Below are 109,616 nucleotides of genomic sequence, written 5' to 3'. Positions count from 1 at the left end.
CGGGCCGCGCATCTGCCCGGGGCGCTACCTTGCGCTGCTGGAGATCAAGATGGCGATGGCAGCGCTGCTTGGCAACTTCGACATCGAGGCCCTCAGCACGCCCGACGGCGGCCCGGCGCGCGAGCTCATGGCCTTCACGATGGCGCCGGTCGGCCTGGCAATGAAGTTGCGCGAACGCATCGCGTGACGGCGGCCCCGCTAACATCGCCACTCCCTTCAACAAGGAGTGGCGATGCGTTTTCTGGCTTCCGTTTTGCTGATGATGGCCTGTGCCCAGGCGGCCGCCGATGGCCTGGTCGGCACGCTGGCCGTGGCCCGGCGCGAACCGGTGCTGGGCTGGGAGCTGGAGCTGGGTTACCGCGCGACGCTGGGCCCGCTGTCGCTGAGCCTGATGCCGGTGGGCGGCATCCTTTACCAGAACAGCACACCCGGGCGCTTTCGGTCCGAGCAGCGCGGCAGCGGCACGAATATCGGCTATGCCTGCGTGGACACGCAAAGCGGCCAGACCACCTTTGCCGGCTTCTGCGCCGGTCGGCTCAGCTACGCGGGCAGCGTGTCGGCCGACCTGCGCCTGTTTGGCGATTCGGAGATGGCCCTGCACCTGGGCGGCGGCGTGCGACTGGGTCGCGAGAACGACGGCTTCGGCCTCCTGAGCCTGGTAAGCAATCGCACCGGCGTCGGCCTGCAGGTGCGTGCCGGCCCGAGCTATTGGTCAATAGGTGGCAGCTACCGCTATTGAGGCGTGGCGCAGTGTCCGCCCGCCCTACTTGTTGAACCAGTCCTCGTCCGGCAGCTTCTCGAAGGTCTTGCGCAGGCCTTCACCCCAGCCGCGGCGCAGCTTGTTGAAGTACGGGTCGTCGGCCGTGATGCGATGCGGGTCGGCCGGCGCGAAGCTGTCGGTCTTGTAGAGCAGCATGTCGATGGGCAGGCCCACCGAGAGGTTGCTGCGTATCGTCGAATCGAATGAGATCAGCGTGCACTTGGCCGCTTCCTTCAGCGAGGTCTTCGGCTTGATCACGCGGTCGATGATGGGCTTGCCGTACTTGCTCTCGCCGATCTGGAAGTAGGGCGTGTCCTCGCAGGCCTCGATGAAGTTGCCCTGCGCATAGACATGGAAGAGCCGCGGCGCTTCGCCGCGAATCTGGCCGCCGACGATGAAGTTGCCGCCGAAGTCCACACCCTGGCCCAGCGACTGGGCATCGGCATCGCGGGCCACCACCTCCTTGACCGTGCGGCCCACCAGCTCGGCCACGTCGTACATGCTCGGGCACTTGAACAGGTGTTCTTCCTGTCCTTTCAGGCGCTGTGTGAGGAGGCTGATCACGCTCTGCGTGGTGGCCAGGTTGCCGGCGCTCAGGAGCACGATGAGGCGTTCGCCCGGCTGCTCGAACACGCTCATCTTGCGGAAGGTGGCAATGTGGTCCACGCCCGCATTGGTGCGCGAATCACTGGCGAACAGCAGGCCGGCTTCCAGCCGCATGGCAACGCAATAGGTCATGACGCGATTATCCGCAGGGAATCAGCTGGCCTGCAGGTAGGCGCCGCGGATCGCCTCGCTCAGGGCGGCAGACTCATCCAGAAAGCCGGTCAGCCAGCGGTGCAGGCCTTGCTCGAGGATCTCGTCCACCGAGCCGTATTCCAGGCGCAGGGCCAGCTGCCCGGCGCGCTTCTTGACCACGCGGCCGGCGTCCAGCGCGCCCTGGTTGGCTTCGATCTTCGGGAGGATGGCGACGATCTCGTCGCAGCAGGCGCGCAGGCTCCGGGGCACGTCGGGGCGCAGGATCAGGAGCTCGGTGACGCGGCGGCCCTCCAGGCTGTCGCGGTAGATCGCGTGATAGGCCTCGAAGGCCGAGAGCGAGCGCAAGAGCGCGCTCCAGGCATAGAAGTCGGGCGCGCTGTCGCTGGCCACTTCCACCGGCGCCAAGGTCTCGACCGCCGGTTCGATCAACTGCGATTTCACGTCCAGCAGGCGTGCCGTGTTGTCGGCCCGCTCGATGAAGGTGCCCAGGCGGATGAACATATAGGCGTCGTTGCGCTGCAAGGTGCCGTAGGTGGCGCCGCGGAACAGGTGCGAGCGCTCCTTCACCCAGTCGAAGAAGCTGGAGACGCTCGGGATGCCGCGCTTCGGGAAGCTGCGGCCTTCCAGCCAGGTGCTGTTGATGGCCTCCCACATCTCGGCCGTGATCTGGCCGCGCACCGCATGGGCGTTCTCGCGCGCGGAGCGCAGGCAGCTCAGGACCGAGGCCGGGTTGTCCAGGTCCAGCGCCATGAAGTTGAAGAGATGCTCGGCATCGAGCTGCGGATGCCGCGCGCTGTAGTCCTGCAGGGCGCCGGTCACGGCCAGCGGCGCGGCCAGTTCGGTGCGCGCGCCGTGCGACTGCGGCAGCATCGACAGCGATTGGGTCACGTCGAGCATGCGCACCAGGTTCTCGGCGCGTTCGACATAGCGGCTCATCCAATAGAGCTGGGAGGCGGTGCGAGACAGCATGATCAGGACTCCCGCCGGGCTGCCCCAAGGGAGGCCTGCGCCCCCTCGGGGAGCAGAGAACGAAGTGAACGTGGGGGCTTCATATCAACTTTCCAGAATCCAGGTGTCCTTGGTGCCGCCGCCTTGGCTGCTGTTCACCACCAATGAGCCTTCCTTCAAGGCCACGCGCGTGAGCCCGCCGGCCACCATCGTGATCTCCCGCCCGGTCAACACGAACGGCCGCAGGTCGATATGTCGGGGCGCGATGCCGCTCTCCACGAAGGTGGGGCAGCTCGAGAGGCACAGCGTTGGCTGCGCGATGTAGTTGCTCGGGTTGGCCTTGACGCGCAGCTTGAAGTCCTCGACCTCGGCAGCCGTGGCGGCCGGGCCGACCAGCATGCCGTAGCCGCCGGCGCCATGCACTTCCTTCACCACAAGGTCTTTCATGTGGTTCAAGACATGGTCGAGGTCCGCGCTCTTGCGGCATTGCCAGGTCGGCACGTTGTGCAGGATCGGCTCCTCGCCCAGGTAGAAGCGGATCATGTCCGGCACATAGGGGTAGATGGACTTGTCGTCCGCCACGCCGGTGCCGATGGCGTTCGCCAGGATCAGGTGGCCCTTCTGGTAGACCGAGAGCAGCCCCGGCACGCCCAGCATCGAATCGGCACGGAAGGCCAGCGGGTCGAGGAAGGCGTCGTCGATGCGGCGGTAGATCACGTCCACCCGCTTGGGGCCGACCGTGGTGCGCATGTAGAGCCAGTCGTCCTTGACGAACAGGTCCTGGCCCTCGACCAGCTCCACACCCATCTGCTGCGCCAGGAAGGCATGCTCGAAGTAGGCGGAGTTGAAGGGGCCGGGCGTCAGCACCACGGCGGTCGGGTTCTCCTCAAGGCTGGCATGGCGCAGCGTGTTGAGCAGCAGCGTCGGGTAGTGCGCCACCGGCGCCACCGCATAGCGCGAGAACAGCTCGGGGAAGAGCCGCATCATCATCTTGCGGTTCTCCAGCATGTAGCTCACACCGCTGGGCACGCGCAGGTTGTCTTCCAGCACGTAGTAGCCGCCGTCGGAATGGCGGATCAGGTCCACGCCGGTGATGTGGGCGTAGATGCCATGCGGCAGGTCCAGGCCCTGCATCGCCTGCTGGTACTGCGCGTTGCCGAGCACCTGCTCGGTCGGTATCAGGCCGGCCTTGAGGATTTCATGGTCGTGATAGATGTCCCAGAGAAAGCGGTTCAGCGCCGTGACCCGCTGGCGCAGGCCCTTTTCCAGCATCTGCCATTCCGAGGCCGGCACGATGCGGGGCACCATGTCGAAGGGAATCAGCCGCTCGGCGCCGGCCTCGTCGCCATAGACGGCGAAGGTGATGCCGACCTTGTGGAACAGCAGGTCGGCCTCGGCGCGCTTCTTGGCCAGGGTCTCGGCCGACTGCGCCTGCAGCCAGCTGCCGAAAGCGCCGTAGTGTTGGCGGAGGGCACCACCGGCCTCCAGCATCTCGTCGTAGTGGCCGGCGGGCGGCAGGGTCAGCGCATGCATGGGGAACAACTCCGAAAGGCTCAGATCCATCAATGCAAGGCCCGTGCCTGTTTGATGGCTGATCTGAGCAGCAAGCATGAACCTTGTTGGTGCCGAAAGCCAGTGTGCCTGCATCTGGTGCCTGCCGCGTGTGCCAGCTTGGTGCGCCAGGTCTTGCCTGCGGGGCGTGCGTGCAAAAAAAGAGCCTCGGACCTTGCGGCCCGAGGCTGAATCCATCCTTGGGGGATAGAGGAGACAACTGCAGTTGATGTTGCAGTCGCACATAACGTGCCAGGTCTTGCCTGGCTGGGCGATATTCGCCAGCCGCTGCCTCAAAGCTGCCCTCAGAGTTGCCCTCAGAGTTGCTTGAAGCGGTGCGAATAGGCCGGGCTGACCTCCAGCGACTCGGGCCGGCTCTTCAGCGTGATGCTGAGCTTGCCGCTCAAGGCCCGGCTGACCGACTTGATGGCATGGGCATTGACGATGGTCGAGCGGTGCACCTGCCAGAAGTGCTCGCCGTCCAGTCGCTGGATCAGCTCCTTCAAGGGCACCGAGATCAGGGCCTCGGTGTCGGCAGTGACCACGGCCACGTATTTGTTGTCGGCGCGGAAATAGACCACGTCGTCCACCGTGATCAGTTGCAGCTCGCGGCCGCGCTGCACGGTGATCCAGCGCAAGGCCTCGGTGCCGGCCGGCGCGGCCTGCGCTTTGAGCCCGCCAAGGTCGGCCGGTTGCTGCGGCAGCCGCTCCTTCAGGCGCAGCAGGGTCTTGGCCATGCGCGCCGGGTCCAGCGGCTTCAGGAGGTAGCCGACCGCACCTTCGTCGAAGGCCTGCACCGCATAGCGCTCATGCGCCGTGATGAAGACGACGTGGGCACGGCGGCCAATCAATTGCGCCACCTCAAGGCCGGAGAGCCCGGGCATCTGCACGTCCAGGAAGCAGACCTCGGGCTGCAATTGCTCCACCAGGCGCAAGGCCTCATGGCCGTCGCGAGCGATGGCCACGACCTGGGCCTCGGGCCATTGGCGCAAGAGCTCCTCGCGGATTTCGCTGGCGAGCAGCGCTTCGTCTTCGGCGATCAGGATGCGGGTCATGGCGCGATCAGGGCGTGGCAATGGGGATGGGCCAGTTCAGCTTGAACAGCGGCATCTCGTTGGCGGCCAGTGTCAGTGAAGACTGATTGCCGTGCACGGCCCGCAGGCGCTGGTTCAGCTCGGCCATCGGCACGCGTGCGGCGGCGGCTTGTGTCCGCTCGGCATCTGGCCCGAGCGCCTGCAGCCACAGCTCGGCACGTCCCTCGGCGGCCAGCAGCGACAGGCTCCACAGCGTGGTGCCCTCATCGAGCAACGGCCGCACCAGCGGCAGCAAGACCATGGGCGCCAGCGGCCATTCCGGTGGGTCGTTCAGGCCGGCCAGATGCAGCCGCTCGGTGCTCCTGGCATCGGCGCTGACCAGGCTCGCATAGGAGCGCAAGGCGACAAGCTCGCGGGCCAGTGTCGACAGTTCGGCTTCCACATGCGGCTGCAAGGCGCGCAGCAGCTCGATCAAGGCCGCCAGCCGGGCCTGGCCGCGGGCTGGCTGCTCCAGCAGCTCGGTGTCGATGGTGGCCAGGCGCTCCGACAGCAGCGCCGGGTCGACGCGCGCCTGCAGCGCCAGCAATTGCGCCGCCGCCAGCTTGCGCTCGCGCTCGGCGGCTTCTTCCTGCAGCGACTTCAGTCGTGCCTGTGCACGCCGCGAGTAGCGCTGCTGCAAATAGACCGTCATGCCCAGCGAATGCCAGATGAAGCTGCTGCCGGCCAGCCTGAAGTCTTCCTTGCGTCCCCACCAGTCTGCCTTGCCGAGCACCGGGTAAAGCGACGGTGCGATGACCCAGACCCCCAGGCCTATGGTCAGGAGCAGCACAGCCGGGTAAGCCAGCAAGGCGGGCAGCTTTCGCGTGTCGACCAGCTCATTGGCCAGACGCGTGAGGAGCACCGCCGGCAGGCCGAACTGCAGGACGTTGTAGGTCAAGGCGGTGAGCACGCCGTCCGCAGGGTTGCCCAGGGGCGTGCCGTTGGCGACCAGCGTTCCGCCGCCCACCAGCAGCACCCAGCCGAGATCGCCGCGCGCGAATTTCACTGCCATGGCAGATGCACCCTGGCGATCAGGCCGGTCGGCTGGTTGAGGTGCAGGCTGAGCTTGGCGCGGGGCCCGTGCAGCGCCGCCAGGCGGGCGCGCAGCGTGGCCAGGCCGGTGCCGCCGCCCGTGCTGGCCGACATGCCGGCCCCGGTGTCGGCCACCTCCAGCACCAATTGGCCCGGCTGCTCAGGGTCAGGTCGTGCGCTCACGCAGATTTCTCCGCCATCGACCTGGGGCGTGATGCCATGTTTGATCGCGTTTTCGGCCAGCGTGAGCAAGCAGGTCGAGGGCACGATGACTGCTTCCAGGCCGGGCGCGATGTCAAAGCGCAATGTCAGCCGGTCCGGCCCGATGCGGCGCTGGTGCAGAGCGAGGAAGGCGCGCACCAGCTCAAGCTCCCGGGCGAGCGGAGTTTCAGGCTGGCGCAACTCGGGCAGCGCGGCAGCAAGGTAGACCCGCAGGTCGGACAGCATCGCGCGGGCGGCCTGGACATCGGTGTGGGCGAGGCGGCGCAGATGGGCCAGCGTATTGAAAAGGAAGTGCGGCTCGACCTGGGCTTGCAGCAGCGCGGTACGGGCCTGGTCGAGCTGGCGGGCGAGGGCCGGCGCGTTGTGGCGCAGCGATTCCGCATCCGCCTCGCCCCTGCGGCGGCGTTGGCGGTACTCGACGGCGAGGCAGGCCACCGCCGCGACGCTGGCGTGTACCTGCAGGTCGTACCAGCTGCTGGGCGTGAACCCGCCGCCCGACAGCCCCAGCATCCTGCCGAGCAAGGGCGACAGCAAGGTCAGCACGAAGATCTGCAACCCGAGGGCGCGCGGGCGCTGCTCGGCAGCATCGGGCAGCCAATGCTGCGTCAGGCTGGCAAGCAGCCACAGGCACCAGATCCAGCACGCCACGCAGACGCCGGTATGGAAGCGACTGCGCAGCCGGATGCCGCAATGCTCACCATCGATCAGGCGGCAGCCGATCAGCTCTGGCAGTACCCACGCCGCTCCCAGCACCAGGCTCAGGCCCGCCGCGATCAGCATCTCGCGGCGCTCGGGGCGTGTCAGGCGCAGCAGGCGGGCCAGGGGCATGGGTTCAGCGGACCTCGGAAATGGCAATCATCGGCGCCGAAGCCTTGGCCAGGCTGGTCGGTGCAGTTTCTGCGAAGCGGATATTAAGCACGTAGCGCTGCGGCGTACCGCCCTTGCAGTCCAGCGAGTAGAGCGCACTGCGCACGAAGCTGCGGTAGCGGCGGTGGCCGTCGACCGAGATCGGTCGCACCTGGCCGCGGGCATTGACCTCGAACTCGGCGCGGACCTCGCCCTCGCTGCCGATGCGCTGCATGGGGGTGGCCAGCAGTTCGGGCAGTTGCTCGGCGGCCTGGGGGCAGGCGGCGGGTTCTGCGGACCTGGCGGGGCCGGCAGACCCGGCGGCCCCTGCAAAAGAGACCGGTGCGGCCAGAGCCAGCGCGGCGACGAGGGTGGTCAGGGTGCTTGATTTCATGGGGGACTCCGGCAAAGTTGTTCGGTGGCGCAAAGTTACGCACCCAGGCCCGGCCGGTCACGGCCGGCCGGACGAAGCCTGGAATTCATCCGACGAAGCGGGCTGGAAGCCTGACGGTGAAGGTGAGAATGGCGGTGGCGCCGGCAAGAACTGCTGGCGCCGACTTGGCCGACAACACGGAAGTCCTGATCCATGATGCGTGGCATTCGACGTAGGCGAGGCTTGCTGTCTGCAGCGTTCGGACTGCTATTCCTTGCGCAGGCGCAGGCGCGCTGCCCGGCGCAGCTGCGCATCGGCTTCCTGGACTATGAGCTGGCCCCGCTGCTGCTGGGCCGGGACAAGTCCCAGCCGCCGCAAGGCAAGCTGGTGGATTGGGTGCGCCAGGCGGTGGTCAGGGCGGGTTGCACATCGTCGCGGCTGGAGCTGCTGCGCTTTCCCATCATCCGGGGCCGCGAGCTGCTGTCGCGCAACGAAATCGACATCTGGGCCGTGGCCTTCCCGGGGGCCGACCTGCTGGCCATCGGTGCCTTGCCCATGGATGGCGAGGCGGTCGACCCGCAACTTGGCTTCTACTCGGCCAGCTATTCGCTCTACATAGATAGTCGTGACACCACGGTGAGCTGGAATGGCAGCAAGCTCAGCGGCCCGGACGATCTGCGCGTCGGCGTGGCGCCGGTGCCGGCGCTGCGGGCCCTGGTGGCCGAGCGCAACTGGACGCCCGAGAACGGCATGGACACGCAGAACGTGCTGAACAAGCTGGTCTCGGGCCGCAGCACCGTGGCCATCCTGCCTGACCTGATCATGAGCACCCAGACGCCCGAGGTGCTGGAGCGCCTGCGCCGGCTCACCCCGCCGGTGCTGACCAGCTGGTACTACTCGGTCGCCAGCAAGGATCTGCTGCGCCGCCATCCGGCTTTCATCAAGAACTACTGGCTGGAGATGTGCCGCGCCGGGCGGGCGGACCAGCAGATCAAGGCGCCTTGCCGGGAATGAATCGCCCCGGGGCCGACTTGCCGGAAGCGATGCGCAAAGCCTCGCCTGAATACTGTTTATTCATACAGTATTTGCGCTAGACTGGCCGCACCCGTTAGTGGCCAGGAGTGCCCCATGCTTTTGAACCTGAATGACCCCGACAGCATCGTCAGCTGGTGGCTGACCTTCCCGCAGCGGCACGACGCCTATCTCGACTACGTGGCCCGGCATTCGCCGCAGTTCGGCCCGGCCATCCGTCAGGCCCGCCAGCAGCTGAGGGCCGACCCCCGGCTGCGAAAGCTGCTGGAGCAGGCCACCCAGGCGGCGCAGGCCGCACAGGCCGAAGTATTGGCCCGACAGCTGCCCGAAACCGAAGGCGATTGGGACGATGACAGCCAGGCATCGGTGTCCACCTATCTGGAGATGGCCCACTGAGGCGGGCGCTGCCCGCAGCGATTGCAGTTGCTGGACGTCGACTTGAAGACACAGCATTTGGGCTTGGCCGCCAGACGGCCAGGCCCTTTTTTGCATTCAGCGGCCCTGTACCATCGCCGCGATGAGCCACAAGCCCACCACCGTCAAGCAACTGGCCGAGTTCTCGGTACTGATCGATGTGCGCTCGCCGGCCGAGTACGCCCTAGACCACATTCCGGGCGCCATCAATTGCCCGGTGCTGAACGATGAAGAGCGCCGCATCGTGGGCACCACCTATGTCCAGGTCTCGGCCTTCGAGGCCCGCAAGATCGGCGGCGCCATGGTGGCACGCAACATCGCCCGCCATCTCGACGCGCTGTTCCGCGACAAACCCAAGGAATGGCGCCCGCTCCTCTATTGCTGGCGAGGCGGCATGCGCAGCGGCAGCTTCGTCAACTGGCTGCGCCTTGTGGGCTGGGATGCGCAGCAGCTCCAGGGCGGCTACAAGGCCTGGCGCGGGCACGTCATCGAGCAGATCGAGCAGATCGCACCCCGGCTTGCGCTGCGCGTGCTGTGCGGCCCGACCGGCAGCGCCAAGACGCGCGTGCTGCAGGCCCTGGCGGCACAAGGTGCTCAGGTGCTCGACCTGGAAGACCTGGCGGCCCATCGGGGCTCCGTGCTCGGTGCCATGCCGGACCGGCCGCAGCCTTCGCAGAAAGCCTTCGAGACGCAGCTGATGCACCGCATGGCCGACTTTGATCTCGGCCAGCCGGTCTGGATCGAAGCCGAGAGCCGGCGCATCGGCCGCCTCAACGTGCCCGAACCCCTCCTGCAGCGCCTGCGCGAGAGCCCCGTCGTCGAGATCGATGCCACGCCGGTAGCGCGGCTCGACTACCTGCTGCGCGACTACGCCTGGCTGGGCCAGGATCGCCAGGCCCTGGCCGACAAGCTCGGCACCCTGCGCGAGCTGCTGGCCAAGGAAGTGTTGGCGCAATGGCAGGACTGGGCCCTGCAAGGCGCCCTGCCGGAGTTGTTCGCAGCGCTGATGGCGCAGCACTACGACCCGCTCTATGCCCGATCACAAGGACGCCATCTCGCGCGTCTTGCTCACGCCCAGCGCGTGCCCTGCACCGACCTGTCGGATACCGGCATCCTGGCACTGGCCGGCCGCATCGCCGCACTGGCGTTCAACCATCCTGAAGAGCCCCGATGACACCCTCCCAAGCCCCGCAACAACAAGTGCCGCGCCTGAGCTCGCTCTCCCATGGCGGCGGCTGCGGCTGCAAGATCGCGCCCGGTGTGCTGAGCGAAATCCTCAAGAAATCGCAGCATTTCCCGGTGCCCAAGGAGCTGCTTGTCGGCATCGAAACCTCGGACGATGCGGCGGTCTACCAGCTCAGCGACGAGATCGCGGTGATTGCCACCACCGACTTCTTCATGCCCATCGTCGATGACCCCTTCGACTTCGGCCGGATCGCCGCGACCAATGCGATCAGCGACGTCTACGCCATGGGCGGCACACCCATCATGGCGCTGGCGCTGGTGGGCATGCCGATCAATGTGTTGCCACTCGAGGTGATAGGCAAGATCTTGCAAGGCGGCGAATCGGTCTGCGGCCAGGCCGGTATCCCGATTGCCGGCGGCCACACGATCGACTCGGTCGAGCCGATCTACGGTCTGGTGGTGCTGGGTGTCGTGCATCCCAAGCGCATCAAGCGCAATTCAGACGCGCGGCCGGGCGACCGGCTCGTGCTTGGCAAGCCGCTGGGCGTGGGCATCCTGTCGGCAGCGCTCAAGAAGGAGGCTCTCGATGCCGAGGGCTACGCGCAGATGATTGCCACCACGACGCAGCTCAACAAGCCGGGCATCGAGCTTGCGGCCCTGGCCGGCGTCCATGCGATGACCGATGTCACCGGCTTCGGCCTGGCCGGCCATGCGCTGGAGCTGGCGCGCGGCGCGCAGGCCGATGTTGCAATCGACTGGCCGCGGGTGCCACTGCTGCCGGGCGTGCGCGAGCTCGCCGTGCGCGGCATGGTCACCGGCGCATCAGGCCGCAACTGGGCCAGCTACGGCTCGGAAGTGCTGCTGCCGGAGAGCTTGTCGGCCAGCGACCGAGCGCTCCTGACTGACCCCCAGACCAGCGGAGGCTTGCTGGTGTCCTGCGAAGCTGGCGCTGTGGAAGACGTGCTGCGCATCTTTCACCGTCACGGTTTCGACGCGGCCGCGGAAATCGGGACGGTGCTGCCAGCTGGGCCGCAGGGCAGTCGACTGAGGCTGGCGCAATAAAAAAGCTCGCACACCGTGCGAGCTTTTCATGCGAATCATGTCCATGGTGCGCCCGGTTGGGATCGAACCAACAACCCCTGCCTTCGGAGGGCAGTACTCTATCCATTGAGCTACGGGCGCCAAAGGCTGCGGATTCTAGCAGTGCCGTGAGCAATGCCTGGTCCGGGGGCGCAGGCGCTAGATATAATCCCTGGCTTTGTGTCCTGCCGGCCCTGGGGTCAGCGGGATCTGCGTGACCTGATTCAGGCCAGATTCAGTCCAAAGACAGCCGACGCCAAAGAGGATTTCATGAGCGGAACCCACGAACACCACGACGAAGCCCACGAAGGCCCGATCAAGACGCCCAAGCAACTGATCTGGGCAGTGGGCTTTGCCTTTGTTGTGCCGGTGATCGTCATCATCATGCTGGCCAACTATGTCGCCACCGCCACCAAGCCGGCCGCCGGTAGCGTGGGACTGGAAGATCAGGCCATCGCAGCCCGCATCCAGCCGGTGGGCAGCATCGAGATCAAGGACCTGAGCGACGCGGCTTCGATGAAGACCGGCGAGCAGGTGTTCCAGGCTCAATGCTCGGCCTGCCACACCAGCGGCGCCGCTGGCGCTCCCAAGCTGGGCGATGCCGCAGCCTGGGGCCCGCGCATCAAGACCGGTGTCGATGCGCTGGTGACCTCGGCCCTGAAAGGCAAGGGCAATATGGGCGCGCAGGGCGGCGGCGATTTCAGCGACTTTGAAATCCAGCGCGCCGTGGTCTACCTGGCCAACCAGGGCGGCGCCAAGTTCGACGAGCCCAAGGCACCGGCTGCAGCCGCTTCGGCCGCCAAGTAAGCGAGCCAGCGAGCGATCAAGCCCTCAGCGATCCTGCGGGATCCAAAGAGAAGCCGACCCTCGGGTCGGCTTTTTTGTGGGCGTCTTGGCGCGAAGGGTCGTCAGGGCGGTAGCGGTTTCAACTGCACCGCATGCCGGGCCAGCAAGTCGGCATGCCGCGCGGCTTGCGGCTGCCACAGCCCTTGCTCGACGGCCAGCGCCGCCTCATGCATGTCCATGCTGTGCACGATGCCCAGGCCCAAGCGCGTGGCGATGAAAAGCCGGTCCTGCTCGTCGAGCCAGCTGGCCTGCGCCTCGCAGGGCAGGCCGGTGTGGCTGCTGATCTGGCCGCCGGCCGCGACGCGCCAGACCCAGGGCGCCGCCTCCAGCTCCACATAGACGCGCTGCGGCCCGTTCTGGAAGAACCAGCAGCCGGTCGGGTCGGCCGCGTAGTTGCGCTCAATGAACTCGATCAGCTTGCGGTGTTCGATGCGGCTGCCCTTGACCTGCGGAAACGGCCCGGCATGCTGGATGCGCTCGTCGCGCATGTACCAGTCGCCGCGCGCATCCAGCGCCAGCCAGCCATAGCAGTGCGGCACATTGGGCCACTTCTTCAACGCGGCTTCGACGATGGGGTCCATGGCTTGAGTCTAGAGCGCTAAAGAGAAGCTGACAGCCAATCGCACACGCGCTGCGGCACTTGCAACACGTGCCCTGGCGGCCAGCCACTGGGGAAGCCGACATGGCCGCCATGCGGCGGTTGCCACAGGCGCACCAGATCGTTGCCGACTTCTTCCTGGCTGGGCAGGCAGGCAGCGGGCACGAAGGGGTCGTTGCGGGCATTGAGCACCAGGGCCGGCACGCGGATGCGGTGCAGGTGCGGCTTGGCCGATCCGCGCGCCCAGTAGTCGTTGGTGTCTTTGTAGCCGTGCAGCGGCGCGGTGAAGAGCTTGTCGAACTCATAGAGGTCGCGTACCTCGCGCAGCCGCTCGCCGTCGAACAGCCCCGGGTGCTGCTCGAGCTTCTTCATGGCCTTGGGCACCATGCTGCGCAGGAACATGCGCGTATAGACCAGGCGGTTGAAGCCACGGCCAATGGCCATGCCACAGGCCGCCAGGTCGATGGGCGAGCAGATCGAACAGACGGCGCGGGCCGTGGCCGAGGCGCTGTCACCGGCCTCCTCGGCCCAGCGCAGGAGCGCATTGCCGCCGAGCGACACGCCTGCCGCAACCAGGGGGCCTGGATGCGCGGCCTTGAAGCGATCCAGCATCCAGCCGATTTCCTCGAAGTCACCCGAGTGGTAGGCGCGCGGCGCCAGGTTCAGCTCGCCCGAGCAGCCACGAAAGTGCGGCAGCGCAAACGCCCAGCCGCGCTCACGCGCGATGCTGGCAAAGGCCCTGGAGTAGTGGCTTTGCGAGCTGCCCTCAAGGCCATGGAACAGCACCAGCAAGGGCGCGTCGGGCGCCGACGGTGCATCGAGTCGGTCCACGTCGATAAAGTCGCCATCCGCCGTGGTCCAGCGCTCGCGCTTGAACTGCGGCGCATCGCTCCAGGAGCTGCGCGAGAACAGCGCCGGCCAGATCGTCTGCGCCTGGCCACCGGGCAGCCACAGCGGCGCGCGGTACTGCAAAGGGATCGGCTTGCTCAATGCAAGGTGGCCGGGCCTTCGCTCAGCTCCTGCACATCGCTGGCACTGCCGGGGCTCGCGTGGTGCAAGGCCATGCGCCAGCCCAGAGCCGTCTTCATGTAGACGTTGCTTGCAATCACCCACGCGGTTTGTGCCTCGCCCTTGGCGCCGGCCACCTGCACGCGCTCAAGCACCTGGTGAATCGCCATGTCGCCGCTGTGCAGCTTGCGCACGCGCTCCGGGTGCGCATTGATCGGGCCGTGGCCGAACAGGGTTTCGAAGGCAGAGCGGATCGCGCCATGCCCCACCAGACGCGGGCCACCGGGATGGACGCAGGAGATCTCGTCCTCGTCGGACCACAGCGCCATCAGGCGGTCCAGGTCGGCGCGTTGCAGCGCTTCGTAGAACAGCGCTTCGCTGTCCTCGGGCGTCGAGGCCAGCAGTTGGGCGGCGGCTTGCGGGGGCAACGGCATCGCGAGTTCAGTGCGCGTGGCCGAGCGTCTCGCCGGCCTTGAGCTTGTAGACGGTGCCGCAATAGGAGCACTTGCCGCCGCCTTCATGCGTCACGTCGATGAACACGCGCGGGTGGTTGCTCCACAGCGGCATCTTGGGGTTGGGGCAGGCGACGACGCCGGGGCCCTGCACGTCCTTGGCCGTCACTTCGACGATGGCTTTGGCTTGATCGTTGGACATCTTGGGTTCTCTTTCAGTTCGGTGCTTCAGACCAGGCTCAGCCAGTGGGCGTACTTCGGGTTGCGTCCGTTGACGATGTCGAAGAAGGCGGCCTGGATTTTCTCGGTGATCGGGCCGCGCGAGCCGCTACCGAGCTCGATGCGGTCCAGCTCGCGGATCGGCGTCACTTCGGCGGCCGTGCCGGTGAAGAAGGCCTCGTCGCAGATGTAGACCTCGTCGCGGGTGATGCGCTTCTCCACCAGTTTCAGGCCCAGGTCCTGGCAGATGTGGAAGATGGTGTTGCGGGTGATGCCGTTGAGTGCGCCGGCCGACAGGTCGGGCGTGTAGACCACGCCGTTCTTGATGATGAAGAGGTTTTCGCCCGCGCCCTCAGACACGAAGCCCGAAGCGTCGAGCAGCATCGCTTCGTCGTAGCCGTCGTCGGTGGCTTCCATGTTCGCCAGGATCGAGTTGGTGTAGTTGGACACCGTCTTGGCCTGCGTCATCGTGATGTTGACGTGATGGCGCGTGTAGGAGCTGGTCTTGACACGGATGCCGCGCTTCAAGCCTTCCTCGCCCAGGTAGGCGCCCCAGCTCCAGGCCGCCACCATGGCGTGGATCTTGTTGCCCTTGGGGCTGACACCGAGCTTCTCGGAGCCGATCCAGATCAAGGGGCGCAGGTAGCAGCTCTCGAGTTTGTTCTCGCGCACCACGGCCTTCTGGGCTTCCTCGACCTGTTCGATCGAGAAGGGAATCTTCATGCGCAGGATCTTGCCGCTGTTGAACAGCCGCTCGGTATGTTCCTTCAGGCGGAAGATGGCCGTGCCCTTGTCCGTCTTGTAGGCGCGCACGCCTTCGAAGGCGCCGCAGCCGTAGTGCAGCGTGTGGGTCAGGACATGGATCTTGGCATCACGCCAATCGACCAATTGGCCGTCCATCCAGATCTTGCCGTCGCGGTCTTCCATGGACATGGGTGCTACTCCTTGCTGTAGCCCGCCATTCTACGAGTGGGCAGGCCCCTCACTGCGGCTCCAGCCATAGGCGCGCTCGATGCGGGCGACCCGCAGCTCGTAGTGCTCGTACCACTGGGCTCGGCCCTGCTCGCGGATCGCCGTGTGCTCGATGTGGGTGCGCCAGGCCTGGATGGCCTCCAGGCTGGCCCAGTACGAAACCGTGATGCCCAGCCCATCAGCGCCACGTGTGCTTTCAACGCCCAGGTAACCGGGCTGCTCGGCCGCCAGTGCTGCCATGCGCTCGGCGGCTTCGGCGTAGCCAGCCGCGTCATTCTGCGTGCGCAGGCTGGTGAAGATCACGGCGTAGTAGGGGGGCTCGGGGCGGGGGGCGAAACCGGTGGGCGCGCTCATCAGCAGTCTCCTAGAACTCACGCAGGGCGGTGATCGCCTCTTCGATGCGCTCCACCGGGTAGACCTTCAGGCCTTCAATCGGCTTCTTGGGCGCATTGGCCTTGGGCACGATGGCGATGGAGAAGCCGAGCTTGGCCGCTTCCTTCAGCCGCTCCTGACCGCGCGGTGCCGGCCGCACCTCGCCGGCCAGACCCACTTCGCCAAAGGCGATGAAGCCCTTGGGCAGGGCCTTGCCGCGCAGCGAGCTCTGGATCGCCAGCATCACGGCCAGGTCGGCCGCCGGCTCGCTGATGCGCACACCGCCCACCGCGTTGACGAACACGTCCTGGTCGTTCGTCATCACGCCGGCATGGCGGTGCAGCACTGCCAAGAGCATGGCCAGCCGGTCGCGCTCCAGGCCCACCGAGAGCCGGCGCGGGTTGGGCCCGCCGCCATCGACCAGCGCCTGCAGCTCCACCAGCAGCGGCCGTGTGCCTTCCAGCGTCACCAGCACGCAGGAGCCGGGCACCGGCTCGGCATGCGTGGACAGGAAGATCGCGCTCGGATTGCTGACGCCCTTGAGCCCCTTCTCGGTCATGGCGAACACGCCGATCTCGTTGACCGCGCCGAAGCGGTTCTTGATCGCACGCACCAGGCGGTAGCTGCTGTGGGTGTCGCCCTCGAAGTACAGCACCGTGTCGACGATGTGCTCCAGCACGCGCGGCCCAGCCAGCGCGCCTTCCTTGGTGACATGGCCTACCAGCACCATCGCGCAGCCGCTGGACTTGGCGGTGCGCGTCAGTTGCGCTGCGCATTCACGCACCTGGGCCACCGAGCCCGGCGCCGAGCTGAGCTGCTCGGAATAAAGCGTCTGGATCGAGTCGATCACGCAGAAGGCTGGCTGCTCGGCCTCGATCGTCGCCATGATCTTCTCCAGGCTGATCTCGGCAAGCACGCGCACCTGCGTGCCGGCGAGTCCGAGGCGCCGCGAACGCATCGCCACCTGCGCACCGCTCTCTTCACCCGTCACATAAAGCACCTTGACGCGCTGCGAGAGCGCATCGATGGCCTGCAGGAGCAGTGTCGACTTGCCGATGCCCGGGTCGCCACCGATCAGCACCACGCCACCGGCCACGATGCCGCCGCCGAGCACGCGGTCCAGCTCTTCCTGGCCGGTGGGCGTGCGGTCAAAGTCGGTGGCCTCGATTTCACTGAGCGTGGCCACCGGCTGGCTGCGCGCCAGCGACTGGTAGCGGTTCTTGCCGGCGCCGGGCGTCTCGGCAATGCTTTCCACCAGCGTGTTCCAGGCGCCGCAATGCGGGCAGCGGCCCAGCCATTTCGGGTTGGTGCCGCCGCAATCGCTGCAGCTGTAGATCGTCTTTTCTTTGGCCATGGGCGCGATTGTCAGTGTTGCAGCAACAGCTTCATGGCATGCGGCAATGAATCCGCCGCCGGCAGCCAGTGGTCGATCACCCAGCCCAGGGCCACGCCCAGCACCAGCATGGCCAGCGCGCCGCGCCAGGTGTGGCCAATCGCCGTGCCGAACCAGCCTTCGCGCTGGCGCCGGTAGGCGAAGGAGCCTGCCAGGGCGGCCAGGGCGACTTCGACGGCCACGGCCAGGAGCACGTCCACACCGAACAGCGCGAACACGCCCACGCCCAGCAGGGCCGCCAGCAGGGTGGCGATGCCTATCACTACAGCGAGCGGAATTGCGATGACGATGCCTTCGTCGGCATCGGCCAGCGCGCCGAGCGTCTTGCCGCCGGCACTGAGGCCGGACTCGACCGCGCCGTCGGTGAAGTCGCCGCTGGCGCCGCCACCGCCGAAATCGCCGCCCATGTCACTGCGGAACGCCCGCGCGGGGACGGGCACGCCATCCGCCAGATCCAGCGCGACGTCGGCCACGTCGAACGCGCCATCCGCCGGCTCGTCGTCCAGCAGCATCCGGGCCCACAGACGCAAGAGGCCCAGATAGAGCAGGTAGGTCAGGGGCAAGAGCAGCGCATAGCGCAGGGCCAGTGCTTCAAAGCCGGCCCAGCGAAGCAGGGCGCCGCCGAGCCAGAGCCCGGCCAGGGTCAGCATGGCGATCAGCATCACATGCAGGCGCAGCCAGCGGGTGGTGCGCAGCTTCATGCGGGTGTGCTGCTCCAGTGCGAGCGCCGGGTCGCGCCGCCGCGGGATCTTGTTCAAGCCCATCGTTGTCTCCCTCGGATTCCGGCCTTCGATGCCTGACTTTCTGCGTGGCCAAGGTCGCCATGCTAAAACCCTCCTTCGTCAGGGCCGCGTGGCCCTGCTGCCTTTTTGAAAGCCGCCGCCATGGACCTCTCTGTCTGGTTGACCTTTTTTGCCGCCTCCTGGGCGATCAGCCTGTCCCCCGGGGCGGGCGCCATCGCTGCCATGAGCTCGGGCCTCAATCATGGCTTTCGCCGCGGCTACTTCACCACCTTCGGCCTGATCCTGGGCATCCTCACGCAAGTCGTGCTGGTCGGCGCCGGGCTCGGCGCCCTGATCGCCGCCTCGTCCATGGGCTTTGCCATCGTCAAGTGGCTGGGCGTGGCCTATCTGGTGTGGCTGGGCATTGCGCAATGGCGCGCGCCTGCCAAGCCTATGGTGGCCGAGAGCGGCGATGCCTCGATGGTCACGCGCCGCCAGCTGGTCTTGCGTGGCTGGGCGATCAATGCGGTCAACCCCAAGGGCACGGTCTTCCTGCTGGCCGTGGTGCCGCAGTTCCTGGACCTGCATGCCGCGCTGGCGCCGCAATACCTGGTGATCGGTGCCACACTGTGCTTCACCGACCTGGTGGTGATGGCCGGCTACACGGTGCTGGCGGCCAAGGTGCTGGCCGCGCTGCGCTCGCCCTCCCACATCAAGACGATGAACCGGGTCTTCGGTTCGCTTTTCATCGCCGCCGGCGCCCTGCTGGCCACGTTCAAGCGCGCCGCCTGAACTTCCACACTTGCGGATGAGGGCCGCCTGGACTGGCGGCCTTTTTCATTTCACCAATGAGCACCTCTTCGATTTCGCCGCGCTGGCTGTTCTGGATACCGACGCTGATCTGGGCCAGCACCTGGCATGTGATCCTGTTCCAGCTCGACAGCCCGGTGCCGGTGCTCAATTCGGTCGCCTGGCGCTTCGGCCTGGCCTCGATCATGCTCTTCGCCATCGCTCGTTGGCGTGGCGAGCGTCTGATGCTGCCGCACTCGGCGCATTGGCTGGCGCTGGCCACGGGCATCGTCCAGTACTGCGGCAATTACTGGGGCGTCTATGAAGCCGAACGGCACATTCCCAGCGGCCTGGTGGCGGTGCTGTTCTGCCTGATGGTGTTCGGCAATGCCTTGTCGGGCAGCCTCTTCTTCGGTCAGCAGGTGACGCGGCGTTTCCTGCTCGCCTCCAGTGGCGCGGTGCTGGGCGTGGTCTTGATCTTCTGGCCAGAGATTGCCGCCACCGGCGAGCGGCCGACGGCTGCGCTGGGCCTGGCCCTTGGCCTTGGCGCCGTGCTGGCTGCATGCGCCGGCAATGTGCTGACCCTGACGCTGACGCGCCGCTCCTTGCCGCTCGTGCCCGTACTGGCCTGGAGCATGGGCTATGGCTCGCTGTTCGTGATGGGCCTGTCCCTGCTCACCGGGGCCGGCCTGCATTTCGACTTCAGCCCGCGCTATCTCGGCAGCCTTCTCTACCTCGCGGTGTTCGGCTCGGTGACGGCCTTCGTGCTCTTCTTCAGGCTGGCTCAGCTGGAGGGCGCGGCCCGCGCTGCGCTGACCGGCGTCGTGATCCCGGTGATCGCGCTGGCGGTGTCGGCGCTGCTGGAGGGCTGGCAGCCGACCGTGCTGGCCGTCGCCGGCATGGCCCTGTGCCTGGCTTGCGTCTATATCGCTACTCGTCCCGCACACGCCCCCGCGCGGACTTGATGCCGCTGCGCAGCGACTTGCCTTCCAGCCGCCGCTGCTGCGAGCCATAAGTGGGCTTGGTCGCCCGCCGCGCCTTGGGCGTGTGAGCCACGCTTTGCGCCAGGTCGATCAGGCGCTGCACCGCGTCGGCCCGGTTCTGTTCCTGGCTGCGCGACTCCTGCGCCTTGATCACGACCACGCCTTCGCTGGTGATGCGCTGGTCGGACAGCTTCAGCAGCCGCTCCTTGATGAGGGCGGGCAAGCTGGAGCGCTGGATGTCGAAGCGCAGATGCACGGCGCTCGAGACCTTGTTGACGTTCTGGCCGCCCGGGCCGCTGGCGCGAATGGCGCTGAAGTCCAGCTCCCAGTCGGCGGGCGTCCAGTCCAGCTTCATTCCATGCGCTCGACCGTGACTGGCACCCGCCGCGTCACGGCGCACATCAGCTCATAGCCGATGGTGCCGGCAGCCCGGGCCACCTCGTCGATGGGCAAGACCTGGCCCTTGGGGCCGCGACCCCACAGCGTCACTTCGCTGCCCCAGCCGCTTTCCGGCAGCTCGGTCAGGTCCACCGCCAGCATGTCCATCGAGACTCGGCCGATGGTGCGCGTGCGCTGGCCGTTGACCAGCACCGGCGTGCCGGTCGGGCAATGGCGCGGGTAGCCGTCGGCATAGCCGCAGGCCACGATGCCGATGCGCATGGGCTTGTCGGCCGTGAAGGCGCTGCCGTAGCCGACCGTGTCGCCGGGCTGCAGGTTCTGGATGCCGATGATCTTCGAGCGCAGCGTCATGCCGGGCTGCAGGTCCCAGGCCTCGGGCTGGCGCTCGGGATAGTCTGGCACGCCGCCGTAGCTCATGATGCCGGCGCGCACCCAGTCGCCGTTGGCGCGCGCCGCATGGCGCAAGGTGGCCGCGCTGTTGCAGACCGAGCGCTCGCCCGGCAGGTCCGAGCAGGCGGCCTCGAAGGCGGCGAGCTGATGAGCGATGCCGTCCTGGCCGAAGCGCGTGGCGTCGGCATCGGAGAAGTGGGTCATCAGGGAGATCTCGTCGACCTGGGGCAGGGCGTTCAGCCGCGTCCAGGCCGCGCGGAAGGCGGCCGGCGTGAATCCGAGGCGGTTCATGCCGCTGTTGAGCTTCAGGAAGACGCGGTGCGGCTCGTGCGTCTTGTGCATGGCCAGCCAGTCGATCTGCTGCTCGCAGTGCACGGCATGCCAGAGGTGCAGGCGCGAGCAGAGCTCGAGGTCGCGGGTTTCGAAGCAGCCTTCGAGCAGGAGGATGGGCCCGCGCCAGCCGAGATTGCGCACGCGCTGGGCTTCGTCCAGGTCGATCAGGGCAAAGCCGTCAGCCCCGCGCAGGCCGTCGAATACGTTCTCGATGCCGTGGCCATAGGCGTTGGCCTTGACCACGGCCCAGACCCGGGCGTCCGGCGCGGCGGCGCGGGCGCGGGCCAGGTTGTGGGCCAGGGCGGACTGGTGGATCAGGGCTTCTATCGGACGGGGCATGTCCTGGATTGTTGCACCGCGAGGAAGGCGCACGGCTGCGCCCGATTGAAGCGGCGGGCCCGCCTGATTGCGGGGCTCCCAACCGTCCCACCTAAGGGGGGCATGCTATAAACCCGCTGCTGTGCGAGGCCCCGAAATGGTGTTTCGGCAGCGACGCGATCGAGAGAGCTTGTGCCCACCGGGTGCAGGGCAGACCCCCGCAGTTATCGATGGGTAAATGAAAAAAGGCTTCTACACCATCATGTCAGCGCAGTTCTTCAGCTCGCTGGCTGATCAGGCATTGCTGGTCGGAGCCATCGAACTGTTGAAGAGCACCCAGGCACCCGCCTGGCAGATTCCGGCCCTGGGGCCGATGTTTGCGCTTTTCTATGTGCTCCTGGCGCCCTTTGTGGGCGCGTTCGCCGATGCCGTGCCCAAAGGCAAGGTCATGTTCTATTCGAACACGATCAAGGTGGCGGGCTGTCTGATGATGCTCCTGGGCATGCATCCGCTGCTGGCCTATTCGGTCGTGGGCCTGGGGGCTGCGGCCTATTCGCCCGCCAAGTACGGCATCCTCACCGAACTCCTGCCACCCTCGCAACTGGTCAAGGCCAATGGCTGGATCGAGGGCCTGACGATCGCCTCCATCATTCTGGGCATCCTGTTGGGCGGCCAGCTGGTCGGGCCGCAGCTCTCGCCCATGCTGCTGGGCGTCGACATCCCGTTCTTCGATTCCGGCATAGACACCGCGCCCGAAGCCGCCATCTGCAGCCTGATTCTGCTGTACCTGGTGGCGGCCGTCTTCAATCTCTACATCCCGCGCACCGAGACGCCGCTGCAGCCGCTGTCGAACAGCCCGCTGGAGCTGGTGCGCGACTTCGCTTCCTGCAACTCGCGCCTGTGGCAGGACAAGCTGGGCCAGATCTCGCTGGCCACGACCACGCTGTTCTGGGGTGTGTCGGGCAATCTGCGCATCATCCTGTTCCCCTGGGCCGCGGCAGCGCTGGGCTACAGCACCACGCAGGCCTCCAACCTCGGCGGCGTGGTGGCCATCGGCACCGCAGCCGGCGCCGTGGTGGCTTCGGTCTACATGCGGCTGGACAAGGCCACCTCGGTGATCCCCCTGGGCATCGCCATGGGCCTCCTGGTGATGGGCCTGAACGTGGCGACCAATATCTGGGTGGCCATTCCCTTCCTGATCTTCCTGGGCCTGGTGGGAGGCTACCTGGTCGTGCCGATGAATGCGCTCCTGCAGCACCGCGGCCACAACCTGATGGGTGCCGGCCGCTCGATTGCGGTGCAGAACTTCAACGAGCAGGCCTGCATCCTGGCGCTCGGCGCGCTCTACACCGGCATGACCAAGGGCGGCATGTCGGCCTTTGCCGCCATTGCGGTGTTCGGCCTGATCGTGGCCGGCACCATGTGGCTGATCCGCCGCTGGCACATCAGCAACTGCGCCAAGCATCCGCAGGAGCTGGCGCGGCTGATGGAGCTGGCCCGCTCGGACGGCGGCCACTGAAGCAAGGCTTTGCGCCCCAAGGAAAAAGACCGCCGGTGGGCGGTCTTCTCATTTGTCAGGCTGCCGATGCGGCGCCTCGCCGCCCCGGCGCCGGTGGCGGCTTGACCGGCTTGTTGAATACCGCGTCGATCGCATCCGACCAGGCGCGGCCGATCTTGAAGCTGCCGCTGTGGTTCAGATGGATCTCGTTGTGCCAATCGCCGCTGATGCCGGTGGAACCCGGTGCGGCCAGGGCGAGGGGTACGGCCGTGCTGTCGAACACATGCAGGCCGGGGAAGTTCTCCTTGTCGGCCGCCAGGCTCTTCAAGAGCTGGGCCAGGTGCATCACCATCAGGCGGCTGACGGCCAACCAGTCGGCCGCAGGCACGGCATAGGCCTTCAGCGTCGGGTAGAGCCAGGGGCCGCGGCCATCGGAGGCGGCGGCCGGGCGTGGCAGCGGCACGGCGTAGCAATGCAGGAAGATCGGCTTGCCGGCGCTGGGACCTTGCTCGCGCAAGGTCAGCAGATGGCGCAGATTGGTCTTCAGGTACTCGGCAAAGGTTGCCCAGCCGGGCTCGGAGAAGTAGCGGGCCACGCCAGCGGACGGCGGGCCCCATTCGGTCTGGCGGCGCAGCAGGCGCTTTTCCAGCGGCACGGCGCTGCCGTCCTCCAGATGCGCCGGCGTTTGTGCGGCGGCAATCACGTCATTGCCACCCACCGACAGCAGGATGCCGTCCCATACGGGCGCGTCGGCTGCGGTGAGCAGGCGAACGAACTCGGGCGCCGACTCCAGGTCGACCATGTGCGACAGCGCATCGCCGCTGCCAGCGCAGTTCACGGCCACGGCCGGCTGCTTGAACATCAGCTCCTGCAGCAGGCTGCCGTGGGCTTGCGCCGCGGCAACCGAGAACCAGGAATCGCCTTGCGCCAGGAGGCGCCAGCGTTGGCCTTCAAGAAGGGCCGGTTTGGAGCGCAAATCGTCGGGCGAGAAACAGGCCAGGTGATCCAAGAGCGGGCTCCATATCGCAAAACTATCGAGACTGGGCGGGGGATTGGGCGGCGCCCCGATTGGAAGGCTTAGCCCCTTGGGCGCGCCAGGGGTAAAACCCTGGCGCATGTTGTCTGGTCTGACCGCGCTTTGCCAGAGCCTGTTGAGGGGGACAACACCAAGTGTTGCAGCCACCCAACCCGGGCTAGCATCGCCGCTTCATTCACTGGAGCAGCGCATGGCTCAGAGCCTCTACGACTTTCAGGCCCTGTCGATCGAGGGCAAGCCGGCCGACCTGGCCAGCCAGCGTGGCAAGGTGCTCCTGATCGTCAACACGGCCAGCGCCTGCGGCTTCACGCCGCAGTTCAAGGGCCTGGAGCAGCTGTGGAAAGACTATGCGGCGCGCGGTCTGGTGGTGATCGGCTTCCCGAGCAACGAGTTCGGCGGCCAGGACCCGGGCAGCAACGGCGATATTGCCTCGTTCTGCGAGCTGAACTACGGCGTGTCGTTCCCGATGATGGCCAAGGTCAAGGTGAACGGCAAAGACGCGCACCCGCTGTGGCAATGGCTCAAGGGTGAGAAGCCGGGCATCCTGGGCACCGAGGCGATCAAGTGGAATTTCACCAAGTTCCTGGTCGGCCGCAACGGCCAGGTCATCAAGCGCTATGCGCCCAACGATGAGCCCGAGAAGATGCGAGCGGACATTGAGGCCGCTTTGGCGGCCTGACCTTTTACTTGATCAAGCGGATCGCGAACGGATAGCGGTAGTGCTCGCCGTTGCTGGCCTTGACGGCGGCGACGATGCACAGCACCAGGTTCACCAGGCCGACCACCCAGAACAGCAGGATGCCGATCAGGATCACGGTCAGCACGGCGCAGACGAAGTAGGCGATGAAGATCGTCAACTGGAAGTTCAGCGCTTCCTTGGCCTGGTCGGTGGCAAAGGCGCCGTCGGGCTCGCTCTTCTTGATCAGATAGATGATCAGAGGCGCCACCCAGCTGGTGAACAGGCCGCCGATATGGGCCAGGATGGCCATGGTGCGGTCGTCGCTGTTCGAGGTGGTGACGTCGTTCATGGGGTGGTGCTCCGGGGATGGCTTGTTGGGCGGCAGTGTCGGACCGGGGATGTGATCCGTCATTGGCGCAAACCCCCGTGCCGGGCATCGCTCCATGCCGGATTGGCTGCACGGCTTCACGGCCAACGCGCTTAGGCTGCGGGGCATGAAACCCAGCCCCTCGCTCGCTGCGCAGTTCCGCCACTTTGCAACGCATGAATGCCCGCACGACCCGCTCTACCAGGCGATTTGCAGCAGCGTGGCCGAGTCGCCGGCGCTGCTGGCCTTGATGGAGCATGCGCCGCCCACGCAGCAAAAGCCGGTGCTGCTGCTGGCGAGCTTGCACGAGCGGATCCTGAGCGGCGCCGACCATGCGCTGGCGGCCTACTACCCGAGCGTCGGCGGTACGCGGGCGCCAGATCCGGACCTGCTGCCGGCGCTGCTGGATTTCGTCGATCAGGAGCGGGCTGGCCTGCTCGAATCGCTGCGCCGTCGCAACACGCAGACGAACGAGATCGGCCGCTGCGCCGCGCTCTGGCCCGCGCTGCAGGCGATAGCCGCGCAATCGGGTAGGCAGGACCTGGCGCTGTTCGACTTCGGCTGCAGCGCCGGGCTGAACCTGGGCGTTGATCAGTACCGCTACGACTACGGCTCCTGCCAGCGAGGTGCTGCGGCCGAACCCGGCCGGCCGTTGATCCATTGCGAGTGGCGGGGCGATGCGCCGCTGCCGCGCGAGGCCGCGGGCTTTCGACTGGTCGAGCGCATGGGCATGGATCCGTCGGCCATCGCCCTGGGCGACGAAGACGCGGTGCGCTGGCTGCGCGCCTGCGTCTGGCCAAGCGAACGCGAGCGCGCCCTGCGCCTGGACCAGGCCATCGAGCTCGCTCGCGTCGCAGCTCATCGCGTGCAGCAGGCCGCCTCGGGCCTGGACCTCTTGCGGGAATGGCTTGATCAACTGCCGCCTGGCGTGCAGCCGGTGCTGTTCAACAGCTGGGTGCTCTACTACTTCAGCGCAGAAGATTTGCAGCGGCATGTCGAAGCCGTCGCCGCCCTGGTGCGCGGGCGTGGCCTCATCTGGCTCAATGCCGAACTGCCGGGCTCGCATGCACCGGGCCTGGCCAGGCCGGCCCCGCTGGCAGACGAAGCCAGCGCCACGCTATGGAGCCTGCAATGGGCCGAGGCCGGGGAGCTGCAGCACCGCGCCCTGGCCTGGTCGCATCCGCATGGTCGCTGGCTGCAGTGGCTCGCGCCCTGAATGGCTCCCTATACTGCGGCGGCCGTGCGCTGGTCGCACCGAATGACAAAGAGCCGAGGAGGAGCCGCCATGCTCATGACGAAGTCCCGCTGCATTCTTGCCGCCGCGCTGGTGGCCGCACCACTGGCCAGCCAGGCCGATACCCTGTCCGAGCTGCGCGCCCAGTTGGCCAAGCCGGCCCTCAGCCCCTTGAAGGCGACCATCGAGGTCAAGTCGCTCAGCCGCAATGGCGAAGGCAAGGACCTGGAGGAGTCGGTCGGCGAGGCTGCGGTGCAGGTCGAAGACGGTCCGCAAGGCCTGCGCGTGGCCTTTGCCCGCGAGCTCCTTCAGAAGGCCGAGGCCGAGGAGCAGGCCAAGGCCGCCGATCCCAAGTCCAAGACGCCGGCTTCGAGCGGCATGGGCAGGCTGTCGCCGGCTTCGCTGCGCGAGCTGCTCAACCCGGCCGCCCGCTTGAGCCGCCTGCTGGACCGCGCCAAGCTCAAGGGCGAGAAGGCCGACAGCTGGCAGGGCAAGCCGGCGACGCTGCTGAGCTTCGAGCTCGAGAAGCCAAAGATGAGCGGCCAGTTTGCAGATGCCGTCAAGAAATACGCCGCCACGCTGGAGCTGTGGGTCGGCCCGCAAGGCCTGCCGCTGGCGGCCAAGACCCGGGAGTCGGTATCAGGCCGTGCCTTCCTGGTCTTCAGTTTCGAGCAGCAAAGCGAAGACGAGCATCACTACGGCTTGCAGGCCGACCGCCTGGTGCTGCTCAAGAGCGAATCACGCAACCAGGGTTCGGGCACGGTCGGCAAGAACGAGGCCCGCACGACCCATGTGCTCAAGCTTCAGTCCTGAGCTGAAGCGGCTCAGGCGTAGATCTCGGCCTCGGGGTCGGTGACCTCGAGTTCGTAGCTGGCCGCCAGCATGGCCAGGCGGGCGATCACGCCGTACATATAGAAGCGGTTGGGCGCACTGACGCCCGGTTTCTCGCCGGGCTTGGGCAGTTGCGAGCTCTCGGCAAAAGCCAGGGGCACGAAGCTGGCACCGGGGGCGTTCAGGTTCTCGTCGACGCCGCGCTCGGCATGCACGCGGTAGAAGCCGCCCACGACGTAACGGTCCATCATGTAGACAACCGGCTCGGCCACGGCATCGTTCACGCGTTCATTGGTCGGCACGCCTTCCTGGATGATGACCTCGGAGACCTCCTGGCCGTCCTTGATCACGCTCATCTTGTTGCGGGCCTTGCGGTTCAGCGCTTCCAGGTCCTTGGCGTCGCGCACGGTCATGATGCCCATGCCGTAGGTGCCGGCATCGGCCTTGACGATGACGAAGGGCTTGTCCTGGATGCCGTATTCCTTGTACTTGCGGCGGATCTTGGTGAGCAGCGCGTCGGTCTGCGACTGCAGGGCCTCGATGCCGGTGCCGTCGGCGAAATTCAGCTCACCGGCGCCGGCAAACATCGGGTCGATCAGCCACGGGTCCATGCCCAGCAGCTTGGCGAACTTCTTGGCCACATTGCTGTAGGCGGCGAAATGCTTGGTCTTGCGGCGCACGGCCCAGCCGGCATGCAGCGGCGGCAGCAGGTATTGCTCGTGCAGGTTCTCCAGCACGCTGGGAATGCCGGCCGAGAGGTCGTTGTTCAGCAGCACGGTGCAAGGATCGAAGTCCTTGAGCATCACGCGGCCGCGGTTGCGGATCAGCGGCTCGACCGTCAGCGTCGTGCCGTCGGCCAGGTTGAGCGGCGTCGGCTCGGTGATGGTTTCGTCCAGCGTGCCCAGGCGCACGTTCAGGCCGGCCTGCGTGAAGATGCGGACCAGGGTGGCGACATTGCTCAGGTAGAAGGTGTTGCGCGTGTGCTTTTCAGGCACCAGCAGGAGGTTCTTGGCCTCGGGGCAGATCTTTTCGATGGCTGCCATTGCCGCCTGTACGGCCAGCGGCAGCATCTCGGGCGTCAGGTTGTTGAAGCCGCCGGGATAGAGATTGGTGTCCACCGGTGCCAGCTTGAAGCCGGCATTGCGCACGTCCACCGAGGTGTAGAAGGGCGGCGTGTGTTCCATCCATTCCAGGCGGAACCATCGTTCGATGGCCGGCATCGACTCCAGGATGCGCTGCTCCAGCTCGTTGATCGGACCATTCAGAGCGGTGATGAGGTGGGGAACCATGGCGTGCGGCTTCTTGGAGCTGGGTGTCGGCTCATTCTAGGGACTGGCGCAGATAGGGGCGCAAGTCAGGGAATCAAGGCCCGGGTCTGGCGGGGCGATCCGATTGCGCAATGAAAAGAGCCGCCCGAAGGCGGCTCTTGAGCGGTCTCAAGCCCTTTGGCGGGCTTGCGTGTAGATCATTTGTGATAGGCCGTCTCGCCGTGCGAGGTGATGTCCAGGCCTTCGCGTTCGTCTTCCTCGCTGACCCGCAGGCCCAGCACCAGGTCGACGATCTTGTAGGCGATCACGGAGACCACGCCGGACCAGACAATGGTCACGCCGACGGCCTTGGCTTGCGTCAGCACCTGGGCGCCGATGCTGTAGGCGTCCGGGGCGATCATGGCCACCGTGACCCAGTCGCCGACGGCGCTCGGGCCTCCCAGGGCGGGCGAGTTGAACACGCCGGTGAGCAGGGCGCCGACGATGCCGCCGACACCGTGCACGCCGAACACGTCCAGCGAGTCGTCGGCACCGATCACCTTCTTCAGGCCGGTGACACCCCACAGGCAGGCGAAGCCGGCGACGAAGCCGATGACCAGGCCACCACCGATGCCGACGTTGCCGGCTGCCGGCGTGATCGCCACCAGGCCAGCCACTGCACCCGAGGCTGCACCCAGCATCGAAGCCTTGCCCTTCATCAGCGCTTCACCGATGCACCAGGCCAGCACGGCGGCAGCCGTGGCAGCGAAGGTGTTGATGAAGGCCAGGGCAGCGAAGCCGTTGGCTTCCAGTGCCGAGCCGGCGTTGAAGCCGAACCAGCCCACCCACAGCAGCGAGGCACCGACCATGGTCAGCGTCAGGCTGTGAGGCGTGAACGCCTCCTTGCCGTAGCCGACGCGCTTGCCGATCATGAAGGCGCCCACCAGGCCAGCCACAGCGGCGTTGATGTGCACCACCGTGCCGCCGGCGAAGTCCAGCGCGCCCCATTGCCAGATCATGCCGGCCTTGGCGTTCATCTCATCGACCACGGCGGCGCTGGTGTAGGCGTCCGGGCCCGCCCAGAACCAGACCATGTGGGCAATCGGCAGGTAGCTGAAGGTGAACCACAGGGCCAGGAAGAGCAGGGCGGCCGAGAACTTGATGCGTTCGGCGAAGGCACCGACGATCAGGCAGGCCGTGATGCCGGCGAAGGTGGCCTGGAAGGCGGCGAACACCATCTCGTACATCGGCACACCCTTGCTGAAGGTGGCGCCAGTGGCGAAGGTGCCGGCGACGTTGTCCCAGAGGCCCTTCATGAACAGCCGGTCGGTGCCGCCGATGAACTGGTTGCCCTCGGTGAACGCGAAGCTGTAGCCGTAGAGCACCCACAGCACGACGATCAGCGAGAACGCGACCATCACCTGCATCAGCACCGACAGCATGTTCTTGCTGCGGACCAGGCCGCCATAGAACAGCGCCAGGCCCGGCACCGTCATCAGGATGACGAGCAGGGTCGAGAGCAGCATCCAGCCGGTGTCGCCCTTGTTGGGCACGGGTGCCGGTGCGGCGGCCGAAGCCGCTTCAGCGGGAGCCGAGGCGGCCGGTGCGGCTGCAGATGCCGCGTCAGCAGCAGCAACGACTGCCGAAGCAGCCACGGGAGCCGAAGCGGCCTGATCCTGGGCCCAGGCGGCGGGCGCGAAGACCGCAGCGGCCAGGGCCAGGGAGGCGAGAAGTTTCTTCATCGTTTGTTCTCCAACAGGCTTCTTGTTGTCAAAGAGCGTCCGTGCCGGTCTCGCCGGTACGGATGCGCACGACCTGGTCCAGCGGCGAGACAAAGATCTTGCCGTCGCCGATCTTGCCGGTGCGGGCCGAGGACTCGATGGCCTCGATCACCTGCTCCACCACGTCGTCGGCCACCGCCGCTTCGATCTTCACCTTGGGCAGGAAATCGACGACGTATTCGGCGCCGCGGTACAGCTCGGTATGGCCTTTCTGGCGGCCGAAGCCCTTGACCTCGGTGACGGTCAGGCCCTGCACGCCGATGGCGCTGAGGGCTTCGCGCACTTCGTCAAGCTTGAAGGGCTTGATGACGGCGGTGATCAGTTTCATGGTGGGTTACTCCGTGCGTGCGACGTGCGCTTGTTTCTTCAGAAGCTCTTCTTGAGCGACAGGACCAGGCCGGCCTTGCCCAGGTTCTTGGACGAGGGGCCGCCGACATAGGCGTCGGTATCGGTGCCGATGACGGCGCCCGAGACCACCAGGCCGCTGAAGTCCTTGGACAGGGCGAGGCTGTAGTCGGTGTAGCTGTACGTCTTGTTGTGACGCACTTCCTGGCGGCCCAGGTGCGGGGTGAGCATCAGGCCGTCGCCGAGGTCGAAGCTGGCGCTCAGGTCGAGGTAGAGGCTGCCCTTGCTGTCGGCGAAGCCGAACAGATTGCTGGTGCTGTACGACAGCTTGCCCGTGACCGGGCCGGCGGTCAGGGCACCGTAGAGCTCCAGCGTGTTGGCGCTGGGGTTCAGCTTGTTCTTGCTGTAGTAGTACTGCAGCACGCCGACGTCCAGCAGCAGGTCCTTGGAGACTTCGGTCTTGTAGCCGGCGTAGACGTCGACTTCGGCCGGGGCATCGCCGCCCGCGTCCTTGATCCACTTGATCGTGGAGCCCCAGGCGCCGATGTAGAAGCCGCTCGGCGAAGCGTAATCGGCGCCGCCCTGCAGGGCCGGCTTCAGGCGGGTCTGCGAAATGCCGCGGTAGCGGTAGTCGGTGGTGACACTGACATTGAAGGACAAGGGATCGACCGGTGCGGCTGCTTCCTGGGCAAAAGCGGGCAGTGCAGCGGAAAGGGCCAGGGCCAGGGTGGCAAGTTGTTGCTTCATTCGCAGGACTCCTTGATTGGGGGAATGGGTCAGGATGGCAAACAGGATTTCAAGCCAGCTCTTGCAGCTTCCGTGCCAGCACCGGTTTGGTCCGTTCCAGGGGCTGTGCCCCCGGGGAAGGCAGGGCTCACGTGCCGTATCGGGTGGTCGCGGTGCACCACAATGGCTCATTTGCGCCGCTTGCGCCAGTCTGGTGCGCGCCCCACAAGCGTGCGGATGGGGTCGGGACGGCAAGGGCTTGCGCCGGGTTAGCATCGGCCGCGATACGAACATCCGGAGGTCATTCTTGAGCCAGCGATCTCGTGCCACCTTGCGGGTGGCCACCGCCTTCTTCCTCTCCGGCTTTGCGGCGCTGGTCTACCAACTGGCCTGGCAACGCCTGCTCTTCGTGGTGATCGGGGTCGACATCGAGTCGGTGACCATCGTGGTCTCGACCTTCATGCTGGGCCTGGGTCTCGGTGCCCTGCTGGGAGGTGCGCTGGCTGATCGCTGGCCGGCCCGCATCCTCCTGGCCTTTTGCCTGTTCGAGGGCGCGATCGCGGCCTATGGCCTGGTCAGCGTGGACCTGCTGCAGGCTTGCGCAGCCCTGTTCGCCGGGCTGTCGAGGCCGGCGGCGGCGGCCCTGAGCTTTGCCCTGCTCCTCTTGCCCACCGTCTGCATGGGCGCGACGCTGCCAATGCTGGTCGCTCATGCCTGGCGGAGCTCGGGCAATGTGGGCGTGTCCACGGGCACGCTGTATTTCATCAACACCCTGGGCGCGGCCACTGGCGCGCTGGCCATTGGCTTCTTCCTGCTGTATTGGCTGGACCTGCGTCAGGCCGTCTGGCTGGCGGCCGCGCTCAATGCCGTAGCAAGCCTGATCGTTGCCAGCGCTCTGCGCGGGAGGGCCGCGGCATGAACGAGAACCAAACCGGGCTGCGCCGTCTGGCCCTGGCCTTGTCCTTCAGCGTCGGTCTGCTGTCGCTGAGCCAGGAAATCCTCTGGGTCCGGCTGCTCTCCTTCGGGCAGCAGGGGCGACCCCAGGCCTTCGCCATCGTGCTGGCGGCCTTTCTGCTGGGCATCTCCATTGGTGCCGTCGTCGGGCGGCGCATCTGTGCGAACAGTCCAGCCGTGCTGGCTTCGGCGGCACGGGCGCTGTGCTGGGCCGCGGCGCTGGACCTGGTCGCCCTGCAACTGATGGCGCCGTTGCTTGGCAATTCGCCAATTCGCCTGGCCGGCCTGGTGTTGATGATCGCGGTGACCGCAGGCGCCAAGGGCGTTCTGTTCCCCATCGTCCATCACCTCGGCTCCGCGACGGCCGAAGCTGACCTCGGTCGCTCGGTGTCGCGTGTCTATCTGGCCAATGTCATGGGCTCGGCACTTGGCCCCCTGATCACCGGCTTCTGGCTGCTGGATGTGCTGCGGGTCGAGAGCGTCTGGGCGCTGGTGTGTGGCGCGACGGCGCTGCTGGGCTTGTTGACGCTCGCTGCAACGCCGCAGCGGCGCGTCAGCTGGTTCGCCATGCCGGCGGCGTTGCTGGCGCTGGGCCTGGTCCTGGTCGTGCACCCCCTGGTCGTCATCGACAAGGTCGCCGAGCCCTGGCAGGGCGACGCACCCTTGGCGCACCTGATCCAGAACAAGCACGGCATCCTGCATGTCACCCACGGCGACGACAGCGACACCACCTATGGTGGCAACGCCTATGACGGCCGCATCAATGTCGACATGGCACAGAACTCGAACGGACTGGACCGTGCCTACCTGATGGCGCTGCTGCACAACAAGCCTCGCCGGGTGCTCGTGATCGGCCTGTCCACCGGGGCCTGGACCGAGGTCATCCTGGGCTTTCCAGGTGTCGAGCAGGTTGACGTGGTGGAGATCAACCCGGGCTACCGCGAAATGATCTCGCGCTATCCGGCGGTGGCGCCGCTCCTGAGCGACCCACGCGTGCGCCTGCACATCGACGATGGCCGGCGCTGGCTGCGAGCGCATCCGCAGGCGCAGTACGACCTGATTTTCCAGAACACCACCTTCCACTGGCGCGCGTACACGACGCTCCTGCTGTCGCACGAGTACCTGAGCGAGCTGGGCAGGCATCTGGCGCCCGGTGGCGTTGCGGCCATGAACACCACCAGCAGTCGCGATGCGTATGCCACGGCGCTGGCCGTATTTCCGCACGTCATCCGCTACGGCAACTTCGCCTACATGAGCGCCGCTGCGCTGCAACGCCGGCCCGATGCAGAGGCCGTCCTGCGTGCCTGCCGCACCGGCGGTAAGCCAAGCTTTGGCGAAGCCTTGTTCACCAAGCCTCACGTGGCCTGGAAGCTCTTGAATGAACCCCTGCAGCCGGCAGCGGAGTACCTTCAGGCCAACGCCGGTGCGGTGCCGCCGATGGTGATCACGGATCTGAACATGATCAGCGAATACCGCCATGGGCAGCCGCCGCTGTTCGGCCTGCTGGCACCCCTGCTGCCGCCAACGCCGTAGCACAATCGCCGGCATTTGCTAACTCACAAGGGGAGCGTCCATGTCATTGGCCGTGATCCACAGCCGCGCGCTCGACGGCCTGGCCGCGGCGCCGGTCAGTGTCGAAGTGCATCTGGCCAACGGCCTGCCCAGCTTCACCCTGGTGGGCCTGGCCGATACCGAGGTCAAGGAAGCGCGTGAGCGGGTGCGGGCCGCCTTGCAGAGCAGTGGCCTGGCCTTTCCCCATGACAAGCGGATCACGGTCAATCTGGCGCCCGCCGACCTGCCCAAGGAGGGCGCGCGCTTCGACCTGCCGATTGCGCTGGGCATCCTGGCGGCCAGTGGCCAGCTCGATGCAAGCCGGCTCGATGGCTTTGAGTGCGCCGGCGAGCTCTCGCTGGCCGGGCATCTGCGCCCGGTGCGCGGCGCGCTGGCCATGGCGCTGGCCTTGCGGCGCGAGGCTTCGCCGCGGCGCCTGCTCTTGCCAGTGGCCAGTGCGGCGGAGGCATCGCTGGTCGAAGGCGTGGACGTGCGAGAGGCGGCGCATCTGCTCGACCTGGTGGCCTGCCTGCTGCCGGCTGCTGAGCAGCAGCTTCCCCGCGCCCAGGCGGCGCCCCGGCAGGCGGCGGAGCCAGGCCCGGACCTGCGTGACATCAAGGGCCAGGCCGCGCCCAAGCGGGCGCTGGAGATCGCCGCGGCTGGCGAGCTGAGCCTGCTCTTGATTGGCCCGCCGGGCAGCGGCAAGTCGATGCTGGCCCAGCGTCTGCCCGGCTTGCTGCCGCCGCTGGATGATGAGGAGGCGCTGGAATCGGCTGCCGTGCTCAGCCTGGCCGGCGCCTTCATGCCAGCGCGTTGGGGGCGTCGCTCGTTCAGGTCGCCGCATCACAGTGCTTCCAGTGTGGCGCTGGTGGGCGGTGGTTCGCCGCCGCGGCCGGGCGAGATTTCCCTGGCACAGCACGGCGTGCTCTTCCTGGATGAATTCCCCGAATTTCAAAGGACGGCCCTTGAGGCCTTGCGCGAGCCCCTGGAAACAGGGCGCATCCTGATTGCCCGCGCGGCCCGACATGCGGAGTTCCCGGCCCGCTTCCAGCTGGTGGCGGCGATGAACCCCTGCCCGTGCGGCCATCATGGCAGCCAGGTGCAGGCCTGCCGCTGCACGCCGGAACAGGTGAGCCGCTACCAAGGCCGACTCAGCGGGCCGCTGCTGGACCGCATCGACCTGCGCATCGAGGTGCCGGCGGTGGCGCCGGCCTCGATGGCCAGCGCGGCAGGAGGCCAAAGCAGCGCCGAGGTTGCCGCCCGCGTCGCCGCGGCGCGGGCGCGTGCCCTGCATCGCCAGGGCTGCAGCAACGCCCGCCTGGCGGCCCAGGCGCTGGACCAGCATGCGCACCTGGGCGCGGCCGAGGCGCGCTTCCTGGACAAGACGGCCACCAGCCTCGGCTGGTCGGCGCGCAGCTACCACCGCGTGTTGCGAGTGGCCCGGACCGTGGCGGACCTGGCCGATGAAACCCTGATCACGACCGGCCATCTGGCCGAGGCAGTGCAACTGCGGCGCGGCTTTCCTGTAGCCTGATGGCATGAGCGACAACGATCTCTTCGTCCCGGCCACCGCGCCGCTCGCACCTGCCTCGGTCGAGGCCTGGTGCTTTGCCTTCGTCGATGGCCAGCTGCTGCTGCAGGAGGGCCAGGTCTTGCGCCCCAGCGAGCCGCCAGCTGCGGCGCCGCGCCACTACCTGGGCCGGCTGGGTGCGCTGGACAGCTGGACCATGCGGCTGGACGAAGTTCCAAGTGGCTGGGAAGCGCATCCCTTGCGCGCCGCGATGCGGGTCCTGCCCGAGCCGCTGATGGCCCTGGCTTCGCGGGCCGCACAGGTGCTGGAATGGGACCGTGCGCACGCCTTCTGCGGTGTCTGCGGCACCCCGACGGCGCCGGTACCGAACGAGCGCGCGCGGCGTTGCCCGTCCTGCCAGCACACGGTCTACCCGCGCATCAATCCAGCCATGATGGCCTTGATCTGGCGCGGCCGCGAGCTGCTGCTGGCCCGATCGCCCGGCTACACGCCCGGCTCATACAGCGCGCTGGCGGGCTTTGTCGAGGCGGGTGAGACGCTGGAAGAGTGCGTGCACCGCGAGGTGGCCGAGGAGGTGGGCGTACGAGTGCAAGGCCTGCGCTACTACGGCAGCCAGAGCTGGCCTTTTCCGCACAGCCTGATGGTGGCCTACACGGCCGAATGGGTGGGTGGCGAGATCGTGCCCCAGCCAGGCGAGATCGAGGATGCCCGCTGGTTCGACATCGACGAGCTGCCCGGCATTCCGCCGCGCTTCAGCATCTCCGGCCACCTGATCCGCGACACGGCGGACTGGCTGCGCTCAAGGGGCTGAGCGCTCAGGCAGCGTGCGCCGCTTCAGCGGCGCAGCAGCTGTCCCTGGCGCAGTTCGACCACGTCGCCGGCCTGCAGGTTTGGGTTGCTGGCCTGCTCGCGCGTCTGTGTCGTGCCGTCATCGGCTTGCAGCTTGACCACCCAGACCTTGTGCGTGTTGCGGCGCTTCTCGATCTCGTTGCCGGCATAGCCGCCGGCAACGGCGCCACCCACGGTGGCGAGCTTCTTGCCGTTGCCGCCGCCGATCTGGTTGCCGATCAGGCCGCCGATGACGGCCCCACCGACGACGCCCACGCCGCTGGTCTTGCTGGTGCGCTCCTCGGTGTGCACTTCCACGACGCGCAGGCAGCCCTTGCACAGATCGGCCTTGGCCGCCGGGGCCGAGGGCTTGGCGCGCGCCGCCTTGCTGTCATCGGTCGCCGCCTGTGGCCCCGGTGGCGTGCTGCTGCTGCTGTTCATCTTGCCCAGCGCGAAGGCGCCGCCGAGCAAGCCGCCGGCGATGGCGATGGAGGCAATGGTCTGGCTGGCAGTGAGGGGGAACTTCATGGGCTGGGCCTCTCGTTATCAGAACTACGGCCGAAAGCTTGTCACGCTGCGAGCGCCGGTGGCGCCGCAGCGGGCTTGGAGATGCAAGAGGATGTGACTAGCCGAGCAGCGGCGCGAGCGCCCGCTCGGCATCGCGCTGGTCCAGCGCCATGCGAGCGGCCCAATCCTGCACCTGGTCGTCGCCGATGCGGCCGACATTGAAGTAACTCGCCTCGGGGTGCGCCATGTAGAAGCCCGACACACTGGCAGCGGGCGTCATGGCCATGCTGTCAGTCAGGCCCATGCCGATCTCTTCCGGCGTCAAGACGCGGAACATCTCGGCCTTGACCAGATGGTCGGGGCAGGCCGGGTAGCCGGGCGCCGGGCGGATGCCGCGGTACTTCTCGGCGATCAGGTCTTCGTTGGACAGCGCTTCATCGGACGCATAGGCCCAGAACTCGGTGCGCACGCGCTGGTGCAGGCGTTCGGCCAGCGCTTCGGCCAGGCGGTCGGCCAGGGCCTTCAGCATGATGGCCGAGTAGTCGTCATGATCGGCAAGGAACTGCGCTTCCTTCTTGTCGCAGCCGATGCCGGCGGTAACGGCGAACATGCCGATGTAATCAGGCACGCTGCCTTTGGCAGCGATGTAGTCGGACAGGCAGCGGTTGGGGCGCATCTCGCCGTCCACCACCGGGCGCTCCGACTGCATGCGCAGGCCGTGCCAGGTCATCAATACCTCGCTGCGGCTCTCGTCCTTGTAGATCTCGATATCGTCGTCATTCACCTGCGCGGCCGGGTAGAGGCCCAGCACCGCATTGGCGGTCAGCCAGCGGCCTTCGATCAGGCGCTGCAGCATGCGCTTGCCGTCGCTGAACACGCGTTGTGCCTCGGTGCCGACGACTTCATCCTTCAGGATGGCGGGAAAAGGGCCGGCCAGGTCCCAGGTCTGGAAGAACGGGCCCCAATCGATGTGTTGCGCCAGCTCGGCCAGGTCGTAGTTCTTGAAGACGCGACGGCCGATGAATTTCGGCGCCGGCGGTTGGTAGCCCGCCCAGTCGACCTTGGTCTTGTTGGCGCGCGCGGCGGCCAGCGTGACCAGTGGCGTCTGCTTCTTGTTGGCGTGAAGCTCGCGCACCTTGTCGTAGTCGGCCTTGAGCTCGGCGATGAAGCGCGCGGCGCGCTCGTCGCTCAGGAGCTCTGAGCAGACGCCCACCGAGCGCGAGGCGTCCGGCACATAGACCACCGGGCCTTCGTAGTGCGGCGAGATCTTGACGGCTGTGTGCACGCGACTGCAGGTGGCGCCACCGATCAAGAGCGGGATCTTCTTCATGCGGAAGTAGTCGTCGCGCTGCATCTCGGCCGCCACATGCTGCATCTCTTCGAGGCTCGGCGTGATCAGGCCGGAGAGGCCGATGATGTCGGCGCCCTCGACCTTGGCCTTGGCCAGGATGTCCTGGCACGGGACCATCACGCCCATGTTGACGACCTCGTAGTTGTTGCACTGCAGGACCACGGTGACGATGTTCTTGCCGATGTCGTGCACGTCACCCTTGACGGTGGCGATGACGATCTTGCCCTTGGGTTTCACGTCGCCGCCGGCCGCTTCGAGCTGGCGCTTTTCTTCCTCGATGTAGGGAATCAGGTGGGCCACGGCGGACTTCATCACACGCGCGCTCTTCACCACTTGCGGCAGGAACATCTTGCCCTGGCCGAACAGGTCGCCCACGATATTCATGCCGGCCATCAGCGGGCCTTCGATCACGTGCAACGGCCGGCCACCGGTGGCCTTGATTGCCTGCCAGCATTCCTCGGTGTCTTCGGTGATGAAGTCGGTGATGCCATGCACAAGCGCATGCGAGAGCCGCGCATTCACGTCGCCAGCGCGCCAGGCCAAACGGGCCGAATCGTCCTTGGCGGCGCCTTTGGCGCTTTCGGCCACTTCGATCAGGCGCTCGCCACTGTCCGGGCGGCGGTTCAGCACCACGTCTTCCACGCGCTCGCGCAGCACCGGCTCCAGGTCGTCGTACACGCCCACCATGCCGGCGTTGACGATGCCCATGTCCATGCCGGCTTGAATAGCGTGATACAGGAAGACGGTGTGGATGGCCTCGCGAACCGGGTCGTTGCCGCGGAAGCTGAACGACACGTTGGAGACGCCGCCCGAGACCTTGGCGCCGGGCAGGTTCTGCTTGATCCAGCGCGTGGCATTGATGAAGTCGACCGCGTAGTTGTCGTGCTCCTCGATGCCGGTGGCGATGGCGAAGATGTTGGGGTCGAAGATGATGTCCTCGGGGTCGAAGCCGACTTCGTCCACGAGGATCTTGTAGGCGCGCTCGCAGATCTCGATCTTGCGCTCGAAGGTGTCGGCCTGGCCCTTCTCGTCGAAGGCCATCACCACGGCGGCGGCGCCGTAGCGGCGCACCAGATTGGCCTGGCGGCGGAACTCGGCCTCGCCCTCCTTCATCGAGATCGAGTTGACGATGCCCTTGCCCTGGATGCACTTGAGGCCGGCTTCGATCACGTCCCACTTGGACGAGTCGATCATGATGGGCACGCGAGCGATCTCGGGCTCGGAGGCGATCAGGTTCAGGAAGCGCACCATGGCCGCCTTGCTGTCCAGCATGGCCTCGTCCATGTTCACGTCGATGACCTGCGCGCCGTTCTCGACCTGCTGGCGGGCCACGGCCAGCGCTTCCTCGAACTGGCCGGCCAGGATCATGCGGGCAAAGGCCTTGGAGCCGGTGACGTTGGTGCGCTCGCCGATGTTGACGAACAGGCTGCCTTCGCCGATCAGCACCGGCTCAAGCCCGGAGAGCTTCATCGGTGCGGGGCGGGTGGCGGTGGATGCGGTCATGGCGGCCTCAGGAGCTTCAGATCGGGCCGCGCACTCACCGCGGCCCCCAGGGAATACAGGGTTCGGTGAGCGTCGTTGGAGACGGCCATCGGGTGAATCCGGGGTGATCGGCCGTCCGGTCCAAGCCTGGCGGCGGGCTGCCCTGGGGTAGCCCCTCGTCGCAACGCTCCTCGGACCGTGCGGGATTTTACGCGCAGGGCTTCAGCAGATGTCCGTCAAGGCCGACAATCGTGAAAGAACGGGAGCGTAAATCCTTGGACCTCATCCATCTTCCACCGAACTCACTGCGCATCGGCCAGGTGCTGGGCTTCTCGCTGCGCGATGCGAGCGGCAAGCTGCTGTTCGCCTCGGGCCAGGTGCTGCCCAACACGCCGCAGGTGCAGGCGCTGATCGAGCGCGGCGCCTATGTGCAGGCGCACGAGACCAAGGAATACCAGAAGGCACTCAACCACAAGATGGACACGATGATGCACCAGGGTGCCACCCTGGGCAGCATCGCCGGTGCCAAGGCGGACTACCGCCCGGAAACGCTGGCCAAGCGCGGCCCGGTCAGCTTCAGCGACCAGGCGGCCTGGGTCGATCTGATCCTGCATGTGCACACGCTCTTGCGCGACCCGAAGCCGGAAGACTTCGCCAACCGCTTCGAGCTGCACTATGGCGAGATGATGGCCCGCGTGCAGCAGAACGCCGATGCGATGCTGATGCGCCTGGTCTTCGATGTCAGCCACGAGTACCAGCAGTACAGCGCCAAGCATGGCCTCCTGTGCCTGCTGCTGGCCGAGCTCTGCGCGCGCAACCTGGGCTGGCGCGAGGAATGGCGCGGCTCACTGACCCGCGCGGCCCTGAGCATGAATATCGCGATCAGCGAACTGCAGGACCGGCTCTGTGCCCGCGACGATGCGCTCACGGAGGCGCAGCGCGAGGAAGTGCGGCAGCGCGCCGCCACGGCGCCGCAACTCTTGCGCACGCTGGGCGTGCAAGACGAACTCTGGTTGCAGACCCTGATGCTGCGCCATGAAGCGGGCCCGGGGGCCTTGGCGGGCCGGGGTGGCGCCGAGCAGCTGGCGCGCATGCTTCGTCGCATCGACATCTTTGCCGCCCGCCTGTCGCCGCGCCGTTCGCGCAAGGCGATGTCAGCGGGTGCTGCGGCCCGCGCGGTCTACCTGGACGAATTGCAGAAGCCCGACGAGGCGGGCGCGGCGCTCATCAAGGCCGTGGGGCTCTATCCGCCGGGCAGCCTGGTGCGCCTGGCCAACAACGAAATGGGCGTTGTCGCCAAGCGCGGCCACAGCGCCAATGAGCCGCTGGTGGCCTCATTGATCGGCAAGAGCGGCAACCCCTTGAGCGAGCCGGTGCCGCGCGACACCCGCCTGGCCGCACAGGCCGTGGCGGCCAGCCTGGCGCCCCACGAGCTCAAGCTGCACGTCAATATGGAACGCTTGCTCAAACTGTATTGATCAAGCCTCGACCAGCTCGCTGAAGAACTTCTGCCCGCTGACGCGTGGCTTGTAGGCCGACACCTGCTTGGCGATGGCGGCGATATGGCCCGGCGTCGTGCCGCAGCAGCCGCCGGCGATGTTCAGGAAGCCGCACTTGGCGAACTCTTCCATCAGCCGCCCGGTCACGTCCGGTGTTTCGTCGAAGCCGGTGTCGCTCATCGGGTTGGGCAGGCCGGCGTTCGGGTAGCAGCTGATCGCCGTGGCGCCGGCCACCTTGGCCAGCTCCTCGATGTAGGGCCGCATCAGCGTGGCACCGAGCGCGCAATTGAGGCCGATGGCCAGCGGCTTGGCATGGCGCACCGAATGCCAGAAGGCGGTCACGGTCTGGCCCGAGAGGATGCGGCCGGAAGCATCGGTCACCGTGCCGGAGATGATCACCGGCAGGCGCTCGCCCGTGTCTTCCATCAGCTCGTCCAGCGCGAAGATGGCGGCCTTGGCGTTCAGTGTGTCGAAGATGGTTTCGACCAGGAACAGGTCGACGCCGCCTTCCAGCAAGCCCTTGGCCTGCTCGTAGTAGGCGGCGCGCAAGGTGTCGAAATCGACATTGCGGGCGCCGGGGTCGTTCACATCCGGGCTGATCGAGGCGGTGCGCGGCGTGGGGCCGAGGGCGCCGGCGGCGAAGCGCGGTTTCTCGGGCGTCGAGTACTTGTCGCAGGCGGCGCGGGCCAGCCGGGCGGCGGCCACGTTCATCTCGTAGGCGTACTCGCCCAGCTCGTAGTCTTCCTGCGCCACCGAGGTGGTGCCGAAGGTGTTGGTCTCGATGATGTCGGAGCCGGCGGCCAGGTACTGCTCGTGGATCTCGGAGATCACTTCGGGCTTGGTCAAGACCAGCAGGTCGTTGTTGCCCTTGAGGTCCTTGTGGTGATTTGCGAAGCGCTCACCGCGGTAATCGGCCTCGCCCAGCTTGTAGCGCTGGATCATCGTGCCCATGGCGCCATCCAGGATGGCGATCCGTTGTTGCAGAATGTCCGGCAGCTGGGCGCCGCGCGTGTAGCGGATGGAGGCGTTCTTCATGTGCCCATTGTAGGAAACCAGGCAAGACCCCATGCAGCACCTGTTACCGAAGGACGCTCACGCCTTCCTGCAACGAAGGCCCGAGGCTTTGTTCCTGGACATCCGCATGGAGCTGGAATACCTCTATGTGGGCCATCCGCCGGGCGTGGTGCACCTGGCCTGGTATGAATACCCGGAGATGCAGGCGGATGCCGCGCAGTTCGTGGCCCAGGTGCGGCGCGAAGCGCGCGATCGGCTGGACACGCCGGTGGTCCTGATCTGTCGCTCAGGCCAGCGCACCGTGGCGGCCGGCGAGGCCCTGGAGGCCGCCGGCTTCACCGAGGTGGTCAACGTGCTGCATGGTTTCGAGGGTGAACTCGACGCCAACTTCCAGCGCGGCCGCCTCAGCGGCTGGCGTTTCGACGGCCTGCCTTGGGAGCAGATGTAGGGCCGGTGCTGGGGTTGGCGCCGGGCCGGCCGCCGCCTTCTCGGCGCTGCGGCTGGCGACGCTGGTCCGGGCGCGGCTCGCGCGGGCGCTGTTCCATCTCGGGCGGGCGCTCGGCGGCTTCCTTCCTGGCAATCTCGAGGATGCCGGGCAGCTCTTCCAGGGTCAGGCCTTTCAGCACGCAGAAATTGGCTTCGGTCAGCGTGGTGCGCTGGAAATCGCGCAGGAGCTGGGCGCGGTTGTTGCGCTGCTGGTTCTCCAGCGCCTCGCGCTCCTGCTGCACGCCGCGGCGCCGCTTGAGTTCCTCGCGGGCGGCCAGGCGGTGCTCTTCCAGGAGCTCGTCACCAGGCTGGCCGTCCAGGTCGTAGCGATGCGTGGCCTTGCCCAGGGCGATCAGGTAGCCGGTGCTGCCCGTGTGGCGGCGCAGGAAGGCTGAGAGCTGGGCCTTGGTGAACCTGCCCGGCGCACGTTGCTGGATGTCGGCCTGGATGCGCAGCTTCAGGGGCTTCTGCATGCCGGTGAACAGGGCCGGGAACAGCGCCTTCAGCTGCGAGGCCACCTCGGCGGGGCTCAGCGTGGAGGCAGCAACGGCGCCGGCTTCCGTCGTTTCCGGTGCTTCACCGGCATGCGCCGCGTCTGCTGCTTCCGTCGCTTCGGCAGCCTCGTTTACCTGGGTTTCCTCGTTGGCAGGAGCCTCGGGCGTGGGGGTGGTCTCGGTCATGAATGCAGGATCGGCGCGCGGGCCAGTTCGGTCGGGAAAGGGGCGTATTGTCCACGCAGCTCATGTCCTTGTGCCAGCCATTCATCCGATGTCAGCGTGCGATGCGCCCGCTCGCCGCTACGCTGCAAGCCTCACTACAACCCCTCAGAAGGAGAAGGAGCCATGTATTCCTCGTCATCACCGTCGCGCTTCGGCGCCCTGCCCAAGATCGCAGTCGGCGTCCTGGCCGTCGTCATCCTGGTCAGCATGATCAACCCCGTGCGCATCGTGCAGTCGGGTACGCGCGGCGTGATCACCACCTTTGGCAAGGTCGATCCCGAGCCGCTGGGCGAGGGCCTGCATTTCGTCATGCCGTTCGTGAACCGGGTGCACATGATCGATGTGCGCCTTCAGAAGAACGAGGGCAAGGGCGTTGCCGCATCGAAAGACCTGCAGCAGGTGGCTGTTTCAGCGGCTTTGAACTGGCGCCTGGACCCAGCCCTCGTGTCGCAGACCTACCAGGCCATTGGCAACGAGCATGCCGTGGCCGCCCGCGTGATCGAGCCGGCCGCTCAGGAAGCCACCAAGGCCATTGCCGCCCAGTACACCGCCGAAGAGCTGGTGACCAAGCGCACCGAGGTCAGCAGCAAGATCCGCGACGCCCTGGAACAGCGCCTGAAGCGCCATGGCGTGATCGTGGACTCGCTGGCCGCAGTGAACTACGACTTCTCCGCTGTGTTCGACAAGGCCATCGAAGCCAAGGTCGAAGCAGAGCAGAAGAAGCTCACCGCCGAGCGTGACCTGGAGCGCATCAAGGTGGAAGCCGAGCAGGCACTGGCCAAGGCCCGCGGTGAAGCCGAATCCTTGAAAGCCAAGCGGCTGGAAGTGACGCCCGAACTGCTGCGCCTGAAGCAGCTGGAGAACGAGTCCGACGCGATCAAGAAGTGGGACGGCCGCCTGCCCCACTACACCGGTGGCGGTACGCCCTTCATCCAGCTGAATTCGGGCGGCAGCGCCACAAAGCAATGAACCATGCGACCAAGGGGTCGATCCGGAAGGATGCCCCCCTTGGCTCATGCAAGTGCCGAGGGGTGTCTGGAAGCGTCACATTGCTGCCATTCTTTTGACGGAGGCTCCTATGCGCTGCCACGGACAGGGGTGGGTACTTGCGCTCATGTCCCCCGGCCTTCGGCCTCCGCCTTTACTTCGCTCCAGTACCCACCCCTATCCGCGGCCGAACCTGCGCATGCCCGCTGGCGGCCTGATCTTCGACCAATCCAAACACCAGAACACGAACGGCTGCTACGTGCCGCAAGCGACCTACGCCGCGAAAGTCACCTGCCCCCGAACACTTTCTTCAAGAGCGCGCTGCCGGTGCCTATCGGGTCCTGGCGGATCTTTCTTTCTTCCTCGCCAATCATCAGGAACAGGCCGTCCAGCGCGCGGGCCGTGACGTACTGCTGGATGTTGGCCTCTTCGCCCTTCATGAGGCCCAAGCTGGCCGCCTTGCCGGCAACGGCGTTGTACTTGTCGGCCAGCGCCACCTTCTCCGTGGCCTGCGTGACGATGGGCAGGAACTGCTTGCCCAAGGGCTCGCGGGTTTTGCCGGCGAAGAAATCGGTCACGGCCTTGTCGTTGCCGCCGCGCACGAGCTTCAAGGCGTCTTCTACGCTGATGTCTCTCACCGCCTTGACCAGCAGTGGCTTGGCGGCCGGCACGGCGGCCTCGGCCGCGCGGTTCATGGCCAGCAGCAGCTCGTCGACCTTCCTGCCCTGGCCGGTGGCCTTCAGGAGCTTGACCGCGCTTTTCAGCCGCTCCGGCAACTCGATGCGCACCAGCGGATTGCCCATGAAGCCATCGTTCCTGCCGAGCATGGCCACGGCCGATTCGGCGCCTCGCTCCAGCGCTGCACGGATGCCGCTGGCGGCATCGGTTTCGCTGATGGCGGCCCAGCTTGTTGGGATCAAGAGGCCGGATGCGGCCAGGACAGTGAACTCACGACGCTTCATGGCAAGGCCCCCAGTCTTTCGGTGATCAGCTTGAAATAGCCCTCGGCATCGATGCCGCCCAGCACCAGCGCATTCTGCTTGCGTGGCGTGACGCCCCACCAGTCCACCACGCTCATGCCCAGGGTCAAGTCGCTGCTGGTCTCGATCTCGACATTGCAGCGGCGGCCCGTAAAGAGCTCGGGCTTCAGCAGCCAGGCGATCACGCAGGGGTCGTGCAGCGGGCCGCCTTCCTGGCCGTATTTCTCTTCGTCGAAACGCTCGAAGAATTCCATCCACGCGGCGCAGGCCAGGCCGGTGCGGTTGCCCAGGGCGCGCAAGGCTGCAATGCGTGGGCGCGTGGTCAGGGCCTGGTGCGTCACGTCCAGCGGTGCCATCGTGATCGGGATGCCGGCAGCGAAGACCAGTGCCGCAGCTTGCGGGTCCACAAAGAAATTGAACTCGGCCGCCGGCGTGATGTTGCCGCCTTCGAAGCAACCGCCGCCCATCAGCACGATCTGCTCGATGCGTGCAGCGATGCGCGGCTCCTTCTGAAGCGCCAGTGCGATGTTGGTCAGCGGGCCCAATGCGCAGACGGTGATGCCTTCAAGCCGCATCAAGGTCTCAACCAGGAAGTCGACCGCATGGCCTTCTCGCAAACGCATCTGTGGCTCGGGCAATTCGATGCCATCCAGGCCGCTCTTGCCATGGACGAACTCGGCGGTGACCAGCTCGCGCTGCAAGGGCTTGGCAGCGCCGGCGAATATCGGCATGTCTGTGCGGCCCGCCAGCTCGCAAATGATTCGTGCGTTGCGGCTGGTCAACGGCAGCGGCACGTTGCCAGCCACCGTCGTGATGCCGACGACTTCGAGCTCGGGGCTGGCCAGCGCCAGCAGGATGGCGATGGCGTCATCCTGGCCGGGGTCGGTATCGATGAGGATCTTCTTGACGGTCATTTGGCGTCGGGATCATGCAGCGGCAGCACATCCTGCTCGATGGCACCGAAGATGCTCTGCCCGTCCCGTCCCTTCATCTCGATGCGCACCGTGTCGCCAAACTTCATGAACTCGGTCTTGGCTTCGCCGCCGCTCTCGATCATCTCGATCGCGCGCTTCTCGGCAATGCAGCTGTAGCCCTTGGCCCAGTCCTTGTTCGAGACCGTGCCCGAGCCGATGACCGAGCCGGCACGCAGATTGCGTGTCTTGGCCACGTGGGCGATCAACTGGCCGAAGTGGAAGCTCATCTCCGGCCCGGCCTCGCACTGGCCAACCTTGCGGCCGTTCCACATCGTCTGCAAAGTGAGATGCAAGCGGCCCTTCTTCCAGGCGTCGCCGAGCTCGTCGGGCGTGACTGCCACCGGGCTGAAAGCAGTCGCCGGCTTGCTCTGGAAGAAACCGAAGCCCTTGGCCAGCTCGGCCGGTATCAGGTTGCGCAGGCTCCAGTCGTTGGCCAGCATCACGAGGCGGATGCATTCCAGCGCGGCGTCGGCGTCGGTGCTCATGGCCACATCGCCGGTGACCACGGCGATCTCGGCCTCGAAGTCGATGCCCATGGCTTCAGAAACGAAGCGGGCGCCTTCGCAGGCGCCGAGGAAGTCGTCGCTGCCGCCTTGGTACATCAGCGGGTCGGTGTAGAAGCTTTCGGGGACTTCGGCGCCGCGGGCCTTGCGCACCAGTTCCACATGGTTGATGTAGGCCGAGCCATCGGCCCATTGATAGGCGCGTGGCAGCGGCGCCATGCAGCGCTGCGGCTCGAACGGGAAGGCGTGGCGCGCCTTGCCATGGTTCAGGTTCTGCGAAATCTCTTCCAGCTGCGGTGCGACGAAGTTCCAGTCGTCCAGCAGCTGCTGCATGCGGGTGGCGATGCCGCTGGCGTAGTGCGCCAGGCTGAGGTCGCGCGAGACGACCAGCAGCTGGCCGTCGCGGGAGCCGTCGTTGTAGGTGGCGAGTTTCATGGCTTGGATGGTCGATGCGGGCAGGGCGCCGCTTTGGCTAGCATTGTCCACATGCTTCAAGCCCTGGCGACAACGACCCTCCATGCACCGCGCCCGCGCGTGCTGGTTGGGGCCTTGGCGGCGGCCGTGGCACTGCATCTGCTCCTGGTCTGGAGCCTGCTCAGCAGGCCTTCGGCACTGCCTTTGGGCCAGCCGGCCAAGGCCTTCACGACCAGCGTTCTGTTGATCCCTGCCCAGCCCGAGCTTGCGGCCGCTGCGGCGCCTGCAATGCCCCGTGAACCCGCCGCCAAGTTGCCGAAGCTGAGGCCGAGCACGCCCTTGGCGGCCACTGCCGCACCGCGCCCGGTGGCGGGCTTCAGCTGGCAGTACCTGCTGATCCAGGGCGAGCGGCAGGGCACGGCGCGGCTGAGCTGGCGCCCCGATGAGCAAGGCCACTACGAGGCCTTGCTGGAGCGTGAGCTTGCCGGCAAGGCCTTGCCCACCTGGCGCAGCCTGGGTGATCTGGACCCGGATGCTGGCCTCGCGCCGCGCCGCTTTGCGCAAAGACAGCAGGGCAAGCAAGGCATGCGCGACCGCCAGGCCACCAATTTCCGTCGGGACGAAGGGGTGGTCAGCTTTTCAGCCAGCCCGGCGGTCCTGCCCTTGCAACAAGGTTCGCAGGACCGCATCAGCTGGTGGCTGCAGCTCGCCGCCCTGGTCGAGGCCGAGCCGCAACGCTATCAAGCCGGCACGGAGCTCTTGATGCCCGTGGCCAGCCTGCGCGGCGAGCTGCAGCAGTGGCGATTCAAGGTGCTGGGTCGCGAGGGCCTGGAGCTGCCTGCCGGGCGCCTGGAGTCGGCCGTGCGGCTGGTGCGCGAGCCGCTTGGTGCCTGGGATTCCCGGGTCGAGCTCTGGCTGGACCCGGCGCGCCATCACCTGCCGGTGCGCATCCGGCATACGCAGGCCGACACCCTGCGCTGGGAATTGCTGCTCCAGAGTGAAGGGAAGCCCGAGTTGCCGTGATCTTGTGCCGCTTCCACCACAGCGGGTCCTCATGGATTCCCCTGAAGTGGGGGGCTTTCTGCCAGTATTTGGCTCAGCGCGCTCTTGAAAGCGCTTAGTCTGGATCCAGCTACCGGCCATAGGAGAGTTCTCATGCACATGCTTTACAACTCCCCCAGCTACATCGTGGTCCAGTTCGAGGTGCCGGTTGATACGGGCGTCAGCGAAGATGCACCGCAATGTCTGAGTCGGGGTGGCTTCGAGATCGTCGACAAGTTCGCTCGTCGCGAGATCTTCATCGAGGGCGCGATGGCGCAGCAGTTCCAGGAAGGTGTCGAGGCGCTGATTGGCGACCGCGAGCCGTCCGAAGATGAGCTGGACGACTTCATTGAGCGGTACGCCAACATGGGACAGCAGCCGGTCGTGATGCATTAACGAACGACAAACACAGGGGCCTCACGGGGCCCCTTGTTCTTGGCGCCGGGCTGCGCCAAGATCGGACCACGCCGCCCGATCCAACAAGGGCGGGCGAAGGTAGCGAGGAGTCGCCCATGGTCAAGCGTCTGGCAGAGCAGCAAAGCGTGCTGGCTTCGCCCGGGCTCAGCAATGCCCCGGTGCTGGATCGCATGTGCTCGCATTTCGTCCTGACGCTGACGGTGCGGCATGCTGGCCGCTTCAACCTGCGCCGCGATTTCAACGGCCTCCTGTCCTTCACCGGCCGGCATCTCGTCTGGCCGGTGCGCGTGCTGACAAGGCTGCGCGAGTTCCTCGAGCGGCGCGTGCAGGGCAATGAGCTGTGGGCCGGTCACACGGCGCTGGGTGATGCCGCCTTCCTGGACCGTTTCGGCGTCTGGAACGGCCCCTTCGCCGAAGCCACGCTGTTCTTCTACCTCGACGAGTACGTGAAGGACGCGCCCAAGGACGTGCTGGCCGTGCTGGCCACCACCTGCGACCACCTCGACCGCCAGCTCAAGCGCGAGTCCACCCTGGTCGAGAAGAACATCGCGGCCCTGGGCAATCTCCTGCAGCTCAATCCGGCCGAGCGGGCCTTGCTGCTCTACGGTACCTTGGCCCGCTACCAGCGCGAGCTGCGCGGCGCCCTGGTCGAGTTCAAGGTCAACAACGCGCAAGAAGCCTTCGCCGCGATTGCGGCCGTGGCCGGCGTGGACGAGCGCGATGTGGCCGAGGCCTTGCGCGCCGGTTCGCGGCTCGAGCGCATCGGCATGGTCGAGAACCTGATCTCGGAGCACAACATCACCGACCTGGCCGACCTGATGAAGGTCAGCGACCAGCTGCCGCCGGTGCTGATGCGCGAATACCAGGGCCCGCACGACCTGATGGCCGTGTTCACGCGGCCGGTGGTCAAGAGCAGCTTGAGTGGCCGCGACTTCCAATTCGTCGCTGAAGACCTGCAGGTGCTAGGCACCCTGCTGCGACAGGCGGTCGCGCGGCGCGAACCTGGCGTCAACGTGCTGCTTTACGGGCCGCCGGGCACGGGCAAGACCGAGCTGGCGAAAGTGGCGGCCGAAGAGGCGGGCCTGGATCTTTACGAGGTCGAATACGACGACCGTGACGGCAACTCGCTGACCGGCCGAGACCGCTACCGCTCCTTGCAGATCAGTCAGCAGTTCCTGAAGGCCAGTGAGCAGGTGGCTCTTCTGTTCGACGAGGTCGAGGACGTGTTCCCGCCGCTGTCGAGCGACACCATGCACCTGATGGCGCGGCTCGATTCAGCGCTCGAGGCGCCGCATTCCGCCTCGGTCAGCGGCAAGGCCTGGGTCAACCAGATCCTCGAGACCAACCCGGTGCCGGTGGTCTGGGTGACCAACCGCATCGAGCAGATCGACCCGGCCTTCCGACGCCGCTTCCAGTACCACCTCGAACTCAAGTCGCCGCCGCCGGGCGCGCGCCTGGGCCTGGTGCAGCGCGCCCTGTCGGAGGTGAAGGTCGGCGACGGCTTTGCCGCCAAGCTGGCAGAGCGCCGCGCGCTCACGCCGGCGCAGATCCGCACCGCGGTTCGCTTTGCCCAGCTCGCGGGCGATGGTGAGGACTGCGAAAAGCTGATCGAGCGCCAGTTGCTCAACGCCGACAAGGCCTTGGGCTCGGCTGGCCAGGAGCGCGGCGCGCGCGTGACGGTCACGCGCTACGAGCCCGAGCTCCTCAACTGCGAATCACGCTTCGAGATCTCGCGCATCGTCGAGGCCCTGCAGCGCCGCGGCCGCGGCAACCTCTGCTTCTTCGGCCCGCCTGGCAGCGGCAAGACGGCGCTGGCCGAACACATCGCCCAGCAACTGCACCGGCCCTTGATGGTGCGCCAGGCCAGCGACCTGGTGAGCAAGTTCGTCGGCGAGACCGAGGCGAACATGGCCCGGATGTTCGAGGCTGCCTCGCATGAAGGCGCGGTGCTGTTGCTGGACGAGGCCGACAGCTTTCTGCGCAGCCGGCGCATGGCCGAGCGTAACTACGAGGTAAGCGAGGTCAACGAGATGCTCGCCGGCATGGAGCGTTTCGACGGGCTCTTCATCTGCACGACCAATCTGTTCGACGACCTGGATGAAGCCGCCCTGCGCCGCTTTGCCTTCAAGATACGCTTCCATCCCCTGAAGCCCGCTCAGCGCGAGCGCATGTTTGCGCGCGAGGCGCTGGGCGGCGATGCGGCAGAGTTGAGCAGCGAGCAATGCGAAAGGCTGGCACGGCTCGATCAGCTGACGCACGGCGACTTTGCCGCGGTCAGCGAGCAGGTCGCCATCCTCGGTGAGCAGTTCGCCCCGGATGAATACCTGGCCCAGCTGGAGTCCGAACACCGCGTCAAGCCGGAAGTTCGGCAGCGGCGGGAGATTGGCTTCCGCTGACGGCACATTGCGGACTCTTGCCTTCTCCCTCGAAGGTACGTCGAAGATCAGGCCGCCAGCGGGCACCCCTTCGCTCCTGTCCCCCGTCACCGGCCTGCGGCCGGCGCCTCCTCCTTTACCTCGCTGCGGGGCACCCACTGCCGTCCTGCTCCGCACCACCGTGGCCTGCGCCGGGTGGCAGGCGCAGGTTCGGCCGAGGGCGTCGGGTGAGGGTTTGGGCGAGGTAAAGGAGGAGGATCGGGCGAAGCCCGGTCCGGGGGACAGGAGCACAAGCCCTCACCCGATGGCCTCGGCAGCGCGAAAGAAGGAAACAGCGTGTGGCTGCTATGTGCCGAGAGCCGCCCCTCCCGAGGCGGCTCTGCCGGACTTACTTGGCCGTCACGAGCCCGCGCTTCTCCAGCAGCGGCTCGATTTTGGGTGCATGGCCCACGAGCTTGCCGAACAGCACCATCGCATCCTCAGCACCACCACGCGAGAGCAGCGTGGCGCGGAACTTGTCGCCGTTCTCGCGCTTGAGGCCGCCATTGGCATGGAACCAGGCCACGGTGTTGGCGTCCAGTACTTCGCTCCAGATGTAGGCGTAATAACCGGCAGAGTAGCCGCCCATGATGTGGCTGAAGTAGGGCGTGCGATAGCGCGGCGGCACCGGCGAGAAGTCAACGCCGGCGTCCTTCAAGGCCTTGGCTTCGAAAGCCATGACCTGGTCGGCGGTCGGAACGTCAACGGCCTTCAGCTGATGCCAGCGCTGGTCCAGCAGCGACGCGGCCAGGTACTCGGTAGTCGCGAAGCCCTGGTTGAACTTCTTGGCAGCGGCCATCTTCTCCAGCAGCGCCTTGGGCATTGGTTCGCCGGTCTTGTGATGCTTGGCGTAGTTGGCCAGCACGCTGGGCCAGGAGGCCCACATCTCGTTGACCTGCGAGGGGTACTCGACGAAATCGCGCGGCACGCTGGTGCCGGCAAAGCTCGGGAACATCACGTTCGAGAACATGCCGTGCAGTGCATGGCCGAACTCATGGAACAGCGTCGTCACCTCGTCCCAGGTCAGGAGCGTGGGCTGGCCGGCCGCGGGCGGCGGGATGTTCAGGTGGTTGGCCACCACCGGCAGCGTGCCGTTGAGCTTGTTCTGCTGCACATAGGCGTTCATCCAGGCGCCACCGCGCTTGGACGGGCGCGAGTACATGTCGGCGATGAAGATCGCCAGCTGCGAACCATCGGCGTTGTACACGTCATAGACGGTCACGCTCGGATGGTAGACCGGCAGGTCGCCGCGCTGCTTGAACTTCAGGCCGTAGAGCTGGCCGGCGGCGTAGAACACGCCGTTTTCCAGCACGTTCTTCAGCTCCAGATAGGGCTTGAGCTGCGACTCGTCGAAGCCGTATTTCTCAGCGCGCAGCTTCTCGCTGTACAGGCTCCAGTCCCAGGCTTCGAGCTTGAAGCTCGGCTGTTTCTTCGCGGCCTGTTCCTTGTCGATGATGGCTTGCAGCTCGGCCGCTTCACGCTTGGCCGAGGCGACTGCCGCGGGAGCCAGCTTGCCGAGCAAGTCGTTCACGGCCTGCGGTGTCTTGGCGGTCTCGACCTGCAGCACATAGTCGGCATGCGTGGCATAGCCCAGCAGTGCGGCGCGCTCGGCGCGCAGCGTGGCCACGCGGGCGACGATGGCCGTGTTGTCGAAGTTGTTGCCGCGGCTGCCACGGGCCACCGAGGCCTTGTACAGGCGCTCGCGCAGGGCGCGGTCGTTCAGCTGATTCAGATAGGGCTGGCCGGTGGTGTTGAGCAGCGCAATGACGTACTTGCCTTCCAGCTTGCGGGCCTTGGCGGCAGCCGCAGCGCCGGCGATCTGGTCGGGTGTGAGGCCGTCGAGCTGCTCGGCCTTGTCGACCACCAGGGCCGAGTCGTTCACCTCGGCCAGCACGTTCTGGTTGAACCGGGTCGAGAGCGTCGCCATCTCGGCGTTGATGGCCTTGATGCGGGTCTTCTGGGCTTCGTCCAGCTGGGCGCCGGCACGCACGAAATTGCGCTGGTAGCGTTCGATCAGGCGCACCGATTCGGTGTCCAGACCGAGCTTGTCGCGCTGGGCGTGCAGGGCCTGCAGGCGGGCGAACAGCTTGGCATTGAGCGAGATCGCGTCGCTGTGCGCGGCGAGCTTGGTGGCGTACTCGGCCTGCAGCTTCTGGCGGGCCGGGTTGGTGTCGGCGCCCAGCAGCGAGAACAGCACCGTGCTGGCGCGGCTGAGCGTTCGGCCGCTGCGCTCCAGCGCGACGATGGTGTTGTCGAAGGTGGCGGCGGCCGGGTTGTTGGCAATCGCCTCGACCTCGGCCAGCTGCTCGGCCATGCCGGCGTCCAGTGCGGGGCCGAAGTGCGTGTCGGCAATCTTGTCGAAGGCCGGGTATTGCAGGGGCAGGGTGCTGGGCTTGAGCAGCGGGTTGCTGCTGTCAGCGGGCGCCTGGGCCAGGCTCATCGAGGCAACGGCGGCCAGGGTGGCGGACGCGGCAATCGCGCGGCTGACGCGGCTGACGCGGGTGAGGCGGGAAATCCTCATGGGATGTACTCCAGAAACGGGGTGCGAAGCGCGCAAGGCTAACCGATGCGGGCAAAGAACTTCGAAGTTCGACCCCGCCCGAATCCATGGCATCGTTCGGGCATGCACAACAACGGCCCCAAAGAACTTCCTTCCAGTCTCAAGGTCTGGACCATCTGGCTGCTGGTGCTCCTGCTGGTCTTCCTCGGCTTCAAGGCCTGGGAGCGCGAGCAGGGCCGCAGCCGCTTCCTTGTGGAGGACAGCGGCGAGATCGTGCTCAAGCGCGGGCCGGACGGCCATTTCCATTGGCCCGGTCGCCTGGGCGATGTGGAAGTGATGTTCATGGTCGACACCGGCGCCACCTCCACCGCCTTGCCCGAGGGCCTGGCGCGCCAGGCCGGCCTGGTCTCGGAGGGCGAGGTGCGCTCCAGCACGGCGGGCGGTATCGCTCGCGGCTGGCGGGCGCGGGCTCATCTGCAGCTGGACGGCGGCGTGGAGGCGCGGCAGTTGCCGGTGACGGTGCTGCCGCAGCTGGATGCGCCGCTCCTGGGCATGGACATGCTGTCCAAGCTGCAGATGACGATGAGCGGCAATGAGCTGCGATTGAAGGGAGGCCGTTGATGCCCGTTCGCTATCTGCTGGCCGGCCTGCTCTTGTGGGCGGGCGCGGCATTCGCGCAGGACTGCCCCACCGTGCCCATGCCCGGCGCCGCCAAGCTGCGCCAGCTGGAGTCCGAGGCGGTGGACCGCGGACCGCTGTGGCGCATCCGCCGCGACGGCCATGACAGCTATCTCTACGGCAGCATCCACATCGGCCGCCCGGCCTGGCTGTTTCCCGGCCCGGCCTTGCGCCAGGCCTGGAGCCGCACCGACACCCTGGTGCTGGAGCTGGACCCCGGTGACCCGCAGTTGATGCAGGCGCTCCGGGCGATGCCCGCGATGGAGCTGGACCTGCGCAGCCAGAAGCGCCTGCAGGCGCAGATGCTCGCGGCCTGTCTGAGCGAACAGTCGCTGGCCGGACTGCATCCTCTGCTGCAGGTGGCCAGCATCGCCAGCATCGCCGGCCGTGCCGATGGCCTGGACCCGGCCTATGCGCAGGAGATGTCCCTGCTGGCCCGTGCGCGCGGCGAAGGGCGCCCCGTGCATGCACTCGAGACCGCCGCCGAGCAGATGGCAGCCTTGGTTCCGGCCGATGCGGCCACGGCCAAGCGCGAGCTGAGCGTGAGCCTGGAGCAGATGGAGAAGGGCCGGCTGCGGCCCATGCTGCGCGGCCTGGCCGATGCCTGGGAGCGCGGCGACCTGCAGGCGCTGAGCCAGGTCGAGCCGCCCTGCAATTGCCCGGACGACGACATCGAGCGCGAGCAGCTGCGCCGCCTCAACGATGGCCGCAACGAGGCGCTGGCGCAACGCATCGCCGCCCTGCATGCCTCCGGCAAGCGGGCGCTGGTGGCGGTGGGTGCCTTGCACATGAGCGGCGCCAAGGCCCTGCCCCTGCTCCTGAAGCAGCAGGGTTTCGAGGTGGAACAACTGCTGCCCAAGCCCCGCTGACGGCGTAGGATGCTGCCACCCCTTTCAACAGCGGAGACAGCGCGCATGGCCGACACCAGCTTCACCAAGTTCGTCCCGGGCTTCGACTTCCTGCAAGGCCTGGTCAAGAACGCCGGCTCGGCCCTGCCGGGCATCGGCCAGTGGGTCGCGCCCACCTTGAACCCGGAAGAGCTGGGCAAGCGCATCGAGGAGCTGCGCACCGTGCAGTTCTGGCTGGAGCAGAACGCCCGCATGCTCAACGCCACGATCCAGGCACTCGAAGTGCAAAGGATGACCCTGTCGACCTTGCAGACCATGAACGTGCCGCTGACCGAGCTGCGCGAGAGCCTGAAGATGCCCATGCCCGAGATGCCGGCCTTCCCCGGCCTGCCGGCTGCGCCCAAGGTGGCGGCGCGCGTCAAGAAGCAGGCGGCTGCCAAGGTGGATGCAGAAAGCACGAAGCCGGCGGCCAAGGCAGATGCCAAGACACCGCCGGTCGACCCCATGCAATGGTGGGGCGCCTTGAGCCAGCAGTTCACGCAGCTTGCCGCCAACGCCATGAAAGACCAGGCCACGGACGCCGCCAAGAACCTGGCCGGCGCCATGGTCAAGCAGAGCTTCGATGCTGCCGGCGAAACGCTGCGCAAGGCCGCCTCGGTGCCAGGCGCCGTGGCCAGCAGCGTGGCCAAGGGCCTGGCGGGCAAGCCGGCCGCCAAGAAGGCCGTCAGCAAGCCTGCGGTGCGCCGCCGCTGAAGCTGCCCCGGGCCGCCATGAAGCCCTTTGCCAGCGCGCACGCCACCCATCCGCTGCCGCAGATGGCCATGGCGCTCGCGGCGGCGCAGATCGACGCGCAGCGCGCCGAGTCCGGCCTGCAGCCCACGCTGGGCTGGCTCTATCTGAGTGCCCGATTCGTCAGCGCCGCGGAGGTCTTGCTTGACGAAGCGCGCCAGCGCTGGCCAGGTGTCGATTGGGTGGGTTGCAGCGCCATCGGGCTGATTGCCGGCGAGGCCGAGTATTTCGATGACGAGCCGGCGCTGGCCCTGATGCTGGCCGAGCTGCCGCGCGAGCAGTTCCGTGTGTTCTCGGGCGCCGCGCCGCTGGCGCGCTGGCCGGCCGAGCTCGCGCAAGTGCATGCCGATGCCGCAGCGCCCGAGCTGGGCGAGCTGCTTCAGGACATGGCCAGCCACACCCGTGACGGCTATCTGTTCGGCGGTCTGCCCAGCAGCCAGCCCACCGAGGCCGGCGTGCAAGTGGCCAATGGCGTCTGGCGTGGCGGGCTCTCGGGTGTGGCCTTCGGGCCGGGCATCGAGATCATTTCGCGCGTCAGCCAGGGCTGCCAGCCGCTGGGCGAGGAGCGCGAGGTCAGCGACTGCGATGGCAACCTGCTGCTGGCGCTGGATGGCGAACCCGCGCTGGACCTGCTGCTACAAGACCTGGCCCTGCCGGTGCTGACCGAGGCCGACGACTGGCGCGAGGCCTTGCCGCGGCTGCGCCAGACGCTGGCCGGCCTTCGCCGCACGGCCCTGTCTGCTCAGCCGCGCCTGCATGCCTTCGGGCCCGAGGTGATGGTGCGCCATCTGGTGGGTATTGATCCGGCCCGTCACGGCGTGGCCATTGGCGAGCGTCTGCATCAGGGCGACCACCTGAGCTTCTGCCAGCGTAACCGCGAGGCCGCGCGCCGCGACCTGGTGCGCATCTGCGCCGAACTGCGCGAGCTGGCCGGCGAAAGGCCCATGCTCGGTGCGGTCTACGTCAGCTGCGCAGGGCGCGGCGGCCCGCATTTCGGCAGCCCTTCGGCCGAGGCCCGCATCGTTCGCCATGCACTTGGCGAGGTGCCGCTTGTGGGGTTTTTCGCGGCCGGCGAGATCGCGCATCAGCATCTCTATGGCTACACCGGCGTGCTGTCGGTATTCTTGGGTCCATGACGATGGATCGTCGAAGCCTGCTTGCCGCTGCCAGTGCCCTCGCTGCGGGAGCCGGGCATGCCGCAGCGCCCCTGGTCGTGCGCGTGGCCAAGCACGAGGCCATGCAAGACCCGCAGGTGCGCTACATGCTGCTGCTCCTGCGCCTGGCCCTGGAGCGAAGCGGCAAGAAAGTCGAGATCCAGTCCAGCCGCAATGTGATGGTGCAGAGCCGCTCCTTGCTGGAGCTGGCAAGACCCGACCCCGGGCTCGACGTGTTCTGGACCATGACCAATCCCGAGCGCGAGCAGCAATTGCTGCCGGTCCGTATCCCGCTGGACCGTGGTTTGCTCGGCTGGCGCCTCCTGCTGGTACGCGAGGCGCAGCTCGGGCGATGGGCCGGCGTCAAGACGCTGGAGCAATTGGGCGCCTTGCAGGCCGGCCAGATGAACGACTGGCCCGACACCGCCATCCTGCGCGCCAACGGTCTCAAGGTGCAGACGGGCACGCATTTCGAAAGCCTGTTCAGCTGGCTGGCCGAGGGCCGTTTCGACTACTTTCCGCGCTCGGTGCTGGAGATCGGCCTGGAGGCGCAGGAACATGCCGCTCGTGGCGTGGTGATCGAGCCGCATCTGCTGCTGCAGTACCCGACCGCGCTCTACTTCTTCGTCGCACCCGCCAAGCCGCAATTGCATGAGCTGTTGACCCAGGGCATGGAAGCCCTGGTTGCCGACGGCACCCTGGAGCGGCTCTGGCAGGCCCAGTTCGGCGATGTGATCGAGCGCTACAAGCTGCGCTCGCGCCACTTGCTCAAGTTGCAGAACCCGCTGCTGCCTACCGCCACGCCGCTGGCGCGCAAGCAGTTGTGGTTCGGGCTCTGAACGAGTAACGGCTCAAGGCGGCAACTGCCAGCGCTCAACGATGCGCCGGTACTCGCCCGAGGCTTTCAGTGCCGCCAGGCCCTGGTCCAGCAAGGCCGCGTGGCGCGGCGCCTCGGCTCGCTTGCGCGAGAAGGCCACATAGATCGGCAGATCGTTGAAGGCGCGGCCCACGCGTTTCAACTTGCCGCGCAATTCGCCGGCATTGGCTTGCACCAGGTAGTCGAAGACGCGGTCGTCCAGCACGGTGAAATCGGCGCGGCCTGCCGCCAGCATGCGCAGATTGGCCAGGTCGCTCAGCGCGACGACGCGGACGATGCTCTGGTTCGCCTCGATGGTGTCGCCATACGAGCCGCCGTGCGTCAGGACCACGCGCCGGCCCGACAGGGCTGCCGGCCCCAGGCCGCTTTCCTTGCTGTCGACCCGGGCGTAGATGCCGTTGCTGTTGAGCAGCAGCGGCGTGGCGTGGAAGAGATAGGAGTCCTGGCTGTGCTTGAGGTCCTGGCCGCTGTTGAAGCAGCCCAGTTCGTCGCCACGCTCGACCAGGGTCATGCAGCGGGCAAAGGGCATGCTTTTCAGTTGCAAACTGACCCCGACGCTGGCATAGGCTGCGCGCACGAGGTCGACGGTCAGGCCGGTGATGCGCCCGTCCCGCTGCGCCGTGTAGGGGTACCAGTCGTTCTCCGCTACCAGGGTGATCTGCTCTGCCCGCGCTGGCGCCTGGCTCAGGCTCAGCAAGAGAGAGAGGACTGAGAGCAGCGCGCGCATGGTCCGCCCAATATAGACCTTGCGGGCTTCAGCGGCCACGCCGCCACGTCCCCTGATTGATGCCCAGGCCCAGCAGCACCGCCGCCGTGCCGGCCCACTGCAGGGGGCTCGGCCATTCGCTGAAGGCGGCGGCCGCAGCGAGCAGGCCCACCACCGGCACCAGCAGCGACCAGGGCACGACCTTGCTGGCCGCATGGCGCTTGAGCAAGCGGGTCCAGAGGCTGTAGGCCAGCAGTGTTGCCAGCAGGCCGAGGTAGAGCACGGCGGCACAGGCCTTCAGATCCATGGCATGGATCTGCTCGCGGATGGCGTCGTGGCCCTGCTGCCAGAGTGCCATCGCGAAGAAGGGAGCTATGGGCACCAGACTGCTCCAGGCGATGAAGGACACCGGGTCGTAGTCGCCTTGCTTCGCCGCGACGCGACCGACCAGGTTGGACACGGCCCACATGAAGGCTGCACCCAGGGTCAGCAGGAAGCCGATCAGCGTCATTTGCCCGGGGCCTTCGCCATGGGCGGCGGCAATCGCGATCAGGCCGGCCAAGGCCACCGTGAGGCCGGCCCATTGCGAGCGGTGCGTCGGCTCCCCCAGCAGCGGGGCTGCGAGCAGCAGGGTGAAGAAGGCCTGCGTCTGCATCACCACCGAGGCCATGCCGGCCGTCATGCCGAGTTGCAGCCCGGTGAACAGAAGGCCGAACTGGCCCACGCCTTGTGCCAGGCCGTAGGCCAGCAGATAGCGCCAGGGCAGGGGTGGCGCGCGCCAGATCACGAGCAGGGCGGAGGCCGCCACGCAGAAGCGCAGGGCGCCCAGCAGCATCGGCGAGAGCCCCTGCAGGCCCAGCTTCATCACGACGAAGTTGAGACCCCAGATCACGACGACGGCGGCGATGCGCACGGCGTCGCCGCGAGACAGCGTCGTCGTGCTCATCGGCTGATCTTCCGGCCCTGCGCGGCACGGGCGGCGACGAAGGCCTCGAACGCTTCAGCGCTGCTCTTTCCTGGCACGAAGCCCAGCTCTTCCTTCAAGCGCTTGTTCAGGAGCACGGGTCGAAAGCGCAGGAAGTCCAGTTGCTCGGGCCCATAGCGGCTGATGCCCAGCTTCGATCCCACGGCCAGCGCGAACTGCAGCAGCCCGGCCGGCAGGTCCAGCACCGGCTTGCCCAGCCGCGCCGCGATCTCGCGCAGCGGCAGCGCGCCATCGCCGGCCACATTGAAGAGGCCCGCCTGGCCGGTGCGCAGCGCATGAGCAAAGGCCGCGCAGACGTCTTCATCCCAGATGAAGACGAAGGGGCTGGCGCTGCCGCGTATCGCCAACAGGCGCTTCTTTTCGAACAGCGCGGTGATCTGGTTGTCGACCCGCTCGCCGAGGATGGTGCCGATGCGGAACACCGTCTGCTTCAGCTCGGGGTGCCGCACGCGGTAGTCGGCCAGCATCTCCTCGACCAGGCGCTTGTGGTGCGAGTAGGCAAAGCTCTCGTTGCCGCGCAGCGCCTGCTCTTCGCTGATCCAGTCCGGGTTGTCGGCGTGATAGCCGTAGGCCGCGCCGCTGCTGCTCACCAGCAGGTGCCGAACGCCGGCGGCCACGCAGGCCTGCAGGACGTTCTTGCTGCCCAGCACGTCGACCGAATATTCCAGCTCGCGGCTGGAGCCGCGGCCCGGCGTGACGATGGAGGCGAGATGGACGACGGTGTCGATGCGGTGCAGCTGCAGCGCATGCACGAGGCTGGCATCGCGCACATCCTGCTTTTCGTAGACGACGCCGGCCAGGCGGCGCTCAGTCGGCACTTCGCGCACGTCCTGCGCCAGCAGCAGTTCGCAGTCGCCGGCTTCGGCCAGCAGCTTCAGCAGCGAGCGGCCGAGAAAGCCGTCCGCGCCCGTGATCAGTATCCTCATGCCAGTCGCTCCGCGTCCCGCCTTGGTATTGCTGCGGGCCGAGCGCCGGGCCGCTCCCAAGCCGGCCCGCATTGGGCGAGAGCTTGCTGGTCAAGCCAGCAAGAATCGCCGTCCCCTCGGGGGACCGGCCAAGGTACGCCTTGGACGAGGGGCCTCATATTGAGTCGCCCTTGAAGCGTGTTCTTGCGGCTGGCCGGTTTGCCCACCAGGCCGCCAGCCCCATGCCGATGATGATGTCGAGGAAGCCCCAGGCGCCGGCCACCACGGCCATGCCGCCGAGGCCACCGAAGAAGCTGAAGATCAAGACCAGGCCGAGGCCCGCATTGCGGATTCCCACCTCGACGGACATGGCCCGCCGCTCGTACTCCGCCAGGCCTGCCAGCGCCGCGCAGCCATAGCCCAGGCCATAGGCCAGAGCGTCATGCAGGATCACGGCACCCATCACCAGGCCGAGGTACTCGAGGAAGTAGCGCCAGTTGCCGGCAATCGCCGCAACGATGAAGAGCACGAGGAAGACAAAGCTCAGGATGCGCGCCGGCTTCTTGACCTTGTCGGTGAAGGCCGCAAACAGCTTGGCGCAGGCCATGCCCAGCACAAAGGGCAGGCCGATGATGATGACGATGTGCAGGCCCATCTCGAGCGGGTCCAGCGCGATGCTGCGCAGGAGCGGCGCGGCCGTCGGATGCATGCCGCCCCAGAAGGCGACATTGAGCGGCATCAGCACGATGGCGAGCGCGTTCGACACGGCGGTCATCGACACCGACAGCGCCACATTGCCGCCAGCCCGGTGCGTGATGATGTTGGAGATGTTCCCCGGCGGGCAGCAGGCCACCAGGATCATGCCCAGCGCGATGCTGGGTGCCGGCTGCAGCACGAGCGTCAAGACATAGGTGATGGCCGGCAGCAGGAGGAACTGCGCTGCAATTGCTACCGCCATCGCGATGGGCATGCGCGCTACGCGCTTGAAGTCCTCGACCCGGGTGTCCAGCGCGATGCCAAACATCAGGAAGGCCAGCACGCCGTTGAGCAATTGCAGCGACGCGGGGTTGAAGTTGAGGCGGACCTCGTCGACAGGGATCATCTTCAGGCTCCTGCGAGGGCGGCAGCTTCGGCACGCACGGTGCGGCGGTAGACGTCCTTGTTGACGTAGTAGGCCATGCGCTCGAGCTTGAGGTAGCGGTAGCCGCCGCTGAGGTCGGGCGCCGGGCCCGTGAGCTTGGCGGCGAAGCCGGCGGCCTTGGCCGGCTCGCTGGCCTGGGCCTTCAGGAAGCGCGCCACCAGCTCGGCCTGCTCGTAGCGGCCCTGCCATCCCAGGCCGCTGGCCTCGACCATGCCGATGACCGCGAGGTTGGTGAAGCGCGGCGCAAAGATGTTCAGGTAGAGCTGCGGCGCCATGCCCTGCCAGTTCAAGAGCTCGCGGCTGATGAAGGGGTAGTGCAGCTGATAGCCGGTGGCCGCCAGCACCAGGTCGTAGTCGCGCGAGCTGCCGTCCTTGAAGTGCACGGTCTGGCCCTCGAAGCGCGCGATGTCGGGCCGCACCTTCACGTCGCCATGGCCGATGTGATGCAGGATCAGGGAGTTCACCACGGGGTGCGACTCGTACATCCTGTACTCGGGCTTGGGGAAGCCGAAGCGCACCGGGTCGCCGGTGAACCATTGCAGGATGCGGCTGTCAATTCTCTGCTTCAGCCAGGGCGGCAGCGTGATCTTGCCGCCTATGGTGTCGGCCGGTTTGCCGAACACATACTTGGGCACGAAGTAATAGCCGCGGCGCACCGAGATGTCCACGCTCTTTGCGTAGTGCACCGCATCCACCGCGATGTCGCAGCCCGAGTTGCCAGCGCCGATGATCAGCACCCGCTTGTCCTTGAACATCTCCGCGCTCTTGTAGGCGCTGGTGTGATGCAGCTCGCCCGTGAAGTTGCCTTCGAAGCGCGGCATATTGGGCTCGGCCAGCGTGCCATTGGCAATGACCACGGCCTTGAACTCGGCGCTGTGCTCGCCGCCTGCAGCATCGAGCCAGCTGACGCGCCACAGCGGCGCCGGGCCGTTGCCCACCGGCTCCACGCGCTGCACCCGCGTGCTGAAGCGATAGTGCTGGCGCAGGCCGAACTTGTCGGCAAAGGCGGCGAAGTAGCGCTGCAGTTCCTTGTGGCTGGGATAGTCGGCCACCGAGTCGTCCATGGGGAACTCGCTGAACTCGGTCATGCGCTTGCTCGAGATCAGGTGAGCCGACTCGTAGACCGTGCTGCGCGGGTTGGCGATGTTCCACAGCCCGCCCACATCGCTGTAGGCCTCGAAGCCCTGGAAAGGAAGTCCGGCCTTTTGCAGATTGCGCGCGGCGGCCAGGCCCGAGGGGCCGGCGCCGATCAGGGCGACTTGCTGGCGGGTGTCTTGTTCGCTCATTGTCTTGTCTCTTGGTTCTTGTTCAGGCCAGGGATCTCGGTGGCGCCGGCTTCGCCCACGCGTGGCTTGCGCGGCTGCTTCAGGAGGATGCGCTCATGCAGCTGCTCGGGCAGCAGGGCCAGGGCGCTGGAAAGCCAGCCCAGGCGCCGCGGCAGCACGATGTCTTCGTGGCCGCGCGTGAGGCCGGCCAGGATGCGGGCGGCTGCCACTTCGGGCTCCAGCAAACCCGGCATGGCGAAGCGGTTGCCCGCCGTCAGCGAGGTGCGCAGGTAGCCGGGGCTGACGGTCGTCACCTGCAGGCCGCTGGCGCGTAGGTCGGCGCGCAGGCTTTGCAGATAGACGATCAGGCCGGCCTTGCTGGCGCAATAGGCGCCATTGCCCGGCAGTCCGCGCCGGCCGGCGAGGCTGGCAATGCCCACCAGCGTGCCGCGGCCGGCCGCCTGCAATGGCGCGACAAAGGGCTGGAAGGTGGTGGCCACGCCCAGCAGATTGATCTCCAGCATGCGGCGCAGCACGGCCAGGTCTTCGGCGCGGGCGCCATCGAAGCCGCCTGCCACGCCGGCGTTGGCGATCACCAGGTCGGGTGTGCCGTGATGACTCGTCCAGTCATCCGCCATGGCCTGCATGGCCGCGCCATCGCTGACGTCGGGCGTGTAGATGCGGCTGCGAGCCGGAGCCAGGTCTTGCAGGGCCTGGAGGCGCTCCCGGTTCAGGCCGACCAGGGCCACGGCCGCGCCGGACGCGAGCAACTGGCGCGCCAGGGCCTGGCCCAGGCCGCCGCAGGCGCCGGTGACGATGGCATTGCTGAACATGGCCGCGAGCTTAGCCAGCGGCGAGAATCGTCTCGGATTGTTTTATTGATTCGTCCCGGAATCCGAGATTTGACAAGCATGCCTGAAGACGCCACCCCGGGCCTGCGCCTGCTCGACCTGCTGGAATTGCTGGCTCGCGCGGGCGTGCCGCAAAGCCTTTCGGAGCTGCTGCCGCAATCGCCCTGGCCCAAGCCCACCCTGCACCGCATGCTGCAGCAGTTGGAGGCGGGCAATTGGCTGCAGCGCGAGCCCGATGGCCGCCGCTATGCGCTGGCCGGCCGCGCGCGCGCGCTGGCCGAGGCGACTCTGTCGGGCAGTGCCCAGGCCGGCGTGCGCCACGCGGTGCTGCGCGCGCTGGTGGCCGACATTGGCGAAAGCTGCAATCTCACGGCACTGTCGGGCGCGGAGGTGATCTATCTCGATCGCGTCGAAACCGCGTTCCCGCTGCGCCTGGAGCTCAAGCCCGGCACGCGCGTGCCCCTGCATTGCTCGGCCAGCGGCAAGCTGTTCCTGGCCTTTGCGCCGGCGCGGCAGCGGCAGCAGTTGCTCGAGGGCTTGAATCTCACGCGCCACACCGCCACGACCCTGCACAGCCGCGAGCAACTGGAGGCGGAGCTGGTCCGCATCCGCCGGCAAGGCTATTCGGTGGACGACCAGGAGTTCGTCGAAGGGCTCAACTGCGTGGCCGTGCCGGTGCGCGAAAGCGGCGCCGCGTCCACGAGCCCGGCTCGCTGCGCCGTGGCCTTGCAGGCACCGAGCGCGCGCCTTCCCTTGAGCGAGGCGCTGGGCTTGGTCGGGCGCTTGCGTGAGGCGGCTGCGGCGCTCGCGCGCAGCCTGTGATCAGCGTTCCTTGAGCAGGTCCAGGCTGTAGCTGCGGTATTCGAAATCGATGTCTGGCGGCGGCGCAGTCCGCAGATGATGGATGCGTCGCTTGGACAGCTCCACCAATTGCAGCGAGGGCAGGAGATGCTTGCGCATCAAGGCTTGCAGCGAACCATCGGCATGGGCCTGCTGCAGGCCCAGGGTGAGGCGCTCGATCACCGCCGTGTTGTCGCGGTGCGTGTAGATGAACTGCGGCATGTCGTAGACCAGCGCGAAGCTGCGGTCCAGCAACAGGCCGGGCTGGGCTTGCGCCTGGGCTTCGGCCTGCACCTCCAGCACGCTGCGGCAGAACAAGTCGGCGCGGCCTCGGGCCACCATGCGGAACAGGGCCTCGTAGCCGGCGCCCTCGATGACATGGAAGCCGTTGTCGCGCAGCACCGGCACATCGGACCAGCCCAGCCCTTGCAGGATGCTGAACTTGTTGCGCAATTCGTCCAGCGTGCTGGCCTGGGCGACCGCCTGCTGCGACTGCGGCGACACGAAACAGACGCGGTAGCCGGTGGCCCCCAGCATCAGCGGGAAGCGCACGGGCGCGAGCAGGCCCGTCTCATGGGCCTCGCTGGCGCCAGTCATGATCATCAGATTGGGATGGGTCTTCTGCCGCGCACTGAGCAGCGCGCGCTGCTTGTTCATTGGCGGCGAACTCAGGAGCTTGTAGGGGCCATGGCTGGCCAAGGTCTTGTCGAGCGCCAGCCGCAGCGCAGCATTGATGTAGATCTGCCGCTTGTCCGTGGGGCTTTCCGGCGATCGCAAGGTCAACAGCAGTTCGGCCGCCGACGCGGTGATGCTGACGCTGCAGGCGAGCAGCGCGGCGAAAAGGGCGCGGAATGGCTTCACGATCAGGGGGAATGGCTTGGCCGCATTAGAGCGCATCGAAGCCGCTACAGTCACGGCTTGTCGCTGGAGAAGCCTGTTGTCAAACGCCTCTGAAGCTCCGCATGCCACGCTACGCCGCCAAGCCCAGGCGAGGCTTGTCGACGCGTTGCTGGATGTGCTGCCTGCGCATGCGCTCTTGTGGCAGTCGGAAGACACCACGCCCTATGAATGCGATGGCCTGACCGCCTATCGCACGCGGCCGCTGGCCGTGGCGCTGCCCGAGAACGAACAGCAGGCGGGCGCGGTCCTGAAGGTCTGCCATGACTTGCAGATCCCGGTCGTTGCGCGCGGTGCCGGTACCGGCCTGTCGGGCGGCGCCTTGCCGCATGAGCAGGGCCTCACGCTGGCCCTGGCCAAGTTCAACAAGATCATCGCCGTCGATCCGCTGGCCCGCACGGCTCGCGTGCAATGCGGCGTGCGCAACCTCGCCATCTCTGAAGCAGTCGCGCCGCATGGCCTGTACTACGCGCCCGACCCCAGCAGCCAGATCGCCTGCACGATTGGCGGCAATGTGGCCGAGAACTCCGGTGGCGTGCATTGCCTCAAGTACGGCCTCACGCTGCACAACGTCTTGAAGGTGCGCGGCCTGACGGTCGAGGGCGAGCCGGTCGAGTTCGGCTCCGAGGCGCTCGATGCCGCCGGCCTGGACTTGCTGAGCCTGATCGTCGGCAGCGAAGGCATGCTGGCGGTGATCACCGAGGTGACGGTCAAGCTCACGCCCAAGCCGCAGCTGGCGCGCTGCATCATGGCCAGCTTCGACGACATCCGCAAGGCCGGCGAGGCGGTGGCGGCCATCATTGCGGCTGGCATCATTCCGGCTGGCCTGGAGATGATGGACAAGCCGATGACCGCGGCGGTCGAAGACTTCGTCCACGCCGGCTACGACCTGACGGCCGAGGCCATCCTGCTGTGCGAAAGCGATGGCACGCCGGAAGAGGTGGCCGAAGAGATCGAGCACATGAGCGCCGTGCTGCGCGCAAGTGGCGCCACGCAGATTTCGGTCAGCGAGAACGAGGCCCAGCGCCTGAAATTCTGGAGCGGCCGCAAGAACGCCTTCCCGGCCTCGGGCCGCATCAGCCCCGACTACATGTGCATGGACTCGACCATTCCGCGCAAGCGCCTGGCCGACATCCTGCTGGCCATCCAGCAGATGGAAGAGAAGTACGGCCTGCGCTGCGCGAATGTCTTCCATGCCGGCGACGGCAATCTGCACCCCTTGATCCTGTTCGACGCCAACGACCCGGACCAGCTCCACCGCTGCGAGCAGTTCGGCGCCGAGATCCTCGAGGCCAGCGTGGCCATGGGCGGCACGGTCACCGGCGAGCATGGCGTGGGCATCGAGAAGCTGAACTCCATGTGCGTGCAGTTCTCGGCCGAAGAGCGCGCGCAGATGATGGCCGTGAAACGCGCGTTCGATCCGACCGAGGGTCTCAACCCCGGCAAGGTGATTCCGACGCTGCAGCGCTGCGCCGAATACGGCCGCATGCACGTGAAGCGGGGCTTGCTGGCCTTCCCGGAACTGGAGCGCTTTTGATGACGTCGCGGCTGTTGAAAGACTTGCAGGAGCAGATCCGCGCAGCCACGGCGCCATTCGAGGTTCGTGGTCACGGCAGCAAGCGCTTCTATGGCGGTGAGCCGCGCGGCGAAGTCTTGAGCACGGCAGGCTTGAGCGGCATCAGCAGCTACGAGCCGAGCGAGCTGGTGGTGACGGTGCAGGCCGGCACGCCGATCAGCGAGCTGGAGAAGGTGCTGGCGGCGCAAGGCCAGCACCTCGCCTTCGAGCCGCCCCGCATCAACGGTGAAGGCACGGTGGGCGGCATGGTCGCCTCCGGCCTGGCCGGCCCCGCACGGGCCAATGCCGGCGGCGCGCGCGACCATGTGCTCGGCGCCACGCTGCTGAATGGCAAGGGCGAGCTGATGAACTTCGGTGGCACGGTGATGAAGAACGTGGCCGGCTATGACGTCTCGCGTCTGCTCGCCGGTTCGCTGGGCGTGCTGGGCCTGATCGCCGAGGTGTCCTTGAAGGTCTTGCCGCGCCCGGTCGTGCAGGCCACGCTGCGCTTCGACATGGACCAGGCGCAAGCCCTGCAGCAACTCAATCGCTGGGGCGGCCAGCCTTTGCCGATCACCGCCAGCGCCTGGTGGGATGGCGCCCTGGTGCTGCGCCTGGCCGGTGCCGAGGGTGCCGTGCGCAGCGCCTTCCACAAGCTCGGTGGCGAGCTGATTCCCGACAGCCTGGCCCTGCCTTTCTGGGAAGGCCTGCGTGACCAGCGCGATGAGTTCTTCGTCGGTGCCGAGCGGGCGGTGAGCGCCGGTGCGCGGCTGTGGCGTCTGTCCTTGCCGCAGACGGCGCCGGCCCTGAAGCTGCCGGGCGAGCAATTGATCGAATGGGGTGGTGCCCAGCGCTGGGTCACGACCAGCGCGCCACCCGCGCAGATGCGCGAGGCGGCCAGTTCAGTCGGCGGTCATGCCACGCTCTACCGCGCGCAAGACAAGAGCAGTGGCGTATTTGCGCCCTTGTCGCCGCCGCTGGCACGCATTCACCAGCAGCTGAAGCTGGCCTTCGATCCCAAGGGGCTGTTCAACCCCGGCCGCCTCTACCCAGACTTCTGATGCAAACCAAGCTCGCCCCCGAATTCCAAGGCACGCAGGAAGGCAAGACGGCCGAGGAGATCCTGCGCCGCTGCGTGCACTGCGGCTTCTGCACCGCCACCTGCCCGACCTATCAGTTGCTGGGCGATGAGCTCGACGGTCCGCGCGGCCGCATCTACCTGATGAAGCAGGTGCTGGAAGGCGAAACGCCCACGCGCAAGACGCAAGCGCACCTGGACCGCTGCCTGACCTGCCGCAACTGCGAATCCACCTGTCCCTCGGGCGTGCAATACGGGCAGTTGCTGGAGATAGGCCGCAACATCGTCGAAGCCAAGGTCGAGCGCCCGGCTGATGAGCGCCGCCAGCGCTGGCTCCTGAAGGAAGGCCTGACCTCGCGCGCCTTCGCGCCAGCCATGAAGCTCGGCCAATGGTTCAGGCCCCTGGTGCCTGGCGCCTTGAAGGACAAGATCCCGGCCCGACCCGACAAGCACGCGCACCAATGGCCCACGCGCGTGCACAAGCGCAAGGTCCTGATGCTGCTGGGCTGCGTGCAGCCCGCGATGATGCCCAACATCAATTCCGCCACGGCCCGTGTGCTCGATGCGGCCGGTGTGCAGACGCTGGTGGCCGACGACGCCGGCTGCTGCGGCGCGGTGCGCAGCCACCTGAGCGACCACGAGGGTGGCCTGGCCGACATGCGCCGCAATATCGACGCCTGGTGGCCGGTCCTGAAGGCCGACCCGTCCATCGAAGCCATCGTCATGAATGCCTCCGGCTGTGGCGTGACGGTGAAGGAATATGGACAGTCCTTGAAGCACGACCCGAACTACGCCGAGAAGGCCGCGCGCATCAGCGCGTTGACCAAGGACCTCAGCGAGCTGCTGCCGTCGCTGGTGCCGGCGCTGAAGTCGCGCCTGGCCAAGCGCAGCGGCGGCACCGTGGCCTATCACCCGCCGTGCACCTTGCAGCATGGCCAGCAATTGCGCGGCGGCGTTGAAGCGGGGATGCGCGAGCTCGGTTTCCGGGTGGAGACCGCGGCTTGCGAGAGCCATCTCTGCTGCGGCTCGGCCGGTACCTATTCGGTGCTGCAGCCCGAACTCTCACGCCAGCTGCGCGACCGCAAGCTGGCCGCGCTGGCGCCGCTGCAGGCCGAGACCATCGTCTCGGCCAATATCGGCTGCATCCAGCATCTGCAGTCCGGTACCGCGGTGCCGGTGCAGCATTGGGTCGAGCTGCTGGATGCCCAGCTGCGCTGAGACCGCATTCTTTACATGCGGCGTATAAAGTCGCCGTCTGCCCCGTGTTGAAGTGAAGTTGAAGTGAAGACATCCGCCATGAGCCAACGCCGTTCCTTCCTGCTGTTGACGACGCTTGCCACAGCCCTGCTGGCTGCCTGCTCGGGCCCGATCCCGATCCTGGAGCCTGCCGCGACCAAGGCGGTTGCCGCTCCTGCTTCGCCGGCCCGGCCCAAGCTGGTGGTCTTCATCGTCATTGACGGGCTGCCCATGCGCCAGGTGCTCGAGAACCGCGAGCAGTTCTCGCCGGACGGCTTCCGCCGCTTCCTGGACCGCGGTGCCACCTTCATGGATGCCCATTACGCCCATGCCCACACGGTCACCGCGGCCGGCCATTCGGTGATGATGACCGGCGCCTATCCGCAGCGCACCGGCATCATCAGCAATGAATGGGTGGACCCCGAGACCCGCAAGCCCGTCTACAACACCCAGGACACCGATTACCACTACATCGGCAACAAGACCGGCCCGATGGCGGGCACCAGCCCGCGCATGCTGCAGGCCGAGACGGTGGGCGACGTGTTGCGCACGGCAGACCCGCTGTCCAAGGTGCTCGGCATCTCGGGCAAGGACCGGGGCGCCATCCTGCCGGCCGGCCACAAAGGCACGGCATATATGTACATGAGCAGCACGGGCCAGTTCGCCTCGAGCACGTACTACATGCCGCAGCATCCGCAGTGGGTCGAGGCCTTCAATGCGGCCAAGCCGGCCGACGCCTTGTTCGGCCAGACCTGGGCGCCCTTGCTGCCCGACAAATGCGATGACGGCAGCACGCGGCGCCAGCCGGTCGCCGGCGGCCCGATCTACGCCTGCGACGCCTATGCACGCTCGGCCGCCGATGGCCAGCCCTTCCAGAGCGCCGAGGGCAGCGTCAATGGCAACCGCCTGCCCGCCGTGCTGGGCCAGCAGCTGAGCGGCCCCGGCCCCGACTTCTACAAGCTCATCCTGCCCACCCCCTATGGCGACCAGCTGACGCTGGCCTTCGCGCGCGCAGCCGTGGAAGGCGAGGGCCTGGGCCAGGACGATCATCCCGACATCCTGAGCGTGAGCCTCTCAAGCCACGACTACATCAACCATGCCTTCGGCCCCGAGTCCAAGCTCTCGCATGACCACATGCTGCGCCTGGACCGCGATCTGCAGGCATTCTTCCAGTACCTGGACCAGCGCCTAGGCGCCGGCAACTACATGGCCATGCTGACGGCCGACCACGGCTTTGCCGACACGCCGGAGTGGGCGAAGTCGCTCGGGCGCGATGCCAAGCGCTTTGGCAGCAAGGCCCTGGTGGCGCATGCCAACGTGGGTCTGTCCATGCGCTTCGGCGAGGGCAAGTGGGTGACCGAGACCTCGGCCATGGGCCTGCTGTTCGACGAGAAGCTGATCGCCCAGCGTGGCTTGAAGCCAGACCAGGTCTACCTGGCGGCGCGCGACATCATGCTGATGCATCCCGAGGTCGAGGCTGTCTTCACCCCCGATCAGCTGCGCAGCAATGACGAGCGCACGCCCTACCTGGCGCAGATGCGCAAGTCCTGGCACCCGGAGCGCGCCGCGCCGGTACAGGTGATCATGAAGGAAGGGCGCTTGTTCAGTACCCGCACCTCCGGCAGCTCGCATGGCACGCCCTACGCCTACGACCATCATGTGCCCATTCTGGCCTGGGGCCCGGCCTGGGTGGGCCAGGGGGCGGTGAACCGCTGGGTCGAGGTGGCCGACATCGCGCCCACGCTGGCCGGCATCCTCAAGGTCGGCGTGCCGCGCCAAGCCCAGGGAAAGCCCTTGCCATTGCCGCGCTGAGGCAGCGCCGGAGCGTGAACTATCCCCATTGAAGTGCAGGTGCTGGCCGGCCTAGTATCGACCTGTGAGCAAGCCTGCCGCCCAGCCCCGCAAACGAGATATCAAGGCCTACGCCAGCGGCGCCTTCAAGCCGCACGGCCATATCGAGTTCTGGACCGAAGGTCAGGTCGTGCGTATCGAGGCCCAGGGTCCGTTCAACCGCGAAGCCTTCCAGGCTGTCGGCCTGGCCATGCGCGAGCTGTTTGCCACCATGCCGCCGGCGCCGGTGTTTGCCGACATCCTGGAAATCAGGCGCAGCATCATGATTTCGCCCGAGGCGCTGGAAGCCTTCGGTCACTTCCTGGCACAGATGAGCGCCAACAAGTCGGCGCCAAGAGCCGTGGCCTACGTCGTGGCGCCCGATGTCGAGGGCCGCAGCCTTGTGCTGCCCTTGCTGGACAGGCTCTATGCCGAGCATGGCCGGCAGTTCGCCGCGTTTGAGACCATGGCGCCGGCCGAAGCCTGGGTGCGCGAGCGCCTGAGTCAGCGCTGAGCGGCTTCAGCCCGCGTCCCTTTCAATCCGGTCCCGCCCTGCGGCCTTGGCGCGGTACAGCGCCGCATCGGCCCGCTGCAGCAAGACCTCGGAACTTTCGCCCCATTGCGCTTCCACCAGGCCCGCCGAGCAGCGGTAGCCAAACTCGGGTTGCTCGGCCAGCGGCCGGCTCTGGCGCACGCGGGCCAGCAGCCGCTCGACGATGACGCCGGCCTGCCCCAGGGCCGCGGCCGGCAGGATCAAGAGGAACTCCTCGCCGCCAATGCGGGCGCAGCCGTCTTCGCGCCGGGTGCTGGCCAGCATCTGGCGGGCAAAGTCGCACAGCACCTGGTCGCCGGCGGCATGGCCCAGGCTGTCATTGATCTGCTTGAAATGGTCCAGGTCCAGCAGCGCGACGCACAGCGGCCAGGCTTCAGACTCAGCCAGCGCCTGCTGCAGCAGTTGCAAGCCCTGGCGGCGATTGGCCAGGCCGGTCAGCGCATCGGTCTGCGAGGCCCGCAGCGCCTTGGCGTGGGCCTGTCTCAGGGACCGGCTGTCCTGGCGCAGCGGCGTGATGTCGATGGCCAGGCACATCAGCCAGCCGTCCGGCAGAACCGTCTCGCTCATCCAGATCCAGCGACCATCGGTCAGGTCGGCCTCGAAGGCGCGGTGCGGCAGCTTGCCGCGGCGCGAGGCGGTGGCGGCCAGCCAGGCCTCGATGTCGTCCGCCTCGATCACCGCGCCCTGGCCGCTGGCATGGTTGCTGCGCATCATGTCCGACCAGGTCAAGTGCCCATCCGGCTGCACCTTGTAGGCCTCGCAGAAGGCCTTGTTGGCCCAGCGCAGCACATCCTGCGCATCGAACAGCGCCGCGGGATTGGGGCTGGCCTCATGCGAGGCAAGCAGGGTCTGCGGCAGTAGGGCTTCGCTCATGGGCCGGTGCGGGTCTCCTGAGCGGCATTCTGACCCATTGCGGCGAGGCTGGCAGCCTCGCCTGTCTTGGCGTCAGCGTGCGCTGACTTCTCCCGAGCCGCTGACACGCTGCGTCAACTTGGGTCGGCCGGCGTAGCTCAGGTCGCCGGACCCGCTGAGGTTGACGTCCAGGATGTCCACCACGCCCAGCGACAAGTCGCCCGAGCCGCTCAATTGCGCCTTGGCCGAGGCGCCGCCCAGGCTGCGGGCTTCGACGTCGCCGGAGCCGTGCAGGGCCCAGGTTTGCTGGTCTGCCCGGCCGGCGACATGCACATCGCCCGAACCGCTGAGATGCGCCGACAGCTGCTTGACCTCCAGCATGCCGATGGCCAGGTCGCCCGAACCGCTCAGCGAGACATTGAAGCTCTCGCCCTTGAGCCGCTCGATCGTGACGTCGCCGGAACCGCTGATCTGCAGTGCCTGCAATTGCTTGACGTCGAGCCAGACGACCGGCGCATGGCGGGTCGAATAGCCGCTGCGCTCCTGGATGCGCAGGATGAGGGTGTCGCCCTCGACGCGGCTTTCCACCAGCGGTTCGATATTGTCGTCAGCGCTGACCTTCAGCCCCTCGCTGCCGGCCTGGTTGATGCGCACGTCGAAGGGACCTTCGAGGCGCACCTTGCTGAACGAGCTCACAGCGCGGGCTTTCTCGACGATATTGCCGGAGCCCTTGATCCGACGGCCGCTGGGGCCGTATTCGCTGGTGCCGCTGAAATGCGCGCTCCAGCCGTTGGCCTCCTTCTTGATGCGCAGGCGCCAGTCGTTTTCGTCCCCGGCCAGGGCGGCCTGGCCCAGCAGGGCAAGGGCCAGTGGCAACAGCAGGGTCTTCTTCTTGAGATTCAACATGGGCGGCTCCTGAAACACAAAGTGCGGCGAGTGTGCCCAGGCCGACAGCCGCCACCAACAAGGCGCTGACAGACTGCAATTTGAGCCGGATGGGGCGCAGGCGGCTAGGATGGAATGCCAAGCAAGGAGCATTGCATGAAGTGGGAAGGCCAGCGCGAGAGCGACAACGTGGAGGATCGCCGCAGTTCGAGCGGGAGCGGCGCAGGCGGCTTGCCCGTTGGCGGGCGGGGCCTGGGCATTGGCGGCATCGTCGTCGCACTGCTGGTGTCCTGGGCCTTTGGCATCAATCCGATGACCGTTCTGGGGCTGATGGAAGGCGGAGTTGGCGGCGCGCTGCCGCAGGCTGAGCAGCTCGAGCAGCCTGCGGGCGAAAAGCCGCAGGATCCCGCCGGGCGCTTTGCGGCCGTCGTACTGGCCGACACCGAGGATGTCTGGAACGCCTACTTCGGCCGTGCCCAGAAACAATATGAGGCACCTCGCCTGGTCCTCTATACCGGGCGCTACCCGACCGCCTGCGGCACCGGCGACGCCGCGATGGGGCCGTTCTACTGCCCTGGCGACCGCAAGGTCTACCTGGACCTGAGCTTCAATGACACCTTGCGCCAGCGCCTCGGCGCGCCCGGCGACTTCGCCCAGGCCTATGTGATTGCGCACGAGGTCGGCCATCACATCCAGAACCTGTTGGGCACCAGTGCCAGGATGGAGGCGGCGCGCGGCCGGCTGTCGGAGCGCGAATACAAGGCCTTGAGCGTCAAGCTGGAGCTGCAGGCCGATTGCCTGGCCGGCGTCTGGGGCCATCACTCCCAGCGCAGCAAGAACTGGCTCGAGCGCGGCGACATCGAGGAGGGGATCAATGCCGCCTCCCAGATCGGCGACGACACCCTGCAGCGTCAGGCCGGCCGGGCGGTCGTGCCCGAGAGCTTCACCCATGGCAGTAGCGCCCAGCGGGTCGCCTGGTTCAAGCGCGGCATGGAGTCGGGTGAAATGAAGGCCTGCGACACCTTCAAGGCGGCATCGCTCTGAAGGCACGCACCCCTTATTCTTCGCGTGGCGGCTCGCCTTTGACGGGCTGGAAAGACAGCCAGGTCTTGCGGGCCAGGTGCACGGCCAGCAGGTGAGGCGGCATCCGCAGGGCATGTGCGCGCCAGTAGGCTGCGGTCTGCGCCCAGGCATCGCCGCTTCTCAAGGGCGGGCGCAGGGCATGCGAGCGGATGGCCCGTGGCAGGATCGCCGCATGCCAGCGGCCCAGCTGCGCTTCGCTGGCGGGATCGAGCGCGCGCAGCACAGCCTCGGGCACCGGCGTGCCCACGCAGTCGCGCGCCAGCAGCAGGCCCAGGCGCACGGGCGCGGCCAGCTCATTGCCCAGCGCGGCGCTGCTGACTCGTTGCCAGAAATCGACTGAATCCGCGGCGCTGGCAATCAGGCCGTCGATGTCGATCAGGTCGCGCAAGCCGTTGTGGAACTCACCCTCGTGGACCAGGTGCACCAGGCTGTGGATCAGCAGGTCTTCCAGCGCCGGCAGGCGGATGCAGCCATGTGCCGCCAGCGCATGCGAACGCGCCAGGATTTTTTCGGGATCGGGATGCAGGCGGGCCGTGCGCGGCAGCAGGTTGTGGTGCACGTCGATGACGCTGCCGCGACGCACGTTGAACATGGGCGGCAGCTCATGCATCCATTGCCGGTAGTAGCGCTGGTCGTAGGGTTCGGACTTCGCCGAGGCCCAGCCCGCCTTCATCAGTTCACTCTCCACGTCCCCCAGTGCCTCGCTGGGCACGAGGATGTCAACGTCGCCGAAAAGCCGGCCGCGGCTGACGGCATGGTCCGCCATGACGTAGGCAGACCCTTTCAGCAGCAGCACCGGCACGCCAAGTGGCGCCAGGCAGTCGTCAATGCAGCGGACCTCCCAGCGGACCGACTGCCGTTGGCGCTCGCTGAGCAGCCGGGCGCCATCGAAATGGCGCGCAATGGCCGCTGGCAGCCGCTGGCCACGCGAATGCAAGGCCTCGCCGACGGTGCCGATCAGGTTCAGGCGCCGCGCGACAGTGACATGTTCGAGCCAGGCCGCTTCATCGAGCGCGTGGCTGGCGCCCGGGTCGCGCAGCAGCGCGACCAGGCGATCAATGGCGGCCTTGGCGTCGATGGGCCTCATGCTTGCTCGCCGGTGATTTCTCGAATCACGGCCAGGCCTTCCGAAGTGCTGCCGTATTGAGCCGTGAAGCAGCGCGCGCCGCCCAGCAGGCCCATCATGGCGTCGAAGCCGACGCCGCCCATGCGCTCGCGGTTGAAAGACTGTTCAGCGATCAACTTGAATGCCTCGGCTCGGTCGATTTCCTCGATGGCAGGGGGCTGGCCGGCCACGAAGCGCGGGAACAGCACCCAGCGGACTCGGGCACCCTGCTCGCTCATGGCCAGCGAAGCCTCGGGAACGGCCGCATGCGTGACCGTGCCCTTGCGGGTGTCCGTGTAGACCGGGCCGATGCGGGCCCCAGGGAAGCCGCGTACAACCTCGATCGATGCATTCTTCAGGCTGATCGGCCTGGGGTGAGGCAGCAGCTCGCCGCGCGCCGGATCCAGGATGGCCAGCTCGTCCGAGAGCAACTGCCAGCCCTCGATCAAGGCCAGCGAAGCGCACAGCGTGCTTTTGCCTGCGCCAGGGAAGCCGGGCAGCATCAATGCCTGGCCGTTGCGCGCCAGCACCGCCGCGTGCATCACCAGATAACCCAAGGCCTGGCTGGCCACACACCAGTTGAGGCCCCACTCGAACACCGGTCCGGCTTGCTCCGCTGGCAGCGGCAGGAAGAACTCGGCACCATCCAGCAGGAAGCGCACCTGCGGGCGCCACCAGCGCCTCAGGCCTGTGCCTGGCAGCAGCTCGATGTCGAAGTCGACGAACTGGCCGCCCGGCGCCTCAGTGGCGCCCGCATAGAAAGTCTCGAGGTGCAGGGCGAGCCCGGGCAATTCGGAGCGCAGCCGTATGGTGAACGGCGCAAGCCGCAGAACCGTGTCGATCACCGCAACGACCTCAGCCGACGGCCTGTATCAGGTCGGCGCGGAGCAGTTCGGCCACGGTATCGCCGGCGGGCAGCTCGCGCGGCTCAGCCAGCAGGCTGGCCAGCAGGTCGGCCGCTGGATTGGTCAGCAGCCAGAAGTCGCCCGAGTGGCGGTCAAAGACGATGCGGGCCGATTCGTCCGGCCAGGCGGGCGAAAGGCTCAACGCGCGCCCGCGCCGCGGCTGCAGCCGCGGGCCCATCAGAGGGCTGACCACCGGCCCTCAGCCGAGCAGTGGAAAATCACTTCGTGCACAGGTCCGGATCGGCGCCAACGTCGGCATTGATGTCGTACATGCCCGAGATGTAGTTGATGACGTCGGTCGCAGTCCAGGGCTTGGAGCAGGTCACGCCAGCGGCGCACCAGGTGCCGCCTGACTTGGTGGCATTCCACATCGAGAGGATTTGCGCCTTGGTGATCGGGTATTCGCTGGGCCAGTAGCTGGCATTGAGGTAGGCGGCCAGCAGGTGGCGCTGCAACTGACCACCCGGGAAGGAGGTCGGGAACGCGAGCACGGCCCAAACGCCGTACGCGGTGCTGCCAATATAGCCAGCACCAGGCAGGATGGCATTGGCCAGCGTGCCTTGAGTCTTGATGTCGGTCAGTGCCAGCCCCTGCATGCCGGCGCTGCAGACGTCCACGGCCTTGTAGAACGTCGGGTAGGAGACGCCGGTCCAGTAGTTGAATTTCTGGGGCACTTTCCAGAAACCAGGCGATCGGCCGCCGCTGCAGGAGCCAGAGCCACCCGGTCGGGGGCTCATATTGCCGCTCATCACGGCCGAAGGGCTCTTGCAGGTGCCGGTGGTGGTGCCCGTGCCCAGCGCGGTCTTGGATGCCGACGCCAGCAAGACGCCGGTGCCGCCAGCAACGCCGGACACCAGGCGACGGCGCGAACGGTTGATCGGGGCGATGGAGGCGGCGATAACCGCGCGGCTCGAGTGCTCCGGCGCTGCGGATGCGCTTGAAGGTTCTTCTCGATTCATGTCGAACTCCATCGGTGATCAATAGTGCAATATTGTTGGCTTGAGCCCGCCGTGCGCGCCTGCGCACGGAGAGGCGCAATGGCGGGACGCTAGCTGCCGACGTAGTGTTGCATAGTCTCCCTGGCGTCGCCCCCCGCAAACAGGGGTGGATCTGTGAACTGCTTTGGCTGCGCCGGGGCTTTGAAGCCCGCTCAGGGGACAAGCAGGGGGCGTTCCCGGCTTTTGCGCAAAGCGCCTGCACTGCCGCCACGCCTCAGGGGGCCTTGCTGTCGCACCAGGCGGCCACGGCCCCGCGCTCCTGGGCGCTCAGCCGCAGGCCCAGCTTGGAGCGGCGCCACAGCATGTCGTTCGCGCTGCAGGCCCATTCCTCGCGGTGCATGAATTCGAGTTCGGCTTCGTGGAGACCGGCGCCATGGTGTGCGCCCATGTCATCCAGGCTCTTGAACGAGCCCAGCAGGCCTTCGATGCGCGTGCCCTGTGCATGCGAGAGCCGTCTCGCCATCGCGGGCGGCAGCCAGGGCCAGCGCTGCTGGACGGCGGCGACGAAATGCTCGATATCCTGGTCGGGCCGGCCCGGCTTCTTGCCCGACCAGGCGGCCAGGTCGCCACCGGGCAAGAGCGCGTCATGGGTCCAGGCCGTGCCCTTCTGCCCAAGCATGTCGCCGATCAGGCCGGCTGCATCTTCGGCCAGCTTGCGGAAAGTGGTGATCTTGCCGCCCCAGACGCTCAGGAGCGGCGCGGCCCCGTCGTGCAGCGTTTCCAGTGCGTAGTCTCGCGTGATGGCGGCGGCGCTGCCCGAGGCGTCATCCAGCAAGGGGCGCACGCCGGCGTAGCTCCAGACCACGTCGTCTGGCTGCACCGGTGATTTGAAATAGCGACTGGCCTGCGTGCACAGATAGTCGATTTCGGCTTCGCTGATGCAGGCGCGTGCAAAGCCGGCGATGGCTTCGTCAGGCTGCTCCACATCGGTGGTGCCAATCATCGTGAAATCGCCCTCGTAGGGGATGGCGAAGATGATGCGGCCGTCCGGGTTCTGGAACAGGTAGGCGTGGTCGTGCGTGAAGCGGCGCGGCACGACGATGTGGCTGCCCTTGACCAGGCGCAGGCTCTTGGTGGCCAGTGCCTCGTGCCTGGCCGGCTTGGCCACGCCACGCAGAAAGCTCTCAGCCCAGGGGCCGGCCGCGTTGACCAGTGCACGCGCCTTCACCTGGCGGTCGCCTGCCGGCGTGGCAATCGTGGCTTGCCAGTCCTGCTCGCCGCGCTGGGCCCGCAGCACCGGGCTGCGGGTCAGGATCTCGGCGCCGCGCGCCTTCGCGTCGAGCGCGTTCAGGAGCACCAGCCGCGCGTCGTCCACCCAGCCGTCCGAATAGACGAAACCGCGGCTGAATCGGTCCTGCAAGGGCGCGCCAAGCACTGAGCCACGCAGCCTCACGCCATGGGAGCCCGGCAGCCATTCGCGCCGGGCGAGATGGTCGTAGAGGAAGAGGCCGGCGCGGATCATCCAGGCCGGCCGCATCGCCTGGTCATGCGGCATCACGAAGCGCAGCGGCCGCATGATGTGCGGCGCGCTCTTCAGCAGCACTTCGCGCTCCAGTAGGGCCTTGCGCACCAGCGAAAACTCGTAGTACTCGAGATATCGCAGGCCGCCGTGGATCAGCTTGGTGCTGGCCGAGGAGGTATGCGATGCCAGGTCTTGCGCCTCGGCAAGCAGCACCGAGAAGCCGCGCCCAGCGAGATCACGGGCAATGCCGGCGCCATTGATGCCGCCTCCAACCACCAGAACATCGACCTGTTCCATGCGGCCTATCCTAGACTACGTCGATGGACTATCTGCTCGCGCTTGACCAGGGAACCTCCAGTTCCCGCAGCATCGTCTTCGACGCTCGAGGCCGGTTGGTCGCCCAGGCGCAGCGCGAGTTCACCCAGCATTACCCGCAGCCGGGCTGGGTCGAGCATGACGCGATGGAGATCTGGCAAAGCCAGTTGGCCACTGCGCGCGAAGCCATCGCGAAGGCGGGCCTGAGGGCGCAGGACATCCGTTCGATTGGCATCACCAACCAGCGCGAGACCACGGTGCTGTGGAACCGTGCCACCGGCCAGCCCATTCATGCGGCCATCGTCTGGCAGGACCGGCGCACCGAGCCCCTGTGCGCGCGCCTGCGGGACGACGGGCACGAGGCGCTGTTCCGCCAGCGCACCGGCCTCCTGCTGGATCCGTATTTCTCCGGCACCAAGCTCGCCTGGCTGCTGGACCACGTGCCCGGCGCACGCGAGATGGCCGAGCGCGGCGAGCTCGCGTTTGGGACGATGGACAGCTGGCTCGTCTGGCAGCTCACCGGCGGCGAGGTGCATGCCACCGATGTGTCGAATGCTTCGCGCACCCTGATGTTCGACGTGCACCAGAACCGCTGGGACGAAGAGCTGCTGGCGCTGCTCAATATTCCGGCTTGCCTCCTGCCCGAGGTTCATCCGTCGGCCCACCACTTCGGCCAGACCGCGTCTTCATTGCTCGGCGCAGCGCTCTCCATCGGCGGCATCGCTGGCGACCAGCAGGCGGCGCTGTTCGGCCAGGGCTGCTTTCGCGCGGGCATGGCCAAGAACACCTATGGCACCGGCTGCTTCATGCTGATGCACACGGGCGGGCGCTTCGAGCGCTCAGTCAATGGCTTGATCACGACCAGCGCAGCCCAGGTGTCATCGCGGCCCGAATACGCGCTGGAAGGCAGCGTCTTCATTGGTGGCGCCGTGGTGCAGTGGCTGCGGGACGGCCTGCATGCCATCAAGTCCAGCAGCGAAGTGCAGGCCCTGGCGGCGAGCGTGCCAGATGCCGGCGGCGTGATGCTGGTGCCGGCCTTCACCGGGCTTGGCGCGCCCTACTGGAACCCCGAGGCGCGCGGTGCCATCGTGGGCCTGAGCCGCGGCAGCAGCATGGCGCATATCGCGCGCGCGGCATTGGAAAGCATCGCCTTCCAGAGCGCCGCGCTGTTGCAGGCCATGAGCCGCGATGCGGTGGCGGCGGGTGGCGAGCCGGTCAGCGAGTTGCGCGTCGATGGTGGTGCCTGCGTGAACGACCTGCTGATGCAGTTCCAGGCCGACCTGCTGGGCATCCGCGTCGTGCGCCCGCGGGTCATCGAGACCACGGCGCTCGGTGCGGCCTGTCTTGCCGGCTTGAGCAGCGGTCTCTATGCGGGCCTGGACGAGCTGTCCGGCCAATGGCAGGCCGAGCGTGTGTTTGAACCCGCCATGTCGCGCGAGCGTGCCGCCGAGCTGATGGCGCAATGGGAGCGCGCCGTGCGCCAGACCGTGGCGCGCTGAAGCAGCTCTGCAGCACGCTCAGTCGTTGTTCCAGGCCGAGACCAGCAGGAGGATCTTGCCGTCGATGCCGGGCTTCTGCGCGGCTGTGGGCATGGGCACCTCGATGCGGATCTGTCCGCCCTTCACCTGGGTGTAGCTGAGCGCCTGCGTGGCCTGGCCCACATGCTGGCTCTCCCAGCTGTGCATCACCTTCCAGGCGCCGCCCTCCTGCTCAGGCGGCTCCAGCGAGATCAGGAGGCTGTCACGGAACAGATGGCTGCCCTCGAAATGCTGGTCGGCCCAGAACTTGCGGTCGATCACGTAGTCGGGCACGCGCACCGACACGTCCATGGCATAGGCCAGCGTGCGGTCCACGGTCGAGACCTTGGCCTTGTTGGCCAGGAAGACCGTGGACAGATAGACCAGGTTGCCGCCGCGCGCCTTTTGCTGCGTCAACTCGGCGTGGCTGCGGCAGGCCGGCGAGTCTTCTTCGGCGGTGCGGCGGCTCAGGTACCAGCGCTTGCCGCGCGGCCGCGCCAGCAGTTCGAACTGGTAGAGCGCTTGCACCTCGGGTTTGTCTTCGATGGCGACCGGCAGCCGCACTTCGTCCACCTCGATCCACAGGTCCACGCGCACATCGCCGAACAGGAAGCGAGAGAGGTTCTGGTAGGACTCCTCGCTGTTGACGATGCCGAAGGGCCCGGAGTGCGTGCGGTAGCAATAGGCGGTGGCGGCGGTGCCGCTGATATTGTTGTTGCGGTCCAGCCCCCAGACCGAGGCGTTGTCCACCTTGACCAGGCCATCGCTGCCATGGCCGGCAAAGGTGCGCGACAGGCCCATGGCCACGTCGTAGTCGTCGCGGTTGGTGCCCACCATGCAGAAGATGCGCTCGATGGGGAAGGCCGCGGCCGGCAGGAAGTCGACCCGCTTGTAGCGCTCGAGGGCGGCTTCGAGATTAAGGTACTCGCCCATGCGCTCGCGGTTGAAGGTGTTGATCTCGCTCAGGCCCAGCCAGGAGGGCACGTTGCGGCCGCCGGCGTCGATGCCGTTGTGCGGCGTGGCGTAGGTGAAGATCTTGTCGACGGCCTTGCGCGCAGCGTCGCTGCCAAGCTTCGGGTTCTGCAAGAAGCCGCGCACCACCAGGCCGCCCATCGAATGCGCCACCAGATAGCAGCGGAACTCTTCCGGCTTTAGCGCACCGCGTTCCTGCGCCACGACCAGCTCGCGCACCCGCAGGATCAGGGCCGACAGGCCTTGGCAGTAATGCTCGATCTTGCGCGCCTCGCCATCACCGAGCAGGGAGGAGCCTTCGTCGTAGTAGCGGTAGATCACCACCGAGCTGGCCGGTATGCCCAGGTTGGGCTGGCCGCTCATGCTGGTGCGGGGGCGCCAGTCGGGGTCGAGGATGTCCAGGCCGTTCTCGTAGACATCGCTGTAGCCGTACTCGGCCGAGAGCCGCAGTAGCGGCGACTCGAACACGAACTTCTTCGCCGGCTCATGCTTGTTCGGATTGGCGCGGAAGATGGTGGAGCCGAGGTTGAAGCCGCAGAACGGGTCGGCCGCGGTTTCATTGCGCTCGGCCTCGGTCATGGCGTAGCCGCGCACGTAGATGATCGGGTAGAAGGGCTTTTGCATGAGCAGGGCCGTGGCTTTGAAGGCCCTGCTTATAGGTCCCGATGCCTGGTCCTACAACCCCAAGAATCGACCCGCGCCGAGCAAGGTGGCCACGCCCAGCAGGGCGAACACGACGGCGGCAATGCCATGCACGAGGCGCACCGGCACGCGGCCGGCGATGCGCTCGCCCAGCAGCACGGCCGGCACATTGGCAATCATCATGCCGGCCGTGGTGCCCGCGACGACGGCGAGCAAGGCGCCATCAAAGCGTGCCGCCAATGCCACCGTGGCGATCTGCGTCTTGTCGCCCATCTCGGCGAGGAAGAACGCCACCACCGTCGTGCCCAGAACCCCGAGGCCGAGGCGCCCGCCGCCTTCGGTTTCTTCGTCAATCTTGTCGGGCACCAGCGTCCACAGTGCCATTGCGATGAAACCCAGGCCCAAGCCCCAGCGCAGGATCCCGGGGCTCAACAGGCTCGTGATCCAGCTGCCCAGCGCGCCGGCGCCGGCATGGTTGACGAGTGTGGCGATCAGGATGCCCAGGCAAATCGTGCCGGCGCGGCCCTTGAAACGCGCGGCCAGCAGAAAGGCCAGCAACTGGGTCTTGTCGCCGATTTCGGCGAGGGCCACGAGGCCGGTGGAGACGAGGAAGGCTTCCATCAGAGTGCTTCTTTGCAGCGGCCGGCAATGAAAACCGATTGACCATGCACAGGCCGGCCGCTGAAGCAGGACTGCGATGGTCAAAGGTCTTGCCAGGTGCAGGTGTGTGGACTGCCAGCGCCACGAGCCGAGAGGGCTCAAGTGTGTTGACGCGGGCCTGCGCTGTGGTCGCGCAGCGGCTACTCCCCAATGACGAGCACGATTGTACGGCCCTGCTGCCAGCACGCTGTCAGCAGCACCGGCGCAGCATGCGGCCTGATTCATTCATTCATCAACGGAGGAGAAAGCAATGAACGCACTCAACTGGTTCGAGAACCCGGTATTCCCATACGAAGATGGCAACCGCATCGGCTTGCACGCGGCCGCCTGAATCCCACCGCAAGGAGTTCCCCATGAAGCTCGCCTACACCATCGTCTATGTGGCCGACGTGGCCGCCTCGCTCGAGTTCTTCGAGCGTGCCTTCGGCTTTGAACGCCGCTTTCTGCATGAGTCGGGCGGCTATGGCGAGCTGGCCACCGGGGCCACCACGCTGTCGTTCGCCCAGCACGAGGTGGCGCGCGGCAACCTGGGCCACGACTATGTGGCGGCCGATCGCAGCGCCCAGCCGCTGGGCATGGAGCTGGGCCTGAGCTGCACCGACGTTCCGGCCGCCTACCAGCGCGCGCTCGCGGCGGGTGCTGCCGGCCTCGCGGAGCCGGTCAGCAAGCCCTGGGGCCAGGTCGTGGCCTATGTGCGCTGCCCGGATGGCACGCTGGTGGAGCTCTGCACGCCGATGGGCTGATCGTGAAGTGTCACGGCCTGCGCGAGCCGGCCGTGCATCGAGGTCTGGGGCACGATACTGCGGCTTCCTGAGAAACACGGCTGAGAGGGAACGGATGGGAACTCGCCATGTCGCCTTGTTCCGCGGCATCAACGTCGGCAAGGCCAAGCGCATCGCGATGGCCGATCTGCGCGCGCTGCTCGAAGAGATGGGCTATCTGAAAGTCAGCACCTTGCTGAACAGCGGCAACGCGGTCTTCGAGGCCAAGGGCCGCGCCAAGCATGCCGAGCGCATCCGCTCGGCAGTGCATGAAAAGCTCGGCGTCGACGCGCGGGTGATCGTCAAGGCGGCCGCCGAGATCGAGGCGGCGGTGACTGGCCTGCCCTTGAAGGAGCAGGCCGAGACCGACCCCTCGCGACTGCTGGTGGTTTTTTGTGAAGACGCCGCCGGCTTGGCCGCGCTGAGCGGCCTGGCCGAACAGGCTGTTGGCGAAGAGCGTTTTCTCGTCGGCCCGGATGCGGCCTACCTCTGGTGCGCAAACGGCATCCTGGAAAGCCGCCTGCCCGAGGCCCTGCTCAAGATGACGGGCAACACCGGCACCACGCGCAACTGGGCGACGCTCATGAAGATCCATCAGGCCTTGTCGGCTTGAGTGCTGCCGGCGGTTTCCGCATAGACCCGCGCATACCGCTGGAAGCTCCAGTAGGCCCAGGCCCAGTCCATCAGCACCACCAGGCGGTTGCGGAAGCCGATCAGGAAGTAGATGTGGATGAAGAGCCAGAACAGCCAGGCGAAATAGCCGCTGAACTGCCAGCGTCCCACATCTGCCACCGCTGCCTTGCGGCCTATCGTGGCGAGCGAGCCGTAGTCGAGGTAGCGGAAGGGCGGCAGCGGCGGGCTGCCGGCCCTACGCGCCAGGATGCTCAGCGCCGCATGGCGCCCCATCTGCTTGGCGCCCGGGCTCACGCCGGGCACCGGCTTGCTCGTGCCGTCCTTCTCGACGCTTTGCGCCGACGCCAGGTCGCCAACGACAAAGATCTCCGCATGGCCCGGTATGTTGAGGCCGCCATCGACGACCACGCGACCGGCGCGATCTACCGGCACCTCCAGCGCTCGGCCCAAGGGTGATGCCGCGACGCCGGCGGCCCAGACCACGGTGCGCGCGGCGATGCGGCGGCGCTCGCCGGCCTGTTCGAGCTCCACGCCCTGCGCGTCGATGGCGACCACGCGAGCGCCGGTCTGCACCTGCACGCCCAGCGCCTGCAGTTGCTTGCGCGCCTTTTCAGACAGCTCGGGCTTGAACGCTTGCAGGACGCGCTCCGAGCCTTCCAGCAGCATCACCTGTGCCTGTGCCGGGTCGATGCGGCGGAACTCGTTGCGCAAAGTGTGGCGGGCGATCTCGGCCAGCGTGCCGGCCATCTCCACGCCGGTGGGCCCGGCGCCGATGACGATGAAATTCAGGAGCGCCGCCCGCTCGGCTGCATCGTTGCTCAGCTCGGCCTGTTCAAAGGCAGAGAGCAGCCTGGCACGCAACTGGAAGGCATCGCCCAGGGTCTTCAGCCCCGGTGCATGCTCGGCCCATTCGTCCCGGCCGAAGTAGCTGTGCGTGGCGCCGCTGGCCACGATCAGGGAGTCGTAGCCGAGCTTCTGGCCGTCGCCGAGCAAGACCTGGCGCTGTGCCTTGTCGATGCCGGTGACTTCGGCCATCAAGACCGTGGCATTGCGCTGCTTGCGCAGCATGTGCCGGATCGGCGCGGCAATGGACGGTGCCGACAGGCCCGCCGTGGCGACCTGGTAAAGCAAGGGCTGGAACAAGTGATGGTTGCTGCGGTCCACCAGCGTGATGCGCACGCCCGGCCGGTTCAAGGTCTTGGCCGCTTCCAGGCCACCGAAACCGCAGCCGATGATGAGGACATGATGGAGAGGGTCTCTGTCGTTGGCTTCGTTCATGTGGCGATTGTTGGCCACCTTTGAGCTCGATCAGAATGCGCGCCATGCAATAACGCTATGGCTTGATACATGAAAATTCTCGGCAAACCTACGTCCATCAATGTGCGCAAGGTCTTGTGGACCTGCGTAGAGCTCGGCCTCGAGCCCGAGCTGGAACCCTGGGGCAGTGGCTACCGCGACACGAACACGCCGGAATTCCTGTCGCTGAACCCCAATGCCATGGTGCCGGTGCTGAAGGACGGCGAGCTGGTGCTGTGGGAGTCGAACACCATCTGCCGCTACCTGGCGGGCCGCGAGCAGCGGCAGGACTTGCTGCCCGCCGAACCGGCTGCGCGCGCCCGCGTCGAACAATGGATGGACTGGCAGGCCACCGAGCTCAACAACGCCTGGCGCTATGCCTTCATGTCGCTGGTGCGCCAGAGCCCTGCGCACCAGGACCCGGCCGCGCTGCAGGCGGGCATCTCGGGTTGGCATCGCCACATGGGCTTGCTGGATGCGCAACTCGCCAAGACCGGCGCTTTCGCCGCTGGCGATCAGTTCAGCTTGGCGGACGTGGTGCTGGGCCTGTCGGCGCAGCGCTGGCTGATGGCGCCGATGGAACACCCCGAGCTGCCTGCCGTGGCGTCTTGGCTGCAGCGCCTGAACGAGCGGCCGGGCTTCCAGCTGCATGGCGCCAACGGCATGCCCTGAGCAGGCTTCAGTGGCGCTTTCGTGGCGCTTTTTGTGGCGCGTTACGTGGCTCGGCCTTCCAGCAATCGCTGCGCCAGGCGTGGGTCGGCCAGCTTGTCCAGCCACCAGCGCAAGGCCTGACCCTCGGAGCCTGCTTCGCCCGGGCTGCGCCAGCCGATGTAGAGCACATTGGGCTCGCGTGCCTGTTCCACGCGTTTGGCCACCAGCTGTCCGCTCTTGATCAGCGGCTGCACCCGCTGCGCCGGCAACCAGCCCACGCCCAGCCCCTCGCATTGCGCGAGGATCTTGGCCCGCATCGAGGGCACGGCCAGGCTGGGCTGGCCGCCCAGGACGCCATAGCTGCGCTCGCCCTTGTGCCGCGAGCTGTCGCCCACCACAACGGAGCGATGCTTCTGCACCGTCTCGGCCTGCAGAGGCTCTTTCGCCTTGGCCAGCGCGTGGCGCGGCGAGACCGCAAAGAGCCAGTCCATGCGCCCCAGTTCCCGCCAGTGCAGGTCGGCCATCGATGGCGGCTCATTGGTGGCGCCTATCACCAGGTCGGCTCGGCCCTCCCGCAAAGCCTCCCAGGTGCCGCCCAGCACCTCGTGCGAGAAGCGCAGGTGCACGCCTGAATCCAGCGCGTCGAAGTCGCGTATCAGCGGCAGCAGGGTCTCGAACTCGAAGATCTCGTCGGTGCAGATGCTCAGCCGGTCTTCCCAGCCGCGCGCCACCTGCTTGACCCGGCGGGTCAGGCGGTGCGCGTCCTGCTGGATGCGTTCGGCCTCCAGCGCCAGCAGCGCGCCGGCCGGCGTCAATTGCAGCCGATAGCGGCGCCGGTCGAACAAGAGGGCATCCAGCCGGTTCTCGAGCTGGCGCGCCGCATGCGAGATCGTCGAGGGTGCTTTTCCCAGCTGCGCCGCAGCACGCGAGAGGCTGCCGGTCTGCCTGATCGCCAGCAGCAAGTGCAGCTCGTCTTCCGACAACATGTTCGACTCCTTCGAACGTTGGCATCGACGGCATGGTACGGCAGCGAAGGGCAGAAATCCGACATTGGACTCACGGCAACACCGCCGCTTTGACCACCAACGGAGTTCCAGATGACACACACGACACGCACCACCGCGCAGCGCTTCCTCAACAAGACGGTCCTGGTGACCGGCGGCAACAGTGGCATCGGCCTGGCCGCCGCACATGCTTTCGTCGACGAAGGCGCCCGCGTCTTCATTACCGGCCGCGATCCCATTGCCCTGGACAAGGCCGCGGAGCAGCTCGGTGCAGCCGCCGTCGCGCTGCGCAGCGATGCCGGCAAGCTCGAAGACGCCAAGCGCCTGGCCGACACGCTGGCCGCGCAGGGCGTGCGCCTGGATGCCGTCTTCATCAACGCCGGCTCGGCCAAGTTCGCCAGCCTGGAGGACGCCAGCAGCGCGCTGTGGGACAGCATCTTCGACGTCAATGTGAAGGGCGCCTTCTTCCAGATCCAGGCCTTGGCACCGCTGCTGAACAAGGGCGCGTCCATCGTCCTGAACGGTTCGATCAATGCCCACATAGGCATGCCCAACAGCTCGATCTATGCTGCCAGCAAGGCTGCATTGATCTCGCTGGCCAAGACGCTCTCGGCCGAGCTGCTGCCGCGCGGCGTGCGGGTCAATGTGGTCAGCCCCGGCCCGGTCGGCACGCCGCTGTACGGCAAGCTGGGCTTCGATGAAGCCACGCTCAGCACGGTGGCGGCGCAGATCCAGAGCCAGGTGCCGCTCGGCCGCTTCGGCACGCCGGCCGAGGTCGCCTCGACCGTGCTGCACCTGGCGGCGCCGGAGTCGGCGTTCATCGTCGGCACCGAAATCATCGTCGACGGCGGCATGAGCCAGCTGTAACCAGCGTCGGGGGGCGGCACAATGCCGCCCCATGCGCCGCGCCGACCGTTTGTTCCAGATCGTTCAACTGATTCGAGGCCGCCGCCTCACCACCGCCGAGTTCCTGGCGGAGAGGCTGGAGGTGTCGGTGCGCACCGTCTACCGCGATGTGGCTGCATTGCAGATGCAGGGTGTGCCCATCGATGGCGAGGCGGGCGTGGGCTATCGCATGAAGGCCGGTTTCGACCTGCCGCCGCTGATGTTCAGCAAGGACGAAGCGCAGGCCCTGGTGGCCGCCGTGCGGCTCTCGCAGCCGCAGCTCGATGAAGGCCTGGCCGATGAGGCCGAAGGCGCGCTGGGCAAGATCCTGGCGGTGCTTACCCCAGCGGCCCGTGCTTCCGCCGAGAGCCTGGCCGTCTTCGCGCCGCAGACCGGCCTGGATGCCGCCACCCGCCAGCGCCTGGCGCGCCTGCGCGAGGCCACCGAGAACCGCAACAAGCTGAGCCTGCATTACCAGGACCTCAGCGAGCAGACCAGCGAACGCCTGGTGCGGCCCCTGGCCTGCCTGTTCTGGGGCCAGGTCTGGACCCTGGCAGCCTGGTGCGAGCTGCGCGAGGATTTCCGCAGCTTCCGGGTCGACCGCATCCGGTCCTTGCGCGTGCTGGACGAGCGATTCCGCGACGAGCCCGGCAAGACCCTCGCGGACATGACCCGCCGGCAGCGCGGCTGATCCAGATCAAGTCGACGCGGCGCGTCCAGGCGCATAGTCCGTCCATACATTCGTGATGACTGATGGATAAAAAGGAGCACAAGATGTTCAAGACCAATGTGGGCAGCGTGGACCGTGTCTTGCGGATTGCCATCGGCCTGGCGTTGATCGTCGGGGCCGCTACCGGCACGGTGGGTGCCTGGGCCTGGGTGGGCATCGTGCCGCTACTGACCGGCGCCTTCCGCTTCTGTCCTGCCTACCTGCCCTTCGGCTGGAGCACCTGCGCGACCGGGAAGCGCTGAGCAGCATTCGGTCGCGCATTGCGGGGCGAGCCGCGGAGGGTGGCACTGCAGGGTTGTCCAGGAATCAGGCAAACTTCGGGGCACATCGAACTCGATGCGAAACCAGCCATGCCCTCGTCCTCTTCCTCCTTCTCTGCGTCGACCTTCACGCCGCTCGACGGCACGCCGCAAGACTGCCATGACTGTGGCAATGGCGAGCGCGTGGGCTTTCAGTTCGACTATGCATTTCAGCCCATCGTCGACCTGCAAAGCCGCCAGGTATTCGCGCACGAAGCACTGGTGCGCGGCCCGAACGGCGAGGGCGCGATGTCGGTGCTCAGCCAGGTGAATGACGGCAACCGCTACCGCTTCGATCAGGCGTGCCGGGTCAAGGCCATCAAGGGGGCGCACCAGCTCGGTATTCGAGAGCACCTCTCGATCAACTTCCTGCCCAACGCGATCTACAAGCCCGAGGTCTGCATCCGCACCACGCTGGCTGCGGCACGCCAGCACGGATTTCCGCTGGATCGGATCATCTTCGAGGTGACCGAGGGCGAAGAGGTGAATGACGGCGCCTGGCTTGCCTCCATCCTGCGCGAGTACAAGCGCTGTGGCTTCAAGACGGCCATCGACGATTTCGGGGCAGGCTACGCCGGCCTGTCCTTGCTGGCCGACTTCCAGCCCGACATCATCAAGCTCGACATGGGCCTGGTCCGCAATGTCAATGCTGACCGGCCTCGGCAGGCCATCGTCCGCAGCCTGGTCAGCCTGTGTCAGGACCTGGGCATTGCTGTCGTGGCCGAAGGCATCGAGACTGAGGCCGAGCGCGACTTCCTCCGCGCGGCGGGCATTCGCCTGATGCAGGGCTGGTTGTTCGCGCGCCCTGCGTTTCGCTCGGTGGCCGAGGTGTCGCCCGAGGCCTGGGGCCCGCTTTCGTAGCGCCCGTCAGACCTTGCCCGTGAAGATTCGGCCCAGCCAGCCGAGGTACCAGTCGAGGAAGCGCCTGCCCAGCGGCTTCTTCGGCTCAGGTGGCGGCGGGGGTGCGACTGCGTAGCGCTCCTGCAGCGCTGCGTTGAAAGCCGCGAAGAAGTCGCCAGCCATCTTCTGCGCCGCCATGTCCACGAGGCGCGAACCGATCTGCGCAATCTTGCCGCCCACGCTGGCCACCACCGCGTAGTGCAGAAGCGTTTGCGTCGGTCCCAGCGTTTCCAGCCGCACGTGCGCCGAGCCCTTGCCGTGGCCGGCTGCGCCGCCCTGGCCTTCGAAGGCGATCTGATAGCTGCTGGGCGGCTTCAGGTCGGAGAGCTTCAGCCGGCCTTTGAACTTGGCTTTCACCGGGCCGATGGACACGGCCACCAGCGCCTCGTATTCATGCTCATCCACCAGCGTCAAGGACTCGCAGCCGGTGATGGCCTGCTTCAGGATCTCGACATCGTTGAGCGCCTCCCAGGCTTGCGCTTGAGAAACTGGAAGGGTTTCTTCGCCGGTCAGATTCATGATGATGAGGAGGAGAGGCAGTCGGTGAGTGCTTCGAGGCTGGCCAGATTGTGAGCCTTCATGTGCGCCGACACCTCCGGCAGCAGGGCCTTGATGCCGGCCGCGCGGGGCTCGAAGCCCTCGAAGCGCAGCAAGGGGTTGAGCCACAGCAGGCGGCGGCAGGAGAGCCGCAGGCGGCGCGCCTCGAAGGCCAGGCGTTCGCAGCGTGGGTCATCTTCCGCGCCTTGTTCCAGGCCGTCGGTGATCAGGAGCACGGTGGCATCGGATCTGAGCACCCGGCGCGACCAGCGCTTGTTGAACTCATGCAGGCAGGCGCTGATGCGGGTGCCGCCCGACCAGTCTTCAACCCGGCGCGAGACGGCCGCCACGGCCAGGTCCGGGTCGCGCTGCTTCATGAGCCGCGTGATCGGCGTGAGGCGGGTGCCGAAGACAAAGCTGTCGACCCGGGGCGCGCGGCGGCGCTCGGCCGGGTTGCTCAGGCCATGGGCCAGATGCAGCAGCATGCGCGAGTAGCGGCTCATCGAGCCGGAGATGTCGGCCAGGATCAAGAGTGGCGCCACGCGCTCGCCGGCACGCTCGCGCTTGGGAAGCAGGGCGGCACTGCGCGCCTCCGCGCGCAGCGTGGCGCGCCAGTCGATGCGACCGCGCGGGGCGGCCTGTTGTCGACGCGTGGGCCGCGTCTCGAACAAGGGCTGCACACGCTGCAGCACCCGCTTGGCCTGGCTCCATTCCGTGGCCGACATCGTTTCGAAGTCGCGTTGGCGCAAGACCTCGCGCTGGCTCCAGGTCAGGGCCGCGTCGAGCTCGATCTGCTCGGGCTCATCTTCCGGTACCTTCGATGGCTGGCGAGGAAACAGGGCATCAGCCAGGCGGCGGTTTTCGGGCGGCGCCGGCGTGCCTGGCTTGGACGACGCCTGCGGCAGGAGCATGGCCATCACGCGGCCGAGCAGGTCGGGGTCGCGCCAGAAGATGTGGAAGGCCTGCTCGAACAGCGCGCGGTGTTCGGCGCGGTCGATCAGGCAGGCCGCCAACGTGGCCTTGAAGTCGCGGCGCGATTCGAGGCCGGCGACTTGCAGCGCTTGCAGTGCGAGCTGAATTCGGTCGGTGCCGACGGGCATGCCGGCTGTTCGCAGCACGCGGGCGAAGTGCAGGACATTCTCGGCAAGTCGGTCAGCCATGATGGACCTGGGCGCGCACCTGTTCGAGCAGTCGCGCGGCCTCCGAACCCTGCACCCGCGCAATGTCGTCCTGGTACTTCAGGAGCACGCCCAGCGTCTGCTGCACTGTTTGCGGGTCCAGCGCCACGGCATTCAACTCCAGCAGCGCGCGCGACCATTCAATGGTCTCGGCCACGCCGGGCAGCTTGTAGAGGTCCAGCATTCGCAAACCCTGAATGAAGGCCACCACCTGCCTGGCCAGTGCTTCAGGTGCGCCGGGTACGCGCTGGCGCAGGATCTCCAGCTCGCGCGCCGCGTCCGGGAAGTCCACCCAGTGATAGAGACAGCGGCGCTTCACCGCGTCGTGGATCTCGCGCGTGCGGTTGGAGGTGATGACGACGATGGGCGGCTCGGCCGCCTTGATGGTGCCGAGCTCCGGAATCGTGAGCTGGAACTCGCTCAGTACTTCAAGGAGAAAGGCCTCGAAAGGCTCATCGGCGCGGTCCAGCTCATCGATCAGCAAGACCGGTGGGCCGGGCAGTTCCAATGCCTGCAGCAGCGCACGCGGTATCAGGAAGCGGCGGGAGAACAGATCGTCGGCGCTCAGCTTCGCGTCGGCCGTCTTTATCTCCAGCATCTGCCGCGCGTAGTTCCACTCATAGGCTGCGGCCGCCATGTCCAGGCCTTCATAGCATTGCAGCCGTAGCAGCGGGCGACCGAGCATCGCGGCCAGCGTCTTGGCGATCTCGGTCTTGCCCGTGCCGGGCTCGCCTTCAAGAAACAGCGGCCGTTGCAGGCGCAAGGCCAGGAAGGCGGCCGTGGCGAGCTCGCGCTCGGCCACATAGCCCTGCGCCAGCAGCTGGCCTGCGCATTCGTCGATGCTGGTCGGCAGCGTCATCCTGCGGCGGTCACGGCGCGCCCGGCCAGCACAGGGATCAGCGCGGCGCGGTAGTCTGCCGAGCCGTGCAGGTCGGTGTTGAGGCCCTCGGGGCTGATGCTGACCTTCTGTGCTGCCGCCGCGCTCCATTCCTGCGCCAGGGCTGCTTCGAGCTTGCTGGCGCGGAACACGCAGGCGGCGGCGCCAGTCACCGCGACCCGCACGCCGGTGTCCATCCTGCAGACGAACACGCCGACAAGCGAGAAGCGCGAAGCCGGCTGCCTGAACTTCTGCCAGCCGGCCTTGTCTGGCACCGGGAAGCTGACCGAGGTGATGATCTCGCCCGGCTGCAGTGCCGTTTCGTACAGGCCGGTGAAGAAGCTGTCGGCCGCGATGCTGCGCCTGTCGGTCGTGATCGTTGCGCCCAGTCCCAGCACGGCCGCCGGATAGCAGGCGGCCGGGTCGTTGTTGGCCAGGCTGCCACCAAGGGTGCCGCGGTTGCGCACCTGGCGGTCGCCGATATGGCCGGCCAGGTCGGCCAGCGCCGGAATCGCGCGCTGAACCTCGGCCGAGGCGGCCACGTCGGCATGCGTGGTCATCGCGCCAATGACGATCATTCCGGCGGTGAGGCGCACGCCGCGCAGTTCCTGGAGGGCCGAAAGATCGACCAGCGACTCCGGCGCCGCCAGCCCCAGCTTGATCGCGCCAAGCAGCGACTGCCCGCCGGCAATGATCTTGGTGTCCATGCCCGCGGCGGCCTTGGCTGCATCGGCCACCGAGGTGGCTTGTTGGTAAGTGAAGCTCATCGCCATCTCCTCAACGGTTGGTCTGGATGGCCTGCCAGACGGTGTGCGGTGTCGCGGGCATCGCGATGTCCTTGATGCCGAGCGCATGGCAGATCGCGTTGATCACCGCCGGCGGCGAGCCGATGGCGCCTGCCTCGCCGCAACCCTTCACACCCAGCGGGTTGTGGGTGCAGGGCGTGCCCTTGGCTGTTTCGATGGTGAAGCTGGGCAGGTCGTCGGCGCGTGGCATCGCGTAGTCCATGTAGCTGCCGGTGAGCAGCTGGCCGCTTTCGCCGTCGTAGATGCCGTGCTCCAGGAGCGCCTGGCCCAGGCCTTGCGCGATGCCGCCCTGCACCTGGCCCTCGACGATCATCGGATTGACGATATTGCCGAAGTCGTCCACGGCGCTGAACCGGTCAACCCTCACGACGCCGGTCTGCGGATCCACCTCCACCTCGCACACATAGCTGCCCGCCGGGTAGGTGAAATTGGTCGGGTCGTAGAAGGCGTTCTCGTTGAGGCCGGGCTCCAGCTTGTCGAGCGGATAGTTGTGCGGCACATAGGCGGTGAGCGAGACAGAGGCGAAGGGCACGCTCTTGTCGGTGCCGGCGACCTTGAACACACCATTCTCGAACTCGATGTCGGTGTCGGCCGCCTCGAGCAGATGCGCGGCAATCTTCTTGCCCTTGGCAATCACCTTGTCCACCGCCTTGACGATGGCCGTGCCGCCGACCGAGAGCGAACGGCTGCCGTAGGTGCCCATGCCGAAGAGCACCTTGCCGGTGTCGCCATGCTCGATGCTCACGTCGTCGATGGGGATGCCCAACTTGTCGGCCACCACTTGCGCGAAGGTCGTCTCATGCCCCTGGCCATGCGAATGCGAGCCGGTGAAGATGGTGACCTTGCCGGTGGGATGAACGCGCACCTCGCCCGCCTCGAACAGGCCGGCCCGTGCGCCGAGCGCGCCGGCGATGTTGGACGGCGCCAAACCGCAGGCTTCGATGTAGGTCGAATAGCCCATGCCGCGCTTCAGTCCCTTGGCCTCGCTGGCGGCACGGCGCGCGCCGAAGCCGGCCACATCGGCGATCTCGATCACGCGCTTCAAGGTCGCGTCGTAGTCGCCGGTGTCGTAGGTCAGGCCGACCGGCGTGGCGTAGGGGAACTCGTGGATGAAATTTCGCCGACGCAATTCAGCCGGGTCGATCTTCATTTCATGCGCGGCTGTTTCAACGAGGCGCTCGACCACATAGGTGGCTTCAGGGCGGCCGGCGCCGCGATAGGCGTCGACCGGGGCGGTGTTGGTGAACACGCCGGTGACCTCGGCGTAGATCCTGGGCGTCGTGTACTGGCCGGCCAGGAGCGTCGCGTAGAGGATGGTCGGCACGCTCGACGCGAAGGTGGAGAGATAGGAGCCGAGATTGGCCGTCGTCGTCACCCGCATGGCCAGGAACTTGCCATTGGCGTCGAGCCCCAGTTCGGCCACCGTCGCATGATCGCGGCCGTGGGCGTCCGACAGGAAGCTCTCGCTGCGCTCGGCCGTCCACTTGATCGGACGCTTGATCTGCTTGCTGGCCCAGACCAGGGCAGTTTCCTCGGCGTAGAGAAAGATCTTGGAGCCGAAGCCGCCGCCGACATCGGGCGCCACCACGCGCATCTTGTGTTCCGGGATGCCCAGCACGAAGGCGCACATCAGGAGCCGCTCGACATGCGGGTTCTGGTTGGCCACATAGAGCGTGTAGCTGTCGTCGCTGGGGTTGTAGGCCGCGTTGGCCGCGCGCGGCTCGATGGCGTTCGGTATCAGCCGGTTGTTGCGGAACTCCAGCCGTGTCACATGGGTGGCGGCAGCCATGGCCGCATCGGTGGCGGCCTTGTCGCCGCAGCCCCAGGTGTAGCAGACGTTGTCGGGTGCTTCGTCATGCACCGTGCCCGGCACCAGCTTGGCGGCCGCGCAATCGACAACCGCCGGCAGCTCCTCGTAGTCGACCTCGACCAGCTGCGCCGCGGCCTTGGCCTGCGCATAGGTCTCGGCCACGATCAGCGCCACCGCGTCGCCGACGAAGCGCACCTTGCCGTCGGCCAGGATCGGATGCTTGGGCTCCTTCATCGGCGAGCCATCGAGGCTGTTGATCAGCCAGCCGCAAGGCAGGCCGCCCACGGCCTTGAAATGCTCGCCGCTGAAAACGCCGAGTACGCCGGGCGCGGCCTTGGCGGCGCTGGCGTCCAGGCTCTTGATGCGTGCATGGGCATAGGGGCTGCGCAGGAAGAAGCCGTAGCTCTGGCGCGGCAGCACGATGTCGTCGGTGTACTGGCCGCGGCCGGTGAGGAAGCGCGCGTCTTCGCGGCGGCGGACCGATTGGCCAATGAATCCTGCCGTTGTTGCAGTGGCGGGTGCATTCATGATCCGCTCCTCACTTCATGGATTGCGCAGCGGTCTGCACCGCGCGCACGATGTTCTGGTAGCCGGTGCAGCGGCAGAGGTTGCCCTCCAGGCCTGCGCGGATTTCGACCTCTGTCTTGCAGCTGTGGTGCTTCACCAGGTCCACGGCGCTCATCACCATGCCCGGCGTGCAGAAGCCGCATTGCAGACCATGGCATTCCTTGAAGGCGGCCTGCATAGGATGCAGCGTGCCGTCTTCTGCGGCCAGGCCTTCAATGGTGGTGATCTCGCTGCCATTGGCTTGCACCGCCAGCATGGCGCAGGCTTTCACCGCGCGGCCGTTCAGGTGGATGGTGCAGGCGCCGCACTGGCTGGTGTCGCAGCCGACGTGGGTGCCGGTCAGCGCGAGGTCCTCGCGGATGAACTGGACCAGCAACTGCTCCGGCGCGACCTCGCGCGTCAGCGTCTGCCCATTGATCTTGAGCGTGATCGGGATGCCCATGGTGTTGTCTCCGGTTTGCGATCCTGGCGAGCGGTGTGCCGGATCGTCTGAGGCCTATCGTCAGGCCGTAGCGGGCAGACGCGAAGCTGACGCAAACCCTCATGGATATTCATCCATGGCTGCGGCGGTACCTGGGTTGGCGCCTCGCCGGGCACGCTTTGCGCAGACCGGCCAGAATGCGCCGATGGACAACGTCGACCTGAATGTTCTGCGCCAGCTGGTGCATTGGCGCGCCGAGGGGCGCCGCGTGGTGCTCGGCACCATCGTGCGCACCTGGGGCTCGGCACCGCGGCCGGTGGGCTCCTGGGTGGCGGTGCGGGATGACGGCGCCATCGCCGGCTCGGTTTCGGGCGGCTGCATCGAGGACGACCTGATTGCGCGCATCCGCGCCGGTGCCTTGACGCTGAAGCTGCCGGAGCTGGTGCGTTACGGCGTCGGCGCCGAGGAAGCGACGCGTTTTGGCCTGCCCTGCGGCGGCACGCTGGAGCTGCTGCTGGAGCCGGTGACTGAGCATTCCGCATGCGAGGAGCTCCTGCGCCGGCTCGATGCCGGCCAGCGCGTGCGCCGGGAGCTGGACCTGGCCACCGGCGTGGTCAGCTTGTTCGACGAGCATGGCGCCGATGTCCTGCGCCTGAGCGACACGCAGCTGATCAGCAACCACGGCCCACGCTGGCGCCTCTTGATCATCGGCGCCGGCCAGTTGACGCAGTACCTGGCCGGCATGGCGCTGGCGCTGGACTACCAGGTGCTGGTCTGCGACCCGCGCGAGGAGTACGCGGAGGATTGGGCCGTCTCCGGCACGCGGCTGCTGCGCGGCATGCCGGACGATGTGGTGCAGGAGTTCCGGCCGGATGCGCACAGCGCCATCGTGGCCCTGACGCACGACCCCAAACTGGACGACCTGGCGTTGATGGAGGCCTTGAAGAGCCCGGCCTTCTATGTGGGCGCCATCGGCTCGCGGGTCAATCAGGCCAAGCGCCGGGCACGCCTGGCTGAGCATTTCGACCTGAGCGAGGCCGAGCTGGACCGGCTGCACGGCCCCATCGGCCTGGCCATAGGCGCGCGCACGCCGCCGGAGATCGCCGTCTCCATCCTGGCCCAGCTGACGGCCGAGCGCTACGGTGCGCAGGGCAGTGGCGCGGAGGCCGGCTGCGAGGTCTGACCTAGGGGGAGGGGGCGAGCACCACTGGCCGCCTGCAATCTTGCCTGCTATGGTCGTCCGCCATGAGCAGCGCATCGCGTGGTTCTGGGCTGACCCGTCGCCAATGGCTGCACGCCATGGGTCGGCGCAGCGGTGGTGCCGGCGTCTATGCAGCGATGTCCTTCCTGGGCCTGGCGGAAGCTTCGACGGCCACGCCCGCGTTCTCGCTCGGCGAGGCGCCCAAGGGCGCGACGGTGCTGGTGATAGGCGCCGGCGTGGCCGGCCTGGTCTCGGCACTGGAGCTGCAGCGCGCCGGCTACCAGGTTCAATTGCTCGAGTACAACGACAGGCCCGGCGGCCGCAGCTGGACGCTGCGTGGCGGCGACCGCTACACCGAGCTGGGCGGCGCCACCCAGCATTGCCAGTTCGACCAGGGCCAGTATCTGAACCCGGGGCCCTGGCGCCTGCCCTACCATCATCACGGCGTGTTGTCCTATTGCAAGCAGCTGGGCGTGGCGCTCGAGCCTTTCGTCCAGGTCAATCACAACGCCTATGTCCACAGCACGCGCTCCTTTGGCGGCCAGCCGCAGCGCTGGCGCAAGGTGCAGGCAGACTTTCAAGGCGACGTGGCCGAGCTGCTGGCCAAGGTGCTGCAGCAGCGCAAGCTGGACGAGCCGCTGACCGAGGACGACCGCGAGCGCCTGCTCGCCGCGCTGCGCAACACCGGTGGCCTGGACAACGAGATGCGCTACCGCGGCGGCTTCGCGGCCAGCAAGCGCCGCGGCACCGAGCCCGCGCAGGACGACGGCCTGCACATGGTCAAGGACCATGAGCAGCCGCGCAGCCTGCAGGAGATGCTGGACCCCGAGTTCTGGGCACGGATGAACGAGAGCCGTGACTTCGAATACCAGACGCCGCTGTTCCAGCCGGTGGGTGGCATGGACGCGATACCGCGTGCGCTGGCCAAGGCCGTGGGCCCCAAGATCCGCTACCGCGCCCGTGTCACCGAGATCAGCCAGGACGATCACGGCGTTGTCGCCCGCTATGAAGACCTGAACCGCCCGGGCCGGATGCTGACGGCGCGTGCCCAGTGGTGCGTCTGCACCTTGCCGCTGTCCATCCTCTCGCAGCTGGAAATCCGCGTCGGCGATGAGCTGCGCAATGCCATCCAGTCCGTGCCCTACTTTGCCGCCACCAAGGTGGGCCTGCAGTTCAAGCGCCGCTTCTGGGAAGAGGATGAAGCCATCTACGGCGGCATCAGCCTGACCGACCTGCCCATCATGCAGATCGGCTATCCGAACTACGGCTTCCAGGGCCGCAAGGGCGTGCTGCTGGGCGCTTACACCTTCGGCACCAATGCCTATGAATTTGCTGCGATGTCGCCAGCGCAGCGCATCCGCGAAACAGTGCGCCTGGGCACGCGGATCCACAAGCAATACCCGGCCGAGTTCGAGAACGGCATGGCCGTGGCCTGGCACCGCTCGCCGTTCACCCTGGGCTGCTTCGGCTGGTGGACCGAAGAGACCCGCGCGCGTCACTATCCGGCGATGCTGAAGATGGACGGCCGCATCATCCTGGCCGGCGAGCATGCCTCGCTCCTGACCGCCTGGCAGGAGGGCGCCGTGCTCTCGGCCCGGCATGCGATCACGCAATTGCACAAGAAGGCGGTGGGCGCATGAAGTCGAATCAAGGAGCCGGCCTGAGTCTCGCCCTGCTCCTGGCCCTGCTGATGGGGGCGCCTGTGCATGCCGCCGAGCCCGAGGCGACGCTCTCGCAAGGCTGGCAATTCCAGCAGCGCAGCGGTCCGGCGCTCTATGCCTCGATCTGTGCCGGCTGCCACATGGCCGAGGGCCAGGGCGCTCGCGGTGCCGGCAGCTATCCGGCGCTCAAAGGCAATGCCCGCCTGGCCTCGGCCCCTTACGTGCTGATGATGGTGATGCGCGGCAACAAGGGCATGCCCGGCTTTGCCTGGCAGCTCGACGACGAGCAGGTGCTCACCATTGCCAACCATGCGGTGCAGCGCTTCGGCCCGAAGGGCGCCGCGCTCCTGAGCGCCGCCGACGTTGCCGCCCTGCGATCCCAGATGCCCAGACAGGAGCCTTTCCCATGAATGTCTTGATGAAGCTGTGTTCGGTCAGCCTCTTGACGCTGATGACCGTGTTGGCCCAGGCGCAGAGCAGCGCCGAGGTGATCCGGCACAAGATCCCGAACTCTGATTTCCCGATTGCCGCGGCCATCGAGATTCCGCCCGGCAAGACCCTGGTACTGCTCAGTGGCGCGGTGCCGCCGGTAGCGGACGACAAGGCCGAGAAAGGCTCGCTGGCGGCTTATGGCGACACGCGCACCCAGACCGTGGGCACGCTCAAGGCCATCGAGCGCTCGCTCAAGGGCCTGGGGTTGACGATGGGCGATGTGGTGAAGATGCAGGTCTTCCTGGTCGGCGACCCGGGCAAGGCCGGCAAGATGGACTTCGACGGCTTCATGGCCGGCTACCGCGAGTTTTTCGGCACCGCCGCCCAGCCCAAGCTGCCCACGCGCTCAGTGATGCAGGTCGCCGGGCTGGTCGCGCCCGGCTGGCTGGTCGAGATCGAGGTGATGGCAATACGCTGACGCGCACGGGCATTGCCTTGACGGGCCGAGCGCCGGGCCGCTCCCAAGCCGTCCCCATGGGCGAGGGGCTTACCGCAATGTATATCCGCGGCCGTCCATGCAGGCATCGACGGCACGGTTGAACACGCTGGCATCGTTCATTGCTGACTGCTGGGTGCTGGCCCAGCGGTTGCATTCCCTACGGTCGAACTCGAGCTGTTCGGCGCTTTGGCCGTTGCGCGGGTAGATGACGGGTTCGCCACGCGACGGCGGCAGGGGCTGCAGAATGACTGGCGCTGGCGGCGGCAGCGGTGCCGGCGGCGGCACATAGACCACCTCGGGTTCGCGATCAGCCTTGCTGGCGATGGCGATCAGCGGCACCGCAATGGCCAGGCCCAGCAGGGCGCCGCCAAGGCCAATCCCGCGGTGGTGATGGTGGTGATGGCGCGGCGGCTCGTAGTGGCGCGGGCCGGCGGCCGCAAAACCATGGGCCAGGACCAGGGCCGAGACGATCAGGGTGCGGGGAAGCAGTTTCATTGCGGGCTCCGTGGGGCAATGGTCCGCCAACGCAGCCCACCTGCCGTTGGTGTACCGGCGGTAACAACTCCATGCATCTGGCGCGCCGGGTTCACCGGGGCGACCCTTGCTGAAGGGAAAGGAATTTCGGCTCTGCGATGATGCCTCTCCCACCCGGAGGCCATCGATGATCAAGCTGCACTACTACCCCAGCAACGCCAGTTTTGCCCCTCATGTCTTGCTGGAAGAACTGCAAATTCCCTACCAGCGCGTGCTGGTGGACCGCAATGTCGGCGCGCACAAGTCGCCAGAGTACCTGAAGCTCAATCCCAATGGCCTGATCCCGGTGCTGGAGGATGGTGAGCTGGTGCTGTATGAAACCGCCGCCATCCTGCTGCATCTGGCCGATACACATCCGGCTGCCAGGCTGGCGCCGCCGCTGGGCACACCTGAGCGGGCCGAGTTCTACAAATGGCTGGTCTGGCTGACCAACAGCCTGCAGCCGCTGCTGATCGGCTATTACTACCCGGAGCGCTGGGTGGAAGAAGGCAACTCGGCGGGCGTGGCCCAGGTGAAGGCCTCGGCCGAGCGCCGCATCGGCCCCATGCTGGATCAACTGGACGCGCAATTGGCCAGGAGCGGTGGCCCTTGGCTGCTGGGCACGCAATACAGCGCAGCCGATCCGCTTGCCTTCATGCTGTGCCGCTGGACCCGCAACTTCGCGCGGCCTGCGCGCAGTTTGCCCAACATCGGCGCCTACCTGCAGCGCATGCTGGCCAGGCCGGCTGTGGCCAAGGCGATTGAGACGGAACAGCTGCCGCAGCCCTGGGTTTGATCAGGGGGAGGTCAGGAACGACCGTCTCTTTTCTCGACCAACTCCCGGATCCTGGCGCATTCGGGGTGGGCCTGGAAATCCGCCTTCTTGCAGCTGCGCTCCAGGCAGTCCATGTAGATGAGGTTCACCGCGTCCGGCACAAAGCTGCTGCGGCGCTTGGCGCAGGCGGCTTTCGGGTCCTGTGGTGCGCTGGCGGCGGCCTCGGCCGGCCGGCTGGCCACCTGGGAGGCCGGCGCGGAAGCGCTGGTCCCGGCGCTGCCCGTGATCCCGGTATTCGCGGCGAGCACCGGCTGCTGGCTCAGGCTCGGGTCCTGGTGCGGCAGGCTCGGAATCGGCGCCGGCTTTTCCTTGACCGCTGTCTTGGTGGCGTTGTCCCGGCGAGCCGGCGCCGGTGCGCTGGCACGCGGCTCGACCGGCCGCAGGCCCGAGGCGCGCAGGGCTGGCGCGGAGGCGGCCGAAGCGGCGGCGACCGATGCCGTGCTCGGCGCGGAGGGCGTGGGCAGGGTGGCACTCGCCGCCAAGGCCACCGTCCGGACCGGCTCTGAAGCTGCCGCCAGCAGCGGCGCGGAGGCGGCGGCATCGGGAGCGACCGGACGAGGCTGCTCTCCCTTGTCGCGCCCCAGGACCAGCCAGCCCAGCACCAGGAGGAGCAGCAGGCCGACAACGGCGCCCATCATGCCTCGGCGGGTCGAGCCGCTGTCCATCAGCACGGCGGGTGGCGCCGGCCGCGGCGCAGGTTCAGGCTGTGGCGAGGGAGAGGGCAACGGTGATGGCGGCGGCGCAGGAGGCGGCGGTGCGGCAGGGGGCTCGGCGGGCGCAAGTTCCGCCAGCGAAGCTCCTGCCACGGTGGCCTCCACCGTCTCGTCAATGCTCGTCGGCTCCAGGCCGCCGCTGAGCAATTGGGTGCTCTCGTAGGCTCGCGCGCCACGCGGCGCAATGATGGTGCGTTCGGGGTCGAAATGAGCCCGCGATTCAGGCGGCTTGATTTCGCCCAGCAGTGCCGCGCGGAACTCGCGCATGGACTGGGGCCGGTCCTGAGGGCGCACGCCCAGCGACCAGTCGATGGCGGCCAGGAAATGCTGCGAGAAGCCAGCCACGCCGCGCTCGGCCAGCGGCACGAATTCGTCCGCCACGGTGCGCGTGGTGCTGGGCGGCGGCGTGTGGCCCATGACCAGGTAATGCAGCACGGCGCCGAGCGCATAGACGTCGGTCCAGGGCCCCTGGCGCAGCGAGGCGGCCTCGGCGTACTGCTCGATCGGCGCGTAGCTGGGCTTCAGGATGGCGGTGAAGGACTGCGTCTTGTCGCTGATCGCGCGGCGCGCGGCACCGAAGTCCAGCAGGATGGGGTCGGCCTCGTCGAGCGGCAGCAGCACGTTGTCGGGTGCGATGTCGCGGTGGTAGACCTGCTCGGCATGCAGGATGCTGAGGCCGTCCAGCAGCGGCACAAGCCGCCTCATGATCCAGGCCTCCGTGGGCGCCTCGGTCATCTGCTGGCGCGCCTGCTTCAGCGTGATGCCTTGCAGATAGGGCATGACCATATAGGCCGTGCCATTGGCTTCCCAGAAGCGGTAGACCTTCAGGAGCGAGCGGTGGTCGAAGCGGGCCAGCAGCCGCGCTTCATTGACGAAGCTTCGCCGGCCGAGGTCGAAGGTCTCGGACAGCGAGCCCGAACGCACCGACACATGCGAGCCTTCGCTGCGCTTGGCCAGTTGCCCGGGCATGTATTCCTTGATCGCCACCAGGCGCTCCAGTGCATGGTCCTGCGCCAGGTAGACGATGCCGAAGCCGCCCACGCCCAAGGTGCGCAGGATCTCCAGCTCACCAAAGCGGGTGCCGGCGGGAAGGGCGTTGAAATCGTCCTCGGCCGAATGGCCCGGTATCTGGCTGCGATCGTCTGAAGCGTCGGTCATGTAACTCCTGACGGGGCCCCAGGTTGATTCAGCCGAAATTCATGGCGAGCCGGCTCATGCCTTGCGCAGGGAGGCCAGGGCCTCGACGCGCTTGAGCAGCTCGCGGTCGTTCCAGGGCTTCTTGAAGATGCCGAACAGGCCCTGCACTTCATGCACCCGGGTCTGCAGCTCCTCGTGGCCGGTGATGGCGATGATGGGCAGGTCCTCGGTGGCCAGGCTGCCCCTGACGTCGGCGATCAGCTCGAAGCCGTCCTTGTTGGGCATTTCCAGGTCGGTGATCAGCACATCGACTTTCTGCCGGCCCAGCACTTCCAGCGCCTCGACGCCGTCCTTGGCCGAAGCGACCAGGTAGCCGGCTTCGTTGAACAGCTTCACGAGCTTGGTGCGCGCGACGGTGGAATCGTCCACCACCAGCACCGCGGCCGGCGAGCGGGTTTGCGGCACGACCGGCGCGGGTGCCGGCGCCATGGGTTCGACGCGCGGCGGGCGTTCCACCAGGGTGTCCTCGCCTTTGCGCAAGCTGATCAGGATGACCACGATGGCCAGCGGCACCGCGATCAGGAACGGCAGCAGGTAGTTGCCCAGTGCGTCCTGCAATTCTGCAAACATGCTTGCTTTCTCCTCAAGCCGGCCAGTGACGGGCGAATATTTCTGCGACGGCCGGATGCTGCTCCACCGTCAGCAGCAGTGCATGGAACTCGGGCCTTGCCTGCTGAAGATGGGGCCGGCTGCCCGACCATTTGGAAACGACGGTGGCCAGCAGCTCCAGCGCGCCGGGGCGGCCACCGGCCATGAAAGTGCTGCCGAACTGCTCGGCGAACAAGGACCAATGGCGATGCAGGCGCTCGCGCGAGCCGGCGCGGATGCGCTCGACATCGTCGTCATCGGCGCCCACGCACCAGCGGGCCGGGTAGTCGATGATGCTGATTGCGGCGTAGCAGTTGGCCGCCACGAACACCAGGCCGCGGATCGCCCGGGCACGCGCGGTCGGGTGCGCGGGCAGCAGGCCGGAGTCGGGATGGCGCAAGCCCAGCTCGATCAGGATGGCCGCGCTTTCGGTCAGCACCGTGCCGTCGTCCAGCACCAGCGTCGGAATCTGCTGCAGCGGATTGACCCGGGCCAGGGCCTCAAGACCTGGCCCTGGCTGCCATGACGAGGCCTCCACCTGCTCGAAGGGCAGGCCGGCCATCGTCAGCGCCGCCTCGATGGCGGCCGAGCCGGAGCCCTGGGTGCCAAAAAGGGTGAGATTGCTCATAGCCGCAGTGTTGCACGCTCCAGCGGGTATTTGTGCTTCGGGCAGGGTTCTCCCCGGAACATTGCCCTGTGTATCGCCCCCTGTTTCGGGCGCAGACGTCCCAACAGTCGCAGGCAGGCCACATCGGCGCCGCCGCTCAGGGCGTGGGCCAGGGTTGTTGCGGGCCGCGCAAGGCCTCGAAAGCAGCCGAAAGTTGCAGCACGCCGAGGTCGTCATGGCGCTTTCCGATGATCTGCAGGCCTATGGGCAGGCCGGCCTTTGTGCAGCCGCAATTGATGGACGCTGCCGGCTGTTCGCTGAAGTTGAAGGGCACGGTGAAGGCGATGTGTTCGAAGGGCCGGGCCGGGTCGTCCAGGGGGCTGGCCAGCTCGGCCTCAAAGGCCGGGACCGGCGCCACCGGTGAGATCACGAAGTCAAAGGCCTGGCAGGCGGCAATGGCCGAATCGCGGAACGCTGCCATCTGGCTGTAGCCCTGGAACAGCTCGGCTGCCGAGCAGTGCTCGCCGGCCGCCACCCACTGGCGGATGTAGGGCAGGACGCGGGCCCGCCGCTCGGGCGCGAGCGCCGAGATGTCCAGCCAGGAACGCATGCGCCAGAAGCGGTCGAGCCCGTCGATCATGGCCCGGGTCGAGAAGGGCGCAAGCGGCTCGACGATGGCGCCGGCCTGCTCGAGCAGGCGAGCCGCGGCTTCGATGGCACCCTGGACCTCCGGGTCGACCGGCAGGCCCCAGCCGGCGTCGGTCCACAAGCCGATCCTCAGACCCCGCAGGTCCAGCGGCGCACTCTGCCAGGCGATGTCCTGCGCCGGCAGGCTCATGCCGTCGCGCCAGTCGGGCCGGCTCAGCGGCCCCATCATCAGGGCGGCGTCGGCGACCGTGCGCGTCATCGGCCCGGCCACGCGGCCGGCGTAGGGCGGCTGGATGGGAATGCGGCCGAGGCTGGGCTTCAGGGTGAAGATGCCGCACCAGGAAGCTGGCAGGCGCAGGGAGCCGCCGATATCGGTGCCCACATGCAAGGGGCCATAGCCGGCCGCTGCCGCTGCCGCGGCGCCGGCACTGCTGCCGCCCGGGCCCTTGCTCAGGTCCCAGGGGTTGCGTGCCGCTGCGTGCAGGCTGGACAGGCCCGAGCTCAGCATGCCGTAGTCCGGCATCGTGGTCTTGCCCAGCAGCACGGCGCCGGCTTCTCGCAGGCGCGCTGCGGGTGGCGCGTCGGCCAGCGCCGGTGCGGCGTCGGCCAGTGCGGCCGTGCCCAGGGGCATGGCGCAGCCGGCGGTGGCAATGTTCTCTTTCAGCGTCAGCGGCACGCCGTCCAGCGCCAGCGCCTCGCCGCGCTGCCAGCGTTGCTCCGACGCGCGCGCCTGGGCCAGCGCCGCCTCGGGATCGAAGCGGTAGAAGGCATGCAGCCGGGGCTCCCAGCGTTCGATGTGGGCGATGGTCGCGCGCGCGACCTCCACCGGCGACAGGCTGCCGCGCCGATAGTGCTGCAGCAGCTCGCAGGCGCTCAGGTCATGCATGGCAGGTCAGCTCCAGCTCAGGGCGGCGATGTCGTTGGCGAAGATCGGCATGTCGGCCCACAGGCCCTTGAGCCCCTTCTTCGCCACGGTCAGCCATTGCGGCTGGTAGAGGTAGATGGCCGCTGCATCCTGGGCCAGCAATCGCTGCGCATCGCCCAGCATCTGCAGGCGCTCGGCCTCGCGCGGGCTTTCGCGCAGTTTCTCGAACAGCTTGTTGAACTCGGGGTTCTGGTAGCCCCAGTAGTAGCCCGTCTTGGCGTAGTTGCCGAGGTCCAGCGGCTCGACATGCGAGATCAGCGTCAGCTCGTAATTGCGCTGGCCATAGACCGAGGCCATCCACTGCGCCCATTCGATGTTCTCCAGCTTCAGGTTCACGCCCACCTGGGCCAGCTGCGCCTTGACCAGCTCGCCGCCCTGGCGGGCATAGGGCACCGGTGGCAGCTTCAGTGTGAGATTCAGGGCGCCAACGCCCGCCTCCTTCAGCAGGGCGCGGGCGCGCGGCGGGTCGAAGGGGTTGATGGCCGTGGTGTCCACGTAGCCTGGTGCGCCGGGCACATAGTGGCTGCCGATGGGCACGCCAAAGCCGTCGGCAGCCGCGGCGATCACGGCCTTGCGATCGATGGCAGCGGCCAGGGCGCGCCGCACGCGCACATCGCCCAGGGGCTTGCGCTGATGGTTGATGGCGATCAGGGTCTTGGCTCGCGAGCCGCTGACGATGACCTGGAAGCGCGCATCGCTCCTGAACTGCGCCAGGCTGCGCGCCACCGCCACGCGCGGGAAGGTGTCGATATCGCCGGCCAGCAGCGAGGCCACCTGTGCTGCCGGCTCACTGATGAAGCGGAACTGCACCCGCTTGATCGCCGCTGGCGAGCGGTACTGCGGCCATGCCTTCAGCGTCAGCGAGGCACCGCGCGACCAGGCTTCGAACTGGTACGGCCCGGTGCCCACGGGCATCTGGGCATTGCCCTGGGCACTGCGCGGCTCGACGATGCAGGCGCTGGCCTGGCCGAGCAGGAAGGGCAGGTCGGGCTCGGGGCTCTTCAGCGTGATCTGCAGCGTCGCCTCATCGGCTGCCACGACGCTGGCAAAGCCGGCGAACAGGCGCTTGTCCTTGTTGGTGCTGGCCTCGCTGGCGGCGCGCTCGAACGAGAACTTCACGGCGGCCGCATTGAAGGCCTCGCCGTTGTGGAACCTGAGCCCCCGCTTGAGCTTGAAGCGGTAGGTCTTCTGGTCGGCCGAGATCTCCCAGCTGTCGGCCAGCAGCGGCCGCGCCTGGCCGTCAGGGCCGATCTTGGTCAGCGTCTCCAGCACGTTGTAGAGCACCACCTCGGCAATCGCCGAGGCCGCGCCCACGGTCGGGTCCAGGCCGGGCGGCTCCAGGGTCATGCCGACCACGAGGGTGTCACGCGGGCGCTGCGCCCACAGCGGCAGCGGCGCGGCAAGGCCCAGGGCAAGAGCGGCACGTCGGTTCAAGAAAGGCATGCGCAAGGATAAGCGCAACACATGACCCTGGTCTCCTCAGAGTGCCTGGAGCAGGTCCTCGGTGCGGCCCTGGCGGGTGATGCGGCCGGCTTCCAGCACCATCAGGCGCTCGCACAGTTGCGCCACCACCGCCAGGTCATGGCTGATCAGCAGGAGGCCCATGCCGAAGCGCTGGCGCAGGTCCTGCAGGAGGTTCAGGACCTGGGCCTGGACCGACATGTCCAGCGCGCTGACGGGCTCGTCCGCAATGATCAGCCGGGGCCTGGTTACCAGAGCACGGGCAATCGCGATGCGCTGGCGCTGGCCGCCGGAGAACTGATGCGGGTAGCGGCCGAGGTCCGCCGCTGACAGGCCGACGGCCTCCAGCGTTTCCAGCACGCGCTCGCGGCGCATCGCCCGGGGCATGCGCTCGAGCATTTCCAGCGGCTCGCCGACGCTGCGCTCCACCGTCATGCGCGGGTCCAGCGCACCGGCCGGGTCCTGGAACACGATGGCGATGTCGCGCCGCGCATTGCGCAGATCGCGCGGGTTCAAGGCATGCAGCTCGCGGCCCAGCAGCTCCACCCGGCCGGCGTCCGGCCGCTCCAGCGCCATCAGCAGGCGCGCCAGCGTGCTCTTGCCCGAGCCGGACGCGCCGACCAGGCCCAAGGCGCCGCCGCTTTCAAGCTCGAACGAAACGCCGTCCAGCGCCTGCAGCCGGCCTGGCGCGGTGAACAGCGATTGGCGCGGCAGCGGGTAGTGCTTGCCGAGACCTTCGACCTTGAGCAGCGGCGGCGGCCTGTCGTTCATGACGCTCATGCCTGCAGCCTCCAGCAGTCGGCGCTGCCATGGGCGCCCACGAGCGCCCGCGGCGGCGCTTCATCGATGCAGCGCTGGTCGCCCAAGGCGCAGCGACCGGCGAAGGGGCAGCCCCTGGGCCATTGGCCCGCGGCCGGCACCTGGCCGGGAATCGCCGGCAAGACCTGGCCCCGCGTGGCAAGGCCGGGGCGCGCGGCCAGCAAGGCCTGCGTGTAGGGATGGGCCGGTGCGCTGAGGAGTTCGCTGGCCAGGCCCTGTTCCATGATGCGCCCGCCATACATGACCAGCAGCCGATCGGCGCGGCGCGCCACCAGGCCCAGGTCGTGGGAGATCAGGAGCAGCGCCAGGCCCTGCTCCCGGCCCAGTTCGGCCAACAGGTCCAGCACCTGGCGCTGTGAGGCCGGGTCCAGCGCCGAGGTCGGCTCGTCGGCAATCAGGAGCGAGGGCCCGCAGGCCAGCGCCTGGGCAATCAGCACCCGCTGGCGCTGGCCGCCCGATAGCTCATGCGGCCAGGCCCGCCAGCGCGACTCGGGCAGGCCCACGCGAGCCAGTACTTCGCGGGCGCGCTGCTCGGCGCCGTCAGTCAGGCCATGCATGCGCAGCGGCAGCATCACCTGATGCAGGACGCGCTGCAGCGGGTTCAGGGCACTGAGCGGCTCCTGCGGCACCAGCGCGATGCGGCGGCCGCGCTGCTTGCACAGTGCCGCCTCGTTCAGCTTGAGCAGATCCTCGCCGGCCAGCAGCAGGCGGCCGCGGGCGCGCGCAGCCTCGGGCAGCAAGCCCATCAGGGCCAGCGCTGTCATGCTCTTGCCGCTGCCCGATTCGCCGATCAGGGCCAGCGTCTCGCCGGCGCGCAATTCGAAATCGAGGCCGCGCACGGCGGCCCGGCCATTGCCGAGGCTGACCCGCAGGTCTTCAACGAGCAGCAAGGGCAGGCTCATTGCAGCCCCTCGCCCGGCGGGTGCACCGGTCGATCCCCCAAGGGGATGCGCGCCGGCTTGGGAGCGGCCCTGCGCTCGGCCCTCATCGGGCACGCTCCTGCCGCGGGTCCAGATGATCCCGCAAGCCATCGCCCAGGAGATTCAATCCGAGCACGGCCAGCATGATGGCCAGGCCCGGGTAGATGGCCAGCTGCGGCGCCTGAAAGAGCCAGGTCTGCGCCTCGGCCAGCATGCGGCCCCATGATGGGTCGGGCGGCTGCGTGCCAAGGCCGAGATACGACAGTGCAGCCTCGGCCAGGATGGCCAGGGCGAACTGTATCGTGGCCTGCACGATCAGCGGCGCGGCGATGTTCGGCAGCACATGGTCGATGCTGATGCGCCAGGGGCCCTTGCCGCAGGCACGCGCGGCCAGCACATAGTCGCGCGACCAGACCGACAGTGCTGCGCCTCTCGCCACCCGCGCAAACGTCGGCACCGCATGCAGGCCGATTGCGGCAATCGCGTTGATGATGCCCGGCCCCCAGACCGCCGTGAACACCAGCGCGATCAGCAGCGCCGGGAAGGCAAAGCCGATATCGGCCGCGCGCATCACCACCTGCTCGACCCAGCCGCGCCGCGCCGCCGCCCACAGGCCCAGCACCGTGCCGCCGACCAGGCCGATGCCGACCGCGATCACGCCGACCAGCAGCGCATTGCGGGCCCCAGCCATCA

Annotated in this window: 112 protein-coding genes, 1 tRNA gene and 2 riboswitches (2 of these 115 cut by a window edge); of the genes, 48 read left to right on the top strand and 65 right to left on the bottom strand. The window is 67.2% G+C overall.

Annotated elements, in window-relative coordinates:
* Window positions 1–187, top strand: the 3' end of a protein-coding gene (locus V3596_RS10825) for a cytochrome P450 (protein ID WP_334277736.1). 1,235 nt of this gene lie to the left of the window's left edge; the window shows 187 of its 1,422 coding nt (coding positions 1,236–1,422); its start codon lies beyond the left edge, outside the window; it ends in the stop codon at window positions 185–187.
* A gap of 45 nt (window positions 188–232) precedes the next feature.
* The gene (locus V3596_RS10820; protein ID WP_334277734.1) at window positions 233–739 is read left to right on the top strand and encodes a hypothetical protein; all 507 of its coding nucleotides are present in this window, start codon (window positions 233–235) and stop codon (window positions 737–739) included.
* Window positions 740–763: 24 nt separating this feature from the next.
* Here the strand turns inward: V3596_RS10820 and V3596_RS10815 are convergent, their stop codons facing one another.
* The 7 genes from V3596_RS10815 to V3596_RS10785 form a co-directional block, all read right to left on the bottom strand.
* Entirely contained in the window at window positions 764–1,498 is a 735-nt protein-coding gene (locus tag V3596_RS10815) for a proteasome-type protease (RefSeq protein WP_334277733.1), read from the bottom strand.
* A gap of 21 nt (window positions 1,499–1,519) precedes the next feature.
* Window positions 1,520–2,488, bottom strand: coding sequence for an alpha-E domain-containing protein (locus V3596_RS10810; protein ID WP_334277732.1), 969 nt, complete (start codon window positions 2,486–2,488; stop codon window positions 1,520–1,522).
* A gap of 84 nt (window positions 2,489–2,572) precedes the next feature.
* On the bottom strand, window positions 2,573–4,000 hold the full coding sequence (locus V3596_RS10805) for a circularly permuted type 2 ATP-grasp protein (RefSeq protein ID WP_416383976.1): 1,428 nt from the start codon (window positions 3,998–4,000) through the stop codon (window positions 2,573–2,575).
* A 335-nt stretch (window positions 4,001–4,335) separates the two neighbouring features.
* Complete coding sequence (locus V3596_RS10800; protein ID WP_334277731.1) at window positions 4,336–5,073, bottom strand: LytR/AlgR family response regulator transcription factor; 738 nt, start codon at window positions 5,071–5,073, stop codon at window positions 4,336–4,338.
* A gap of 7 nt (window positions 5,074–5,080) precedes the next feature.
* A complete protein-coding gene (locus tag V3596_RS10795) occupies window positions 5,081–6,103 on the bottom strand; it encodes a hypothetical protein (protein WP_334277730.1) in 1,023 nt (340 codons plus the stop codon).
* Window positions 6,094–7,173 carry a sensor histidine kinase gene (locus tag V3596_RS10790; protein ID WP_334277729.1) on the bottom strand — a complete coding sequence of 360 codons (1,080 nt, stop codon included), beginning with the start codon at window positions 7,171–7,173 and terminating at the stop codon, window positions 6,094–6,096. Before V3596_RS10790 ends, V3596_RS10795 begins: the two co-directional genes overlap by 10 nt.
* Before the next feature lie 4 nt (window positions 7,174–7,177).
* Window positions 7,178–7,585: a hypothetical protein gene (locus V3596_RS10785; protein ID WP_334277728.1), complete on the bottom strand. Its 408-nt coding sequence runs from the start codon at window positions 7,583–7,585 to the stop codon at window positions 7,178–7,180.
* A gap of 192 nt (window positions 7,586–7,777) precedes the next feature.
* On the opposite strand from V3596_RS10785, the gene V3596_RS10780 reads away from it, so the two are divergent.
* The 4 genes from V3596_RS10780 (at window position 7,778) to selD (ending at window position 11,257) form a co-directional block, all read left to right on the top strand.
* A complete protein-coding gene (locus V3596_RS10780) occupies window positions 7,778–8,578 on the top strand; it encodes a hypothetical protein (RefSeq protein WP_334277727.1) in 801 nt (266 codons plus the stop codon).
* 114 nt (window positions 8,579–8,692) lie between these two features.
* Entirely contained in the window at window positions 8,693–8,992 is a 300-nt protein-coding gene (locus V3596_RS10775) for a hypothetical protein (RefSeq protein ID WP_334277726.1), read from the top strand.
* 121 nt (window positions 8,993–9,113) lie between these two features.
* Window positions 9,114–10,184: a tRNA 2-selenouridine(34) synthase MnmH gene (gene mnmH, locus V3596_RS10770; RefSeq protein WP_334277725.1), complete on the top strand. Its 1,071-nt coding sequence runs from the start codon at window positions 9,114–9,116 to the stop codon at window positions 10,182–10,184.
* Complete coding sequence (gene selD, locus V3596_RS10765) at window positions 10,181–11,257, top strand: selenide, water dikinase SelD (RefSeq protein WP_334277724.1); 1,077 nt, start codon at window positions 10,181–10,183, stop codon at window positions 11,255–11,257. The genes mnmH and selD overlap by 4 nt, the downstream gene beginning before the upstream one ends.
* A gap of 44 nt (window positions 11,258–11,301) precedes the next feature.
* On the opposite strand, the gene V3596_RS10760 is transcribed toward selD, so the two are convergent.
* Window positions 11,302–11,377 (bottom strand) — tRNA-Arg (locus V3596_RS10760).
* 168 nt (window positions 11,378–11,545) lie between these two features.
* On the opposite strand from V3596_RS10760, the gene V3596_RS10755 reads away from it, so the two are divergent.
* Window positions 11,546–12,082 carry a c-type cytochrome gene (locus tag V3596_RS10755; protein ID WP_334277723.1) on the top strand — a complete coding sequence of 179 codons (537 nt, stop codon included), beginning with the start codon at window positions 11,546–11,548 and terminating at the stop codon, window positions 12,080–12,082.
* Window positions 12,083–12,183: 101 nt separating this feature from the next.
* Here V3596_RS10755 and V3596_RS10750 read toward each other — a convergent pair whose 3' ends face one another.
* From V3596_RS10750 to V3596_RS10715, 8 genes are read right to left on the bottom strand one after another with little or no spacing between them, the layout of a single operon-like run.
* A complete protein-coding gene (locus V3596_RS10750) occupies window positions 12,184–12,702 on the bottom strand; it encodes a DUF2946 family protein (protein ID WP_334277721.1) in 519 nt (172 codons plus the stop codon).
* Between the two features lie 17 nt (window positions 12,703–12,719).
* Window positions 12,720–13,709, bottom strand: a complete 990-nt coding sequence (locus tag V3596_RS10745) for a YheT family hydrolase (RefSeq protein ID WP_334277720.1) — start codon at window positions 13,707–13,709, stop codon at window positions 12,720–12,722.
* A complete protein-coding gene (locus V3596_RS10740; RefSeq protein WP_334277719.1) occupies window positions 13,706–14,161 on the bottom strand; it encodes a YybH family protein in 456 nt (151 codons plus the stop codon). Before V3596_RS10740 ends, V3596_RS10745 begins: the two co-directional genes overlap by 4 nt.
* A 7-nt stretch (window positions 14,162–14,168) precedes the next feature.
* On the bottom strand, window positions 14,169–14,381 hold the full coding sequence (locus V3596_RS10735; protein ID WP_334277718.1) for a zinc-finger domain-containing protein: 213 nt from the start codon (window positions 14,379–14,381) through the stop codon (window positions 14,169–14,171).
* Window positions 14,382–14,407: 26 nt separating this feature from the next.
* Window positions 14,408–15,331, bottom strand: coding sequence for a branched-chain amino acid transaminase (locus tag V3596_RS10730; RefSeq protein WP_334277717.1), 924 nt, complete (start codon window positions 15,329–15,331; stop codon window positions 14,408–14,410).
* 30 nt (window positions 15,332–15,361) lie between these two features.
* Window positions 15,362–15,724, bottom strand: coding sequence for an antibiotic biosynthesis monooxygenase family protein (locus V3596_RS10725; RefSeq protein ID WP_334277716.1), 363 nt, complete (start codon window positions 15,722–15,724; stop codon window positions 15,362–15,364).
* A 10-nt stretch (window positions 15,725–15,734) separates the two neighbouring features.
* On the bottom strand, window positions 15,735–17,096 hold the full coding sequence (gene radA, locus V3596_RS10720) for a DNA repair protein RadA (RefSeq protein WP_334277715.1): 1,362 nt from the start codon (window positions 17,094–17,096) through the stop codon (window positions 15,735–15,737).
* Between the two features lie 11 nt (window positions 17,097–17,107).
* Entirely contained in the window at window positions 17,108–17,899 is a 792-nt protein-coding gene (locus V3596_RS10715; protein ID WP_334277714.1) for a hypothetical protein, read from the bottom strand.
* 120 nt (window positions 17,900–18,019) lie between these two features.
* On the opposite strand from V3596_RS10715, the gene V3596_RS10710 reads away from it, so the two are divergent.
* Both V3596_RS10710 and V3596_RS10705 read left to right on the top strand, forming a co-directional pair.
* On the top strand, window positions 18,020–18,649 hold the full coding sequence (locus V3596_RS10710; protein ID WP_334277713.1) for a LysE family transporter: 630 nt from the start codon (window positions 18,020–18,022) through the stop codon (window positions 18,647–18,649).
* Window positions 18,650–18,705: 56 nt separating this feature from the next.
* Window positions 18,706–19,611: a DMT family transporter gene (locus V3596_RS10705; protein WP_334277712.1), complete on the top strand. Its 906-nt coding sequence runs from the start codon at window positions 18,706–18,708 to the stop codon at window positions 19,609–19,611.
* Here the strand turns inward: V3596_RS10705 and arfB are convergent.
* Window positions 19,577–19,984, bottom strand: coding sequence for an alternative ribosome rescue aminoacyl-tRNA hydrolase ArfB (gene arfB / locus V3596_RS10700; protein ID WP_334277711.1), 408 nt, complete (start codon window positions 19,982–19,984; stop codon window positions 19,577–19,579). The genes V3596_RS10705 and arfB overlap by 35 nt on opposite strands.
* Window positions 19,981–21,090: an alanine racemase gene (alr, locus tag V3596_RS10695; protein WP_334277710.1), complete on the bottom strand. Its 1,110-nt coding sequence runs from the start codon at window positions 21,088–21,090 to the stop codon at window positions 19,981–19,983. The genes arfB and alr overlap by 4 nt, the downstream gene beginning before the upstream one ends.
* 217 nt (window positions 21,091–21,307) lie before the next feature.
* On the opposite strand from alr, the gene lplT reads away from it, so the two are divergent.
* On the top strand, window positions 21,308–22,588 hold the full coding sequence (gene lplT, locus V3596_RS10690) for a lysophospholipid transporter LplT (RefSeq protein WP_334277709.1): 1,281 nt from the start codon (window positions 21,308–21,310) through the stop codon (window positions 22,586–22,588).
* 55 nt (window positions 22,589–22,643) lie between these two features.
* Here the strand turns inward: lplT and V3596_RS10685 are convergent, their stop codons facing one another.
* Entirely contained in the window at window positions 22,644–23,576 is a 933-nt protein-coding gene (locus tag V3596_RS10685) for a hypothetical protein (protein ID WP_334277708.1), read from the bottom strand.
* A 217-nt stretch (window positions 23,577–23,793) separates the two neighbouring features.
* On the opposite strand from V3596_RS10685, the gene V3596_RS10680 reads away from it, so the two are divergent.
* Window positions 23,794–24,282, top strand: coding sequence for a glutathione peroxidase (locus V3596_RS10680; RefSeq protein WP_334277707.1), 489 nt, complete (start codon window positions 23,794–23,796; stop codon window positions 24,280–24,282).
* A 4-nt stretch (window positions 24,283–24,286) separates the two neighbouring features.
* Here V3596_RS10680 and V3596_RS10675 read toward each other — a convergent pair whose 3' ends face one another.
* Window positions 24,287–24,631, bottom strand: coding sequence for a DUF4870 domain-containing protein (locus tag V3596_RS10675; RefSeq protein ID WP_334277706.1), 345 nt, complete (start codon window positions 24,629–24,631; stop codon window positions 24,287–24,289).
* 145 nt (window positions 24,632–24,776) lie between these two features.
* Between V3596_RS10675 and V3596_RS10670 the strand changes: the two genes are divergently transcribed.
* Window positions 24,777–25,865, top strand: a complete 1,089-nt coding sequence (locus V3596_RS10670; protein ID WP_334277705.1) for a DUF2332 domain-containing protein — start codon at window positions 24,777–24,779, stop codon at window positions 25,863–25,865.
* Window positions 25,866–25,934: 69 nt separating this feature from the next.
* Window positions 25,935–26,696, top strand: a complete 762-nt coding sequence (locus V3596_RS10665; RefSeq protein WP_334277704.1) for a hypothetical protein — start codon at window positions 25,935–25,937, stop codon at window positions 26,694–26,696.
* An 11-nt stretch (window positions 26,697–26,707) separates the two neighbouring features.
* Here V3596_RS10665 and gshA read toward each other — a convergent pair whose 3' ends face one another.
* The 4 genes from gshA to V3596_RS10645 all read right to left on the bottom strand — a co-directional run bounded on the left by gshA (window position 26,708) and on the right by V3596_RS10645 (window position 30,834).
* Window positions 26,708–28,003, bottom strand: coding sequence for a glutamate--cysteine ligase (gene gshA, locus V3596_RS10660; RefSeq protein WP_334277703.1), 1,296 nt, complete (start codon window positions 28,001–28,003; stop codon window positions 26,708–26,710).
* Window positions 28,004–28,179: 176 nt separating this feature from the next.
* Window positions 28,180–29,703, bottom strand: coding sequence for an ammonium transporter (gene amt / locus V3596_RS10655; RefSeq protein ID WP_334277702.1), 1,524 nt, complete (start codon window positions 29,701–29,703; stop codon window positions 28,180–28,182).
* A 28-nt stretch (window positions 29,704–29,731) separates the two neighbouring features.
* Complete coding sequence (gene glnK / locus V3596_RS10650; RefSeq protein WP_282827551.1) at window positions 29,732–30,070, bottom strand: P-II family nitrogen regulator; 339 nt, start codon at window positions 30,068–30,070, stop codon at window positions 29,732–29,734.
* A 38-nt stretch (window positions 30,071–30,108) separates the two neighbouring features.
* Complete coding sequence (locus tag V3596_RS10645) at window positions 30,109–30,834, bottom strand: TorF family putative porin (RefSeq protein WP_334277701.1); 726 nt, start codon at window positions 30,832–30,834, stop codon at window positions 30,109–30,111.
* Between the two features lie 286 nt (window positions 30,835–31,120).
* Between V3596_RS10645 and V3596_RS10640 the strand changes: the two genes are divergently transcribed.
* Genes V3596_RS10640 through nudC form a run of 4 tightly spaced genes read left to right on the top strand, consistent with a single transcriptional unit; the run spans window position 31,121 to window position 35,660 of the window.
* A complete protein-coding gene (locus V3596_RS10640; protein WP_334277700.1) occupies window positions 31,121–31,732 on the top strand; it encodes a fused MFS/spermidine synthase in 612 nt (203 codons plus the stop codon).
* The gene (locus V3596_RS10635) at window positions 31,729–33,300 is read left to right on the top strand and encodes a spermine/spermidine synthase domain-containing protein (RefSeq protein ID WP_334277699.1); all 1,572 of its coding nucleotides are present in this window, start codon (window positions 31,729–31,731) and stop codon (window positions 33,298–33,300) included. The genes V3596_RS10640 and V3596_RS10635 overlap by 4 nt, the downstream gene beginning before the upstream one ends.
* Window positions 33,301–33,340: 40 nt before the next feature.
* Window positions 33,341–34,852 (top strand): YifB family Mg chelatase-like AAA ATPase, encoded by a 1,512-nt coding sequence (locus V3596_RS10630; RefSeq protein WP_334277698.1) that lies wholly within the window; start codon window positions 33,341–33,343, stop codon window positions 34,850–34,852.
* A 4-nt stretch (window positions 34,853–34,856) separates the two neighbouring features.
* Window positions 34,857–35,660 carry an NAD(+) diphosphatase gene (nudC, locus tag V3596_RS10625; protein ID WP_334277697.1) on the top strand — a complete coding sequence of 268 codons (804 nt, stop codon included), beginning with the start codon at window positions 34,857–34,859 and terminating at the stop codon, window positions 35,658–35,660.
* 23 nt (window positions 35,661–35,683) lie between these two features.
* Here the strand turns inward: nudC and V3596_RS10620 are convergent, their stop codons facing one another.
* Both V3596_RS10620 and metH read right to left on the bottom strand, forming a co-directional pair.
* Complete coding sequence (locus V3596_RS10620) at window positions 35,684–36,205, bottom strand: glycine zipper 2TM domain-containing protein (RefSeq protein WP_334277696.1); 522 nt, start codon at window positions 36,203–36,205, stop codon at window positions 35,684–35,686.
* Window positions 36,206–36,302: 97 nt separating this feature from the next.
* Window positions 36,303–39,038 (bottom strand): methionine synthase, encoded by a 2,736-nt coding sequence (gene metH, locus V3596_RS10615; protein ID WP_334277695.1) that lies wholly within the window; start codon window positions 39,036–39,038, stop codon window positions 36,303–36,305.
* Between the two features lie 60 nt (window positions 39,039–39,098).
* Window positions 39,099–39,216, bottom strand: a riboswitch (S-adenosyl-L-homocysteine riboswitch).
* 76 nt (window positions 39,217–39,292) lie between these two features.
* Here metH and V3596_RS10610 point away from each other — a divergent pair.
* Window positions 39,293–40,495, top strand: coding sequence for an HD-GYP domain-containing protein (locus V3596_RS10610; RefSeq protein WP_334277694.1), 1,203 nt, complete (start codon window positions 39,293–39,295; stop codon window positions 40,493–40,495).
* On the opposite strand, the gene V3596_RS10605 is transcribed toward V3596_RS10610, so the two are convergent.
* A complete protein-coding gene (locus V3596_RS10605; RefSeq protein ID WP_334277693.1) occupies window positions 40,496–41,551 on the bottom strand; it encodes a homocysteine S-methyltransferase family protein in 1,056 nt (351 codons plus the stop codon).
* Between the two features lie 31 nt (window positions 41,552–41,582).
* Here V3596_RS10605 and V3596_RS10600 point away from each other — a divergent pair, with 31 nt between their 5' ends.
* Window positions 41,583–41,978, top strand: coding sequence for a rhodanese-like domain-containing protein (locus V3596_RS10600; protein ID WP_334277691.1), 396 nt, complete (start codon window positions 41,583–41,585; stop codon window positions 41,976–41,978).
* Here the strand turns inward: V3596_RS10600 and V3596_RS10595 are convergent.
* Window positions 41,935–42,696: a ProQ/FinO family protein gene (locus V3596_RS10595; RefSeq protein ID WP_334277690.1), complete on the bottom strand. Its 762-nt coding sequence runs from the start codon at window positions 42,694–42,696 to the stop codon at window positions 41,935–41,937. The genes V3596_RS10600 and V3596_RS10595 overlap by 44 nt on opposite strands.
* A gap of 162 nt (window positions 42,697–42,858) precedes the next feature.
* Between V3596_RS10595 and V3596_RS10590 the strand changes: the two genes are divergently transcribed.
* A complete protein-coding gene (locus V3596_RS10590; protein ID WP_334277689.1) occupies window positions 42,859–43,704 on the top strand; it encodes a prohibitin family protein in 846 nt (281 codons plus the stop codon).
* 305 nt (window positions 43,705–44,009) lie between these two features.
* Here the strand turns inward: V3596_RS10590 and V3596_RS10585 are convergent, their stop codons facing one another.
* From V3596_RS10585 to V3596_RS10575, 3 genes are read right to left on the bottom strand one after another with little or no spacing between them, the layout of a single operon-like run.
* Complete coding sequence (locus V3596_RS10585) at window positions 44,010–44,684, bottom strand: DUF4197 domain-containing protein (protein WP_334277688.1); 675 nt, start codon at window positions 44,682–44,684, stop codon at window positions 44,010–44,012.
* Window positions 44,681–45,616: a nucleoside hydrolase gene (locus tag V3596_RS10580; RefSeq protein WP_334277687.1), complete on the bottom strand. Its 936-nt coding sequence runs from the start codon at window positions 45,614–45,616 to the stop codon at window positions 44,681–44,683. Before V3596_RS10580 ends, V3596_RS10585 begins: the two co-directional genes overlap by 4 nt.
* Window positions 45,613–46,614, bottom strand: coding sequence for a fumarylacetoacetate hydrolase family protein (locus V3596_RS10575; RefSeq protein ID WP_334277686.1), 1,002 nt, complete (start codon window positions 46,612–46,614; stop codon window positions 45,613–45,615). Before V3596_RS10575 ends, V3596_RS10580 begins: the two co-directional genes overlap by 4 nt.
* Before the next feature lie 51 nt (window positions 46,615–46,665).
* Here V3596_RS10575 and V3596_RS10570 point away from each other — a divergent pair, with 51 nt between their 5' ends.
* From V3596_RS10570 to V3596_RS10560, 3 genes are all read left to right on the top strand, one after another.
* Entirely contained in the window at window positions 46,666–47,616 is a 951-nt protein-coding gene (locus tag V3596_RS10570) for a DUF3108 domain-containing protein (RefSeq protein ID WP_334277685.1), read from the top strand.
* A 132-nt stretch (window positions 47,617–47,748) separates the two neighbouring features.
* The gene (locus V3596_RS10565; RefSeq protein WP_334277684.1) at window positions 47,749–48,030 is read left to right on the top strand and encodes a BTH_I0359 family protein; all 282 of its coding nucleotides are present in this window, start codon (window positions 47,749–47,751) and stop codon (window positions 48,028–48,030) included.
* A gap of 116 nt (window positions 48,031–48,146) precedes the next feature.
* Window positions 48,147–50,447 (top strand): ATP-binding protein, encoded by a 2,301-nt coding sequence (locus V3596_RS10560; protein ID WP_334277683.1) that lies wholly within the window; start codon window positions 48,147–48,149, stop codon window positions 50,445–50,447.
* A gap of 367 nt (window positions 50,448–50,814) precedes the next feature.
* On the opposite strand, the gene V3596_RS10555 is transcribed toward V3596_RS10560, so the two are convergent.
* Complete coding sequence (locus V3596_RS10555) at window positions 50,815–52,986, bottom strand: M3 family metallopeptidase (protein ID WP_334277682.1); 2,172 nt, start codon at window positions 52,984–52,986, stop codon at window positions 50,815–50,817.
* A 102-nt stretch (window positions 52,987–53,088) separates the two neighbouring features.
* On the opposite strand from V3596_RS10555, the gene V3596_RS10550 reads away from it, so the two are divergent.
* Genes V3596_RS10550 through V3596_RS10530 form a run of 5 tightly spaced genes read left to right on the top strand, consistent with a single transcriptional unit; the run spans window position 53,089 to window position 57,273 of the window.
* Window positions 53,089–53,586 (top strand): retropepsin-like aspartic protease family protein, encoded by a 498-nt coding sequence (locus V3596_RS10550; RefSeq protein ID WP_334277681.1) that lies wholly within the window; start codon window positions 53,089–53,091, stop codon window positions 53,584–53,586.
* The gene (locus V3596_RS10545; protein WP_334277680.1) at window positions 53,586–54,512 is read left to right on the top strand and encodes a TraB/GumN family protein; all 927 of its coding nucleotides are present in this window, start codon (window positions 53,586–53,588) and stop codon (window positions 54,510–54,512) included. Before V3596_RS10550 ends, V3596_RS10545 begins: the two co-directional genes overlap by 1 nt.
* 45 nt (window positions 54,513–54,557) lie before the next feature.
* Window positions 54,558–55,244 (top strand): PhaM family polyhydroxyalkanoate granule multifunctional regulatory protein, encoded by a 687-nt coding sequence (locus V3596_RS10540; protein ID WP_334277679.1) that lies wholly within the window; start codon window positions 54,558–54,560, stop codon window positions 55,242–55,244.
* A 17-nt stretch (window positions 55,245–55,261) separates the two neighbouring features.
* Window positions 55,262–56,416: an FIST signal transduction protein gene (locus V3596_RS10535; protein ID WP_334277678.1), complete on the top strand. Its 1,155-nt coding sequence runs from the start codon at window positions 55,262–55,264 to the stop codon at window positions 56,414–56,416.
* A gap of 2 nt (window positions 56,417–56,418) precedes the next feature.
* On the top strand, window positions 56,419–57,273 hold the full coding sequence (locus tag V3596_RS10530) for a hypothetical protein (RefSeq protein WP_334277677.1): 855 nt from the start codon (window positions 56,419–56,421) through the stop codon (window positions 57,271–57,273).
* 12 nt (window positions 57,274–57,285) lie between these two features.
* Here the strand turns inward: V3596_RS10530 and V3596_RS10525 are convergent, their stop codons facing one another.
* From V3596_RS10525 to V3596_RS10500, 6 genes are all read right to left on the bottom strand, one after another.
* Entirely contained in the window at window positions 57,286–58,038 is a 753-nt protein-coding gene (locus V3596_RS10525) for a substrate-binding periplasmic protein (RefSeq protein ID WP_334277676.1), read from the bottom strand.
* Between the two features lie 28 nt (window positions 58,039–58,066).
* Window positions 58,067–58,963, bottom strand: a complete 897-nt coding sequence (locus tag V3596_RS10520) for an EamA family transporter (protein ID WP_334277675.1) — start codon at window positions 58,961–58,963, stop codon at window positions 58,067–58,069.
* Window positions 58,960–59,928, bottom strand: coding sequence for an SDR family oxidoreductase (locus V3596_RS10515; RefSeq protein WP_334277674.1), 969 nt, complete (start codon window positions 59,926–59,928; stop codon window positions 58,960–58,962). Before V3596_RS10515 ends, V3596_RS10520 begins: the two co-directional genes overlap by 4 nt.
* 154 nt (window positions 59,929–60,082) lie before the next feature.
* Complete coding sequence (locus V3596_RS10510) at window positions 60,083–61,009, bottom strand: bile acid:sodium symporter family protein (RefSeq protein WP_334277673.1); 927 nt, start codon at window positions 61,007–61,009, stop codon at window positions 60,083–60,085.
* A gap of 2 nt (window positions 61,010–61,011) precedes the next feature.
* The gene (locus V3596_RS10505; RefSeq protein ID WP_334277672.1) at window positions 61,012–62,334 is read right to left on the bottom strand and encodes a flavin-containing monooxygenase; all 1,323 of its coding nucleotides are present in this window, start codon (window positions 62,332–62,334) and stop codon (window positions 61,012–61,014) included.
* On the bottom strand, window positions 62,331–63,146 hold the full coding sequence (locus tag V3596_RS10500; protein ID WP_334277671.1) for an SDR family oxidoreductase: 816 nt from the start codon (window positions 63,144–63,146) through the stop codon (window positions 62,331–62,333). The genes V3596_RS10505 and V3596_RS10500 overlap by 4 nt, the downstream gene beginning before the upstream one ends.
* A gap of 78 nt (window positions 63,147–63,224) precedes the next feature.
* Here V3596_RS10500 and V3596_RS10495 point away from each other — a divergent pair, with 78 nt between their 5' ends.
* On the top strand, window positions 63,225–63,986 hold the full coding sequence (locus tag V3596_RS10495) for an IclR family transcriptional regulator (RefSeq protein ID WP_334277670.1): 762 nt from the start codon (window positions 63,225–63,227) through the stop codon (window positions 63,984–63,986).
* Here V3596_RS10495 and V3596_RS10490 read toward each other — a convergent pair whose 3' ends face one another.
* Window positions 63,987–64,865: a hypothetical protein gene (locus tag V3596_RS10490; RefSeq protein WP_334277669.1), complete on the bottom strand. Its 879-nt coding sequence runs from the start codon at window positions 64,863–64,865 to the stop codon at window positions 63,987–63,989.
* 76 nt (window positions 64,866–64,941) lie between these two features.
* On the opposite strand from V3596_RS10490, the gene V3596_RS10485 reads away from it, so the two are divergent.
* The 5 genes from V3596_RS10485 (at window position 64,942) to V3596_RS10465 (ending at window position 71,114) form a co-directional block, all read left to right on the top strand.
* Window positions 64,942–66,438: an FAD-linked oxidase C-terminal domain-containing protein gene (locus V3596_RS10485; RefSeq protein ID WP_416383975.1), complete on the top strand. Its 1,497-nt coding sequence runs from the start codon at window positions 64,942–64,944 to the stop codon at window positions 66,436–66,438.
* A complete protein-coding gene (glcE, locus tag V3596_RS10480; protein ID WP_334277668.1) occupies window positions 66,438–67,517 on the top strand; it encodes a glycolate oxidase subunit GlcE in 1,080 nt (359 codons plus the stop codon). Before V3596_RS10485 ends, glcE begins: the two co-directional genes overlap by 1 nt.
* Window positions 67,517–68,752, top strand: coding sequence for a glycolate oxidase subunit GlcF (glcF, locus tag V3596_RS10475; RefSeq protein ID WP_334277667.1), 1,236 nt, complete (start codon window positions 67,517–67,519; stop codon window positions 68,750–68,752). The genes glcE and glcF overlap by 1 nt, the downstream gene beginning before the upstream one ends.
* 78 nt (window positions 68,753–68,830) lie before the next feature.
* Window positions 68,831–70,582, top strand: coding sequence for an alkaline phosphatase family protein (locus V3596_RS10470; protein WP_334277666.1), 1,752 nt, complete (start codon window positions 68,831–68,833; stop codon window positions 70,580–70,582).
* A gap of 64 nt (window positions 70,583–70,646) precedes the next feature.
* Window positions 70,647–71,114, top strand: coding sequence for a hypothetical protein (locus V3596_RS10465; protein ID WP_334277665.1), 468 nt, complete (start codon window positions 70,647–70,649; stop codon window positions 71,112–71,114).
* Window positions 71,115–71,120: 6 nt separating this feature from the next.
* Here the strand turns inward: V3596_RS10465 and V3596_RS10460 are convergent, their stop codons facing one another.
* Together V3596_RS10460 and V3596_RS10455 are read right to left on the bottom strand one after the other, a co-directional pair.
* Window positions 71,121–72,026, bottom strand: a complete 906-nt coding sequence (locus tag V3596_RS10460; RefSeq protein ID WP_334277664.1) for a sensor domain-containing diguanylate cyclase — start codon at window positions 72,024–72,026, stop codon at window positions 71,121–71,123.
* 72 nt (window positions 72,027–72,098) lie between these two features.
* On the bottom strand, window positions 72,099–72,911 hold the full coding sequence (locus V3596_RS10455; protein ID WP_334277663.1) for a head GIN domain-containing protein: 813 nt from the start codon (window positions 72,909–72,911) through the stop codon (window positions 72,099–72,101).
* A gap of 135 nt (window positions 72,912–73,046) precedes the next feature.
* Here V3596_RS10455 and ypfJ point away from each other — a divergent pair, with 135 nt between their 5' ends.
* A complete protein-coding gene (ypfJ, locus tag V3596_RS10450) occupies window positions 73,047–73,934 on the top strand; it encodes a KPN_02809 family neutral zinc metallopeptidase (protein WP_334277662.1) in 888 nt (295 codons plus the stop codon).
* Between the two features lie 13 nt (window positions 73,935–73,947).
* Here the strand turns inward: ypfJ and V3596_RS10445 are convergent, their stop codons facing one another.
* The 5 genes from V3596_RS10445 to glpD form a co-directional block, all read right to left on the bottom strand.
* A complete protein-coding gene (locus V3596_RS10445; protein ID WP_334277661.1) occupies window positions 73,948–75,060 on the bottom strand; it encodes a nucleotidyltransferase domain-containing protein in 1,113 nt (370 codons plus the stop codon).
* Complete coding sequence (locus V3596_RS10440; protein WP_334277660.1) at window positions 75,057–75,923, bottom strand: HprK-related kinase A; 867 nt, start codon at window positions 75,921–75,923, stop codon at window positions 75,057–75,059. Before V3596_RS10440 ends, V3596_RS10445 begins: the two co-directional genes overlap by 4 nt.
* Window positions 75,924–75,933: 10 nt before the next feature.
* The gene (locus V3596_RS10435) at window positions 75,934–76,176 is read right to left on the bottom strand and encodes a hypothetical protein (RefSeq protein WP_334277659.1); all 243 of its coding nucleotides are present in this window, start codon (window positions 76,174–76,176) and stop codon (window positions 75,934–75,936) included.
* Between the two features lie 25 nt (window positions 76,177–76,201).
* Window positions 76,202–76,942, bottom strand: coding sequence for a hypothetical protein (locus tag V3596_RS10430; protein ID WP_334277658.1), 741 nt, complete (start codon window positions 76,940–76,942; stop codon window positions 76,202–76,204).
* A 253-nt stretch (window positions 76,943–77,195) separates the two neighbouring features.
* Window positions 77,196–78,740: a glycerol-3-phosphate dehydrogenase gene (glpD, locus tag V3596_RS10425; RefSeq protein WP_334277657.1), complete on the bottom strand. Its 1,545-nt coding sequence runs from the start codon at window positions 78,738–78,740 to the stop codon at window positions 77,196–77,198.
* A gap of 23 nt (window positions 78,741–78,763) precedes the next feature.
* Between glpD and glpK the strand changes: the two genes are divergently transcribed.
* The gene (gene glpK / locus V3596_RS10420) at window positions 78,764–80,257 is read left to right on the top strand and encodes a glycerol kinase GlpK (protein WP_334277656.1); all 1,494 of its coding nucleotides are present in this window, start codon (window positions 78,764–78,766) and stop codon (window positions 80,255–80,257) included.
* Between the two features lie 18 nt (window positions 80,258–80,275).
* On the opposite strand, the gene V3596_RS10415 is transcribed toward glpK, so the two are convergent.
* Both V3596_RS10415 and V3596_RS10410 read right to left on the bottom strand, forming a co-directional pair.
* A complete protein-coding gene (locus V3596_RS10415; protein ID WP_334277655.1) occupies window positions 80,276–81,871 on the bottom strand; it encodes a lipase family protein in 1,596 nt (531 codons plus the stop codon).
* Between the two features lie 51 nt (window positions 81,872–81,922).
* A complete protein-coding gene (locus V3596_RS10410; RefSeq protein WP_334277654.1) occupies window positions 81,923–82,510 on the bottom strand; it encodes a TMEM165/GDT1 family protein in 588 nt (195 codons plus the stop codon).
* Window positions 82,511–82,524: 14 nt separating this feature from the next.
* Window positions 82,525–82,715: riboswitch (yybP-ykoY riboswitch) on the bottom strand.
* A 187-nt stretch (window positions 82,716–82,902) separates the two neighbouring features.
* Here V3596_RS10410 and V3596_RS10405 point away from each other — a divergent pair.
* Together V3596_RS10405 and V3596_RS10400 are read left to right on the top strand one after the other, a co-directional pair.
* Window positions 82,903–83,292: a VOC family protein gene (locus tag V3596_RS10405; RefSeq protein WP_334277653.1), complete on the top strand. Its 390-nt coding sequence runs from the start codon at window positions 82,903–82,905 to the stop codon at window positions 83,290–83,292.
* A gap of 94 nt (window positions 83,293–83,386) precedes the next feature.
* Complete coding sequence (locus V3596_RS10400) at window positions 83,387–83,923, top strand: DUF1697 domain-containing protein (protein WP_334277651.1); 537 nt, start codon at window positions 83,387–83,389, stop codon at window positions 83,921–83,923.
* On the opposite strand, the gene V3596_RS10395 is transcribed toward V3596_RS10400, so the two are convergent.
* A complete protein-coding gene (locus V3596_RS10395; protein ID WP_334277650.1) occupies window positions 83,905–85,221 on the bottom strand; it encodes an NAD(P)/FAD-dependent oxidoreductase in 1,317 nt (438 codons plus the stop codon). The two genes, V3596_RS10400 and V3596_RS10395, sit on opposite strands and share 19 nt — an antisense overlap.
* 69 nt (window positions 85,222–85,290) lie before the next feature.
* Here V3596_RS10395 and V3596_RS10390 point away from each other — a divergent pair, with 69 nt between their 5' ends.
* On the top strand, window positions 85,291–85,911 hold the full coding sequence (locus V3596_RS10390; protein WP_334277649.1) for a glutathione S-transferase family protein: 621 nt from the start codon (window positions 85,291–85,293) through the stop codon (window positions 85,909–85,911).
* A gap of 41 nt (window positions 85,912–85,952) precedes the next feature.
* Here the strand turns inward: V3596_RS10390 and V3596_RS10385 are convergent, their stop codons facing one another.
* Complete coding sequence (locus V3596_RS10385) at window positions 85,953–86,876, bottom strand: LysR family transcriptional regulator (protein WP_334277648.1); 924 nt, start codon at window positions 86,874–86,876, stop codon at window positions 85,953–85,955.
* 111 nt (window positions 86,877–86,987) lie between these two features.
* Here V3596_RS10385 and V3596_RS10380 point away from each other — a divergent pair, with 111 nt between their 5' ends.
* The 4 genes from V3596_RS10380 (at window position 86,988) to V3596_RS10365 (ending at window position 89,669) form a co-directional block, all read left to right on the top strand.
* A complete protein-coding gene (locus tag V3596_RS10380; protein WP_334277647.1) occupies window positions 86,988–87,761 on the top strand; it encodes an SDR family oxidoreductase in 774 nt (257 codons plus the stop codon).
* A gap of 31 nt (window positions 87,762–87,792) precedes the next feature.
* Window positions 87,793–88,470 carry a helix-turn-helix transcriptional regulator gene (locus tag V3596_RS10375; RefSeq protein ID WP_334277646.1) on the top strand — a complete coding sequence of 226 codons (678 nt, stop codon included), beginning with the start codon at window positions 87,793–87,795 and terminating at the stop codon, window positions 88,468–88,470.
* 83 nt (window positions 88,471–88,553) lie between these two features.
* A complete protein-coding gene (locus tag V3596_RS10370) occupies window positions 88,554–88,751 on the top strand; it encodes a YgaP family membrane protein (protein WP_334277645.1) in 198 nt (65 codons plus the stop codon).
* 108 nt (window positions 88,752–88,859) lie between these two features.
* Entirely contained in the window at window positions 88,860–89,669 is an 810-nt protein-coding gene (locus tag V3596_RS10365) for an EAL domain-containing protein (RefSeq protein WP_334277644.1), read from the top strand.
* 6 nt (window positions 89,670–89,675) lie between these two features.
* Here the strand turns inward: V3596_RS10365 and V3596_RS10360 are convergent, their stop codons facing one another.
* Genes V3596_RS10360 through V3596_RS10335 form a run of 6 tightly spaced genes read right to left on the bottom strand, consistent with a single transcriptional unit; the run spans window position 89,676 to window position 95,925 of the window.
* Complete coding sequence (locus tag V3596_RS10360) at window positions 89,676–90,227, bottom strand: CoxG family protein (RefSeq protein ID WP_334277643.1); 552 nt, start codon at window positions 90,225–90,227, stop codon at window positions 89,676–89,678.
* A complete protein-coding gene (locus V3596_RS10355; RefSeq protein WP_334277642.1) occupies window positions 90,224–91,405 on the bottom strand; it encodes a vWA domain-containing protein in 1,182 nt (393 codons plus the stop codon). Before V3596_RS10355 ends, V3596_RS10360 begins: the two co-directional genes overlap by 4 nt.
* Window positions 91,398–92,276: an AAA family ATPase gene (locus V3596_RS10350; RefSeq protein ID WP_334277975.1), complete on the bottom strand. Its 879-nt coding sequence runs from the start codon at window positions 92,274–92,276 to the stop codon at window positions 91,398–91,400. Before V3596_RS10350 ends, V3596_RS10355 begins: the two co-directional genes overlap by 8 nt.
* A 2-nt stretch (window positions 92,277–92,278) precedes the next feature.
* Window positions 92,279–93,067, bottom strand: coding sequence for an FAD binding domain-containing protein (locus tag V3596_RS10345; protein WP_334277641.1), 789 nt, complete (start codon window positions 93,065–93,067; stop codon window positions 92,279–92,281).
* Between the two features lie 10 nt (window positions 93,068–93,077).
* On the bottom strand, window positions 93,078–95,444 hold the full coding sequence (locus V3596_RS10340; protein WP_334277640.1) for a xanthine dehydrogenase family protein molybdopterin-binding subunit: 2,367 nt from the start codon (window positions 95,442–95,444) through the stop codon (window positions 93,078–93,080).
* Window positions 95,445–95,454: 10 nt separating this feature from the next.
* Window positions 95,455–95,925, bottom strand: coding sequence for a (2Fe-2S)-binding protein (locus tag V3596_RS10335; RefSeq protein WP_334277639.1), 471 nt, complete (start codon window positions 95,923–95,925; stop codon window positions 95,455–95,457).
* 184 nt (window positions 95,926–96,109) lie between these two features.
* Here V3596_RS10335 and V3596_RS10330 point away from each other — a divergent pair, with 184 nt between their 5' ends.
* The 4 genes from V3596_RS10330 to V3596_RS10315 all read left to right on the top strand — a co-directional run bounded on the left by V3596_RS10330 (window position 96,110) and on the right by V3596_RS10315 (window position 99,676).
* Window positions 96,110–97,087 carry an XdhC family protein gene (locus V3596_RS10330; protein WP_334277638.1) on the top strand — a complete coding sequence of 326 codons (978 nt, stop codon included), beginning with the start codon at window positions 96,110–96,112 and terminating at the stop codon, window positions 97,085–97,087.
* A 62-nt stretch (window positions 97,088–97,149) separates the two neighbouring features.
* Window positions 97,150–98,745, top strand: coding sequence for a flavin monoamine oxidase family protein (locus tag V3596_RS10325; protein WP_334277637.1), 1,596 nt, complete (start codon window positions 97,150–97,152; stop codon window positions 98,743–98,745).
* Window positions 98,742–99,176 carry a c-type cytochrome gene (locus tag V3596_RS10320; RefSeq protein WP_334277636.1) on the top strand — a complete coding sequence of 145 codons (435 nt, stop codon included), beginning with the start codon at window positions 98,742–98,744 and terminating at the stop codon, window positions 99,174–99,176. Before V3596_RS10325 ends, V3596_RS10320 begins: the two co-directional genes overlap by 4 nt.
* A complete protein-coding gene (locus V3596_RS10315; RefSeq protein WP_334277635.1) occupies window positions 99,173–99,676 on the top strand; it encodes a RidA family protein in 504 nt (167 codons plus the stop codon). The genes V3596_RS10320 and V3596_RS10315 overlap by 4 nt, the downstream gene beginning before the upstream one ends.
* Before the next feature lie 69 nt (window positions 99,677–99,745).
* Here the strand turns inward: V3596_RS10315 and V3596_RS10310 are convergent, their stop codons facing one another.
* Window positions 99,746–100,192 (bottom strand): hypothetical protein, encoded by a 447-nt coding sequence (locus tag V3596_RS10310; protein ID WP_334277634.1) that lies wholly within the window; start codon window positions 100,190–100,192, stop codon window positions 99,746–99,748.
* Window positions 100,193–100,358: 166 nt separating this feature from the next.
* Between V3596_RS10310 and V3596_RS10305 the strand changes: the two genes are divergently transcribed.
* On the top strand, window positions 100,359–101,006 hold the full coding sequence (locus V3596_RS10305; protein ID WP_334277633.1) for a glutathione S-transferase family protein: 648 nt from the start codon (window positions 100,359–100,361) through the stop codon (window positions 101,004–101,006).
* A gap of 11 nt (window positions 101,007–101,017) precedes the next feature.
* Here the strand turns inward: V3596_RS10305 and V3596_RS10300 are convergent, their stop codons facing one another.
* The 8 genes from V3596_RS10300 to V3596_RS10265 form a co-directional block, all read right to left on the bottom strand.
* Complete coding sequence (locus V3596_RS10300) at window positions 101,018–102,916, bottom strand: serine/threonine protein kinase (RefSeq protein ID WP_334277632.1); 1,899 nt, start codon at window positions 102,914–102,916, stop codon at window positions 101,018–101,020.
* Window positions 102,917–102,970: 54 nt separating this feature from the next.
* A complete protein-coding gene (locus V3596_RS10295) occupies window positions 102,971–103,525 on the bottom strand; it encodes a response regulator (RefSeq protein ID WP_334277631.1) in 555 nt (184 codons plus the stop codon).
* 13 nt (window positions 103,526–103,538) lie between these two features.
* Window positions 103,539–104,171, bottom strand: coding sequence for a glutathione S-transferase family protein (locus V3596_RS10290; RefSeq protein ID WP_334277630.1), 633 nt, complete (start codon window positions 104,169–104,171; stop codon window positions 103,539–103,541).
* Window positions 104,172–104,307: 136 nt separating this feature from the next.
* A complete protein-coding gene (locus V3596_RS10285; RefSeq protein ID WP_334277629.1) occupies window positions 104,308–105,684 on the bottom strand; it encodes an amidase in 1,377 nt (458 codons plus the stop codon).
* A gap of 6 nt (window positions 105,685–105,690) precedes the next feature.
* Complete coding sequence (locus V3596_RS10280) at window positions 105,691–107,166, bottom strand: ABC transporter substrate-binding protein (protein ID WP_334277628.1); 1,476 nt, start codon at window positions 107,164–107,166, stop codon at window positions 105,691–105,693.
* Between the two features lie 36 nt (window positions 107,167–107,202).
* Window positions 107,203–107,964, bottom strand: a complete 762-nt coding sequence (locus V3596_RS10275; protein WP_334277627.1) for a dipeptide/oligopeptide/nickel ABC transporter ATP-binding protein — start codon at window positions 107,962–107,964, stop codon at window positions 107,203–107,205.
* Window positions 107,961–108,905 (bottom strand): ABC transporter ATP-binding protein, encoded by a 945-nt coding sequence (locus V3596_RS10270; protein ID WP_334277626.1) that lies wholly within the window; start codon window positions 108,903–108,905, stop codon window positions 107,961–107,963. Before V3596_RS10270 ends, V3596_RS10275 begins: the two co-directional genes overlap by 4 nt.
* An 82-nt stretch (window positions 108,906–108,987) precedes the next feature.
* A protein-coding gene (locus V3596_RS10265; protein WP_334277625.1) for an ABC transporter permease crosses the window boundary here: on the bottom strand, window positions 108,988–109,616 show its 3' portion. It continues 181 nt past the right edge of the window; only the last 629 of its 810 coding nucleotides appear in the window; the start codon falls outside the window, past its right edge; the stop codon is at window positions 108,988–108,990.

The sequence above is a fragment of the Roseateles microcysteis genome (assembly GCF_036880965.1).
Lineage (GTDB): Bacteria > Pseudomonadota > Gammaproteobacteria > Burkholderiales > Burkholderiaceae_C > JAUASW01.
This window is presented reverse-complemented; position numbering and strand designations above follow the sequence as displayed.

Coding starts and splice junctions, on each gene's coding strand:
- V3596_RS10820 (WP_334277734.1), top strand. CDS start 233: ATGCGTTTTCTGGCTTCCGTTTTGCTGATGATGGCCTGTGCCCAGGCG.
- V3596_RS10815 (WP_334277733.1), bottom strand. CDS start 1,498: ATGACCTATTGCGTTGCCATGCGGCTGGAAGCCGGCCTGCTGTTCGCC.
- V3596_RS10810 (WP_334277732.1), bottom strand. CDS start 2,488: ATGCTGTCTCGCACCGCCTCCCAGCTCTATTGGATGAGCCGCTATGTC.
- V3596_RS10805 (WP_416383976.1), bottom strand. CDS start 4,000: ATGCATGCGCTGACCCTGCCGCCCGCCGGCCACTACGACGAGATGCTG.
- V3596_RS10800 (WP_334277731.1), bottom strand. CDS start 5,073: ATGACCCGCATCCTGATCGCCGAAGACGAAGCGCTGCTCGCCAGCGAA.
- V3596_RS10795 (WP_334277730.1), bottom strand. CDS start 6,103: ATGGCAGTGAAATTCGCGCGCGGCGATCTCGGCTGGGTGCTGCTGGTG.
- V3596_RS10790 (WP_334277729.1), bottom strand. CDS start 7,173: ATGCCCCTGGCCCGCCTGCTGCGCCTGACACGCCCCGAGCGCCGCGAG.
- V3596_RS10785 (WP_334277728.1), bottom strand. CDS start 7,585: ATGAAATCAAGCACCCTGACCACCCTCGTCGCCGCGCTGGCTCTGGCC.
- V3596_RS10780 (WP_334277727.1), top strand. CDS start 7,778: ATGATGCGTGGCATTCGACGTAGGCGAGGCTTGCTGTCTGCAGCGTTC.
- V3596_RS10775 (WP_334277726.1), top strand. CDS start 8,693: ATGCTTTTGAACCTGAATGACCCCGACAGCATCGTCAGCTGGTGGCTG.
- mnmH (WP_334277725.1), top strand. CDS start 9,114: ATGAGCCACAAGCCCACCACCGTCAAGCAACTGGCCGAGTTCTCGGTA.
- selD (WP_334277724.1), top strand. CDS start 10,181: ATGACACCCTCCCAAGCCCCGCAACAACAAGTGCCGCGCCTGAGCTCG.
- V3596_RS10755 (WP_334277723.1), top strand. CDS start 11,546: ATGAGCGGAACCCACGAACACCACGACGAAGCCCACGAAGGCCCGATC.
- V3596_RS10750 (WP_334277721.1), bottom strand. CDS start 12,702: ATGGACCCCATCGTCGAAGCCGCGTTGAAGAAGTGGCCCAATGTGCCG.
- V3596_RS10740 (WP_334277719.1), bottom strand. CDS start 14,161: ATGCCGTTGCCCCCGCAAGCCGCCGCCCAACTGCTGGCCTCGACGCCC.
- V3596_RS10735 (WP_334277718.1), bottom strand. CDS start 14,381: ATGTCCAACGATCAAGCCAAAGCCATCGTCGAAGTGACGGCCAAGGAC.
- V3596_RS10730 (WP_334277717.1), bottom strand. CDS start 15,331: ATGTCCATGGAAGACCGCGACGGCAAGATCTGGATGGACGGCCAATTG.
- V3596_RS10725 (WP_334277716.1), bottom strand. CDS start 15,724: ATGAGCGCGCCCACCGGTTTCGCCCCCCGCCCCGAGCCCCCCTACTAC.
- radA (WP_334277715.1), bottom strand. CDS start 17,096: ATGGCCAAAGAAAAGACGATCTACAGCTGCAGCGATTGCGGCGGCACC.
- V3596_RS10715 (WP_334277714.1), bottom strand. CDS start 17,899: ATGGGCTTGAACAAGATCCCGCGGCGGCGCGACCCGGCGCTCGCACTG.
- V3596_RS10710 (WP_334277713.1), top strand. CDS start 18,020: ATGGACCTCTCTGTCTGGTTGACCTTTTTTGCCGCCTCCTGGGCGATC.
- V3596_RS10705 (WP_334277712.1), top strand. CDS start 18,706: ATGAGCACCTCTTCGATTTCGCCGCGCTGGCTGTTCTGGATACCGACG.
- arfB (WP_334277711.1), bottom strand. CDS start 19,984: ATGAAGCTGGACTGGACGCCCGCCGACTGGGAGCTGGACTTCAGCGCC.
- alr (WP_334277710.1), bottom strand. CDS start 21,090: ATGCCCCGTCCGATAGAAGCCCTGATCCACCAGTCCGCCCTGGCCCAC.
- lplT (WP_334277709.1), top strand. CDS start 21,308: ATGAAAAAAGGCTTCTACACCATCATGTCAGCGCAGTTCTTCAGCTCG.
- V3596_RS10680 (WP_334277707.1), top strand. CDS start 23,794: ATGGCTCAGAGCCTCTACGACTTTCAGGCCCTGTCGATCGAGGGCAAG.
- V3596_RS10675 (WP_334277706.1), bottom strand. CDS start 24,631: ATGAACGACGTCACCACCTCGAACAGCGACGACCGCACCATGGCCATC.
- V3596_RS10670 (WP_334277705.1), top strand. CDS start 24,777: ATGAAACCCAGCCCCTCGCTCGCTGCGCAGTTCCGCCACTTTGCAACG.
- V3596_RS10665 (WP_334277704.1), top strand. CDS start 25,935: ATGCTCATGACGAAGTCCCGCTGCATTCTTGCCGCCGCGCTGGTGGCC.
- gshA (WP_334277703.1), bottom strand. CDS start 28,003: ATGGTTCCCCACCTCATCACCGCTCTGAATGGTCCGATCAACGAGCTG.
- amt (WP_334277702.1), bottom strand. CDS start 29,703: ATGAAGAAACTTCTCGCCTCCCTGGCCCTGGCCGCTGCGGTCTTCGCG.
- glnK (WP_282827551.1), bottom strand. CDS start 30,070: ATGAAACTGATCACCGCCGTCATCAAGCCCTTCAAGCTTGACGAAGTG.
- V3596_RS10645 (WP_334277701.1), bottom strand. CDS start 30,834: ATGAAGCAACAACTTGCCACCCTGGCCCTGGCCCTTTCCGCTGCACTG.
- V3596_RS10635 (WP_334277699.1), top strand. CDS start 31,729: ATGAACGAGAACCAAACCGGGCTGCGCCGTCTGGCCCTGGCCTTGTCC.
- V3596_RS10630 (WP_334277698.1), top strand. CDS start 33,341: ATGTCATTGGCCGTGATCCACAGCCGCGCGCTCGACGGCCTGGCCGCG.
- nudC (WP_334277697.1), top strand. CDS start 34,857: ATGAGCGACAACGATCTCTTCGTCCCGGCCACCGCGCCGCTCGCACCT.
- V3596_RS10620 (WP_334277696.1), bottom strand. CDS start 36,205: ATGAAGTTCCCCCTCACTGCCAGCCAGACCATTGCCTCCATCGCCATC.
- metH (WP_334277695.1), bottom strand. CDS start 39,038: ATGACCGCATCCACCGCCACCCGCCCCGCACCGATGAAGCTCTCCGGG.
- V3596_RS10605 (WP_334277693.1), bottom strand. CDS start 41,551: ATGAAGAACGCCTCCATCCGCTACACGCGCGGCGCCCAGCTGCCGGAC.
- V3596_RS10600 (WP_334277691.1), top strand. CDS start 41,583: ATGCAGCACCTGTTACCGAAGGACGCTCACGCCTTCCTGCAACGAAGG.
- V3596_RS10595 (WP_334277690.1), bottom strand. CDS start 42,696: ATGACCGAGACCACCCCCACGCCCGAGGCTCCTGCCAACGAGGAAACC.
- V3596_RS10590 (WP_334277689.1), top strand. CDS start 42,859: ATGTATTCCTCGTCATCACCGTCGCGCTTCGGCGCCCTGCCCAAGATC.
- V3596_RS10585 (WP_334277688.1), bottom strand. CDS start 44,684: ATGAAGCGTCGTGAGTTCACTGTCCTGGCCGCATCCGGCCTCTTGATC.
- V3596_RS10580 (WP_334277687.1), bottom strand. CDS start 45,616: ATGACCGTCAAGAAGATCCTCATCGATACCGACCCCGGCCAGGATGAC.
- V3596_RS10575 (WP_334277686.1), bottom strand. CDS start 46,614: ATGAAACTCGCCACCTACAACGACGGCTCCCGCGACGGCCAGCTGCTG.
- V3596_RS10570 (WP_334277685.1), top strand. CDS start 46,666: ATGCTTCAAGCCCTGGCGACAACGACCCTCCATGCACCGCGCCCGCGC.
- V3596_RS10565 (WP_334277684.1), top strand. CDS start 47,749: ATGCACATGCTTTACAACTCCCCCAGCTACATCGTGGTCCAGTTCGAG.
- V3596_RS10560 (WP_334277683.1), top strand. CDS start 48,147: ATGGTCAAGCGTCTGGCAGAGCAGCAAAGCGTGCTGGCTTCGCCCGGG.
- V3596_RS10555 (WP_334277682.1), bottom strand. CDS start 52,986: ATGAGGATTTCCCGCCTCACCCGCGTCAGCCGCGTCAGCCGCGCGATT.
- V3596_RS10550 (WP_334277681.1), top strand. CDS start 53,089: ATGCACAACAACGGCCCCAAAGAACTTCCTTCCAGTCTCAAGGTCTGG.
- V3596_RS10545 (WP_334277680.1), top strand. CDS start 53,586: ATGCCCGTTCGCTATCTGCTGGCCGGCCTGCTCTTGTGGGCGGGCGCG.
- V3596_RS10540 (WP_334277679.1), top strand. CDS start 54,558: ATGGCCGACACCAGCTTCACCAAGTTCGTCCCGGGCTTCGACTTCCTG.
- V3596_RS10535 (WP_334277678.1), top strand. CDS start 55,262: ATGAAGCCCTTTGCCAGCGCGCACGCCACCCATCCGCTGCCGCAGATG.
- V3596_RS10530 (WP_334277677.1), top strand. CDS start 56,419: ATGGATCGTCGAAGCCTGCTTGCCGCTGCCAGTGCCCTCGCTGCGGGA.
- V3596_RS10525 (WP_334277676.1), bottom strand. CDS start 58,038: ATGCGCGCGCTGCTCTCAGTCCTCTCTCTCTTGCTGAGCCTGAGCCAG.
- V3596_RS10520 (WP_334277675.1), bottom strand. CDS start 58,963: ATGAGCACGACGACGCTGTCTCGCGGCGACGCCGTGCGCATCGCCGCC.
- V3596_RS10515 (WP_334277674.1), bottom strand. CDS start 59,928: ATGAGGATACTGATCACGGGCGCGGACGGCTTTCTCGGCCGCTCGCTG.
- V3596_RS10510 (WP_334277673.1), bottom strand. CDS start 61,009: ATGATCCCTGTCGACGAGGTCCGCCTCAACTTCAACCCCGCGTCGCTG.
- V3596_RS10505 (WP_334277672.1), bottom strand. CDS start 62,334: ATGAGCGAACAAGACACCCGCCAGCAAGTCGCCCTGATCGGCGCCGGC.
- V3596_RS10500 (WP_334277671.1), bottom strand. CDS start 63,146: ATGTTCAGCAATGCCATCGTCACCGGCGCCTGCGGCGGCCTGGGCCAG.
- V3596_RS10495 (WP_334277670.1), top strand. CDS start 63,225: ATGCCTGAAGACGCCACCCCGGGCCTGCGCCTGCTCGACCTGCTGGAA.
- glcE (WP_334277668.1), top strand. CDS start 66,438: ATGACGTCGCGGCTGTTGAAAGACTTGCAGGAGCAGATCCGCGCAGCC.
- glcF (WP_334277667.1), top strand. CDS start 67,517: ATGCAAACCAAGCTCGCCCCCGAATTCCAAGGCACGCAGGAAGGCAAG.
- V3596_RS10470 (WP_334277666.1), top strand. CDS start 68,831: ATGAGCCAACGCCGTTCCTTCCTGCTGTTGACGACGCTTGCCACAGCC.
- V3596_RS10460 (WP_334277664.1), bottom strand. CDS start 72,026: ATGAGCGAAGCCCTACTGCCGCAGACCCTGCTTGCCTCGCATGAGGCC.
- V3596_RS10455 (WP_334277663.1), bottom strand. CDS start 72,911: ATGTTGAATCTCAAGAAGAAGACCCTGCTGTTGCCACTGGCCCTTGCC.
- ypfJ (WP_334277662.1), top strand. CDS start 73,047: ATGAAGTGGGAAGGCCAGCGCGAGAGCGACAACGTGGAGGATCGCCGC.
- V3596_RS10445 (WP_334277661.1), bottom strand. CDS start 75,060: ATGAGGCCCATCGACGCCAAGGCCGCCATTGATCGCCTGGTCGCGCTG.
- V3596_RS10430 (WP_334277658.1), bottom strand. CDS start 76,942: ATGAATCGAGAAGAACCTTCAAGCGCATCCGCAGCGCCGGAGCACTCG.
- glpD (WP_334277657.1), bottom strand. CDS start 78,740: ATGGAACAGGTCGATGTTCTGGTGGTTGGAGGCGGCATCAATGGCGCC.
- glpK (WP_334277656.1), top strand. CDS start 78,764: ATGGACTATCTGCTCGCGCTTGACCAGGGAACCTCCAGTTCCCGCAGC.
- V3596_RS10415 (WP_334277655.1), bottom strand. CDS start 81,871: ATGCAAAAGCCCTTCTACCCGATCATCTACGTGCGCGGCTACGCCATG.
- V3596_RS10410 (WP_334277654.1), bottom strand. CDS start 82,510: ATGGAAGCCTTCCTCGTCTCCACCGGCCTCGTGGCCCTCGCCGAAATC.
- V3596_RS10405 (WP_334277653.1), top strand. CDS start 82,903: ATGAAGCTCGCCTACACCATCGTCTATGTGGCCGACGTGGCCGCCTCG.
- V3596_RS10400 (WP_334277651.1), top strand. CDS start 83,387: ATGGGAACTCGCCATGTCGCCTTGTTCCGCGGCATCAACGTCGGCAAG.
- V3596_RS10395 (WP_334277650.1), bottom strand. CDS start 85,221: ATGAACGAAGCCAACGACAGAGACCCTCTCCATCATGTCCTCATCATC.
- V3596_RS10390 (WP_334277649.1), top strand. CDS start 85,291: ATGAAAATTCTCGGCAAACCTACGTCCATCAATGTGCGCAAGGTCTTG.
- V3596_RS10385 (WP_334277648.1), bottom strand. CDS start 86,876: ATGTTGTCGGAAGACGAGCTGCACTTGCTGCTGGCGATCAGGCAGACC.
- V3596_RS10380 (WP_334277647.1), top strand. CDS start 86,988: ATGACACACACGACACGCACCACCGCGCAGCGCTTCCTCAACAAGACG.
- V3596_RS10375 (WP_334277646.1), top strand. CDS start 87,793: ATGCGCCGCGCCGACCGTTTGTTCCAGATCGTTCAACTGATTCGAGGC.
- V3596_RS10370 (WP_334277645.1), top strand. CDS start 88,554: ATGTTCAAGACCAATGTGGGCAGCGTGGACCGTGTCTTGCGGATTGCC.
- V3596_RS10365 (WP_334277644.1), top strand. CDS start 88,860: ATGCCCTCGTCCTCTTCCTCCTTCTCTGCGTCGACCTTCACGCCGCTC.
- V3596_RS10360 (WP_334277643.1), bottom strand. CDS start 90,227: ATGAATCTGACCGGCGAAGAAACCCTTCCAGTTTCTCAAGCGCAAGCC.
- V3596_RS10355 (WP_334277642.1), bottom strand. CDS start 91,405: ATGGCTGACCGACTTGCCGAGAATGTCCTGCACTTCGCCCGCGTGCTG.
- V3596_RS10345 (WP_334277641.1), bottom strand. CDS start 93,067: ATGAGCTTCACTTACCAACAAGCCACCTCGGTGGCCGATGCAGCCAAG.
- V3596_RS10340 (WP_334277640.1), bottom strand. CDS start 95,444: ATGAATGCACCCGCCACTGCAACAACGGCAGGATTCATTGGCCAATCG.
- V3596_RS10335 (WP_334277639.1), bottom strand. CDS start 95,925: ATGGGCATCCCGATCACGCTCAAGATCAATGGGCAGACGCTGACGCGC.
- V3596_RS10330 (WP_334277638.1), top strand. CDS start 96,110: ATGGACAACGTCGACCTGAATGTTCTGCGCCAGCTGGTGCATTGGCGC.
- V3596_RS10325 (WP_334277637.1), top strand. CDS start 97,150: ATGAGCAGCGCATCGCGTGGTTCTGGGCTGACCCGTCGCCAATGGCTG.
- V3596_RS10320 (WP_334277636.1), top strand. CDS start 98,742: ATGAAGTCGAATCAAGGAGCCGGCCTGAGTCTCGCCCTGCTCCTGGCC.
- V3596_RS10315 (WP_334277635.1), top strand. CDS start 99,173: ATGAATGTCTTGATGAAGCTGTGTTCGGTCAGCCTCTTGACGCTGATG.
- V3596_RS10310 (WP_334277634.1), bottom strand. CDS start 100,192: ATGAAACTGCTTCCCCGCACCCTGATCGTCTCGGCCCTGGTCCTGGCC.
- V3596_RS10305 (WP_334277633.1), top strand. CDS start 100,359: ATGATCAAGCTGCACTACTACCCCAGCAACGCCAGTTTTGCCCCTCAT.
- V3596_RS10300 (WP_334277632.1), bottom strand. CDS start 102,916: ATGACCGACGCTTCAGACGATCGCAGCCAGATACCGGGCCATTCGGCC.
- V3596_RS10295 (WP_334277631.1), bottom strand. CDS start 103,525: ATGTTTGCAGAATTGCAGGACGCACTGGGCAACTACCTGCTGCCGTTC.
- V3596_RS10290 (WP_334277630.1), bottom strand. CDS start 104,171: ATGAGCAATCTCACCCTTTTTGGCACCCAGGGCTCCGGCTCGGCCGCC.
- V3596_RS10285 (WP_334277629.1), bottom strand. CDS start 105,684: ATGCATGACCTGAGCGCCTGCGAGCTGCTGCAGCACTATCGGCGCGGC.
- V3596_RS10280 (WP_334277628.1), bottom strand. CDS start 107,166: ATGCCTTTCTTGAACCGACGTGCCGCTCTTGCCCTGGGCCTTGCCGCG.
- V3596_RS10275 (WP_334277627.1), bottom strand. CDS start 107,964: ATGAGCGTCATGAACGACAGGCCGCCGCCGCTGCTCAAGGTCGAAGGT.
- V3596_RS10270 (WP_334277626.1), bottom strand. CDS start 108,905: ATGAGCCTGCCCTTGCTGCTCGTTGAAGACCTGCGGGTCAGCCTCGGC.